The organism is Kitasatospora sp. NPDC038210 (genome assembly GCF_055600605.1).
Genome location: NZ_JBVJYK010000017.1, coordinates 1 through 115343 on the forward strand (window position 1 = coordinate 1; position 115343 = coordinate 115343).

85 protein-coding genes and 1 rRNA gene (1 of these 86 running past the window's edge) are annotated in these 115343 nt (G+C 73.8%); 66 read left to right on the top strand and 20 right to left on the bottom strand.

Features of this window, described 5'->3' with window-relative positions:
- Together rrf and ACZ7KX_RS29695 are read left to right on the top strand one after the other, a co-directional pair.
- Positions 1-83: ribosomal RNA gene (rrf, locus tag ACZ7KX_RS29690) — 5S ribosomal RNA — on the top strand; the annotation flags it as partial.
- Positions 84-144: 61 nt separating this feature from the next.
- A complete protein-coding gene (locus tag ACZ7KX_RS29695; RefSeq protein WP_350523407.1) occupies positions 145-990 on the top strand; it encodes a phosphatase PAP2 family protein in 846 nt (281 codons plus the stop codon).
- 85 nt (positions 991-1075) lie between these two features.
- Here the strand turns inward: ACZ7KX_RS29695 and ACZ7KX_RS29700 are convergent, their stop codons facing one another.
- The gene (locus ACZ7KX_RS29700; RefSeq protein WP_470329155.1) at positions 1076-1639 is read right to left on the bottom strand and encodes a GPR1/FUN34/YaaH family transporter; all 564 of its coding nucleotides are present in this window, start codon (positions 1637-1639) and stop codon (positions 1076-1078) included.
- Positions 1640-1955: 316 nt separating this feature from the next.
- On the bottom strand, positions 1956-4517 hold the full coding sequence (locus tag ACZ7KX_RS29705; RefSeq protein ID WP_470329156.1) for a SpoIIE family protein phosphatase: 2562 nt from the start codon (positions 4515-4517) through the stop codon (positions 1956-1958).
- Between the two features lie 414 nt (positions 4518-4931).
- Here ACZ7KX_RS29705 and ACZ7KX_RS29710 point away from each other — a divergent pair, with 414 nt between their 5' ends.
- The 8 genes from ACZ7KX_RS29710 (at position 4932) to ACZ7KX_RS29745 (ending at position 18033) form a co-directional block, all read left to right on the top strand.
- Complete coding sequence (locus tag ACZ7KX_RS29710) at positions 4932-9611, top strand: HAMP domain-containing protein (protein WP_402804820.1); 4680 nt, start codon at positions 4932-4934, stop codon at positions 9609-9611.
- A gap of 344 nt (positions 9612-9955) precedes the next feature.
- Positions 9956-10594, top strand: coding sequence for a response regulator (locus tag ACZ7KX_RS29715; protein WP_350523416.1), 639 nt, complete (start codon positions 9956-9958; stop codon positions 10592-10594).
- A 147-nt stretch (positions 10595-10741) separates the two neighbouring features.
- Positions 10742-13423: an FtsK/SpoIIIE family DNA translocase gene (locus ACZ7KX_RS29720; RefSeq protein WP_470329157.1), complete on the top strand. Its 2682-nt coding sequence runs from the start codon at positions 10742-10744 to the stop codon at positions 13421-13423.
- A 339-nt stretch (positions 13424-13762) separates the two neighbouring features.
- Entirely contained in the window at positions 13763-14626 is an 864-nt protein-coding gene (locus ACZ7KX_RS29725) for a helix-turn-helix domain-containing protein (RefSeq protein WP_470329158.1), read from the top strand.
- 97 nt (positions 14627-14723) lie between these two features.
- On the top strand, positions 14724-16214 hold the full coding sequence (rimO, locus tag ACZ7KX_RS29730) for a 30S ribosomal protein S12 methylthiotransferase RimO (RefSeq protein WP_470329159.1): 1491 nt from the start codon (positions 14724-14726) through the stop codon (positions 16212-16214).
- Positions 16211-16849: a CDP-diacylglycerol--glycerol-3-phosphate 3-phosphatidyltransferase gene (gene pgsA, locus ACZ7KX_RS29735; protein WP_350523401.1), complete on the top strand. Its 639-nt coding sequence runs from the start codon at positions 16211-16213 to the stop codon at positions 16847-16849. The genes rimO and pgsA overlap by 4 nt, the downstream gene beginning before the upstream one ends.
- Before the next feature lie 16 nt (positions 16850-16865).
- Complete coding sequence (locus ACZ7KX_RS29740) at positions 16866-17348, top strand: CinA family protein (RefSeq protein WP_470329160.1); 483 nt, start codon at positions 16866-16868, stop codon at positions 17346-17348.
- A gap of 316 nt (positions 17349-17664) precedes the next feature.
- Positions 17665-18033 carry a helix-turn-helix domain-containing protein gene (locus ACZ7KX_RS29745; protein ID WP_049660741.1) on the top strand — a complete coding sequence of 123 codons (369 nt, stop codon included), beginning with the start codon at positions 17665-17667 and terminating at the stop codon, positions 18031-18033.
- 428 nt (positions 18034-18461) lie between these two features.
- Here the strand turns inward: ACZ7KX_RS29745 and ACZ7KX_RS29750 are convergent, their stop codons facing one another.
- Positions 18462-23219: an ATP-dependent helicase gene (locus tag ACZ7KX_RS29750; RefSeq protein WP_470329161.1), complete on the bottom strand. Its 4758-nt coding sequence runs from the start codon at positions 23217-23219 to the stop codon at positions 18462-18464.
- 206 nt (positions 23220-23425) lie between these two features.
- Between ACZ7KX_RS29750 and ACZ7KX_RS29755 the strand changes: the two genes are divergently transcribed.
- The 6 genes from ACZ7KX_RS29755 (at position 23426) to rny (ending at position 30683) form a co-directional block, all read left to right on the top strand.
- A complete protein-coding gene (locus tag ACZ7KX_RS29755) occupies positions 23426-25006 on the top strand; it encodes a S8 family serine peptidase (RefSeq protein ID WP_470329162.1) in 1581 nt (526 codons plus the stop codon).
- 142 nt (positions 25007-25148) lie between these two features.
- On the top strand, positions 25149-25343 hold the full coding sequence (locus tag ACZ7KX_RS29760) for a DUF3046 domain-containing protein (RefSeq protein ID WP_350629141.1): 195 nt from the start codon (positions 25149-25151) through the stop codon (positions 25341-25343).
- A 47-nt stretch (positions 25344-25390) separates the two neighbouring features.
- Positions 25391-26680: an AI-2E family transporter gene (locus tag ACZ7KX_RS29765; RefSeq protein ID WP_470329163.1), complete on the top strand. Its 1290-nt coding sequence runs from the start codon at positions 25391-25393 to the stop codon at positions 26678-26680.
- A gap of 195 nt (positions 26681-26875) precedes the next feature.
- Complete coding sequence (gene recA / locus ACZ7KX_RS29770) at positions 26876-27988, top strand: recombinase RecA (RefSeq protein ID WP_470329164.1); 1113 nt, start codon at positions 26876-26878, stop codon at positions 27986-27988.
- Between the two features lie 4 nt (positions 27989-27992).
- Positions 27993-29081 (top strand): recombination regulator RecX, encoded by a 1089-nt coding sequence (gene recX, locus ACZ7KX_RS29775; protein ID WP_470329165.1) that lies wholly within the window; start codon positions 27993-27995, stop codon positions 29079-29081.
- 132 nt (positions 29082-29213) lie between these two features.
- Positions 29214-30683 carry a ribonuclease Y gene (gene rny / locus ACZ7KX_RS29780; RefSeq protein ID WP_470329166.1) on the top strand — a complete coding sequence of 490 codons (1470 nt, stop codon included), beginning with the start codon at positions 29214-29216 and terminating at the stop codon, positions 30681-30683.
- 157 nt (positions 30684-30840) lie between these two features.
- Here rny and ACZ7KX_RS29785 read toward each other — a convergent pair whose 3' ends face one another.
- The 5 genes from ACZ7KX_RS29785 to ACZ7KX_RS29805 form a co-directional block, all read right to left on the bottom strand.
- Positions 30841-32634 (bottom strand): FAD-dependent monooxygenase, encoded by a 1794-nt coding sequence (locus tag ACZ7KX_RS29785; RefSeq protein WP_470329167.1) that lies wholly within the window; start codon positions 32632-32634, stop codon positions 30841-30843.
- Between the two features lie 122 nt (positions 32635-32756).
- On the bottom strand, positions 32757-33605 hold the full coding sequence (locus ACZ7KX_RS29790; RefSeq protein ID WP_470329168.1) for an amino acid ABC transporter permease: 849 nt from the start codon (positions 33603-33605) through the stop codon (positions 32757-32759).
- Positions 33606-33678: 73 nt separating this feature from the next.
- Positions 33679-34329 (bottom strand): amino acid ABC transporter permease, encoded by a 651-nt coding sequence (locus ACZ7KX_RS29795; protein ID WP_350523393.1) that lies wholly within the window; start codon positions 34327-34329, stop codon positions 33679-33681.
- Between the two features lie 50 nt (positions 34330-34379).
- The gene (locus tag ACZ7KX_RS29800; RefSeq protein ID WP_470329169.1) at positions 34380-35279 is read right to left on the bottom strand and encodes a glutamate ABC transporter substrate-binding protein; all 900 of its coding nucleotides are present in this window, start codon (positions 35277-35279) and stop codon (positions 34380-34382) included.
- A gap of 118 nt (positions 35280-35397) precedes the next feature.
- On the bottom strand, positions 35398-36171 hold the full coding sequence (locus tag ACZ7KX_RS29805) for an amino acid ABC transporter ATP-binding protein (protein WP_350523391.1): 774 nt from the start codon (positions 36169-36171) through the stop codon (positions 35398-35400).
- A 389-nt stretch (positions 36172-36560) separates the two neighbouring features.
- Here ACZ7KX_RS29805 and ACZ7KX_RS29810 point away from each other — a divergent pair, with 389 nt between their 5' ends.
- Both ACZ7KX_RS29810 and ACZ7KX_RS29815 read left to right on the top strand, forming a co-directional pair.
- The gene (locus ACZ7KX_RS29810) at positions 36561-37319 is read left to right on the top strand and encodes a response regulator transcription factor (RefSeq protein WP_470329170.1); all 759 of its coding nucleotides are present in this window, start codon (positions 36561-36563) and stop codon (positions 37317-37319) included.
- Positions 37320-37325: 6 nt separating this feature from the next.
- Positions 37326-38750, top strand: a complete 1425-nt coding sequence (locus ACZ7KX_RS29815; RefSeq protein WP_470329171.1) for a sensor histidine kinase — start codon at positions 37326-37328, stop codon at positions 38748-38750.
- Between the two features lie 85 nt (positions 38751-38835).
- Here ACZ7KX_RS29815 and ACZ7KX_RS29820 read toward each other — a convergent pair whose 3' ends face one another.
- On the bottom strand, positions 38836-39855 hold the full coding sequence (locus ACZ7KX_RS29820) for a TAXI family TRAP transporter solute-binding subunit (RefSeq protein ID WP_470329172.1): 1020 nt from the start codon (positions 39853-39855) through the stop codon (positions 38836-38838).
- Positions 39856-39995: 140 nt separating this feature from the next.
- Here ACZ7KX_RS29820 and miaB point away from each other — a divergent pair, with 140 nt between their 5' ends.
- Both miaB and ACZ7KX_RS29830 read left to right on the top strand, forming a co-directional pair.
- A complete protein-coding gene (gene miaB, locus ACZ7KX_RS29825) occupies positions 39996-41498 on the top strand; it encodes a tRNA (N6-isopentenyl adenosine(37)-C2)-methylthiotransferase MiaB (RefSeq protein ID WP_350523387.1) in 1503 nt (500 codons plus the stop codon).
- Positions 41499-41576: 78 nt separating this feature from the next.
- A complete protein-coding gene (locus ACZ7KX_RS29830) occupies positions 41577-42275 on the top strand; it encodes a class III extradiol dioxygenase subunit B-like domain-containing protein (RefSeq protein WP_350523386.1) in 699 nt (232 codons plus the stop codon).
- 6 nt (positions 42276-42281) lie between these two features.
- Here the strand turns inward: ACZ7KX_RS29830 and ACZ7KX_RS29835 are convergent, their stop codons facing one another.
- Positions 42282-42527, bottom strand: a complete 246-nt coding sequence (locus ACZ7KX_RS29835; protein WP_470329173.1) for an antitoxin — start codon at positions 42525-42527, stop codon at positions 42282-42284.
- Positions 42528-42736: 209 nt separating this feature from the next.
- On the opposite strand from ACZ7KX_RS29835, the gene miaA reads away from it, so the two are divergent.
- The 5 genes from miaA to hflX all read left to right on the top strand — a co-directional run bounded on the left by miaA (position 42737) and on the right by hflX (position 49574).
- Complete coding sequence (gene miaA / locus ACZ7KX_RS29840; RefSeq protein ID WP_470329174.1) at positions 42737-43681, top strand: tRNA (adenosine(37)-N6)-dimethylallyltransferase MiaA; 945 nt, start codon at positions 42737-42739, stop codon at positions 43679-43681.
- Positions 43682-43908: 227 nt separating this feature from the next.
- Positions 43909-44421: a hypothetical protein gene (locus ACZ7KX_RS29845; protein ID WP_470329175.1), complete on the top strand. Its 513-nt coding sequence runs from the start codon at positions 43909-43911 to the stop codon at positions 44419-44421.
- Positions 44422-44453: 32 nt separating this feature from the next.
- A complete protein-coding gene (gene dapF, locus ACZ7KX_RS29850; protein WP_396549651.1) occupies positions 44454-45365 on the top strand; it encodes a diaminopimelate epimerase in 912 nt (303 codons plus the stop codon).
- A gap of 192 nt (positions 45366-45557) precedes the next feature.
- Positions 45558-47732 (top strand): RelA/SpoT family protein, encoded by a 2175-nt coding sequence (locus ACZ7KX_RS29855; protein ID WP_470329176.1) that lies wholly within the window; start codon positions 45558-45560, stop codon positions 47730-47732.
- Positions 47733-48071: 339 nt separating this feature from the next.
- The gene (hflX, locus tag ACZ7KX_RS29860) at positions 48072-49574 is read left to right on the top strand and encodes a GTPase HflX (protein WP_470329177.1); all 1503 of its coding nucleotides are present in this window, start codon (positions 48072-48074) and stop codon (positions 49572-49574) included.
- A gap of 113 nt (positions 49575-49687) precedes the next feature.
- Here hflX and ACZ7KX_RS29865 read toward each other — a convergent pair whose 3' ends face one another.
- Together ACZ7KX_RS29865 and ACZ7KX_RS29870 are read right to left on the bottom strand one after the other, a co-directional pair.
- Positions 49688-50806, bottom strand: coding sequence for a trypsin-like serine peptidase (locus tag ACZ7KX_RS29865; RefSeq protein WP_470329178.1), 1119 nt, complete (start codon positions 50804-50806; stop codon positions 49688-49690).
- Positions 50807-50860: 54 nt separating this feature from the next.
- Positions 50861-52063, bottom strand: a complete 1203-nt coding sequence (locus ACZ7KX_RS29870; protein ID WP_470329179.1) for a trypsin-like serine peptidase — start codon at positions 52061-52063, stop codon at positions 50861-50863.
- Positions 52064-52547: 484 nt separating this feature from the next.
- Here ACZ7KX_RS29870 and ACZ7KX_RS29875 point away from each other — a divergent pair, with 484 nt between their 5' ends.
- From ACZ7KX_RS29875 to ACZ7KX_RS29895, 5 genes are all read left to right on the top strand, one after another.
- Complete coding sequence (locus ACZ7KX_RS29875) at positions 52548-54374, top strand: IucA/IucC family protein (protein WP_470329180.1); 1827 nt, start codon at positions 52548-52550, stop codon at positions 54372-54374.
- Complete coding sequence (locus tag ACZ7KX_RS29880) at positions 54266-54937, top strand: GNAT family N-acetyltransferase (protein ID WP_470329229.1); 672 nt, start codon at positions 54266-54268, stop codon at positions 54935-54937. The genes ACZ7KX_RS29875 and ACZ7KX_RS29880 overlap by 109 nt, the downstream gene beginning before the upstream one ends.
- Positions 54938-55087: 150 nt before the next feature.
- Positions 55088-56506: a lysine N(6)-hydroxylase/L-ornithine N(5)-oxygenase family protein gene (locus ACZ7KX_RS29885; protein WP_470329181.1), complete on the top strand. Its 1419-nt coding sequence runs from the start codon at positions 55088-55090 to the stop codon at positions 56504-56506.
- Positions 56484-58307, top strand: coding sequence for an IucA/IucC family protein (locus ACZ7KX_RS29890; RefSeq protein ID WP_470329182.1), 1824 nt, complete (start codon positions 56484-56486; stop codon positions 58305-58307). Before ACZ7KX_RS29885 ends, ACZ7KX_RS29890 begins: the two co-directional genes overlap by 23 nt.
- Before the next feature lie 12 nt (positions 58308-58319).
- Positions 58320-60449 (top strand): ATP-dependent DNA helicase, encoded by a 2130-nt coding sequence (locus ACZ7KX_RS29895; protein WP_350523374.1) that lies wholly within the window; start codon positions 58320-58322, stop codon positions 60447-60449.
- A 216-nt stretch (positions 60450-60665) separates the two neighbouring features.
- Here the strand turns inward: ACZ7KX_RS29895 and lexA are convergent, their stop codons facing one another.
- Complete coding sequence (lexA, locus tag ACZ7KX_RS29900; RefSeq protein WP_470329230.1) at positions 60666-61451, bottom strand: transcriptional repressor LexA; 786 nt, start codon at positions 61449-61451, stop codon at positions 60666-60668.
- 438 nt (positions 61452-61889) lie between these two features.
- Between lexA and nrdR the strand changes: the two genes are divergently transcribed.
- The 15 genes from nrdR to ACZ7KX_RS29975 all read left to right on the top strand — a co-directional run bounded on the left by nrdR (position 61890) and on the right by ACZ7KX_RS29975 (position 79400).
- Positions 61890-62390 carry a transcriptional regulator NrdR gene (gene nrdR, locus ACZ7KX_RS29905; protein ID WP_350523372.1) on the top strand — a complete coding sequence of 167 codons (501 nt, stop codon included), beginning with the start codon at positions 61890-61892 and terminating at the stop codon, positions 62388-62390.
- 209 nt (positions 62391-62599) lie between these two features.
- Positions 62600-65497, top strand: coding sequence for a vitamin B12-dependent ribonucleotide reductase (locus ACZ7KX_RS29910; RefSeq protein ID WP_470329183.1), 2898 nt, complete (start codon positions 62600-62602; stop codon positions 65495-65497).
- 162 nt (positions 65498-65659) lie between these two features.
- Positions 65660-66427 (top strand): SDR family oxidoreductase, encoded by a 768-nt coding sequence (locus tag ACZ7KX_RS29915; protein ID WP_470329184.1) that lies wholly within the window; start codon positions 65660-65662, stop codon positions 66425-66427.
- A gap of 105 nt (positions 66428-66532) precedes the next feature.
- Positions 66533-66769 (top strand): RNA polymerase subunit sigma-70, encoded by a 237-nt coding sequence (locus ACZ7KX_RS29920; RefSeq protein ID WP_470329185.1) that lies wholly within the window; start codon positions 66533-66535, stop codon positions 66767-66769.
- A 3-nt stretch (positions 66770-66772) separates the two neighbouring features.
- Positions 66773-67339, top strand: a complete 567-nt coding sequence (locus ACZ7KX_RS29925; RefSeq protein ID WP_470329186.1) for a Clp protease N-terminal domain-containing protein — start codon at positions 66773-66775, stop codon at positions 67337-67339.
- A gap of 277 nt (positions 67340-67616) precedes the next feature.
- Positions 67617-69434 (top strand): sensor histidine kinase, encoded by a 1818-nt coding sequence (locus ACZ7KX_RS29930; RefSeq protein ID WP_470329187.1) that lies wholly within the window; start codon positions 67617-67619, stop codon positions 69432-69434.
- Positions 69434-69886, top strand: coding sequence for a roadblock/LC7 domain-containing protein (locus ACZ7KX_RS29935; RefSeq protein WP_396549672.1), 453 nt, complete (start codon positions 69434-69436; stop codon positions 69884-69886). The genes ACZ7KX_RS29930 and ACZ7KX_RS29935 overlap by 1 nt, the downstream gene beginning before the upstream one ends.
- Positions 69883-70251 carry a DUF742 domain-containing protein gene (locus tag ACZ7KX_RS29940; RefSeq protein WP_470329188.1) on the top strand — a complete coding sequence of 123 codons (369 nt, stop codon included), beginning with the start codon at positions 69883-69885 and terminating at the stop codon, positions 70249-70251. The genes ACZ7KX_RS29935 and ACZ7KX_RS29940 overlap by 4 nt, the downstream gene beginning before the upstream one ends.
- Positions 70232-70993 (top strand): GTP-binding protein, encoded by a 762-nt coding sequence (locus ACZ7KX_RS29945; RefSeq protein WP_470329189.1) that lies wholly within the window; start codon positions 70232-70234, stop codon positions 70991-70993. The genes ACZ7KX_RS29940 and ACZ7KX_RS29945 overlap by 20 nt, the downstream gene beginning before the upstream one ends.
- Positions 70990-72234, top strand: coding sequence for a cytochrome P450 (locus ACZ7KX_RS29950; protein ID WP_470329190.1), 1245 nt, complete (start codon positions 70990-70992; stop codon positions 72232-72234). Before ACZ7KX_RS29945 ends, ACZ7KX_RS29950 begins: the two co-directional genes overlap by 4 nt.
- Positions 72235-72363: 129 nt before the next feature.
- A complete protein-coding gene (locus tag ACZ7KX_RS29955; protein WP_470329191.1) occupies positions 72364-73578 on the top strand; it encodes a cytochrome P450 family protein in 1215 nt (404 codons plus the stop codon).
- 357 nt (positions 73579-73935) lie between these two features.
- The gene (locus tag ACZ7KX_RS29960) at positions 73936-75327 is read left to right on the top strand and encodes an ABC transporter substrate-binding protein (RefSeq protein ID WP_470329192.1); all 1392 of its coding nucleotides are present in this window, start codon (positions 73936-73938) and stop codon (positions 75325-75327) included.
- 142 nt (positions 75328-75469) lie between these two features.
- On the top strand, positions 75470-76507 hold the full coding sequence (locus ACZ7KX_RS29965) for a carbohydrate ABC transporter permease (RefSeq protein WP_470329193.1): 1038 nt from the start codon (positions 75470-75472) through the stop codon (positions 76505-76507).
- Positions 76504-77538, top strand: a complete 1035-nt coding sequence (locus tag ACZ7KX_RS29970; protein WP_470329194.1) for a carbohydrate ABC transporter permease — start codon at positions 76504-76506, stop codon at positions 77536-77538. Before ACZ7KX_RS29965 ends, ACZ7KX_RS29970 begins: the two co-directional genes overlap by 4 nt.
- A gap of 173 nt (positions 77539-77711) precedes the next feature.
- Positions 77712-79400, top strand: coding sequence for a DUF4153 domain-containing protein (locus ACZ7KX_RS29975; RefSeq protein ID WP_470329195.1), 1689 nt, complete (start codon positions 77712-77714; stop codon positions 79398-79400).
- Positions 79401-79643: 243 nt separating this feature from the next.
- Here the strand turns inward: ACZ7KX_RS29975 and ACZ7KX_RS29980 are convergent, their stop codons facing one another.
- Positions 79644-81191 (bottom strand): MFS transporter, encoded by a 1548-nt coding sequence (locus ACZ7KX_RS29980; protein WP_396549686.1) that lies wholly within the window; start codon positions 81189-81191, stop codon positions 79644-79646.
- Positions 81192-81625: 434 nt separating this feature from the next.
- Here ACZ7KX_RS29980 and ACZ7KX_RS29985 point away from each other — a divergent pair, with 434 nt between their 5' ends.
- The 3 genes from ACZ7KX_RS29985 (at position 81626) to ACZ7KX_RS29995 (ending at position 83809) form a co-directional block, all read left to right on the top strand.
- Positions 81626-82177 carry a TetR/AcrR family transcriptional regulator gene (locus tag ACZ7KX_RS29985; RefSeq protein ID WP_350523357.1) on the top strand — a complete coding sequence of 184 codons (552 nt, stop codon included), beginning with the start codon at positions 81626-81628 and terminating at the stop codon, positions 82175-82177.
- Between the two features lie 145 nt (positions 82178-82322).
- A complete protein-coding gene (locus ACZ7KX_RS29990) occupies positions 82323-83021 on the top strand; it encodes a ribonuclease HII (RefSeq protein WP_470329196.1) in 699 nt (232 codons plus the stop codon).
- 101 nt (positions 83022-83122) lie between these two features.
- Entirely contained in the window at positions 83123-83809 is a 687-nt protein-coding gene (locus ACZ7KX_RS29995; RefSeq protein ID WP_470329197.1) for a hypothetical protein, read from the top strand.
- A gap of 238 nt (positions 83810-84047) precedes the next feature.
- On the opposite strand, the gene ACZ7KX_RS30000 is transcribed toward ACZ7KX_RS29995, so the two are convergent.
- Both ACZ7KX_RS30000 and ACZ7KX_RS30005 read right to left on the bottom strand, forming a co-directional pair.
- Positions 84048-84752, bottom strand: coding sequence for a hypothetical protein (locus ACZ7KX_RS30000; RefSeq protein WP_470329231.1), 705 nt, complete (start codon positions 84750-84752; stop codon positions 84048-84050).
- A 377-nt stretch (positions 84753-85129) separates the two neighbouring features.
- Entirely contained in the window at positions 85130-87325 is a 2196-nt protein-coding gene (locus ACZ7KX_RS30005) for a RecQ family ATP-dependent DNA helicase (RefSeq protein ID WP_470329198.1), read from the bottom strand.
- 228 nt (positions 87326-87553) lie between these two features.
- Here ACZ7KX_RS30005 and ACZ7KX_RS30010 point away from each other — a divergent pair, with 228 nt between their 5' ends.
- A complete protein-coding gene (locus ACZ7KX_RS30010) occupies positions 87554-89074 on the top strand; it encodes a DUF4192 domain-containing protein (RefSeq protein ID WP_470329199.1) in 1521 nt (506 codons plus the stop codon).
- Between the two features lie 31 nt (positions 89075-89105).
- Here the strand turns inward: ACZ7KX_RS30010 and ACZ7KX_RS30015 are convergent, their stop codons facing one another.
- Positions 89106-90419 carry an alpha/beta fold hydrolase gene (locus tag ACZ7KX_RS30015; RefSeq protein WP_470329200.1) on the bottom strand — a complete coding sequence of 438 codons (1314 nt, stop codon included), beginning with the start codon at positions 90417-90419 and terminating at the stop codon, positions 89106-89108.
- Between the two features lie 668 nt (positions 90420-91087).
- Between ACZ7KX_RS30015 and ACZ7KX_RS30020 the strand changes: the two genes are divergently transcribed.
- The 8 genes from ACZ7KX_RS30020 to ACZ7KX_RS30055 all read left to right on the top strand — a co-directional run bounded on the left by ACZ7KX_RS30020 (position 91088) and on the right by ACZ7KX_RS30055 (position 101846).
- The gene (locus tag ACZ7KX_RS30020; protein ID WP_470329232.1) at positions 91088-93211 is read left to right on the top strand and encodes an amylo-alpha-1,6-glucosidase; all 2124 of its coding nucleotides are present in this window, start codon (positions 91088-91090) and stop codon (positions 93209-93211) included.
- 224 nt (positions 93212-93435) lie between these two features.
- Positions 93436-94194 carry an NUDIX hydrolase gene (locus tag ACZ7KX_RS30025; protein ID WP_350523350.1) on the top strand — a complete coding sequence of 253 codons (759 nt, stop codon included), beginning with the start codon at positions 93436-93438 and terminating at the stop codon, positions 94192-94194.
- A gap of 210 nt (positions 94195-94404) precedes the next feature.
- The gene (locus tag ACZ7KX_RS30030) at positions 94405-94683 is read left to right on the top strand and encodes a hypothetical protein (RefSeq protein ID WP_470329201.1); all 279 of its coding nucleotides are present in this window, start codon (positions 94405-94407) and stop codon (positions 94681-94683) included.
- A gap of 265 nt (positions 94684-94948) precedes the next feature.
- A complete protein-coding gene (locus ACZ7KX_RS30035; protein ID WP_470329202.1) occupies positions 94949-96466 on the top strand; it encodes an ATP-binding cassette domain-containing protein in 1518 nt (505 codons plus the stop codon).
- A 3-nt stretch (positions 96467-96469) separates the two neighbouring features.
- Complete coding sequence (locus ACZ7KX_RS30040; RefSeq protein ID WP_470329203.1) at positions 96470-97375, top strand: hypothetical protein; 906 nt, start codon at positions 96470-96472, stop codon at positions 97373-97375.
- A 127-nt stretch (positions 97376-97502) separates the two neighbouring features.
- Positions 97503-98435 carry a FadR/GntR family transcriptional regulator gene (locus tag ACZ7KX_RS30045; protein ID WP_350523346.1) on the top strand — a complete coding sequence of 311 codons (933 nt, stop codon included), beginning with the start codon at positions 97503-97505 and terminating at the stop codon, positions 98433-98435.
- A gap of 666 nt (positions 98436-99101) precedes the next feature.
- Positions 99102-100745: an RNA polymerase sigma factor gene (locus ACZ7KX_RS30050; protein WP_470329204.1), complete on the top strand. Its 1644-nt coding sequence runs from the start codon at positions 99102-99104 to the stop codon at positions 100743-100745.
- A 306-nt stretch (positions 100746-101051) separates the two neighbouring features.
- The gene (locus ACZ7KX_RS30055) at positions 101052-101846 is read left to right on the top strand and encodes a S1 family peptidase (protein WP_470329233.1); all 795 of its coding nucleotides are present in this window, start codon (positions 101052-101054) and stop codon (positions 101844-101846) included.
- 278 nt (positions 101847-102124) lie between these two features.
- Here the strand turns inward: ACZ7KX_RS30055 and ACZ7KX_RS30060 are convergent, their stop codons facing one another.
- Entirely contained in the window at positions 102125-102355 is a 231-nt protein-coding gene (locus ACZ7KX_RS30060) for a DUF7455 domain-containing protein (protein ID WP_470329205.1), read from the bottom strand.
- A 539-nt stretch (positions 102356-102894) separates the two neighbouring features.
- Here ACZ7KX_RS30060 and ACZ7KX_RS30065 point away from each other — a divergent pair.
- From ACZ7KX_RS30065 to ACZ7KX_RS30090, 6 genes are all read left to right on the top strand, one after another.
- Positions 102895-105006: a DNA gyrase/topoisomerase IV subunit B gene (locus ACZ7KX_RS30065; protein ID WP_470329206.1), complete on the top strand. Its 2112-nt coding sequence runs from the start codon at positions 102895-102897 to the stop codon at positions 105004-105006.
- Positions 105007-105161: 155 nt separating this feature from the next.
- Positions 105162-105647 (top strand): DUF1453 domain-containing protein, encoded by a 486-nt coding sequence (locus ACZ7KX_RS30070; protein WP_350523341.1) that lies wholly within the window; start codon positions 105162-105164, stop codon positions 105645-105647.
- Between the two features lie 70 nt (positions 105648-105717).
- A complete protein-coding gene (locus ACZ7KX_RS30075; protein ID WP_470329207.1) occupies positions 105718-106878 on the top strand; it encodes a sensor histidine kinase in 1161 nt (386 codons plus the stop codon).
- Entirely contained in the window at positions 106875-107567 is a 693-nt protein-coding gene (locus tag ACZ7KX_RS30080) for a response regulator transcription factor (RefSeq protein WP_470329208.1), read from the top strand. Before ACZ7KX_RS30075 ends, ACZ7KX_RS30080 begins: the two co-directional genes overlap by 4 nt.
- 125 nt (positions 107568-107692) lie before the next feature.
- The gene (locus ACZ7KX_RS30085; RefSeq protein WP_470329209.1) at positions 107693-108394 is read left to right on the top strand and encodes a DUF485 domain-containing protein; all 702 of its coding nucleotides are present in this window, start codon (positions 107693-107695) and stop codon (positions 108392-108394) included.
- Entirely contained in the window at positions 108391-110190 is a 1800-nt protein-coding gene (locus tag ACZ7KX_RS30090; protein ID WP_470329210.1) for a solute symporter family protein, read from the top strand. The genes ACZ7KX_RS30085 and ACZ7KX_RS30090 overlap by 4 nt, the downstream gene beginning before the upstream one ends.
- A gap of 146 nt (positions 110191-110336) precedes the next feature.
- Here ACZ7KX_RS30090 and ACZ7KX_RS30095 read toward each other — a convergent pair whose 3' ends face one another.
- Entirely contained in the window at positions 110337-111023 is a 687-nt protein-coding gene (locus tag ACZ7KX_RS30095) for a response regulator (RefSeq protein WP_470329211.1), read from the bottom strand.
- Positions 111023-112639, bottom strand: a complete 1617-nt coding sequence (locus ACZ7KX_RS30100) for a sensor histidine kinase (RefSeq protein WP_470329212.1) — start codon at positions 112637-112639, stop codon at positions 111023-111025. Before ACZ7KX_RS30100 ends, ACZ7KX_RS30095 begins: the two co-directional genes overlap by 1 nt.
- A gap of 328 nt (positions 112640-112967) precedes the next feature.
- On the opposite strand from ACZ7KX_RS30100, the gene ACZ7KX_RS30105 reads away from it, so the two are divergent.
- The 3 genes in view from ACZ7KX_RS30105 to ACZ7KX_RS30115 are tightly spaced (at most 37 nt apart) and all read left to right on the top strand, a layout consistent with a single transcriptional unit that may run on beyond the window.
- Positions 112968-113777, top strand: a complete 810-nt coding sequence (locus ACZ7KX_RS30105; RefSeq protein WP_350523335.1) for an ABC transporter ATP-binding protein — start codon at positions 112968-112970, stop codon at positions 113775-113777.
- Entirely contained in the window at positions 113767-114660 is an 894-nt protein-coding gene (locus tag ACZ7KX_RS30110) for an ABC transporter permease (RefSeq protein ID WP_470329213.1), read from the top strand. The genes ACZ7KX_RS30105 and ACZ7KX_RS30110 overlap by 11 nt, the downstream gene beginning before the upstream one ends.
- A 37-nt stretch (positions 114661-114697) precedes the next feature.
- Positions 114698-115343, top strand: partial view of an ABC transporter substrate-binding protein gene (locus ACZ7KX_RS30115; RefSeq protein WP_470329214.1) — the 5' portion only. The gene runs 431 nt beyond the window's last position; 646 of the gene's 1077 nt are visible here — the first part of the coding sequence; the start codon lies at positions 114698-114700; the stop codon falls past the right edge of the window.

The following is a 115343-nucleotide window of genomic DNA, read 5'->3' on the forward strand; positions in this document are numbered from 1 at the left end:
ACATTCCGAACCCGGAAGCTAAGCCTCACAGCGCCGATGGTACTGCAGGGGGGACCCTGTGGGAGAGTAGGACGCCGCCGAACAATCATTCCAAAAAGCCCCCTTCCCATCCGGGAGGGGGGCTTTTTGCGTTACCCTCTGCCAATGCAGAACCTGACCCTGACCTGGCAGTCCGCCGGGGGCGCCGCCGCCGGCCTCTACGCTGGCGCGTACGTCGCGTCGAGGGTCCGGAAGCCGTCGCTGTCGGCGCTGCTGCGGGAGGCCGGCACGCTGCTGGCGCTGTTCGCGCTCTGGCAGCTGGTCGGGCACCTGTCGGTGATGAGCGCGGACCACGCGTTGGACCGGGCGAGCTGGATCCACCACGCCGAGCAGGTGGTCGGGTTGCCGGACGAGGCCTCCTGGCAGGCGGCGATCACGCCGTACCCGGTGCTGGTGCGGCTGGCGAACTACTACTACGCGGTGATGCACTTCGCGGTGATGCTCGGCGTGCTGCTCTGGGTGTTCGTGCGTCACCGCGAGCGGTACGCGTGGGTGCGGAACACGGTGGTGATCACGACCGCGGTCTGCCTGCTGGTGCAGTTCATCCCGGTGGCACCGCCCCGGATGCTGCCCGAGAGCGGCTTCGTCGACGTGGCCGCGGTGTACGGGCAGTCGGTGTACGGGGGCGCGGTCGGTGGTGTCGTGGTGGCCGACCAGTTGTCGGCGATGCCCTCGGTGCACGTGGCCTGGTGCGTGCTGGCCGCGGTCGCGGTGATCCGGGTGTCGCGCAGTTCGCTGCGGTGGGTCATGGTGCTGCACCCGGTGCTGACGGTCGCGGTGGTCGTCGTGACGGCCAACCACTTCTGGGCGGACGGGATCGTCGCCGTCGTGATCCTCCTCTTCGCCTACGCCGTGCTGGCGTTGGCGGCACGCCGACGGGGTCGGGTCTCCGCCGGAACGGAGGCCCGACCCCGTCGCTCCGCCGAGGGGCGGTTGGAGCAGGTCCGTTGAGCCGTCTCGGGCTCCCCTGACCGGGCAACCGGCCGGAAGCCCGGTCAGGGATTCGGTCGGTTGCCCGAAGGATCTGCCCGGCAGGTCACTTGACCGGCAGGGCGACCTTCCCCCAGGAGCCGTTGCTCAGGGCGGAGGTGGCCCAGTACCAGGCGGCGAGCCCGGAGAGGGCGGCGACCCAGCCGGCGAGCTTGCCCAGGCCGCCGTAGCCGCCGAAGGTGGCGATGGCGGAGAGCAGCAGGGAGAGCGTCAGCAGGCCGTAGACGGCACGGCTGAGCTGCCCACCGCCCCAGCCGGCCGCGGTGAGGGTGAGCGCGAGCAGGGCCCACAGCAGCAGGAACAGACCGGCGGCGTTCTTGCCCGCCCCGCCGGCCGCCGACCAGGTCGCCCAGAAGGCGCCGAGGCTGGTGAAGGCGGTGCCGGTGAAGCCCTCTCCCCCGCGGAGCTGCCAGAGGCCCGCGATGAAGAGGGTGACGCCGCCGAGCAGGTGGGCGAGGTGGGCCGCGTCCCCGGCGCCGGCGCCGTGCAGGATGCCGGTGGAGAGCAGACCGTAGGCGAGAAGTGTCAGGCCGAGGGCGAGGTAGCCGAGGTTACCCGCGTCGGCTCCGGTGGAACGGGCGTTCGTTGCCCCGGTAGCGTCGTTGCTCACCGGAGGCTCCTTTCACTCTGGGCGCGCGCAGGGCGCAGTGACGCTGTGGTGTGGTTTCGACGAGTGGATGCGCGCGACCGCGCCGAGGGCGCACGGCTGTGGGCGTGCGCGGGCTGCGGTCAGAATGATGGGCCAGCGGAGAGCCCGCTGGTCACGTCCCCTCCGGGTGGATTCCCCGGTGAGATCGGTCTACCCGGCAGCAGGCGCTTGTACCCTTGTGAAGATAACAATTTGTGACTGCGTCAGTTACCGCGCCAGTTGCCGCGCCGGCTACCGCGTCGGGCACCGCGCGAGTTGCAGCGCCGGCCGGGGAGGCTCACGGCTGGCGCTGGTTGGGCACCCGCAGGGTCAGGATCGCCATGTCGTCGGACGGCGGCTCGGGGGCGAACCGCTCGACCGCGCGCTGGACGCGGGCGGCCACGGCGCCGGCGGTCAGGCCGGTGCAGCCGGTGAGCACCTCGGCGAGACCGTCGTCGCCCAGCATCCGCCGCCCCTCGCGGCGTTCGGTGACACCGTCGGTGACGCACAGCAGGACCTCGCCGGGGGCGAGTACCAGGGTCTCCGCGGTCAGGTCGAGGTCGTCCATGACACCGAGCAGCGGCTGCGGGGTGGCGGCGCGGTCGACCCGGCCGTCGGTGCGCAGCCGCAGCGGCAGCGGGTGGCCTGCGCAGACCAGGGAGAGCTCGGTGCTGCCGTCCGGACGGGGCGTCAGCTCGCCGTAGAGCAGGGTCAGGAAGCGGCTGCGCGAACCCTCGTCCAGGATGGCGGCGTTGAGGCGGCGGAGCACCTGCGGGGCGTCCAGGCCCTCGCGGGCGAGCAGCCGCAGCGAGTGCCGCGCCAGGCCGGTGACCGAGGCGGCCTCGGGGCCGGTGCCGCAGACGTCGCCGATGGCGAAGCCGTAGGTGCCCTCGCGGATGGTGAACAGGTCGTAGAAGTCCCCGCCGACCTCGTTGCCCTCGCCGGCGGCCTGGTAGTACACGTCCACCTCGACGCCCGGGATCTCGGGCAGGTCCGGCGGCAGCAGGCTGCGCTGCAGGGCCTGGCTGGTGGCGGTGCGCTCGGAGTAGAGGCGGGAGTTGTCGAGGGCGAGCGCGGCGCGGCGGGAGAGGTCCTCGGCGAGTTCGAGGATCTCCTGGCGGAACCGGACGCCGGTCGGGACGCCGAGCGCCAGCAGGCCGATGACGCGGTTGCGGGCGGTCAGTGCGATGACGACGGTCTCGCCCAGCAGACCGGCGAGTTCCGGGCTGTCGGCCAGGCCGCCGACCGCGGCGGTCTCGGCGGGCGCCGTCCAGAACCGGACGCCGTGGGTGGGGCCGGCCTCGGGGACGGGGGCCTTGTCGAGGAGGTCGCGCAGGGGGTCGATGCGGTCCTCGTCCTCGTGCAGGACGAAGGCGAGCCGGGCCGGGGAGGTGTGGTCGGCGGTGGTGTAGACGGCGCACCAGGAGGCGAGTGTGGGGACGGCCATCTGGGCCATCAGCGCCAGGGTCTGCTCGTGTTCGAGCGTGCCGGCCAGCAGGTCGGAGGCTTCGACCAGGAAGGAGAGCGAGCCGCGGCGCAGCCGTTCGAGCTCGGTCAGCCGGGTGCTCTCGACGGCCAGGGCGACCCGGTCGGCGGCGAACTGGAGGCGCATCGCGTCCTCGTTGTCGTAGCGGCCGGGCGCGGTGGCGGCGATGCCGAGGGAGCCGATCAGGCGGCCCTCGACCTTGAGCGGGACGGTGAGCAGGGAGCGCATGCCGCTGTCGGAGAGCAGGGGCAGGCCGGTGGGACGGGCGGTGAGGTCCTCGTGGACGGAGGGCAGTCGGGCGGAGTCGTAGCGGTTGCCGGTCTCGACGGGGAAGCGGGCGTGCCGCCGGTGCCCGGTGGTGAGGCCGGTGGCGGCGCGGACCTCGAACTCCGTCTCGTCCTCGGTGGTCAGCAGCAGGTACGCGGCGTCGCCGTCGAGCAGGTCGCGGGCGCGTTCGACGGTGCGCTGCAGCAGGGTGTCGAGGTCGTCGGTGGCGACCGGGCCGGCCAGCAGGTCGAGCCGGGGGCCGGTCTGGTCGGGGCGCTCGCCGGGCAGGGCGCGGGCGGGGGAGCGCAGGACGGCGCGGTCGGGTTCGAGGACGAGCAGACAGAGGGTGGAGGGGACGCCCTCGGTGTCCCGCACGCGCACCTGGACGCCGTACACCTCGACCTCGCGGCCGTCCTGGCGGCGGATCCCGTAGCCGCCCTCCCAACGGGCCAGCCGCAGCGTGTCGGTCAGGCTCAGGCCGCGGTCCGGGGCTTGCGGCCAGACGGCGAGGTCGGCCCAGGGGCGGCCGAGGACGGTGCCGGCGGGGTAGCGGAAGAGGGCCTCGGCGTCCGGGTTCCAGGCCAGGACGCGGCCGTCCTCGTCGATCTGGACGACGGCGACGTGCACCGGGCCGGCGCTGCTCGGCAGGTCGCTGCCGGGGGTGGCTGGCACGGCGTAGCGGGTGCCGAGCACGTGTGCGGGCAGCTGGAGGCGGAACCAGACGGTCTTCCGGCCGGCCGCGTACTCGACGCCCCACCGTTCGGCGAGGGCGGAGCACATCAGCAGGCCGCGGCCGCCCTCGCCGTCGGGGTCGGCGTAGCGGTCGGAGGCGGTGACGGGTCCGTCGCCGAGGGAGGGCAGGCCGCGTTCCGGGTGGTGGTCGGTGACCTCGATCCGGACGGTCTCCTCCTCGCGCAGGCAGCAGACCTCGGCGGCGGTGCCGGCGTGCACGACGGCGTTCGTGACCAGCTCGCTGACCAGCACGATGGCGTCGTCGACGACCTCCGGCAGGCCCCAGCCGAGCAGCGCGTCCCGGACGAACCCCCGGGCGGCGGCCGCGGACCGGCCGTCGGGGTCGAAGGTGGCGGCTGCGCGCGCGGTGACCACGTTGCCACTTCTCCTCTGCTGCTCTTGCCCTGGCTGTCCGGGGTGCGGCGCCGACTTTCCCCGTGCGCGCCGTCGGGGTGAGCGGCGGCGCTGGGTCGGGTCGTGGCCCGGTGCAGCGCTCCACCCTACTTTCCGCTTGGTTCCCCGTGGGGGCGGGGAGCCGAAACAGGCACCAGAGGGTGATTCTGCCCACCTGTTTCGGACGGTGCGGCACCAACCGTGCGCAACCGGCCGTGCACCGGGTGCCGGTGCTGCCAGACTGGGGGGTCCGCGATGACCGGTACGAGCAGTACGGTCGTGTGGGTGCCGGTGCGCCGTAGGCCGCCGGTACGCAGCCCAGCCGGGCCGGTGCCCGGACGCGTGCCGCACCGGCACGGGCGGTCACCGGACAGTTCACGATGTGGGAGGGGCCCGTTGAGTTCGGCCACCAAGGACGCAACCGGTACGACGCCGCCCGCCCAGCGCGGCGGCCGCTCCGGGACCGCGCCGCGGAACGCGGCCGGCCGGCGAGCGAGCCACAACCGCGGCGCGGAGCCCGCCGAGTTGCGCAAGCTGCTGTCCGCGCTGACCGCGATGCGGGACGGCAACTTCCGCCGCCGGTTGACGATTCCGGGCGACGGGCCGCTGGCGGAGATCGCGGCGGTGTTCAACGAGGTCGCCGAGCGCAACCAGCACCTGACCGGTGAACTGGCCCGGGTCCGGAGGGCGGTGGGCCGCGAGGGCCGGCTGAACGAGCGGCTGGAGACCGGTGCGGGCGAGGGCGCCTGGATGGCGGCGGTCGACAACTGCAACGCGCTGATCGACGATCTGGCCCGCCCGATGGCCGAGGTCGGCCGGGTGCTGACCTCGATCGCCGAGGGCGACCTGGACCAGAAGATGGAGCTGCGCTCGCTGCACAGCAACGGGGTGAGCCACCCGCTGCGCGGCGAGTACCTGAAGATCGGGCGGACCGTCAACGGGCTGGTGGACCAGCTCTCGGAGTTCACCGACGAGGTGACCCGGGTGGCCCGCGAGGTGGGCACCGAGGGCAAGCTCGGCGGCCAGGCCAAGGTCCGTAGCGTGTCGGGCAGTTGGAAGGACCTGGCGGACTCGGTCAACACCATGGCCGGCCGGCTGACCGCGCAGGTGCGCAACATCGCCCAGGTGACGACCGCGGTCGCCAAGGGCGACCTGTCCCGCAAGGTCACCGTCGAGGTGGCCGGCGAGATGCTGGAGCTGAAGAACACCGTCAACACCATGGTGGACCAGCTGAACGGCTTCGCCGCGCAGGTCACCGCGGTGGCCCGGGACGTGGGGACGGAGGGGCGGCTGGGCGGTCAGGCCCAGGTGCCGGGCGTGGCCGGGGTCTGGCGGGACCTCACCGACTCGGTGAACTTCATGGCCGACAACCTGACCGGCCAGGTCCGCAACATCGCCCAGGTGACGACGGCGGTGGCGCGGGGCGACCTCTCGCAGAAGATCGAGGTGGACGCGCGCGGCGAGATGCTGGAGCTGAAGAACACCATCAACACGATGGTCGACCAGCTCTCCGGCTTCGCCGAGCAGGTGACCCGGGTGGCCCGTCAGGTGGGCACCGAGGGCCGGCTGGGCGGTCAGGCGCAGGTGCCCTGGGCGGCCGGGGTGTGGCGGGACCTCACGGACAACGTCAACTTCATGGCGAACAACCTCACGGACCAGGTCCGCAACATCGCCCAGGTGACCACCGCGGTCGCCAAGGGCGACCTGTCGCAGAAGATCCAGGTGGACGCGCGCGGGGAGATCCTGGAGCTGAAGAACACCATCAACACGATGGTGGACCAGCTGGGCGCCTTCGCGGACGAGGTGACCCGGGTCGCCCGGGACGTCGGCACCGAGGGCATCCTCGGCGGGCAGGCCAGCGTGCCCGGCGTGGCCGGCATCTGGAAGGACCTGACCAACTCCGTCAACCTGATGGCCAACAACCTGACCAGCCAGGTCCGCAACATCGCCGAGGTGACCACGGCGGTGGCGCGCGGCGACGTGTCGAAGAAGATCACCGTCGACGCCCGGGGCGAGATCCTGGAGCTGGTGACCACCGTCAACACCATGGTCGACCAGCTGTCGGCGTTCGCCGACGAGGTGACCCGGGTGGCCCGCGAGGTGGGCACCGAGGGGATCCTGGGCGGCCAGGCGCGGGTGCGCGGGGTGTCGGGCATCTGGAAGGACCTGACCGACAACGTCAACTTCATGGCGTCCAACCTGACCGGTCAGGTGCGCAACATCGCCGAGGTCGCCGGTGCGGTGGCCCGCGGGGACCTCTCCAAGAAGATCTCCATCGACGCGCAGGGCGAGGTGGCCGCGCTCGCCGCGACCCTCAACACCATGGTCGACCAGCTCTCCTCGTTCGCGGTCGAGGTGACCCGGGTGGCCCGCGAGGTTGGCACCGACGGCACCCTGGGCGGCCAGGCCAGCGTGCCGGGGGTGGCCGGCATCTGGAAGGACCTGACCGACAACGTCAACCTGATGGCCAACAACCTCACCGGCCAGGTGCGGAACATCGCGCTGGTGATCACCGCGGTCGCCCGCGGCGACCTCTCGCAGAAGATCGACGTCGACGCGCGCGGCGAGATCCTCCAGCTCAAGACCAGCATCAACACCATGGTCGACCAGCTCTCCGCGTTCGCCGACGAGGTCACCCGGGTCGCCCGCGAGGTGGGCACCGACGGGCGGCTCGGCGGCCAGGCCCGGGTGCCGGGGGTGGACGGCACCTGGCAGGACCTGACCGAGTCGGTGAACGAACTGGCCAACAACCTGACCCGGCAGGTGCGCGCGATCGCCCAGGTCGCCACCGCCGTGACCAGGGGCGACCTGAGCCTGCGGATCGACGTGGACGCGGCGGGCGAGCTCGACGAGCTCAAGGACAACATCAACCAGATGATCGCCAACCTGCGCGAGACCACCCGAACCAACCAGGAGCAGGACTGGCTGAAGACCAACCTGGCCCGGATCTCCGGCCTGCTCCAGGGCCGCCGGGACCTGGAGGCGGTCGCCTCGCTGATCATGACCGAGCTGACCCCGGTGGTCTCCGCCCAGCACGGCGCCTTCTTCCTCGCCCAGCCGGCCGGCCGCACCGCCGAGCTGATCACCGAGGACGACGACGAGAACGACACCGTGCTGCGCCTGATCGGCAGCTACGGCTACCAGCGGCGTGCGATGCCGACCACCTTCCGCCCCGGCGAGTCGCTGATCGGTCAGGCCGCGGTGGAGAAGCGGGCGATCATCCTCAAGGAGGCGCCCCCCGGGTACCTCAAGATCGCCTCCGGCCTCGGCGAGGCCTCCCCGGCCCACATCGTGGTGCTGCCGGTGCTGTTCGAGGGCCGGCTGCTCGGGGTGATCGAGCTGGCCACCTTCAGCTCCTTCACCACCGTCGCGCTGGACTTCCTGAACCAGATCGCCGACCTGATCGGCGTCACGGTCAACACCATCAGCGTCAACACCAAGACCGAGGGCCTGCTGCTGGAGTCCCAGCGCCTCACCGCCGAACTGTCCATGCGGTCGGCGGAGTTGGAGGCGCGTCAGGAAGAACTGGAGCGCACCAACGAGGAGTTGCAGGAGAAGGCCGAGCAACTCGCCCAGCAGAACCGCGACATCGAGATCAAGAACAGCGAGATCGAGGAGGCCCGCCAGGTCCTGGAGGAGCGCGCCGAACAGCTCGCCCTGGCCTCCCGGTACAAGAGCGAGTTCCTCGCCAACATGTCGCACGAGCTGCGCACCCCGCTCAACTCGCTGCTGATCCTGGCCAAGCTGCTCTCCGACAACAACGAGGGCAACCTCTCGCCCAAGCAGGTCGAGTTCGCCGACACCATCCACGGCGCCGGCTCCGACCTGCTCCAGCTGATCAACGACATCCTCGACCTGTCCAAGGTCGAGGCCGGCAAGATGGACGTCCGCCCGGCCCGGATCGCCCTGGTCCAGCTGGTCGACTACGTGGAGGCGACCTTCCAGCCGGTCGCGCTGGACAAGAACCTGGACTTCGCCGTCCGGGTCTCGCCCGCCCTGCCCGTCACCCTGCACACCGACGAGCAGCGGCTCCAGCAGGTGCTGCGCAACCTGATCTCCAACGCGGTCAAGTTCACCGACGCCGGCGCCGTGGACTTCGAGATCAGCCTGGCCGGTCCGGGCGTCCCGCCGCACGTGCGCGAGCGGCTGCTGGAGTCCGGATCGATCCAGGACCCGGACGACGCCCTGATCGCCTTCGCCGTCTCCGACACCGGCATCGGCATCCCCGGCAACAAGCTGCGGGAGATCTTCGAGGCCTTCAAGCAGGCCGACGGCACCACCAGCCGCAAGTACGGCGGCACCGGCCTGGGGCTGTCGATCAGCCGCGAGATCGCCCGGCTGCTCGGCGGCGAGATCCACGCCGAGAGCGAGCTGGGGGCGGGCTCCACGTTCACGCTCTACCTGCCGCTGCGCACCGAGGCCCCGGAGACCACCGGGGAGCCGCGCCCGGGCGAGCGCCAGTCCGCGGCGGGTGCCCAGGCGCCGCGCGCCTCGGTCGGCGTCACCCCGGTGGGCCTGCCGGTGCCGGTCGGCGAGAACCCCGCCGACCACTGGGCCCAGGAGGTCCGCGAGCTGGCCGAGGAGCGCCGCCGCGGCGCCGTGGAGCGCCGGCGCAGCGCCGCCCTGGAGAGCGCCGCCGGGCCGCGGGCGGTGGAGCCCGTGCCGCTCCGGCCGGTCAACGGCGACCGGCGCTTCGACGGCCAGCAGGTGCTGATCGTGGACGACGACGTGCGCAACGTGTTCGCCCTGACCAGCGTGCTGGAGCAGCACGGCCTGACCGTCCTGTACGCCGAGAACGGTCGCGAGGGCATCGAGATGCTGGAGCAGCACGAGAACGTGGCGCTGGTCCTGATGGACATCATGATGCCGGAGATGGACGGCTACGCGACCACCGAGGCGATCCGGCGGATGCCCCAGTTCGCCGGTCTGCCGATCATCGCGCTGACCGCCAAGGCGATGAAGGGCGACCGGGAGAAGTCCCTGGAGGCGGGCGCCACCGACCACATCACCAAGCCGGTGGAGACCGACCACCTGCTGACGGTGATGAGCGAGTGGCTGAGCGGCGACCGCGGCTGAGCGGGTGGTGGGTGCTCCCGGCCGTGCGGGGGCGCCCCGGCGGGTGCGCGGGGGCCGGGGACGGCGTGAACGCCGTCGCGGGCCCCGGGGTTCACGCCTCCCGGGCGGCCGGTTTGCTGGCGGACCGGCCCGGGAACCCGGTAGGGTCACCGATCGTTGCGAACAGTGACCGGATGACGACGCCCTGCTGAGCGTGCGCCGGGGCACTGGCTGTGCGCCGCTCCGGATCGGTCACGACGGGGCGATGTGCCGGGCGAGGGGGTGCGGCTAGCATGACCGGGGTAGCGGTGGGCAGTACGCGGGTGCCTGCACCGGGCGGCAGGCAGGCGACAGGAGGGCGAGCCCTGATGCAGAAGGCGAAGATCCTCCTGGTCGACGACCGACCGGAGAACCTGCTGGCGCTGGAGGCGATCCTCTCGGCCCTGGACCAGACGCTGGTGCGCGCCGCGTCCGGTGAGGAGGCGCTCAAGGCGCTGCTCACCGACGACTTCGCGGTGATCCTGCTGGACGTCCAGATGCCCGGGATGGACGGCTTCGAGACCGCCGCCCACATCAAGCGCCGCGAGCGCACCCGGGACATCCCGATCATCTTCCTGACCGCGATCAACCACGGCCCGCACCACACCTTCCGCGGCTACGCGGCCGGCGCGGTGGACTACATCTCCAAGCCCTTCGACCCGTGGGTGCTGCGCGCCAAGGTCTCCGTCTTCGTCGACCTGTACGTGAAGAACTGCCAGCTGAAGGAGCAGGCCGCGCTGCTGCGGCTGCAGCTGGAGGCGGGCGGCGGCGAGCCGGTCCTCGGCGGGGCGCTGCTGGGCGAGCTGTCCGCGCGGCTGGCGGCGGTCGAGGAGCAGGCGGAAGCGCTCGGCAAGCAGTTGGACGGGGGCGAGGACGCGGGCGTCGCGGCGACCGCCGCGCACCTGGAGCGCAAACTGGTGGCGCTGCGCCGGGCGCTCGACGCGATGCGCCCCGGAAGCTCCTGATCCGCTGCCCCGCGTTCACCCGTCAGGGTGGGCCCGTGCGGCGTCCGGGTGAATCCCGGTCAGCGTGACGGTGTGTCTGCGACACGTCGGGGAGGCCCGGCTCGGGCACATGTGCACCGGTGGTCCACCCCGGTAGGCTGCTGACCCATGGCCACTCGCACGCCCGGAAACGCAGCACGTAAGACGAGTCCGGGACCGTCCAAGAAGGCCGCGGCGAAAGCCCCGGGCAAGCCGCCCGCGAAGAAGGCGGCGGCGAAGAAGGCGGCTCCCGCGAAGAAGGCCGCGGCCAAGTCGGCCCCGCCGCCGGCACCGCCGTCCAGGTCGGTGCTGATGGGCGCCCTCAACGCGATCGCCAGTCCGATCGCCGCGATCTTCCGCGGCTTCGGCGACGGTGCCAAGAACCTCGACCCGGCCCACCGCAAGGACGGCGTCGGCCTGCTGCTGTTCGCGCTCGCGCTGGTGACCGGCGCCGGCACCTGGTTCAGCCCGCAGGGCTGGCTGGGCGAGGCGGCGACCGCCGTGGTGTCCGGGCTGTTCGGCCGGCTCGACGTGCTGGTGCCGTTCCTGCTGGCCGCGATTGCGATCCGGCTCTGGCGCCACCCGGAGCTGCCGGAGGCCAACGGCCGGATCGTGATCGGGCTGAGCACGCTGCTGGTCGGCGTCCTCGGTCTGGTCCACATCGGCTGCGGCGCGCCCATGATGGGCAGCGGCGCCTCCCGGATAAGGGGGGCCGGCGGCATCATCGGCTGGGCCGCGTCCACCCCGATGATGGCCGCCGCGGGGCCCGCGCTCGCCGTGCCGCTGCTCCTGCTGCTGGCCTTCTTCGGCCTGCTGGTGGTCACCGCCACGCCCGTCAACCGGATCGGTGAGCGGGTGCGGTGGATGGGCATGCGGCTCGGCGTGGTCGAGCCCGGGCCGGAGGACGAGGTGCGCAGGGGGCGTGCGCCGGGGCGTGAGCTGTCCACCGAGCCGCCGGAGGACGCCGACCCCGACGCGCTGCCGTTCACCGTGGACAGCGGTGCTGACGACCCGACGGACGAGGTCGCCGCCCGCCGGCGCCGCCGCCGACGCAGGCAGGCCGACCCGGACGACCCGGCGGAGGCCGTGCGGGTCTCCCTCGACAAGGAGCCGCCGGACCCGTACGCCACCCGCGACCTCGCCGCCGGCGCGGCCGCCGACCTGGACGGCGCGCTGGTCTACGGCGTGCCCGCCTCCTCCGCGGTGGCGGACATGATGCACCAGGTGCAGGACTACACCGCACCGCCCGAGGAGCCCGCCGTCCCGGCCGCCCGCAGCGGCGGCCCGGGCGCCCCCGAGGAGCACGGCGCGGCGCCGGTGCGGATGGAGCAGCTCCAGCTCGGCGAGGGCATCGGCTACGCGCTGCCCTCCCTCGACCTGCTGGAGCGCGGCGGCCCCGCGAAGGCCCGCAGCGCGCTCAACGACGAGGTGGTCGCCCAGCTCACCGGCACCTTCAGCGAGTTCAAGGTGGACGCCCGGGTCACCGGCTTCACCCGCGGCCCGACGGTCACCCGATACGAGGTCGAGCTCGGCCCGGCCGTCAAGGTGGAGCGGATCACCGCCCTCGCCAAGAACATCGCGTACGCGGTGGCCAGCCCGGACGTGCGGATCATCAGCCCGATCCCGGGCAAGTCCGCGGTCGGCATCGAGATCCCCAACCGGGACCGCGAGATGGTCAACCTCGGCGACCTGCTGCGCTCCCGCACGGCCGCCGAGGACTCGCACCCGATGGTCGTCGGCATGGGCAAGGACGTCGAGGGCCACACCGTGATGGCCAACCTCGCCAAGATGCCGCACATCCTGGTGGCCGGCGCGACCGGTGCGGGCAAGTCGTCCTGCATCAACTGCCTGATCACCTCGATCCTCGCGCGGGCCACCCCGGACGAGGTGCGGATGGTGCTGGTCGACCCCAAGCGGGTCGAGCTGACGGCGTACGAGGGCATCCCGCACCTGATCACGCCGATCATCACCAACCCCAAGAAGGCCGCCGAGGCCCTCCAGTGGGTGGTCCGCGAGATGGACATGCGCTACGACGACCTCGCGGCGTACGGCTTCCGGCACGTGGACGACTTCAACGCGGCGGTGCGGGCCGGCAAGGTCACCCCACCCCTGGGCAGCGAGCGGGAGCTCCGGCCGTACCCGTACCTGCTGGTGATCGTCGACGAGCTGGCGGACCTGATGATGGTCGCTCCGCGCGACGTCGAGGACTCCGTCGTCCGGATCACCCAGCTGGCCCGCGCGGCCGGCATCCACCTGGTGCTCGCCACCCAGCGGCCCTCGGTGGACGTGGTCACCGGTCTGATCAAGGCCAACGTGCCGTCCCGGCTGGCCTTCGCGACCTCTGCGATGGCCGACTCCCGGGTCATCCTGGACCAGCCCGGCGCGGAGAAGCTGATCGGCAAGGGCGACGCCCTCTTCCTGCCGATGGGCGCGAGCAAGCCGATCCGCATGCAGGGCGCGTTCGTCACCGAGGCGGAGATCGCCAAGGTGGTGCAGCACTGCAAGGACCAGCTGTCCGCCGTCTACCGGGACGACGTGACGGTCGGCGGCGGGCCGAAGAAGGAGATCGACGAGGAGATCGGCGACGACCTGGACCTGCTGATCCAGGCGGCCGAGCTGGTGGTCTCCACCCAGTTCGGCTCGACCTCGATGCTCCAGCGCAAGCTCCGGGTCGGCTTCGCCAAGGCGGGCCGGCTGATGGACCTGATGGAGTCGCGCGGGATCGTCGGCCCCAGCGAAGGCTCCAAGGCCCGCGACGTCCTGGTGAAGCCGGACGAGCTGGACGGGGTGCTGGTGACCCTGCGGGGCTGACGGGCCGTGCCGTCCGGCGCCCCGCGCGCCGGACGGGTGCGCGGCCGGGCGGTCCGGGGCTGTCCGGGGCGCCGGAGTCCCCCTGCCCCGGACGGGGTGTCACTCGTTCGGAGGAGGGTAGGCGCGCTGTGGGGAACCGAACGCCCGCACACCGCGTCACAGGCCGGAAAGCGAACCCCGGGGAGCCCGCGTGCGGCTCCGTTGACGACCGGTCAACGGGCTGCCGGACCCCGGCCGGGGCGGGTGCACGCATTCGGTCCCGTTCCGCTTGAGAAACGATCCGCCCACGCCCCTAGACTGTTCCCCAGCAGGTGGCCATCCGCTCGAAAGGCGTGCCCCGTGACCATCGGCAAGTCCTCCGATCGCGAGAACGCCCCGTCGTCCGTCGAACCGACCGACGACGCGGCGCAGGCGGCCGATGCCCCGAGCATCGGCCGGGTGCTGTCCGCCGCCCGGATCGACGCGGGCCTCACGGTGGACCAGGTGAGTACCGCCACCCGCATCCGGGTGCCGATCGTCCATGCCGTCGAGGAGGACGACTTCGGCCGCTGCGGGGGTGACTTCTACGCCCGCGGACACATCCGCTTGATCGCCCGCGCCGTCGGCGTGGACGGCGACGGGCTGGTGGCCCGCTACGACGCCGCGCACGGCGGCCCGCCCGCCGCCAAGCGCCCGGCGGGCCAGCTGATCGACAGCGGCCCGATCAAGGTGCCCAGCCGCGGCCGGCCGAACTGGGCGGCCGCCATGGTCGCCGCGATCGTGGCGGTGGTCGCCCTGATCGGCTTCAACCTGGTCAGCGGCAAGGACGGGCACGGCACCACCGGCTCCGCCAGCGCGCCGCTGCCCAGCGGCTCCGGCACCGGATCGGTCGCCCCCGCCGCGACGCCCGCCGTCCAGCCGCCGGCGCCCGCGCCGAGCGCCGCCGCGATCGCCGCCGTCCCGGCCGACAAGGTCACCGTGAAGCTGGTCGCCGAGGGCACCAGCTGGGTCTCGGCGATGGACGGCAGCGGCAAGTCGCTGTTCCAGAACAACATCAACGACGGCCAGGACCAGACCTTCACCGACCCCAAGCAGATCAAGCTGGTGCTGGGGAACGGCGGGGCCGTGCACGCGTACGTCAACGGCAAGGACCTCGGTCTCCTCGGCAAGGACGGGCAGGTGGTGCACGTCACGTACACCCCCGGAGACCCGCAGGCGGGCTGACCACAGGGGTCGGCGAGGGCCGGTGACGGCCGGCCGAATCGAGGCGCGCGGCCTCCGGGGGGAACGGCACCGGAGGCCGCGCGTTAATCTTGGGCCTATGCCTGAACGCCGTACTGTCGCCCTTGTCACGCTCGGATGCGCCCGCAACGAGGTGGACTCCGAGGAACTCGCCGGGCGACTGGAGGCCGACGGCTGGTCGCTGGTCGATGACGCCGCCGAAGCGGACGTCGCCGTCGTCAACACCTGCGGCTTCGTCGAGGCCGCCAAGAAGGACTCCGTGGACGCCCTGCTGGAGGCCAACGACCTCAAGGGGCACGGCCGGACCCAGGCCGTCGTCGCGGTCGGCTGCATGGCCGAGCGGTACGGCAAGGAGCTCGCCGACGCGCTGCCCGAGGCGGACGGTGTCCTCGGCTTCGACGACTACGCCGACATCTCCGACCGCCTGCAGACCATCCTCTCCGGCGGCCACCACGCCCCGCACATCCCGCGCGACCGCCGCAAGCTGCTGCCGATCAGCCCCGCCGAGCGGCAGACGGCCGCCGAGGCCGTCGCGCTGCCCGGCCACGGCGCCGAGGCCGCCGCCGAGCCGATCGCCGACCTGCCCGAGGGCCTCGCCCCGGCCTCCGGCCCGCGCACCCTGCGCAAGCGGCTGGACGACAACCCGGTCGCCTCGGTCAAGCTCGCCTCCGGCTGCGACCGCCGGTGCTCCTTCTGCGCCATCCCGGCCTTCCGCGGCTCGTTCATCTCCCGCCGCCCCTCCGACGTGCTGCACGAGGCCCAGTGGCTGGCCGGGCAGGGCGTCCGCGAGATCGTCCTGGTCAGCGAGAACAACACCTCGTACGGCAAGGACCTCGGCGACATCCGGCTGCTGGAGACGCTGCTCGGCGAGATCTCCGCGATCGAGGGCGTCGAGCGGGTGCGGGTGTCCTACCTGCAGCCGGCCGAGATGCGTCCGGGCCTGATCGACGCGATGACCGGCACCACCGACGTGGTGCCCTACTTCGACCTGTCCTTCCAGCACTCGGCGCCCGCCGTACTTCGCCGGATGCGCCGCTTCGGCTCCACCGACCAGTTCCTGGAGCTGCTGGGCACCATCCGCGACAAGGCCCCGCAGGCCGGCGCCCGGTCCAACTTCATCGTCGGCTTCCCCGGTGAGACCGCGGAGGACTTCGCGGAGCTGGAGCGCTTCGTCACCCACGCCGGGCTGGACGCGATCGGCGTCTTCGGCTACTCCGACGAGGACGGCACCGAGGCCGCGACCTACGACGGCAAGCTCGACGCCGACGTGATCGCCGAGCGGCTGGACCGGCTGAGCCGGCTGGCCGAGGAGATGACCGCCCAGCGGGCCGAGCAGCGGATCGGCACCGAGGTCGAGGTGCTGATCGAGTCGATCGAGGACGGCGTGGTCGAGGGCCGGGCCGGCCACCAGGCCCCGGAGACCGACGGCCTGACCACCCTGGAGGGCGTCGAGGCCCCCGAGGTCGGGCAGTTCTGGCGGGCCAGGGTGGTCGCCAGCGAGGGCGTCGACCTGATCGCCGAGGCGCTGGAGCAGGTGCGGGTCCGTTCGGTCCCGGGAGCCGGGGAATGACCAAGGGGCCCGGCGCCCCGGCCGCGGCCCACCCGGGCAGACCGGTGGCCGCGGCGCCGGCGACCCCGGGGATCTGGAACATCGCCAACGTGCTCACGATGGTCCGGGTGCTGCTGGTCCCGGTCTTCGTGCTGCTGCTGTTCGCCGACGGCGGGCACAACCCCAAGTGGCGCTCGGTCGCCTGGGCCGCGTTCGCCATCGCGATGATCACCGACCTGTTCGACGGGGAACTGGCCCGCCGCAAGGGCCTGGTCACCGACTTCGGGAAGATCGCCGACCCGATCGCGGACAAGGCGATCATGGGCTCCGCGCTGATCGGCCTCTCGCTGCTCGGCGACCTGCCCTGGTGGGTCACCGTGGTGATCCTGGCCCGGGAGCTGGGCATCACGCTGATGCGGTTCTGGGTGATCCGCTACGGGGTCATCCCGGCCAGCCGCGGCGGCAAGCTCAAGACGCTGACCCAGGGCACCGCGGTCGGCATGTACGTCCTGGCCCTGACCGGGTGGCTGGCCACCGGGCGGGCCGTGCTGATGGGACTGGCGGTGCTGCTGACCGTCGGCACCGCGCTGGACTACGTCGGACAGGCGCTGCGCCTGCGCCGCGAGGGACAGGCCGCGGAACGCGCGGGCCGTTGAGCGACAGGGGGACCGGGTGGCGGAGCACGACTACCGGCTGGCGGAGCGCGCGCACGCCGCGCTGCGGGCCGAGGGCGGCACGCTGGCCGTCGCCGAGTCGCTGACCGGCGGTCTGCTGGCCGCCGCGCTGGTGGACGTCCCCGGGGCCTCCGCGACCTTCCGGGGCTCCGTCACCGCGTACGCGACCGAGCTCAAGGCCTCCGTGCTCGGTGTGGACGAGGGCCTGCTGGACGTCCACGGGCCCGTCCACCCGGTGGTGGCCCGGCAGATGGCCGAGGGCGTGCGGGGGCTGCTGGGGGCCACGTACGGGCTCGCGACGACCGGGGTGGCCGGTCCGGACCCGCAGGACGGACAGCCGGTGGGCACCGTACACCTGGCGGTCGCCGGCCCGGGGGGAACTCTGGTCAGTTCGCCCCTGCTGTCGGGCGGCCGTGCCACAATCCGTCACGGAGCGGTGACCGCCGCACTGGAGCTGCTCGTCGGCCGGCTCGCACAGTAGGGGCCCCTCCGACGGATCTCCACCGAACCGAGATCTGCCGATCTGGCGCCCGGGTACGGCTCAGCTGGAGGATCGTGTTACATCCAACAGCCTGGTTGGGCAGAAACCAGGTGGCGAACGAGTTGCGTGACGGTGGCCGGGTGGGCCGCGTCGGGTACCACGAGGGGCCCGCGAACCCGGGTACGACACCGGAACGAGGAGGGGGACAGCCTTGCAGCCCAGAGTGAACACGACCAGGGTCCCCGCACGCGAAGCGGGCAAGGCGGTACGGTGGGGGCGTGACATCTCGATCCGCAGTCCGAGGAGGGAGGCACCGATGATCCTGCTCCGTCGCCTACTGGGCGATGTACTGCGTCGGCAGCGCCAGCGCCAGGGCCGCACACTCCGCGAGGTGTCGGCGGCCGCCAGGGTTTCGCTCGGGTACCTCTCCGAGGTCGAGCGGGGACAGAAGGAGGCCTCCTCGGAGCTGCTCTCCGCCATCTGCGACGCACTCGACGTCCGGATGTCCGAGGTCATGCGCGAGGTCAGCGACGAACTGTCGCTCGCCGAACTTGCGGCGATGGCCACCCTCTCCGAAGGTGATCTGCTGAGGCCGGTACTCGAACCGGTTCCGCTTCCCGCCCCCGGCACCGACCGGGCGAACATGTCGCCCAAGGCCGCCGCGATGGACGTGGTCGCCGCCTGATCCCGGCCTCGACCCGGGCATCGCCGCCCGGGGCGAGCGAAGGGAGGGCGATCGTGCGGAGAGACGCGATGATGCGCCCGGCAGCCCGAATACGGGCGCGGGCGCGGTTGTTGCTCCGGAAACGGCGTCCGGTGCGGTGGGTCCTGGCGGCAGTGGCGGCCGGGCTCGCCTGGTGGCTCCTGGTCGTCCGGGGGCAGGCGGTCGACGGTGCGGCGCTGGGGCTGCTCGCGGCCGGAGGCTGGGGCCTCGGCCTCATCCCGGTCCACGCTGACCGGAACGCGACCGGACCGGCCCGTCGCCGGAGCACTGAGGCGGTACGACCGGTGGAGGCACAGCCGCCGCCGATCGGGTGATTCGACGTGGCCGGAGGCCGCGGGGTCCCGGACCCCGCGGCCTCCGCCGTGTCCGGGGGCGGGTGCGCCGACGGACTACGGCCGCAGGCGCAGGCCGCGGGGGGTGGCGTGGAAGCCCGCCTCCTCCAGGGCGCGGCCGAGCTCCGAACCGAGAGCGGGCTCGCCGTTGGCCCGCTCCACCGTGACGGTGCCGAGCGCGCCCCCGCGGACGGCGGCGGCCAGTGCTCCCGCCGCGAGCGCCCGGGTGCCCCCGTCCTCCGGCCAGGCCAGCAGGGACTTGCCGCCGCGCTCGACGTACAGCGCCAGCTCGCCGTCCACCAGGACCACCAGGGCGCCCGCCTTGCGGCCCGGACGGTGGGCCGTGGACTCCTTGCCGCCGGGGGCGGTGGGCGGCTCGGGCCAGGGCAGGGCGGCGCCGTAGGCGTTCGCCGGGTCGGCGGCGGCCAGCACCAGCGTCTGCGGCGGCTCGGCGGCCGGGGCGGCCGGCCACTCGGTGGCCGCGGTGCGCTCCAACCGGCCGTTGACCGAGCGCAGCCGGTCGGCCGCGCCCTCCATGGCGAACTGGGCGCCGCCCAGGCCCTCGACGAAGTAGCCCCGACGGGCCCGGCCGCGCTCCTCCATCGCCGCCAGCACCCGGTAGACCCCGGCGAAGCCGCCGGGCACCCGCTCGGCCGCGACCGCCCCCCTGGTGAGCAGACCGTGCCGGTCCAGCAGGTTCTGCGCCTGCGCGGTGGCCCGGACCGTCGGGTCGGCGGCGAGGGCGGGCAGCAGCGACCAGCGCCCGGCCACCGTCGGCGGGCCGCTGCGCAGGGCGCCGCCGGGGCGGCCCAGGGCGCGGCCCGCGGTGCCGTAGCGGCCGCGCGGGGTGGACCGGGGCGCGCGGTGGGCGGTGGCGCCCGCCGTCCGGCCGGAGCCGAGCAGGGCGCGCAGCGGGGCGAGGGTGTCGTTGGTGACGTAACCGGCCCAGACCAGGTCCCAGAGGGCTTCTACGACCGCGGGCTCCGGGGTCTCCTCCGGCAGCTGCTGGACGAGTTGGCGGAAGAACAGGCCGTAGCCGCCCGCCAGCGCCGACATCAGGGCGCTGTGCAGCGGGGTGAGCGCGGGCGGGACGGGCTCGGGCCGCAGCAGGTGGGCGTTCTCGGTGAGGTGGAGGCTGAGCCAGCCGTCCTTGCCGGGCAGCGCCCCGGCGCCGCACCAGCCGATCTCGCCGGCCGCCGTCAACTCGTCCAGCAGGCCGGGGGAGTAGTCGGCGAGCCGGGCCGGGAGGACCAGCTTCTCCAGGGCGGAGGCGGGCAGCGCGGTGCCCTGCAGCTGTTCGACCACTCGGAGCAGACCGTCCGGGCCGCGCAGCCGGTGGCCGGCCAGGTGCTGCCACTGCGGGAGGAAGGCGGCCAGCGCGCGCGGCGGGACCGGCTCGACCTCCTGGCGCAGGGCGGCCAGCGAGCGGCGGCGCAGCCTGCGCAGGACCTCGGCGTCGCACCACTCCGGTGCGGTGTGGTCGACGGGGGCGGCGCCGAGCGCTTCCGGCGAAGGGTGCAGACGGGCGGTGGGCGGGAGGAACTGGCCCTGGACCAGGCGGCCGGCGGCGGTGAGGCGGTGCAGCGCGCCGGTCACGACGGCGCTGCCCAGGCCGTAGCGGGCAGCGGCCCCGGCGGCGGTGAACGGGCCGTGGGTCCGGGCGTGGCGGGCGATCAGATCGCCCAGCGGGTCCTTGACCGGCTCGGTGAAGGCCTCGGGGACGCCGACGGGCAGCGGGGTGCCGAGTGCGTCGCGCAGCCGCCCGGCGTCCTCGATCGCGGCCCAGCGCTGGTCGCCGGCGATCCGGACCTGGATCACCCGGCGGGCGGCCTCCAGCTCCAGCGCCCAGAGCGGTTCGGCGCCGCGGGCGGTCAACTCGGCCTCGGTGAGCGGGCCGAGCAGGCGCAGGGCGTCGGCGACGCCCTCGGCGTCCTTGATCCGGCGCTCCGGGGTGAGGCGCTGGAGTTCGGCCTCCAGCTCGGCGAGCACCCGGGGGTCGAGCAGTTCGCTCAGCTCGGCCTGGCCGAGGAGTTCGGACAGCAGCCGGGAGTCCAGCGAGAGGGCGGCGGCGCGGCGCTCGGCGAGCGGGGAGTCGCCCTCGTAGAGGAACTGGGCGACGTAGCCGAAGAGCAGCGAGCGGGCGAAGGGAGAGGGTTCGGGGGTGGTGACCTCGACCAGCCTGACGGCGCGGGATTCGAGGTCGCCCATCAGCTCGACCAGGCCGGGGACGTCGAAGACGTCCTGCAGACACTCCCGGACGGCCTCCAGGACGATCGGGAACGAACCGTACTCGGAGGCGACTTCGAGGAGTTGGGCGGCGCGCTGGCGCTGCTGCCACAGCGGGGTGCGGCGGCCGGGGTTGCGGCGGGGCAGCAGCAGGGCGCGGCCGGCGCACTCGCGGAAGCGGGAGGCGAACAGGGCGGAGCCGCCGACCTGGTCGGTGACCAGCTGCTCGATCTCGCCGGGCTCGAACAGGGCGGCGTCGGCGCCGACCGGGGCCTCGTCCGCACCGGGCCGGGCGGCCGGGGCGGCGGGGGCGGCGAAGTCGAAGTCGGGGGAGAGCAGGTCGGCGTCGGGCAGGCGGAGCACGATGCCGTCGTCGGCGTGCATGACCTGCGGGTCCAGGCCGTGCTTCTCGCGCAGCCGGGCGCCGAGGGCGAGGGCCCAGGGCGCGTGCACCTGGGCGCCGAAGGGGGAGTGGATGACGATCCGCCAGTCGCCGAGTTCGTCCCGGAAGCGCTCGACCACGATGGTGCGGTCGTCCGGGAGGTGGCCGCAGGCGGCGCGCTGTTCGGCGAGGTAGTCGAGCAGGTTGGCGGCGGCCCAGTCGTCCAGCCCGGCCCGCTTGAGGCGTTCCGTGGCGGCCTCGGGCAGCAGCGCCCCCAGTTCGCGGGTGAACGCGCCGAGGGCGCGGCCGAGTTCGAGCGGGCGGCCGAGGGTGTCGCCCTTCCAGAACGGGAGCCGGCCGGGGATGCCGGGAGCGGGGGTGACGAGCACCTTGTCGTGGGTGATCTCCTCGATCCGCCAGGAGGTGGTGCCGAGGGTGAACACGTCGCCGACGCGGGACTCGTAGACCATCTCCTCGTCGAGCTCGCCGACCCGGCCGCCGCCCTTCTTGCCCGTTTTCGAGTCGGACGCAGTGGTGCCGGCGATGAACACGCCGAACAGGCCGCGGTCGGGGATGGTGCCGCCGGAGGTGACGGCCAGGCGCTGGGCGCCGGGGCGGCCGGTCACGGTGCCGGCCACCCGGTCCCACACCACGCGCGGGCGCAGCTCGGCGAAGGCGTCCGAGGGGTAGCGGCCGGCCAGCATGTCGAGGACGGCGTCGAAGGCGGACTGCGGGAGGGTCGCGAAGGGCGCGGCGCGGCGGACCACGGCGAGCAGGTCGTCCACCGGCCAGGCGTCCATGGCCGTCATCGCGACCAGCTGCTGGGCGAGCACGTCCAGCGGGTTGCGCGGGATGCGCAGCGCCTCGATCCGGCCGGCCCGCATCCGCTCGGTGACCACCGCCGACTGCACGAGGTCGCCCCGGTACTTGGGGAAGAAGACGCCGGTGGAGACGGCGCCGACCTGGTGGCCGGCCCGGCCGACCCGCTGCAGGCCGGAGGCGACCGAGGGCGGGGACTCGACCTGGACGACGAGTTCCACGGCGCCCATGTCGATGCCCAGCTCCAGGCTGGAGGTGGCGACCACGGCCGGCAGCCGGCCGGCCTTCAGCTCCTCCTCGACCAGGGAGCGCTGTTCCTTGGAGACGGAGCCGTGGTGGGCCCGGGCGATGACCGCGGGCGCGCCCTTGGCGGCGCCGGAGCCGCCCATCAGCTGGGCCGGGGCGTGCGCCCCGGGGGTGACGGTGCCGGTGGCGCGCTCGTGGGCGATCTCGTTCAGCCGGTTGCACAGGCGCTCGGCGAGGCGGCGGGAGTTGGCGAAGACGATGGTCGAGCGGTGCGCCTCGACCAGGTCGACGATCCGCTCCTCGACGTGCGGCCAGATCGAGCTCTGGCGCTGGGGGTCGCTGTCGGCTGCGCCGCCGGTGGCCGGTGCGGCGGGCAGGTCGTCCAGGTCGGGGACGGGGACGACCACCGAGAGGTCGAAGTCCTTGTCGGCGGGGGGCTGGACGACGACGGCGCCGCGCTGCGGGCTCAGGAAGCGGGCGACCTCCTCGACCGGGCGGACCGTCGCGGACAGGCCGATCCGGCGTGCCGGGCGGTCCAGCAGCTCGTCCAGCCGCTCCAGGGTGAGCGCGAGGTGGGCGCCGCGCTTGGTGCCGGCGACGGCGTGCACCTCGTCCAGGATCACCGTGTCCACCCCGCGCAGGGCCTCCCGGGAGGCGGAGGTGAGCAGCAGGAACAGTGACTCGGGGGTGGTGATCAGGATGTCCGGCGGGTGGGTCGCGAAGCGGCGGCGGTCGGCGGCCGGGGTGTCGCCGGAGCGGATGGCGACCTGGACCTCGGGCTCGGGCAGGCCGAGCCGGACGGCGGCCTGGCGCAGGCCGGTCAGCGGGGCGCGCAGGTTCCGTTCGACGTCCACCGCGAGGGCCTTGAGCGGGGAGACGTAGAGGACGCGGCAGCGGCGCTTGCTCTCGGCCGGCGGCGGGGTGCTGCTGAGCCGGTCCAGGGCGGAGAGGAAGGCGGCGAGCGTCTTGCCGGAGCCGGTGGGGGCGACCACCAGGACGTCGGTGTCCCGTCCGATGGCGCGCCAGGCCTCGGCCTGGGCGGTGGTGGGGGCGGAGAAGGCGCCGGTGAACCAGGCCCGGGTGGTCGGGGCGAAGCCGGCGAGCGGGTCGTGGGCGGGCGGGGTCGGGTGCTGGGGCGCCATGCCCCCATGGTGCCGGGTGGGACCGACAACCGGGCGCGGGGCGGGGCCGGCGGGCGGGAGCGTCCGGGGCGGCAAGGTGCGGCCGGGCCGTCCCGGGAGGCGGGGGGTGCAAGCCAGGGGGCAGAAACGACAATCCGCTCATATGGTGATGATTCGGAAGCTTGATCCATTCGTGACCCACCGGAACGACGAGCGGAGACCGTGCGATGGCGCAGGCGCACCCGCCGGGCAGGCCCGCCCGCGCCGCCCGGCGCCGCCGGGTCCGCGGGCCCGTCCGGGCGTTGCTCGCGATGCTGCTCACGGCCCTCGTGCTGGGTGGGGCCGTCCCGTCTGTGTCCGGGCCCGGGCGGTCCTACCTCAGCTACCTGGTGCTGGCCGAGCGGGAGGACGCGTCCGGGGCGGCCCGGGCCGGGGCCGAGAGCCGGGCGGCGGGTGGCCAGGTGGTGCAGGAGTACCCGCAGATCGGGGCCGTCCTGACGTACGCGACCGGCAGGTTCGCGGACAAGGTGCGCAGCCGGCCCGGGATCGCCGCCGTCGGCGCGACCCGCACCGCGCCGGTGGTGGCGCCGCCCCGGGCGGTGGACGGGGCCGGGGACTTCACGGTGGGCGCGGACCGGGGCGGGCACGGGGCCGTCGGTGCGGACGCCCTCGGCGCGGTCCGCGCGGTCCGCGCCGGGGACGACCGGGCGGCCGGGTCGGGCACCGCCACCGTGCCCGACCCCGCCGAGGGCGGCGCCTGGAACCTCGCCATGCTCGGCGCGACCGCGCTCCGCACCGGCGACGCCTCCCCGGCACCGAACAGCGCCCCCGCGGGCGTCGTGCCGGACCCCGAGGCGCTGCACCGGGTGCTGGTCGCCGTGCTGGACTCCGGCGTGGACGACACCCACCCCGACCTGCGCGCAGCGGTCGACCCGAAGGCCTCCGCCTCCTGCGCCGACGGCCGGCCCGACGCCCGCACCGGAGCCTGGCGGCCCGACCCCGGAGTGGGGGAGAGCGGCCACGGCACCCACGTCGCCGGGATCGTCGGCGCCGCCCGGGACGGCCGCGGCGTCACCGGGGTCGCGCCGGGCGTGCGGATCGCCGCCGTCCGGCTGCTCGGACCGCTCGGGCAGTACTACGCCGAGAACATGGTCTGCGGGCTGCTCTGGGCCGCCGACCACGGCGCCAAGGCGGTCAACAACAGCTACTTCGCGGACCCGTGGAAGTACAACTGCCCCGAGGACCGGGACCAGGCCGCGCTGACCGCCGCCGTCGGACGGGCCGCCGGGTACGCCCGGAGCAAGGGCGCGGTGGTGGTCGCCTCGGCGGGCAACGACGCGCAGGACCTCGGCGCCCCCCGGACCGACGAGCGCAGCCCCAACGACCGGGTCTCCGGCCCGGCGCAGACCCGCTACCTGGGCACCGAGTGCGTCCGGCTGCCCGGCGAGCTGCCCGGCGTCGTCACCGTCACCGCCGTCAACCGGGACGGCCACCCGTCCGCCTACACCAACTTCGGGCGCGGCCGGGTCTCGCTGGCCGCCCCCGGCGGCGACCCGGACGGCGGGCCGCAGAACGCGATCGTCTCCGACTGGCCCGGGGGCCAGTACGCGGCGCTGGCCGGCACCTCGATGGCGGCCGCGCACGTGACCGGCGCGGTGGCGGTGGCGGCCGCACTGCACCCGGACTTCGACTCGGACGCGTTGGCGGCGCTGCTCGCGAACACGGCGGCGGCGGGCTGCCCGCCCGGACCGTACGCCTGCGGGGACCGGCAGTTCTTCGGGGCGGGGCTGCTGGCACTGCCGCGGTGAGCCCGGGGACGCACGGGGTCCCGGGCCGGGCGGGGTCCGGGGCCGGGCGGAGACGGGCCGGACCGCGTGGGGTCGGGTGTGCGCCGGCGGCCGGGTGGTGGCCGGTCCGGGGCGCGGGTGGTCGGTCCGGGATACTTGGGGCATGAGGCTGACGGAGTTCTGGCGACGGATGCACGCGCACTTCGGGGAGACGTACGCGGAGTCGTTCGCGAGCGACCACGTGATGAGCGAGCTGGGCGGGCGGACCGTGCGCCAGGCGCTGGAGGCGGGCTGGGAGGCCAAGGACGTCTGGCGGGTGGTCTGCGAGACCCAGGGGGTCTCGACGCTGCTGCGCTGACCTCCGGGGTCCGCTCCGGGCCTCCGGGCATGGGACAGACTGTCCCGGTGACAAGCAGCGCAGAACAGAAGAATTCGGACAGGGCGGTGCGGGTCGCCGGGGGTGCGCGGGCCGGTGACGGCGTGCGGGCCGCCGGAGGGCCCGCCGACGACGCCCGGAGCGGTCGCGCGCGGGAGGGCGGCGGCGCCCTGTGGGGCGGCGGGATGCCGCGCTGGCTGCCCAGGGCGATGGCGCTGTTCCTCGTCCTGGTCGGACTGTTCCAGCTCGCGGACTGGGCCTTCCGGCAGCTGATCGACCTCTTCGTGATGCTGCTGGTGGCCTTCTTCCTCTCGCTCGCGCTGGAGCCGGCCGTCGACCGGATGGCGGCGCGCGGGGTGCGCCGGGGGGTCGGCACCTTCCTGGTGTTCGTCGCCGTCGGGGTCGCGGTGGCCGGGTTCCTCGCCGCGCTCGGCACGCTGCTGGTCGACCAGGTGGGCAAGATCGCGGGAGACCTGCCGCACCTGGTCGACAACCTGATCGGCTGGGTCAACCGGACCTTCCACCAGGACCTCTCGCTGGACGAGCTGCAGAAGCGGCTGCTCAAGGACTCCGGCACCATCGAGAACTACGCCCAGCAGGCCGCCGACAACGTCTGGGGCGTCTCCTCCTCCGTGATCGGCGGGCTCTTCCAGGCCTTCACGGTCGGGCTGTTCACCTTCTACTTCACCGCCGAGGGACCGCGGGTGCGCCGGACGGTCTGCTCGCTGCTGCCGCCCGCCAGGCAGGGCGAGGTGCTGCGGGCCTGGGAGATCGCGCTGGCCAAGACCGGCGGCTACCTCTACTCCCGGGCGCTGCTCGCGGTGGTGTCGGCCGCCGGGCACTGGGTGATGTTCGCGCTGCTGGACCTGCCGTACGCGGTGGCGCTGGCGATCTGGGTGGGCGTCATGTCGCAGTTCGTGCCGACCATCGGGACGTACCTGGCCGGTGCGCTGCCGGTGCTGGTGGCGCTGACCGTGGAGCCGGTGGACGCGCTCTGGGTGCTGGTCTTCGTGGTGGTCTACCAGCAGGTCGAGAACTACCTGCTGCACCCGAGGATCACCGCGCGGACCGTGGACGTGCACCCGGCGGTGGCCTTCGGCGCGGTGATCGCGGGCGCGGCGCTGCTCGGTGCGGTGGGCGCGCTGATCGCGATCCCGGCGGCGGCGACCCTGCAGGGCTTCGTGGGGACGTACGTGCGGCGCTACGAGGTGGCCACCGACCCCCGGATCGACCGGGGCGAGCAGCGGCGGGCCCGGCGGGAGCTGCGCCGGGAGGCGGCGCGGCGGCTGCGGCGGATGGTCGGAGGGGACGGGGAGTGAGGCGAGGGCGGCGCCCCGGGGCGGGACCCGGGGCGCCACCGCGCCGACGTGCGACGCTTGAATCGAACAGATGTTCTTTGTACTCTCCGGCGAAGAGTTTTCCACAGGCCGAGCCCGGTCGGACTCGTTTGTCAGTGGGACGCGCTAGCGTCGATGACGATGAAGCGCACAGCACAGAACCCGAGGGAAAAAGCCATGGCAGGTACGGACCGCGAGAAGGCCCTGGAAACCGCGCTCGCCCAGATCGAGCGGCAGTTCGGCAAGGGCTCGGTGATGCGCCTCGGCGAGAAGGCCAATGAGCCCGTCGAGGTGATCTCCACCGGGTCGACCGCCCTGGACGTCGCCCTCGGGGTCGGCGGCATCCCGCGCGGCCGAGTGATCGAGATCTACGGCCCCGAGTCCTCCGGCAAGACGACCCTGACCCTGCACCTGGCGGCCAACGCCCAGAAGGCCGGCGGCACGGTCGCCTTCGTCGACGCGGAGCACGCGCTCGACCCGGAGTACGCCAAGAAGCTCGGCGTGGACACCGACGCCCTGCTGGTCAGCCAGCCGGACACCGGTGAGCAGGCCCTGGAGATCACCGACATGCTGATCCGCTCCGGCGCGATCGACCTGGTGATCATCGACTCGGTCGCGGCGCTCGTCCCGCGCGCGGAGATCGAGGGCGAGATGGGTGACTCGCACGTCGGTCTGCAGGCCCGCCTGATGAGCCAGGCGCTGCGCAAGATCGCCGGTGCGCTGAACCAGTCGAACACCACCGCGATCTTCATCAACCAGCTGCGCGAGAAGATCGGCGTGATGTTCGGTTCGCCGGAGACCACGACCGGTGGCCGGGCGCTGAAGTTCTACGCCTCGGTCCGGCTGGACATCCGCCGGATCGAGACCCTGAAGGACGGCACCGAGGCGGTCGGCAACCGCACCCGCGTCAAGGTGGTCAAGAACAAGGTCGCCGCGCCGTTCAAGCAGGCCGAGTTCGACATCCTCTACGGCGTCGGCATCAGCCGCGAGGGCGGCCTGATCGACATGGGCGTCGAGCACGGCTTCATCCGCAAGTCGGGAGCCTGGTACACCTACGAGGGCGACCAGCTCGGCCAGGGCAAGGAGAACGCCCGCAACTTCCTGCGGGACAACCCGCAGCTCGCCGACGAGATCGAGCGGAAGATCAAGGGCAAGCTCGGCATCGGCCCGAAGACCGAGGAGCCGGCTGCGGGCGAGGCGGACACCGCCGCGGACGCAACCGCGAAGCCGATCACCACGACCGTCGCCAAGGCGGCCGCGGCGAAGAAGACCGCGGCGGCCAAGGCCTGAGCCGTTGACGCAGTACGACACGGTGGGCGGCGGCCCGGCGGGCCCGGAGGACGACGACCACGGGCCGCCGGACTGGTTCGCCGCGGTCGCGGAGGAGCCGGAGCCCGCGCCGGAGCCTCCCGCGCCGTCGCGCCCCCGCCGGGGGCGGCGGGAGCGGCCGTTCACCGTGCAGAGGACATCCGGCCGGGAGCCGGAGTTCGACCGGGCCCCGGCCCGGGCGGTGCGCGGCGCGGCGCCCGGGCCGGGGCCGGCGGAGGCTTCGGTCGAGGCGCTCGGGCTGGTCTCGGCCTCCGAACTGCCCTCCGGCCGCCGTCGCCGGCGCTCGGCCCTGGCGGCCGAGGAGCCCGGAGCGGGCCTGCCCGGCCCCGCGTCGACGGGCACGGACCACGGCTGGGGCGAGGACGAGGCGGCCGGTCACGGGGGTGCGGCCGCCTCGCCCCCCCGCTCCGGTGCCCGCCGGGGCCGTACCCGGCGCGGGCGTTCCGCCGAGGGACTGCCGGATGACGGACTGCCGGACGAGGGTCCTGCGGGTGGCGGGCTGCCGGCCGGCGGGCTGGAGCGCGCCGGTCGTGCCTCCCGGAAGCAGGCCGAGGAAGCGGTCGATCCGGAGACCCGCGCCCGGGACATCTGCCTGCGGCTGCTGACCGGCGCCGCCAAGACCCGCAAGCAGCTCGCCGACGCCCTGCGCAAGCGGGAGATCCCGGACGAGGTCGCCGACGAGGTGCTCACCCGGCTCGAAGAGGTCGGGCTGATCGACGACGGCGCCTTCGCCGCCGCCTGGGTGGAGTCCCGGCACGCCGTCCGGGGCCTGTCCCGGCGGGCGCTGGCCCAGGAGCTGCGCACCAAGGGGGTGGCCGCCGACCTGGTCGAGCAGGCCGTCGCCCAGGTCGACCACGACGACGAGACGGACGCGGCCCGGGCCCTGGTCGAGCGCAAGCTGCGGTCCACCCGCGGCCTGGACCGGCAGGTCCGCACCCGGCGGCTGGTCGGCATGCTGGCCCGGCGCGGCTACTCCGAGGGGCTGGCGTTCCGGGTGGTGCGCGCCGCGTTGGACGAGGAGCCTGGCGGCCCGTCGGAAACGGAGTGGGAGTAGTGGCGGTTTCGTGGGCTTCTTGGTGGTGACCAGGCCAAGTCTTGACCATTTCGTGACCCCCACCTAGCCTCGCCTTCAGTGCCCGGGGCGCCTCCGGACGGCGGCCCGCGCAGGGGACGAGGAGTGGGCGGCATGACGATGTCGGTGGGCGCCGGACCGAGCGGCGCGCTGCCGGCGATCGCCGGTTCGGCGGCTCTCCTCCTGGCCGTGCTCGTGGTGTTCGCCGGGCTGGTCATCAAACGGCTGCGGGCGGACCGGCGCGGCGCGCTGGCCGAGGCCGAGCGGGCCCGGCACCGGGCCGAACAGCAGACCGCCCGGCAGCAGGCCGAACTCACCCGCCGCGAGGAGCAGTTGGCCGAGGAGCTGCGCAGGCTCCGCCGACGCGAGGACGAACTGGCCGAACGCGCGGCCGAGTCGGAGCGCTCCCGGGTCGAGGCAGAGGCGCTGGTGACCCGCCGGGCTGCCGCCCTGGAGCGGGCCGCCGGGCTCTCCGCCGAGCAGGCCCGCGCCGAACTCCTGCACGAGGCCGAGGCCTCGGCCCGGTTGGCGGCCGCGGTCACCGTCCGGGAGATCGAGCGCGAGGCCAAGGAGGAGGGCGAGCGCCGGGCGCGGTCCGTCCTCGCCGTCGCCATCCAGCGGCTGGCGACGGAGCAGACCGCGGAGAGCGCCGTCAGTGTCCTGCGGCTGCCGAACGAGGAGATGAAGGGCCGGATCATCGGCCGTGAGGGCCGCAACATCCGCGCCTTCGAGGCCGTCACCGGAGTGAACCTGATCGTCGACGACACCCCGGAGTCGGTGCAGCTGTCCTGCTTCGACCCGGTCCGCCGGGAGACCGCCCGGCTCACCCTGCAGCAGCTGGTCGAGGACGGACGGATCCACCCGACCCGGATCGAGCAGCTCCACGAGCGCAGTCGCGCGGAGATCGAGCTGAGCTGCGTCCGGGCCGGCGAGGACGCCCTGCTGGACGCCCGGGTCGGCGCGATGCACCCCGAACTCGTCCGCACCCTGGGCTCGTTGCGCTACCGGGTCTCGTACGGGCAGAACGTGCTCGGGCACCTGCTGGAGTCCGCGCACCTGGCCGGGATGATGGCCGCCGAACTCGGCGTGGACCCGGAGCCGGTGCGCCGCGCCGCACTGCTGCACGACATCGGCAAGGCGCTCACCCACGAGGTCGAGGGCAGCCACGCGGCGGTCGGCGCCTCACTCGCGCGGCGCCACGGCGAGTCCCCGGAAGTGGTGCACGCGATCGCCGCGCACCACAACGAGGTGGAGCCCGAGACCGTCACGGCCGTGCTGACCCAGGCCGCGGACGCCTGCTCGGGCGGTCGGCCCGGGGCGCGCAAGGAGTCGCTGGAGCTGTACGTCCGTCGGCTGGCGCGGCTGGAGGAGATCGCGCGCTCGCACCCGGGCGTGGCCGACGTCTACGCGATGCAGGCCGGCCGCGAGGTCCGGGTGATGGTCCGTCCGGACGCGGTGGACGACCTCGGTGCGGAGCTGATCGCCCGCGAGGTCGCCCGGCAGGTCTCGGCCGAGCTGACCTACCCGGGGCAGATCCGGGTGACCGTGGTCCGCGAGAGCCGCGCGACGGCGGTGGCGAGCTGACGGGTCGGCGGGCCGGGGCGGTCGTTGCCCGGGCGGTCGGTGCCGAAGCGGTCGGTGCGCAAGCGGTCGGTCCCCGGACGGTCGACTCCCGGACGGTCGGTCCCCGTCGTCCGCCGTCGGGGCGTCGGACCGCCGCGGGCCGGGGCCGACGGCGGCACTAGCTCGGGCTGTCGACCTGCTGCGGGGCGTGCCGGTCGGCGAGCCGGGGTTCGAGGTCGGACCGGGGCTCGCGGTCGGACCGGGCTTCGAGGTCGGACCGGGGCTCGGGTTCGGCCTCGGGCTCCGGGGCCGGCCCGAGGGTCGCCGGGCCGCCGCGGGCGCGGTCGGCGAGGGCGAGGAGGTCCTCGGCGACGGCACCCTGGGTGACGCCGACGAGGTGGCCGTCGGGGCGGATCAGCAGGACGGTGTGCGGGCCGGCGCCCGGGTAGTCCTCGGTGACCAGCACCTCGGCGGGGACCGGCAGGGCGGCGGCGACCTCGGCGAGCCGGGGCATCAGCCCGGCGCCGAGCCAGTGCTCGGACGACCAGACGGCGGTGCCGGGGGCGACCAGCAGCAGCAGGAAGGTGGCGCCGAGCCGGGCGTGCAGGTGGTCGGGGGTGCCGTCGGTGGCGAGCACCGGCAGGTCCGGGACGAGCACGCCGGGGGCGGTGGCGGGCAGCAGCTCGCTGAGCGAGGTGGTGCCGCGCGAGCCGCGCTGCACCGGGACCCTCCCGGGAACACCGGAGGGCGCCGCCGGGTAGGCGGGCGCGCCGCCGAAGCGGCCGGTGCCGAGCTGGCCGTCGGCGAGCAGCGGGGCGTGCTTGCGGAAGCCGCCGACCAGCAGCGAGCGCCGGGTCTGCTGCCAGCCGCGCAGTGGGCGCAGCAGCGGCATGGACTGGTCGACGGCGCGCAGCCGGGCGCCGACCGCGCCGCGCCGTTCGGCCTCGTAGCCGTCCAGCAGAGAGCCGCCGGGCTGCGGGCCGCCGGAGTGGAGGTGCCAGGCGAGGGCGAGCCGCCAGGCGAGGTTGTCGGCGTCGCGCAGCCCGTCCGTGAGGTTCTGCATGCCGAGCGCGCCGTGCAGGTGGGCGGCGTCGCCGGCCAGGAAGCAGCGGCCGACCCGGAAGCGGGCGGCGAGGCGCTGCTGGGCGGTGTGGTCGGCGGCGGCGAGCAGCTCGAAGCGGGGGAGTTCGCCGCACCAGCCGGTGAGGGTGGCGGTGACCCGGGTGAGAAGGGTGTCGCCGGTGACGATGCCCGGCCAGGTGGCGTGCGGGTCGACCGTCTCGGTGGGGGCGGGGCGGCCCGGGGGCAGCCGCCAGTCGAGCCGCCAGATGCCGTCCGGCAGTGGACGGGCGGAGGCCTCGCGGTCGCCGCGCCACGGGGGCTCGCGGTGCAGCCGGGCGCCGTCGAAGGGCAGGTCGACCCGGACGGTGGCGACGGCGTTGCGGTCGACCGCGGGCCGGCCCGGGAAGCGGATCTTGAGGAGCTTGCGGACGGTGGATCTCGCGCCGTCGCAGCCGACCAGGTGGCTGCCGCGCCACCAGGTGGCGGCGCCGTTCTGGGTGCCCACGGTGCGGATGCTGACGCCGTCCCGGTCCTGTTCGAGCTCGACGACCCGGTTGAGCGGGACCAGCTTGATCAGCGGGGTGCCGGTCAGGGCGTCGCGCAGGCCGCGCTGGAGGCGGTGCTGGGGGAGGTGGAAGGTGGGCGAGTCGGTGAGGTCGATCCGCAGCACTTCCTGGCGGCGCCGCCAGATGGTGAAGGAGTCCCAGAGGGCGGAGTCGGAGACCGCCCGCGGGTAGCCGATCCGGGTCAGGAAGGCGGCGGTGTCGGCGCCGACGACGAGGCTGCGCGGGCCTTCGGGGCAGAGCCCGGAGCCCTCGTCCAGGACGATGGTCGGCACCTCGTGCCGGGCGAGGGCGAGGGCCAGGGCCAGACCGACCGGTCCGGCCCCGACCACGATCACCGGGTCCATGAGGGGACCTCCGGGCACGAACCGGCCGATCGGCCGGCGTCAGTTACCGCTGCCGCATATGCCGCGTGGATGCTCCCGGGAGGTGTCACGAAGAGCAATGCAACAGTTCACCTGCGTGTCCGTCAAGCAGCAGCTGAAGTGCGCCGGTTCGCGCCGCGACGACCACGGGCCTCGATCCAGCGCGCGAGCGCGGTCAGCAGCAGGCACATGACGATGTAGATCGGGCCGATCACGAGCACCACGGGGATGTAGGGGAACCCGGCGGCGTTCAGCGGCTGGCTGGCGATCTTCTTGCCGATGAACAGCAGCTCGTTGTAGGTGATGATGTACCCGAGCGAGGTGTCCTTGAGGGTGACGACCAGCTGGCCGATCATCGTTGGCAGCATCGAGCGCACGGCCTGCGGCACCAGGATGCCGCTCATCACCTGGGTCTTGCGCATGCCGAGGGCGTACGCCGCCTCACCCTGACCACGCGGGACGGCGTTGACGCCGCTCCGGATGATCTCCGCCTGGACCGAGCCGTTGTAGAGCGTGAGCCCGAGCACGAGCGCCCACATCGGGTCCTTGGCGAAGAACGCGTAGTAGAGGGCGACGATCAGGATCAGCAGCGGCATCGCCCGGAAGAACTGGACGAAGCCGACGCAGAGCCAGCGGACCGGCCGGTGGTCGGAGAGCTGCCCGGCGGCCAGCAGCGCGCCGAGGGTGAGCGAGAACGCCGCGGCCAGGCCGAAGGCCTTCAGGGTGGCCAGCAGACCGTCCAGGATCATCTGCTGGACGGTGTTGTACTGGAACGCGTCCCACATCTCCGCGTCGAACTGGCCGTTGTCGGCGAGCGCGCTGAAGACGTACCAGAGGAGGCCGGCGACGCCGATCAGGGAGAGGACGCCGAACAGGCGGTAGCGGGAGCGGGCCCTGGGGCCGGGGGTGTCGTAGAGGACACTGGCCGTCGCGGGGCGCTGGAACAGGCTCATGCGCCCACCTCGCTGCGTTCGGCAGGGGCGTTCGCCCGTGCGCACCTCTTGATGATTCGCTCGCTGCGCTCGCTCATCGGGCCACCGCCAGTCGGGATTCCAGGAAGCGGAAGAACGTGGCGACCGTCGCACTGATCAGCAGGTAGGCGCAGGCCACCCAGAAGAAGATCGCGAAGATCGAGTAACCGCGCTCGGAGAAGGTCTGCTGGGAGCTGTACAGCTCGGCGACGCTGAACGCGCCGGCGATCGCCGAGTTCCTCGGCAGGGCGATGAACACGCTGCTCATCGGAGCCAGGACGGTCCGGGCGGCCTGCGGCAGGACGACCAGGGTGAGGGTCTGGCCGAAGGTCATGCCCAGGCTGCGGGCGGCCTCCGCCTGGCCGAGCGGCACGGTGTTGATGCCGGAGCGGATCACCTCGCAGACGAACGAGGCCGTGTACCCGCCGAGCGCCAGCACCGCGAAGGTCATGTGGCTGAAGTGCACACCCAGCGGCGGCAGGCCGAAGGTGACGGCGAAGAACAGCAGGGTCAGCGGGGTGTTGCGGAAGAGCGTCACCCAGGTCGTGCCGAAGGCGCGCAGGACCGGCACCGGGGAGACCCGGAAGGCCGCCAGCAGGGTGCCCAGCAGCAGGGCGAGCAGTGCGCTGAGGGCACTCAGCTCGATCGTCTGCAGGAAGCCGTCGCGGAACAACGCGAAGTTGTCGTCCTCGAACAGGAACCCCATCCGGCGGCCCTCCTCTCAATCAGGGTCGGGAATGTCGTGCGGAGGGCGGATCAGTAGCGGTCGAGGGCCGGGACGTCCGGCGCGGCGGAGCCGGAGGCACCGAGGGTCGCGTCGTACGCCTTCTTCCAGTCGCCGTTGTCCTCGTGGGCCTTGAGGGCGTCGCTGATGGCGTTGCGCAGCACCGCGTCGTCCTTGCCGAGGCCGACGCCGTAGTTCTCCTTGGTGAACGGCTTGCCGACGACCTTGAGCTTGCCGGCGTACTTGGAGGCGTAGCCCTTGAGGATGGCGTCGTCGGTGGTGACGGCGTCGACCTCGCCGGAGAGGAGCTTCTCGACGCAGGCCGAGTAGGTGTCGAACTGCGTGATCTTCGGGTTGTACTGCTGGATGTTCTTGATCGAGGTCGAGCCGGTGGCGGTGCAGACGTTCTTGCCGCCCACGCTCTCCGGGCCGGTGATCGAGGTGTTGTCCTGCTTCACCAGCAGGTCCTGGCCGGCGATGTAGTACGGGCCGGCGAAGGAGACGGTCTTCTTGCGCTCGTCGTTGATGCTGTACGTGCCGACGTAGAAGTCGATCTGGCCCTTCTGGATGGCGGGCTCGCGCTGCGAGGAGACCAGGGTCTGCCACTTGATCTGCTGGGGGGTGAAGCCCAGGTCGGCGGCGATCATCTTGGCGATCTCGATGTCGAAGCCGCTGCGGTCGCCGCTGGCGACGTCCTCCCAGCCGAGGTTCGGCTGGTCGGCCTTGGCGCCGATGATCAGCTGGCCGCGCTTCTTGGCCTCGGCGATGACCGGCGAGTCGACCTTGGCGTCCGTCTTGACCGTGTAGGTCGGGAGCTTGGGGGCGTTGCTCGCGCTGGCGGCGGCACCGGGGGTGCCGTCCTTGCCGCAGGCGGCGGTGGCGGTGAGCGCGACGGCACAGAGCGCGACGGCGAGGGTGCGGGAAGTCCTCATGAGGGCGTTCTCCTGGGGCTGGGCCGCGGTTTCAACCGGGCTCTGGAGTCTGGAAGTCGTGCGCGGGCAGGGCTGATCGGCACTGTTGCCGGAGGCGGCCCCGCGTGGTCTCGAAGCGTCAGTGGTGCAGGATCTTCGAGAGGAAGTCCTTGGCGCGGTCGGAGCGCGGCGCCGTGAAGAAGGCATCGGGGGTGTTCTGCTCGACGATCTTGCCGTCGGCCATGAACAGCACGCGGTTGGCGGCGGAGCGGGCGAAGCCCATCTCGTGGGTGACCACGACCATCGTCATGCCCTCGGCGGCCAGTCGGCGCATGACCTCCAGCACCTCGTTGACCATCTCCGGGTCGAGCGCCGAGGTGGGCTCGTCGAAGAGCATCACCTTGGGCTTCATGGCCAGTGCGCGGGCGATCGCCACGCGCTGCTGCTGGCCGCCGGACAGCTGGGCGGGGAACTTGTCCGCCTGCGCGCCGACACCGACGCGGTCCAGCAGTTCCCGGGCGGTCTTCTCGGCCTGCGGGCGGGGCACCTTGCGCACCTTGACCTGGCCGATGACGACGTTCTCCAGCACGGTCTTGTGCGCGAAGAGGTTGAAGCTCTGGAACACCATGCCGACCTCGGCGCGCAGCCGGGCCAGCTCCTTGCCCTCGGCGGGCAGCGGCCGGCCGTCGATGGTGATCGTGCCGGAGTCGATGGTCTCCAGCCGGTTGATCGTCCGGCAGAGCGTGGACTTGCCCGAACCGGACGGGCCGATCAGCACGACCACCTCGCCCTGGGCGATCTGCAGATCGATGTCCTGCAGGACGTGCAGCGCGCCGTAGTGCTTGTTGACGTTGTTCAGCACGACCAGTGGGGCGGCTGCGGGGGTGGAGTCCTGGACCGGGCTCTCGGTCATCGCGCCTGCTCCCTCTGTATCGGATCGTGCCTACCTGAGAAGTCTCAACTCCCTTGGGAGGCAATGGTGGTGCGAATCCGGGAGCCGCGACCGGCGGAGCCGCAGCCCCCGGTGGGCCGACCATAGGAGCCCTGACCGCGCGCCGTCAGCCGATCTGAGCGGAACTTGAGGATCACGAAACGGCCACACGCTCGGTACGTACTGTTCGCGAACGCGCCGACGGGGCATGTCACAGCGGGAATCCGCGCCGGTGCTCCCCGTCCCCCACGAGCCCGGTGCGCGGTCGAACCTGGCGCAGGACCGTCCGCTGGCCCATACTGCGCAGGACCGGGCCGGACCGATCGGCCCGGCGATCACCGGTGATCACGTGGGGGAAGGAGGAGAACAGGATGCGACTGCTGCTCGTCGAGGACGACGAACGCGTGGCCGCCGCGCTCGTCGCGGTACTGGGCCGGCACGGCTTCCAGGTCCGGCACGCCCGAAGCGGGCACGAGGCCCTGGACGCCCTGGTGCCGGACGGCAACGATCCGTACCGGGTGGTGCTGCTCGACCTCGGGCTGCCCGATCGCGACGGCTTCGAGGTGTGCAGCCGGATCAGGGCCGGCAGCGGCGTGCCCGTGATCATGGTCACTGCCCGCGCCGACGTCCGCTCCCGGATCCACGGCCTCAACCTGGGCGCCGACGACTACGTCACCAAGCCGTACGACATGGGCGAGCTGCTCGCCCGCATCCACGCGGTGGCCCGCCGCGGCGCCGCCCCCTCCTCGGTGTCGGTGCCCGCGCCCGACGCCGTGCCGCAGCAGCGCGGCCCGCTGGAGTCCCGCGGCATCCGGATCGACCGGGAGCGCCGCCGGGTCAGCGTGGACGGCCGCGACGTGCCGCTCACCCGCAAGGAGTTCGACCTGCTCGCCCTGCTCGCGCAGAGCCCCGGCGTGGTCTACCGGCGCGAGCAGATCTTCAGCGAGGTCTGGCGCAGCGGCTGGGAGGGCAACGGGCGCACCCTGGAGGTGCACATCGGCTCGCTGCGCAACAAGCTCGCGCTGCCCGGCCTGGTCGAGGCCGTCCGCGGCGTCGGCTACCGCCTGATCCCCGAGTCCCCGGCGCCCGCCGCTGCGGACCCGGCCCCGAACGCCCCCGCGGAGCACTGACCGCACGTGCGCACCCGCCTGCTCGGCATCCTGATCGCCCTCATGCTCTGCGTCCTGGCCGCCCTGGGGCTGCCGCTCGCGGCGGCGGTCGCGGCGGCCGAGCAGACCAGGGTCGTCGTCGACCGGCTCGACGACGCCGCCCGCTTCGCCCAGGACCTGCCCACCTCCGGCGCTGCCGACTCGGCGCGCAAGGGCGATCCGGAGCCCGCCCCCGGGGACCTCAGCCGACAGCACTCGATCGACGCCGAGGTCCGCCGCTACTTCGACCTCTACGGCGTGCGCCTGGGCATCTTCCAGCGCGACGGCCTGCCGATCGCCGCCGCGCCCGCCGACTGGCGGGTGCCCACCGCCGGCTGGGGCGCCCAGGCCTTCCAGGAGGCGCTGGACGGGCGGCGCAGCCACAACCCGCCGCAGGTCTGGCCGTGGACGCCGGACCGGACGATCACCGTCGCCGCCCCGGTGGTGCGCGACGGCGACGTGGTCGCGGTGGTGCTGAGCGAGTCCCCCACCGGGGCGCTGCGCACCCGGGTGCTGCACAAGTGGCTGGTGCTGGTCGCGGGCGAGGCCGCCGCGATGATCGTCGCCGTGCTGCTGGCCGTCCGGCTCACCGAATGGGTGCTGCGCCCGGTGCGCACCCTGGACCGGGCCACCCACGACATCGCCACCGGCCGGATGGCCGCCCGGGTCGCCCCCGGCGGCGGCCCGCCCGAACTGCAGCGCCTGGCGCGCTCCTTCAACGAGATGGCGGACCACGTGGTGCTCGCCATGGACCAGCAGAAGGCCTTCGTCGCGGACGCCTCCCACCAGCTGCGCAACCCGCTCTCGGCACTGCTGCTGCGGGTCGAGGTGCTCGGCCTGGAGCTGCCCGAGGGCCACGAGGAGGAGCTCAGCGGCGTACGGGAGGAGGGCACCCGGCTCGCCCGGGTGCTGGACGACCTGCTCGGGCTGGCCACCGCCGAGCACGCCCGCCCCGAACCGGAGCGCACCGACCTGGCCGAGCTCACCCTGGCCCGGGTGGACGCCTGGCGGCCGGTCGCCGAGCAGCGCGGGATCGCGCTGCGCTGGGACGGTCCGGCCCTGGCGGTCGGCATGGCGGACCCGATCGGCTTCGGCTCGGCCCTGGACGCCGTGGTGGACAACGCGCTCAAGTTCGGCCCGGCCGGCAGCGAGGTGCGCCTACGGGTATCGGTGCGCCGGGACGAGGTCGCGGTCACCGTCACCGACGCCGGGCCCGGCCTCACCGAGGACGAGCTGTCCCGGGCCGGCGACCGCTTCTGGCGCAGCCCCCGGCACCAGAACGTGGACGGCTCCGGGCTGGGCCTGTCCATCGCCCGTACGCTGCTGGCGGCCGGCGGCGGCTCGCTGGGCTTCGCGCCGGTCAAGCCGACCGGGCTCGCGGTGACGCTGGCGGTGCCGCGGCCGGAGAAGTAGCCGGGCCCGGTGGCCGGTGCCGGGCGCGCCCCGTCACGGGCGGGGCGTCGTCACGGGCGGGGCGTCGTCACGGGCCGGGGCACCGTCAGGGCTTCACCGAGCGGTAGTAGCGCGCCGCGCCCGTGTGCAGCGGGAGCGGGTCGGTGTAGACGGCGGTGCGCAGGTCGACCAGCTGGGCGGCGTGCACCTGGGCGCCGATCTGGTCGCGGCTGTCGATCACCGCGCGGGTCATGCCCTCGACCAGGTCCGGGTCCGCGTCGTCCCGGGTGATCAGCAGGTTGGGCACGGCCACCGTGGCCACGGCGTCCTTGGGCTCGGCGTTCGGGTAGGTGCCCGTGGGCATGGTGGCCGCCCGGTAGGCGTCGGTGCCGCCGCCCTCGGCCTTGTGCAGCGCCTCGGAGAGGTCGCTCAGCGGCACGATCCGGATCTTGACGTGGTCGGAGAGGTCGGTGAGCGCGCTGGTGGGCAGGCCGCCGGACCAGAAGAACGCGTCCAGCCCGCCCGTGCGCAGGTCGTCGGCGGCCTCGCCGACCCCCTTCGGCACCGGGACGATGTCCCGCTCCGGGTCCAGCCCGGCCGCGGCCAGCAGCCGCTTGGTCACCAGGTTCACCCCGGACTGCGGCAGGCCGACGCCGACCCGCAGGCCCTTGAGGTCGGCGGTGCGGTGCACCGGGGAGGAGGCCGGGACGATCAGCTGCAGGTAGTCGTCGTAGAGCCGGGCGATCGCCCGCAGCCGGCCCTTGTCCGGGCCCTGGTAGTCGGCGACCGCGTCGGCGGTGGCGATCGCGAAGGTGTCCCGGCCGGTGATCACCCGGCTGAGGTTCTCTATCGAGCCCTCGGTGTTGTCCAGGGCCAGCCGCACCCCCGGCATCGTCCCGGAGACGTGTGCCTGCAGCAGCTGCCCGTACCGGTCGTAGACGCCGCGCTGCACGCCGGTGGCGAAGCGGACCTCCCCGCGCGGGTACCCGGGCGAGCGGCCCGCCGACAGCCACCAGCCGCCGAAGCCGGCGACCAGCAGCACCAGCACCAGCACCGTCCGCCACAGCGGGCTGCGCGCCGCGGTGCGGACGGCGGCGCCGAGGCGGGACGGGGTGGTGGGGGCCATGCAGGGATACTGCCAGGCGCTCCGGCCGAACGGGAGTGGAACGGGACGGGGAATGTTCGGTGAAAGGGCTGGGGAGGCTCCCGGGACGGGACGGGGAAGCTTCGGGAAAACCGCTGCGCGGCTGCCCGTACCCTGGTCTGGTGAGCGGTGAGAGCGGATTGAAGAGCTACAAGGTCGTCACGCACGGCTGTCAGATGAACGTCCACGACTCCGAGCGGCTGTCCGGGCTGCTGGAGGAGGCGGGCTACGTCAAGGCCGGGCCCGAGGGCGACCCGGACCTGGTGGTGTTCAACACCTGCGCGGTGCGCGAGAACGCCGACAACAAGCTGTACGGCAACCTCGGCCAGCTGGCGCCGGTCAAGAGCCGCCACCAGGGCATGCAGATCGCCGTCGGCGGCTGCCTGGCCCAGAAGGACCGCGACACCATCGTCAAGCGCGCCCCCTGGGTCGACGTGGTGTTCGGCACCCACAACATCGGGCACCTGCCGGCGCTGCTGGAGCGGGCCGCGATCGAGCGCAAGGCCCAGGTCGAGATCCTGGAGTCGCTGGAGACCTTCCCCTCCACCCTCCCGACCCGCCGCGACTCCGCGTACGCCGCCTGGGTCTCGATCTCGGTCGGCTGCAACAACACCTGCACCTTCTGCATCGTCCCCGCGCTGCGCGGCAAGGAGGAGGACCGCCGCCCCGGCGACGTCCTCGCCGAGATCGAGGCGCTGGTGGACGAGGGCGTCATCGAGGTCACCCTGCTCGGCCAGAACGTCAACGCCTACGGCTCCGACCTGGGCGACCGCGAGGCCTTCTCCAAGCTGCTGCGCGCCGCCGGGCAGGTCGAGGGCCTGGAGCGGATCCGCTTCACCTCGCCGCACCCGCGCGACTTCACCGACGACGTGATCGCCGCGATGGCCGAGACGCCGAACGTGATGCACCAGCTGCACATGCCGCTGCAGTCCGGCTCGGACCGCGTGCTCAAGGCGATGCGCCGCTCCTACCGCCAGGAACGCTTCCTCGGGATCATCGCGAAGGTCCGCGAGGCGATGCCGGACGCGGCGATCTCCACCGACATCATCGTGGGCTTCCCCGGCGAGACCGAGGAGGACTTCGAGGACACCATGCACGTCGTCCGCGAGGCCCGCTTCACCAACGCCTTCACCTTCCAGTACTCCAAGCGCCCCGGCACCCCGGCGGCGGAGATGGAGGACCAGGTGCCGAAGGAGGTCGTGCAGGCCCGCTACGACCGCCTGATCGCCCTCCAGGAGGAGATCTCCTGGGAGGAGAACAAGAAGCAGGTCGGGCGGACCCTGGAGATCCTGGTCGCCGAGGGCGAGGGCAAGAAGGACGACCAGACCCGGCGCCTCTCCGGCCGGGCTCCCGACAACCGCCTGGTCCACTTCACCAAGCCCGAGGAGCCGGTGCGCCCGGGCGACATGGTGACCGTCGAGATCACCTACGCCGCCCCGCACCACCTGCTGGCCGAGGGCCCGACGCTCGCGGTGCGCCGCACCCGGGCCGGTGACGCCTGGGAGAAGCGCCAGGCCAAGCCCGCCGCCAAGCCGGCCGGCGTGATGCTCGGACTGCCGTCCGTCGGCGCCCCGGCCGCGCTGCCCCTGGCGGCGCCGGCGGGCGGGGCCTGCTGCGGCGACTGACGCGCTGCCCGTACCGGCGGCCCGGCGGGACTCCCGAGTCCCGCCGGGCCGCCGCCGTCGTTGGCTAGAGTGATCCACATGCTGGTAGCCGCCGCCGTGTGCCCCTGTCCGCCGCTGCTCGTCCCGGAGGTCGCCGCCGGGGCGGCGAGCGAGCTGGACGCGCTGCGCGCCGCCTGCGACGAGGCGCTGGCGGCGCTGGTCGCGGCCGGGCCGCAGCTGGTCGTGGTGGTCGGCACCGGGCCGGAGGCCGAGGTGTGGACCGAGGGCGGGGCCGGCTCCTTCCACCGCTACGGGGTGCCGCTGGTCGCCAAGCTGCCGGGGGAGCGGGTCGAGGGACCGGAGCTGGCGCCCTCGCTGACCGTCGGCGCCTGGCTGCTGGAGCGCGCCGGGGTGACCCTGCCGACGCACGCCTGCGCGGTGCCCGCCGACGCCCCGGCCGACCGGATGCTCGGCCTCGGCCAGGGCCTGGCCGGGCTCGCCGACCGGGTCGCCCTGCTGGTGCTCGGCGACGGCAGCGCCTGCCGCTCGGTGAAGGCGCCCGGCTACCTGGACGAGCGGGCCGAGGGCTTCGACGCGGCGCTGGCCGCCGCCCTGGGCTCGGCCGACCTGCCCGCCCTGGCCGCGCTGGACGCGGGCCTGGCCGCCGAGCTCAAGGCCGGGGGACGGGCGCCCTGGCAGGTGCTGGCCGGCGCCGCGGAGGGCGCCGGCCTGACCGGGCGGCTGGGCTACCAGGAGGCGCCGTACGGGGTCGGGTACTTCGTGGCGTCCTGGTCCTGACGCGCGTCAGGACCGCGGGGGCTGCCCCGGCTCGCCCGGCTTCGGCTTGTGGGCGAAGTCGCCGACGGCGTCCTTGGCCTTGCCGGCACCGTGCTCGATCTTGTCGCTGTACTTGCCCTTGGTCGCCTTGTCGATCGCGCCGCCGGCCTTGTCCACGGCCCGCTCGATCTGGTCGCTGTGCTTGCCGGCCAGCTCGCTGGCCTTCTCCTTGAACTCCTCGGCCTTGCCCTTGAGGTTGTCCATCAGACCCATGGCGGTCTCACCCTTCCCCGTCGTCCGGTCGGTCCCCGTCCCCTGCACAACGTCCGTACCCCGGGAAGCGTTCGCAAACCGGGCATCACCTGGGGAAACGGCCGGAAGCGGTCCGGAGGAGGGCCCCGGGAACGGTCCCGTCGTCGCGCCGCGGCGGGCGACCGGCAGCCCGGTCCCCGGCACCGCGCGGGTTTTGCGAGACTGGAACGGTGAGCAGCCTCCGCACCCCGCGTGTCATCTCGATCGTCGGCGCGACCGCCGCCGGCAAGTCCGACCTGGCCGTCGCCCTCGCCCGCAGCCTCGACGGCGAGGTGATCAACACCGACTCGATGCAGCTGTACCGGGGCATGGACATCGGCACCGCCAAGCTCACCGTGGACGAGCGCGGCGGAGTGCCGCACCACCTGATGGACGTCTGGGACGTCACCGAGGCCGCCAGCGTCGCCGAGTACCAGCGGCTGGCCCGGGCCGAGATCGACCGGCTGCTCGCCGCCGGGCGCACGCCCGTCCTGGTCGGCGGCTCCGGGCTGTACGTCCGGGCGGCGATCGACGAGATGGAGTTCCCCGGCACCGACCCGCAGGTGCGGGCCCGGCTGGAGGCCGAGCTGGCGGAGGCCGGCCCGTACGCGCTGCACCGGCGGCTGGCCGAGCTGGACCCGGCCGCCGCCGAGGCGATCCTGACCAGCAACGGGCGGCGGATCGTCCGGGCGCTGGAGGTCATCGAGATCACCGGCCTGCCGTTCACCGCCAACCTGCCGACCAACACCGCCGTCTACGACGCGGTGCAGATCGGCGTCGCCGTGCCGCGCCCCGAACTGGACGAGCGGATCGCGCTGCGGGTCGACCGGATGTGGGAGGCCGGGCTGCTCGACGAGGTGCGGGCACTGGAGCGGATCGGGCTCCGGGAGGGGAAGACCGCCTCCCGGGCGCTCGGCTATCAGCAGGTGCTCGACCACTTCGGCGGCGAGTGCACCGAGGACGAGGCGCGGGCCGAGACCGTCCGGGCCACCAGGCGCTTCGCCCGCCGCCAGGAGTCCTGGTTCCGCCGGGACGACCGGATCAACTGGCTCTCCCGACCGGCCGGCACCGACCCCTCGGAGCTGCTCGGGCGCTCCCTCGAACTGATCGAGCGTCAGGGAGTTCCGGCCGTCTAGGACGGGTTCCGGCCAATTCGGCGGTGCACCTGCGCGCGCAGGTGGGCGTGCAGGACGAACCGGCGGTCACGGCCCGATCACGTGATGGCCACGGATCACCCGCCGACCCCGGTCAGGCCCGGAACGCCCCCCTGGACATGCCATCATCGATGCCATAGGGGTCGGCCGAACGGGCCGACCGTGCCCGGCCGCGAGTCCGCTCGTGTCGAACAGTCAGGGGAGGCCGTGTGTCGACGGGTACCGGCCCCGAGCCCGGTCAGAGCGGGAGCGTCACCGCGCCGGCCGAGGAGTTCGACGAGTCGACGATGGGCGACCTCCCCGTGCTGACCGGACTGCAGGCGCCGACCTCGTACGCGGCCGCGGTGCCCGCCCTGGACACCCGCACCCCGCCCGGTGGCGCGGTGCACGAGCGGGAGATCCGCCCGCTGCGCCGACTGCGCTGGTGGCAGACGCTGCCGATCGCCCTGATGGGCACCCTCGGCTCGCTGATGTTCGCCTTCCCGCTCGCCTTCGGCTCGGCCGGCGCGCGCGCCACCATGGTCGGGATGCTCGGGCTGCTGCTCACCGCCGCCTCGGTCGGCTGGGGCGCGATGGCCGCCCGGCACGCGGGCTACACGTGGCCCGGGCTGCCGCGCCGGGGCTCCGGGCAGCGGGCCGGCTGGAAGGCGATCGTGGTCTACACCCTGATCGCGCTCGCCGCGTGCGCGCTCGCGGTCTGGCGGGTCGCCTACCTGCGCTGAGCACCTCCGCCCGGCTCAGTACCATCGGGAGGGTGAGCACATCCTCTCCCCGGCACGACGGCATCCCCTTCTTCAAGGGGCACGGCACCCAGAACGACTTCGTCATCCTCCCGGACCCGGACGGCGCGCTGGAGATCGGTCCCGAGACCGTCGCCGCGCTGTGCGACCGGCGGGCCGGCATCGGCGGGGACGGGCTGCTGCGCGTGGTGCGCTCGGCCGCCGACCCGGCCGCCAGGGGGATGGCCGACCGGGCCGAGTGGTTCATGGACTACCGCAACTCCGACGGCAGCATCGCCGAGATGTGCGGCAACGGCCTGCGGGTCTTCGCCCGCTTCCTGGTCGAGGCCGGCCTGGCCAAGCCCGGCGAGCTGGCCGTCGCGACCCGCTCCGGAGTGCTCACCGCGACGGTCGCGGAGGCCGCCGAGGACGGCACGCCCGGCGACGTCACCATCGACATGGGCCGCGCCCGGCTGCCCGGCCCGGACGGCATCGAGGTCGCGGTCGGCGAGCGGCGCTGGCCGGCGCTGAACGTCAACATGGGCAACCCGCACGCGGTGGCCTTCGTGGAGAGCCTCGACCACGCCGGGAAGCTGGTCGACGCGCCGCTCACCAGCCCGGAGGGCGTCTACCCGGAGGGCGTCAACGTCGAGTTCGTGGTGGACCGCGGGCCGCGGCACGTCGCGATGCGGGTGCACGAGCGCGGCTCGGGCGAGACCCGCTCCTGCGGCACCGGGGCCTGCGCCGTCGCGGTGGCCGCCATCCGCCGGGACGGCGTCGACCCGGCCGTCACCGGCGAGTCCGTCGCGTACACCGTGGACGTGCTGGGCGGCCGACTGGTCATCACCGAGCACCCGGACGGCGGGGTGCAGATGACCGGGCCGGCGGTGATCGTGGCCGAGGGACGGCTGGACGGGCGCTGGTGGGAGTCCGTGCACCGCGGCTGACGGCCCGGTTTGCCCAATTCATGCGGTGACGAATCCCCCCGATCGGGTGATACCGGTCGCGGACGGGAACCACGGCGTCGCGGAACGTGCTCTGCTCGGTAGCATGGACCACCGGGTCGATCACCCCTGGGAGGGGTAGCAGGATCACCCCCTCTGGAGGGGCCGCGCCCGGCGACGTTGCCGGAGGTGCCGATGACCATCGAAGCCGGGCAGTCCCTGACGGGGCAGCCGACGACCGTACGGCAGGCCGGGGCCAGGAGGCCCCTCGGAGAGCTCGGCCGGGCAGCCCTCGGCCGGGCCGGCCGGGCCGCGTTACTGGCCACCGGGCGGCCGCCCGTGCCGGACGCCCTGGAACCGCTCGTCCGGGTGCACCGCCGGCACCATCCGCAGGCCGACCTCGGCCTGCTCGCCCGGGCGTACCGGCTCGCCGAGGCCAGCCACCGCGGCCAGAAGCGCAAGAGCGGCGAGCCGTACATCACCCACCCGCTGGCCGTCACCATGATCCTGGCCCAACTCGGCGCCGGGACCACCACCCTGGTCGCCTCGCTGCTCCACGACACCGTCGAGGACACCGAGTTGACCCTGGACCAGGTGGGCGCGAGCTTCGGGCCCGAAGTCGCCTACCTGGTCGACGGGGTGACGAAGCTGGAGAAGGTCGACTTCGGCGCCGCCGCCGAGGCGGAGACCTTCCGCAAGATGCTGGTCGCCACCGGCGACGACGTCCGGGTGATGGTGATCAAGCTGGCCGACCGGCTGCACAACATGCGCACCATCCGGCACATGAAGCCGGCCAGCCAGGTGCGGATCGCCAAGGTCACCCGGGACGTGCTGATCCCGCTGGCCGAACGGCTCGGCATCCAGGTGCTCAAGGCGGAGCTGGAGGACATCGTCTTCGCCACCCTGCACCCCGAGGAGCACGCCCGCACCCGCGCCCTGATGGCCGGTCACGAGGCGGGGCCGGACACCGTGCTGGAGCCCTTCGCCCGGCAGCTGGCCCGCCAGCTGGCCGAGGCCGGCGTGGCCGCCGAGGTGACCGTCCGGCCCCGGCACTGCGTCTCGCTGCACCGGGTGCTGCTCAGGCGGACCGGCGCGCCCGGACCGGACGGCCGGCCGCAGGGCCCGCGGCCGGCCGACTTCGGGCGGCTGCTGGTGGTGGTCGAGGAGAACGCGGACTGCTACGCCGTGCTCGGCGAACTCCACACCTGCTGGACGCCGCTGCCCGGGGAGTTCAAGGACTTCGTCGCCGCGCCCAAGTTCAACCTCTACCAGTCGCTGCACACCGCCGTGGCGCTGAGCGGCGGCGCGGTGGTCGAGGTGCTGGTCCGCACCCGCCGGATGCACGACGTCGCCGAGACCGGGGTGGTCGCGCTGGGCGACCCCTCCCCGGCCGCCACCGCCCAGGACGCCGACGAACTGGACCGCACCGACCCGGCCCGGCCGGGCTGGCTCAGCCGACTGCTGGAGTGGCAGCAGGAGACGCCCGACCCGGACGCCTTCTGGTCCGCGCTCACCGCCGACCTGGCCGGCGACCGCGAGATCACCGTGGTGACGGAAGGCGGCGAAACGCTTCAGCTGAGGGCCGGCGCCACCTGCGTGGACGCGGCCTACCTGCTCGGCGAGGAGACCGGCCACCGGTGTATCGGGGTCCGGGTCAACGGGCGGCTCAGCGCGCTCTCCACCGTGCTGGAGGACGGCGACCTGATCGCGGTGCTCACCGAGACCCTGCCGGCGGGCGGCGGCCAGCCCTCCGGCCCCGCCCCCGAATGGCTGGCGCACGCCCGCACCCCCGCCGCCCGGCTGGCCATCGAGCGCTGGCTGGCCGACCCGCCGGCCCGGCCGCCGGCCGTCCGCACCGGGCCCGCCGCGGCCCAGGCCGCCCCGCCCGGCCGGCGCACCGCGGAGAAGCGGGCCGCCCCGGTCGCGGTGGCCGGACGGCCCGGGGCGACCGTACGGCTGGCGCGCTGCTGCACGCCCGTCCCGCCGGACGAGGTGGCCGGCTACCCGATCCGCGGCGGCGCGGTGGCCGTGCACCGCACCGGTTGCCCGGCGGGGGAGCGGATGCGGGCCGACGGACGGGTCGCGCTGGAGGTCCGCTGGCAGCCGCAGGACGCCCCGGCGGCCGGGCACCGGGCCACCCTGCGGGCCGAGGCGCTGAACCGGCCCCGGCTGCTGGCCGACCTCACGGCGGCGATCTCCGCCCAGGGGGTCGGCATCGTGTCGGCCGAGGTCGAGCCGCCGCAGGAGTCGCGGGTCCGGCACACCTACACCGTCGAACTGCCCGCGCCGGGCGCGCTGCCGGGGCTGATGCGGGCGATGCTGCGGGTCTCCGGGGTGTTCGACGTCAGCCGCCCGCACGGCCCGGCGTGAGGGCAGGCGCCGGCACGGGGGGCGGCCGGACACCGGGCCGGGGGTCGGGGGCCGGGTGCCGGCCCCCGTACGGCCCGGGGTACGGCGGGTCGGGCCGTACGGGGGCGCCCGCCGCGCTCCGGTGAAATGGGGATGACCCGCCCGCGCCGGGCGTGCGACCATCATGGGGAATTCACGGCCGGTCCACGGCGTTCCCAGGGCACAGGAGCCCCGGTGCCACCCGAGGACCCGAGGGGTAGCTCACCCCGCCCGGACGGTAGCCGGGGCGGCAGCTGGGCAGACTCCTGAGGGGACCGTCCGGTCCCCCGAGCCACCCGTACCAGCGAGCCAAAGGACAGAATGACCTCCACGTTCGACACCCGCGACCACGCCGACGCTCCGCGCCGCTTCGACGGTCTGCGGGCGGAAGCCCTCATGGACGAGGACCTCGCGGCCATCGACGAGGACCTCGGCCACCACTACGACGGCGACCAGTACGACCGCAGCGAGCGCGCCGCCCTGCGCCGGGTCGCCGGCCTCTCCACCGAACTCGAAGACGTCACCGAGGTCGAGTACCGCCAGCTCCGCCTGGAGCGCGTGGTGCTCGTCGGCGTCTGGACCGACGGCACGCTGGAGGAGGCGGAGAACTCCATGGCGGAGCTCGCCGCGCTCGCCGAGACCGCCGGTTCCGAGGTGCTGGACGGCGTCATCCAGCGCCGCGACAAGCCCGACGCGGCCACCTACATCGGCTCCGGCAAGGCGCAGGAGCTGCGCGACATCGTCGCCTCCAGCGGCGCCGACACCGTGGTCTGCGACGGTGAGCTCACCCCCGGCCAGCTGATCCACCTGGAGGACGTGGTCAAGGTCAAGGTCGTCGACCGGACGGCCCTGATCCTGGACATCTTCGCCCAGCACGCCAAGTCCCGGGAGGGCAAGGCGCAGGTCTCGCTCGCGCAGATGCAGTACATGCTGCCGCGGCTGCGAGGCTGGGGTCAGTCGCTGTCCCGGCAGATGGGTGGTGGTGGCTCCGGCTCGTCCGGCGGCGGCATGGCCACCCGTGGTCCCGGTGAGACCAAGATCGAGACCGACCGGCGCCGGATCCGCGAGAAGATGGCGAAGCTCCGCAGGGAGATCGCCGACATGAAGAAGGGCCGCGACACCAAGCGCCAGGAGCGCAAGCGCCACCAGGTGCCGTCGGTGGCCATCGCCGGGTACACCAACGCCGGCAAGTCCTCCCTGCTCAACCGGCTCACCGGCGCGGGCGTGCTGGTGGAGAACGCGCTGTTCGCCACCCTGGACCCGACGGTCCGCCGGGCCCAGACCCCGAGCGGGCGGGTCTACACCCTGGCCGACACCGTCGGCTTCGTCCGGCACCTGCCGCACCACCTGGTCGAGGCCTTCCGCTCGACCATGGAGGAGGTCGCCGACGCGGACCTCATCCTGCACGTGGTGGACGGCTCGCACCCCGAGCCGGAGACGCAGCTGGCCGCCGTCCGCGAGGTCATCGTCTCGGTCGACGCACAGAACGTGCCGGAGATCGTGGTGATCAACAAGGCGGACGCCGCCGACCCGCACGTGCTGCAGCGCCTGCTGCGCCGCGAGCCGCACGCCATCGTGGTGTCGGCCCGCAGTGGCGCGGGCATCGAGGAGCTGCTCAAGCTCATCGACGACGAGCTGCCGCGACCGGCCGTCGAGGTGCGGGCCCTGGTGCCCTACACCCAGGGCGCGCTGGTCTCCCGGGTGCACGCGGAGGGCGAGCTGCTCTCCACCGAGCACACCGGCGAGGGCACGCTGCTGCACGCCAAGGTGGCGGCCGAGCTGGCCGCCGAGCTGGAGCACTTCGCGGTGGCCCTGCAGGGCTGACGCGCGAGCGCACTGAGGGCCCCCGGACCGTGGTCCGGGGGCCCTCCGCGTGCGTGCGCGGTCATCGGCCGGGGCCGGCGGGCGTGGCCCGCTGACGGGGCCGGCGGGCGGGGCTAGCGGACGTTCTTGGCGAAGAAGTCGAAGGCCTGCTTCGCCTGGTCCTGCAGCGAAGGGCCGGCCTGGTACCCGGCCGGACTGCGGTCGCCGATCGCGCCGACGCTGATCAGGTTGGGCTTGCCGTCCCTGGTGACGAACCAGCCGCCGCCGCTCGACCCGGCGGTCATGGCGCAGCCGATCACGTACATCGGCGGGCGGGTCGGGTCGAAGGAGAGGCGGCCGGGCGGGACCGGGGAGTCGCAGTGGTCCAGCTCCGTGCCGTCGAAGGGCCGCTCGGCCGGGTAGCCGTAGGCCGCGGCCGCGGTGATCCGGTCGCGCGGGGCGTTGAACCAGACCGGGACCGAGCCGCCGACCGTCTCCTCCAGGGACGCGCCGGAGCCGTTCTCGGCACGCACCCGCAGGATCCCGTAGTCGAACTGGTTGTGGGCGCCGACGCCGCTCTCCTGGAGCCAGGTCGGCGACACCAGCGCGCGCACCGCCGTCCACCGGCCGTACGGGGCGCTCTGCGCGTCGGAGTGCGGCTTGCCGCGGCCCGCCTGGCCGTCCCGGTTGAAGCCGGGCACGAACACCAGGTTCTTCTGCCAGCCGCCGCCCCCGCCGTCGTGCAGGCAGTGCGCGGCGGTGTAGACGAGGTTGCTGCGCCCGGGGTTGACCGGGTCGGCGACCACGGTGGCGGAGCAGGCCGCGTCGCCCTGCGGCGTGGTCATGAAGAGCCGGCCGACCACGGCGGTGGCCTGGCCGTACGGGTGCGGCTGGGGCTGGGCCGGGACGGCGGCGGGCGGGGCGTCCCGTTCGACGCCGGCGGCGGCGGGGGCGGTGAGCGAGTACTCCGGGGTGGGCCGGGGCTTGGCGGCGTCCATCCGGGCGGCCGACCAGAAGCCCGCCGCGGTCTCGTTGGCGAACCTGCTGTCGGCGACGTACTTCGTCCAGTCCTCCAGCTTCCAGCCCGTCAGGTCGCCCAGGCTGGTGGGCGCGGAGGTGGGGAGGGCGGGGGGCGGGGCGACCGGCCGGGCGGGGCCGTCCGGGCCGCAGCCGGCTGCGGCCAGGGCGGCCGCGGCGAGCAGCGCGGCGCCGGCCGTCCTGGCGCGGCGCCCCCGGCTGGTGTTCGTCGGCATGCTGGATCGTCCCCCGTGCTGTGCTGGTGTTTCCGCTCCGCCCCCCGGTGGCGGCTACTGCTTCCTGGAGATCCAGTCCAGGGCCTGCCTGGCGACCGTCTCCAGGTACGGGCCGCTGAGCGAGGTGTGGTCCTGGGTGCCGATCGAGGTGTTGCTGACCAGGGCGGTCTTCCCGTCGGGCATGGTGGCGAACCAGCCGCCGCCGCTGGAGCCCTGGGTCATGTTGCAGCCGATCGTGAGCATCGTCGGGCGCTTGGCGTCGAAGGAGAGCCGGGTCGGCTTGCCGCCGTCGCACTTGTACAGCTCCTGGCCGTCGAACGGCTTGAGCAGCGGGTAGCCGACGGCCGAGACGTTCAGCTTGTCGCGCGGGGCGTCGAACCACACCGGGACGGCCGAACCGACCGTTTCCTCCAGGGACTTGCCGGTGTCGTTCTGGTTGTGCACGCGCATGACGGCGAAGTCGTACTGGTTGGCGGCGTCGCCGGTGCCGCCGCCCTCGACCATCCACTGCGGCGAGGTGGTGACCTGGTCGGCCCACCAGGTGCCGAGCGGGGCCAGTTCGGACAGCGGTGCGCGCTTGCCGCCGCTGGAGGCGCCCGAGTTGTTGTAGGCGGGCACGAACACCAGGTCCTTGTAGAAGCTGCCGCCCTTGCCCTCGTGCACGCAGTGGCCGGCCGTCCAGACCAGGTTGCTCCGGCCCGGGTGCTGCGGGTCGGCGATCACCGTCGCCGAGCAGTTGCCGCGGCCCCCCTTGGCGGAGAAGAACACCTTGCCGGAGGGCTGCTTGGTGTACGGGCGGGGCAGCGCGACGGCGTTGACCACCGGCGGTTCGGGGTCGGTCACGCCGTCGTCGGTGGTGGGCGCGGGGGTGGCCGGGGCGGGCTTGGTGGCGGGCGGGGCCGGCTCGGCGGGCTTGGAGTCGCCCATCTTGTCCGGATCCCAGAAGTCCTTCACCACCGGGTTGTCGAAGACGTGCTTGGACGCCCACTTGTCCCAGTCCTCGAACTTCCACTTCTTCAGGTCGTCCCAGCTCCTCGGCAGGCCCTCCAGCAGGCTGGTCGGCAGGCCGGAGGGGAGGGTGATCCCGCCGATCACGCCACCCCCGCCGCTGCCGCCGGTCGCCGCGGCCGAGGACGGCGGCGGCGCGGCGCTGCCCGGGCCGTCGCCCGCCGGGCCGTCCGGCCCGCAGGCGCTCACGGCGAGCAGGGTTCCGGCGACCACGGCGGCGGCCAGGGCTGATCGGTGGATCGTAGGCATCTGTGCGCATCCCCCTGTGCTCGGTCGGTTCTGTGCTGGGTCGGTCTGTTCCGGGCCGGTCTTCGCCGGGGCGTTTCCGGGCCCGGCCGGTGTCGGCCTGCCCGGTGACGGCCCGTCCGTCCGGTGCCGGCCCGGTCGGTGTCGGCCCGTCCGGTGACGGGTCGTCCGTGCGCGGCCGGTCCGCCGTGGGCGGGCCCGCCGTCCTGGAGTCTTCCATCGCGGACGAGGACGACCGTGTCCGCCCCCCGGTTGCGGGCCCGTCAGGAGGTCGCCGGTCCGTGACGCGGGACCGGTCGGCTCGTTGGCACAGCAGGGCATTTCACCCCGATGGTGGACAATCCCCGATCTTCACCCGGACGAGTGAGCCGTCCTTGTGATCACCCCTCAGGGATAGGTAACCCTTACCTGACGCGACGGTGAGAGCGCTCGCCGACCCCTCCACCACAGCGCGCGTCCGCACCCCCACGCGCCCCAAGGAGCAGCCTTGAGCACCGCCCTCACCGGAGCCCCGCCCGAACCGCCGCAGCCGGCGGAGCCCGTGCGCGAGGAGCACCAGCCCGGGCCCGACCCGCTGCTGCACCCCGACCCCGCCGTCGCCGCCGAACAGGCCGCCGTGGAAGCCCTGTTGCGCTGCTGGACGCGGGAGACCGGGGCCCGGCCCGGCCCGGACGGCCGGCTGCGGATCGCCGTCCTCGGCGGAGCCGCCCGGCTGACCGCCCCGGTCCGCTACTGGTCGCCCGGCGGCTGGCACCGCTTCGGTCCGGCCACCCTCGCGGCCGGCGCGGGCGGCGTCGTGGCGGAGGGGGCCGACGCCCCGGTGGACGCCGTCACCGCCGCCGCACTGCTCGCCGCCGCGGCCGCCGAGCGACCCGACCCCGGACAGGTCGCCGACCTCGCCGCCCGGGTCGCCGACTCGGTCGTCCGCACCGCCGAGATCCTCGCGCACCGCCGCACCGCCGCCGTGCCCGGCGGACCGGAGCGCTCGCACTTCCTCGCCGCCGAGCAGTCCCTGCTGCTGGGCCACCCGCTGCACCCCACCCCGAAGAGCCGCGACGGCCTCGGCCCCGCGCAGAGCGCCGCCTACTCGCCCGAACTGCACGGCTCCTTCCAACTCCACTGGTACGCCGTGGACCGCGAGCTGCTCGCCGCGGGATCCGCCGTCGCCGAGAGCGCCGACCGGCTCACCGCCGGGCTGCTCGACGGCCGCCTCGCCCTGCCGCCCGGCACCGCAGCCCTGCCCCTGCACCCCTGGCAGGCCCGCGAGCTCGCCCACCGCCCGGCCGTTGCCGCGCTGCTCGCCGACGGACTGCTGCACGACCTCGGACCGGCCGGCGAACCCTGGCACCCCACCTCCTCGGTGCGCACCGTCTACCGGCCCGGCAGCCCCTGGATGCTCAAGCTCTCGCTCGGCCTGCGGATCACCAACTCCCGCCGGGAGAACCTGCGCAAGGAACTGCACCGCGGCCTGGAGATGCACCGGCTGCTGGAGAGCGGCCTGGCCGCCGAGTGGCGGGCCGCCCACCCCGGCTTCGACATCGTCCGCGACCCGGCCTGGATCGGCGTCGACCACCCGGCGCTCGGCGACCCGGGCGGCCTGGACACCGTGCTGCGCGCCCAGCCCTTCGCGCCCGCCGAGCGCGCGCTGTGCGTCGCCGGACTGGTCGCCGAGCAGCCGCTCGGCACCGGCGACACCGTGCCCTCCCGGCTCGGCGACACCCTGCGGACGCTCGCCGCGCGCTGCGGCCGCCCGCTGCCGACGGTGACGGCCGAATGGTTCCTGCGCTACCTGGACGCCGTGGTGCTCCCCATCCTGTGGCTGGACGGCCGGGGCGGCATCGCCCTGGAGGCGCACCAGCAGAACAGCCTCGTCCTGCTGGACGCCGACGGCTGGCCGAGCGGCGGCCGCTACCGCGACAACCAGGGCTACTACTACCGGGAGAGCGCCGCCGAACGGCTCACCGCCCGGCTGCCCGGCCTCGGCGCCGACAGTGACACCTTCCTGCCGGACCCGGTCATCGACCACCACTTCGCCTACTACCTCGGGATCAACCACGTCCTCGGCCTGATCGGCGCCCTCGGCTCCCAGCGACTGGCCGACGAGACGGTGCTGCTGGCCGCGCTGCGCCGGTTCCTGGCCGGACCGCGGGTCGCCGCCACCGGCTCGGCGCTGCCCGCCCTGCTGCTGGACGCGCCCACGCTGCCCTGCAAGGCCAACCTGCTCACCCGGATCAACGGCATGGACGAACTGGTCGGCCCGGTCGCCAGCCAGTCCGTCTACGTGGACATCCCCAACCCGGTGGCGGGTGGCTGATGCTGGACGACCTGCCCGGGTGGGGCGCGATCCCCACCCCGGCCGGCGAGTTCCGGCTCAGCCCGGTCCGGCTGCCCGCCGACCTGGAACTGCTCGCCGGGTGGATGAACGACCCCGAGGTCGCGGCCTTCTGGGAGCTCGCCGGGCCGGCGGAGGCCACCGGCCGGCACGTCCGGGCGCAGCTGGACGGCGACGGCCGCAGCGTCCCCTGCCTCGGCCTGCTCGACGGCGAGCCGATGAGCTACTGGGAGGTCTACCGCGCCGACCTCGACCCGCTGGCCGCGCACTACCCGGCCCGGCCGCACGACACCGGCGTCCACCTGCTGCTCGGCCCCGCCGCCAGCCGCGGCCGGGGGCTCGGGGCCGTCCTGCTGGCCGCGCTCGCCGAACGGATCCTGCGCCGCCGCCCGGCCTGCGAGCGGGTCGTCGCGGAACCGGACGTCCGCAACCGGCGCTCGGTCCGGGCCTTCGAACGGGCCGGGTTCCGGGCGGCCGCCGAACTCGACCTGCCCGACAAGCGCGCTGCCCTGATGGTGCGGGCCCGGGCACCCCGCGCCGTGTAGCCCCGCCCGCGGGGCTGCGCCGCCCCGGCCCGGGCAGCACCCGCCCCGGCCCGGGCAGCACCCGCCCCGCCCGGGCCGACCACGCCCCGCCCCGATCCCGCCCGGCCCCGACCGATCCGCCCCCGGCCCCGAACCCGCCTAGGACACCCCGTGGACACCCCAGCACCGCCGCCGTACGACCTGCTCGGCGTCGGCATCGGCCCGTTCAACCTCTCGCTCGCCGCGCTCGCCCAGCCCGTCCCCGGCCTGCGCACGCTCTTCTGCGACCAGCGCCCGGAGTTCCGCTGGCACCACGGGATGCTGGTGGACGGGGCCCGGATGCAGGTGCCGTTCCTCGCCGACCTGGTCTCGCTGGTGGACCCGACCAGCCCGTGGTCCTTCCTCAACTACCTACGCGAACAGGACCGGCTGTTCCCGTTCTACTTCGCCGAGCGCTTCCAGCTGCCGCGCCGCGAGTACGACCACTACTGCCGCTGGGCCGCCGAGCGGCTGGCCAACTGCCGCTTCGGCACCGAGGTCACCGCCCTGCACTGGGCCGCCGCACCGGGGGAGGAGCCCTGCTACCGGGTCGAGCTGACCGACACCGCGACCGGCCGGCGGTCCACCGTGCGGGCCCGCAACCTGGCCCTCGGCGTCGGCACCCGCCCGGTCCTGCCCGACGCCTTCGCCGGCCTCGCCGACCACCCGCGGGCCTTCCACTCCGCCGACTACCTGGACCGCCGCGCCGACCTGGCCGGCGCCCGGGACATCACCGTGATCGGCAGCGGGCAGTCCGGCGCCGAGGTCTTCCTCGACCTGCTCCGCCGCCACGGGGACGACGGCGTCCGGCTGCGCTGGCTCACCCGCACCCGGGCGCTCGCACCCATGGAGTACTCCAAGCTCGGCCTGGAGCACTTCACCCCCGACTACACCCGCTACTTCCACGGCCTGCCCGGACCCGTCCGGGACGCCCTGGTCACCGCCCAGTGGCAGCTCCACAAGGCCGCCAGCGCCGAGACCCTCGCCGAGATCCACGACCACCTCTACGAGCGCACCATCGGCCGCCCGATCGACGACGCCCCGGTCGAGATCACCCCCGGCACCGCCGTCACCGGCACCCGCCCCGGCCCCTGCGGCGGCCTCGAACTGCACTGCCGGCACACCGACTCCGGCGCCGAGCACCTCCTGCGCACCGACGCCGTCGTGCTCGCCACCGGCTACCGGGCCGCCCGCCCGGCCGCGCTCGAACCGCTCGCCGACCTCATCGACTGGGACGAGGCCGGGCGCTACCGGGTCGACCTGGACCACCGGGTCGCCACCCGGCCCGGGCTCACCGGCGGCCTCTACGTCCAGAACGCCGAACTGCACACCCACGGCGTCGGCACACCCGACCTGGGACTCGGCGCCCACCGCGCCGCCGTGATCCTCAACGCCGTCACCGGGCGGACCGTCCACCGGCTGCCCGACCGCACCGCCTGGACCGGCTTCGCGCCGTCCGTCCCGGCACCGCCCGTCAGCGCACCCCTCGAACAGACCCCCGTCCTCCCCCGCCCCCAGGAGCTGACCCGTGCCGCAACCGTCGGCCGCTGAACCGCCGCTCTACCTGCCCCCGCACCTCACCGCCGGGCACTGGCAGCGGGCCGGCCGCGCCCTGCTCGCCAAGATGCTCGGCGAGTTCGCCTACGAGGAACTGCTCAAACCCGCCCCCGGGGCCCTCGACGGCGAGTACCTGCTGAAGCTGCCCGAGGTCGAGTACCGCTTCACCGCCCGGCGCGGCGCCTACGACGGGTGGCAGGTCGAGCCCGGGTCGATCAGCTGCTCCCGCCCCGACGGACTGGACCCGCTGCGCTTCCTGCCGTACGCCCGGCAGACCCTCGGCATGCGCGGCGAGACCACCGCCCACCTGATCCGCGAACTCTCCGCCACCCTGACCTCCGACGCCCGCCAGCTCGCCACCGCGCTCACCGCCGCCGAACTCGCCGAGCTCGACCACACCGCGCTGGAGGGCCGGCAGGGCGGCCACCCCTGGATCGTCCCCAACAAGGGCCGGATCGGCTTCTCCGCCGGCGACGCCGCCCGCTGGACCCCGGAGGCCCGCAGCCCCCGCCCACTGCCCTGGATCGCCGTCCACCGCCGGCTCGCCGAGTACCGGGGCGTGCCCGGCCTGGAACACCCGGAGCAGCTGTACGCCCGCGAGCTGGACGACGTCGGGGCACTGCGCGCCGCCCTGGGCCCGGACGCCGACGACTACCTGCTGCTGCCCGTCCACCCCTGGCAGTGGGAGGAGACGGTCCTGCCCCTGTTCGCGCCCTGGATCGCCTCCGGCGAGATCGTTCCGCTGCCCTCGGACGGCGACCCACGGCTGCCCCAGCAGTCCATCCGCTCCTTCTTCAACACCGCCCACCCCGAGCGCTGCACCGTCAAGCTGCCCCTGTCCATCCTCAACACCCTGGTCTGGCGCGGCCTGCCCACCGAACGCACCCTGGCCGCGCCCGCCGTCACCGCCTGGCTGCACGGCCTGCGCGACGCCGACCCGTTCCTGCGCGACGAGTGCCGGGTGATCCTCCTCGGCGAGATCGCCTCCGTCACCGTCGACCACCCCGTCTACGGCGCGATGCCCGAGGCCCCGTACCAGTACAAGGAACTGCTCGGCGCGATCTGGCGCGAACCGCTCGGCCCCTGCCTGGACGGCGGCGAGCGTGCCCGCACCCTGGCCGCCCTGCTGCAGACCGGCTCCGACGGGCGGGCCCTCGCCGCCGAGCTGATCGCCCGCTCCGGCCTCACCCCGGCCGAGTGGACCGGCCGGCTGTTCGCCGCGATGCTGCCGCCCCTGCTGCACTTCCTCTACCGGTACGGACTGGTCTTCTCCCCGCACGGCGAGAACGCCATCGTGGTCTTCGACGAACGCGACACCCCGACCCGGCTCGCGGTCAAGGACTTCGTGGACGACGTCAACCTCAGCTCGCAGGACCTGCCCGAGCTGGGCGACCTGCCCGCCGAGGTCGCCGACGTGCTGCTGCGGGAGGGGGCGCAGGGGCTCTGCCAGTTCATCCACTCCGGGCTGTTCATCGGCGTCTTCCGCTACCTCGCCCCGCTGCTGGAGGCGCAGACCGGCCTGCCGGAGACCGAGTTCTGGGCCCTGCTGCGCGCCGAGGTCCTGCGCCACCAGGACCGCTTCCCCGAGCTGCGCGAGCGCTTCGAGCTGTTCGACCTGTTCCGGCCCCGGATCGACCGGCTCTGCCTCAACCGCAACCGGCTGCTCCTCGACGGCTACCAGGACCGCCCGCACCGCCCGCACGCCGCCCGGTTCGGGACCGTGCCGAACGCGTTGGTGGCGGTGGACGTGCGGCTGCCCGCGCAACGGGACCGGATTGTCACCCCCGCCCCGTAGGGTGGGAGGGTCATGACGAACGACTCCGAATCCCACGACTCCGAATCCCAGCGGGCGGCGGACCTCGGCGACGACGCCGGGGAAGCCGTGGCCGTCCCGCGCTCGCGGATCCCCGAGCTGCTGCACGCCGCGGTGGCGGCCGTCGGCGGCGTCGAACGCCCCGGTCAGGTCCGGATGGCCGAGGCCGTCGCCGACGCCGTCGACCACGGCGAGCACCTGCTCGTCCAGGCCGGCACCGGCACCGGGAAGTCCCTGGCCTACCTGGTGCCCGCGCTCGCCCACGGGGACCGCGTGGTGGTCGCCACCGCCACCCTGGCGCTGCAACGCCAGCTGGTGGAGCGGGACTTGCCGCGCACCGTCGAGGCAATGCACCCGGTGCTGCGCCGCCGCCCGCTGTTCGCGATGCTCAAGGGCCGCTCCAACTACCTGTGCCTGCACCGGGCCAACGAGGGCACCCCGAGCGACGAGGGCGAGGGCCTGTTCGACCCGGTGGACGCGCTCGGCGGGCCCACCGGCAAGCTCGGGCAGGACGTGCTGCGGCTGCGCGACTGGGCCGAGGAGACCGAGACCGGGGACCGGGACGACATGAGCCCCGGCGTCTCCGACAGGGCCTGGGCCCAGCTGTCGGTCACCTCCAAGGAGTGCCTGGGCGCCACCCGCTGCCCGTACGGGCAGGAGTGCTTCGCCGAGAAGGCGCGGGAGCGGGCCAAGCTGGCGGACGTCGTGGTCACCAACCACGCGATGCTCGCGATCGACGCGATCGAGGGTGCTCCGGTGCTGCCCGAACACGGGCTGCTGATCGTGGACGAGGCGCACGAGCTGGTCAACCGGGTCACCGGTGCGGCCACCGCCGAGCTGACCGTCGGCGCGGTCAACCGGGCCGTGAAGCGGGCCGCCCGGCTCGCCAACGAGAAGGCCGTGGACGCCCTGCAGGCCGCGGCCGAGAACTACCACGGCCTGATGGAGACCGCCCAGCCCGGCCGGGTCGAGGAACTGCCCGAGTACCTGGCGTACGCGGTCACCGCGATCCGGGACGCCGCCCGCCAGGTGATCAGCTCGCTCGGCGAGACCAGGGACAAGGGGCTCAGCGACGAGGACGCCGTCCGCAAGCAGGCGATGGCCTCGGCCGAGACCCTGCACGAGACCGCCGAGCGGCTGCTGGAGGACTCCGAGTACGACGTGGTCTGGATCGAGCGCAGCGACCGCTACGGGCTGGGCACCGCCTCGCTGCGGGTCGCCCCGCTGAGCGTCTCCGGGCTGCTGCGCGAGGGGCTGTACAAGGAGCGCTCGGTCGTCCTCACCTCGGCCACGCTCAAGCTCGGCGGGGACTTCAACGGTGTCGCCGCCTCCGTCGGCCTGCCGTCCGAGACCCGGCTGCCGGACGTCCGGACGGCCGGGGACAACCCCGAGCCCGGCCCCGGGTTCGGCGAGGACGCGGTGCCGCACTGGCGCGGGATCGACGTCGGCTCCCCGTTCAAGTACCCCAAGCAGGGCATCCTGTACGTCGCCAAGCACCTGGCCGACCCCGGGCGCGATCCCGAACGGCCCGACATGCTGGACGAGTTGGCCGAGCTGATCGGCGCGGCCGGCGGGCGGACACTGGGCCTGTTCTCCTCGATGCGCGGCGCCCAGGCCGCCGCCGAGGCGATGCGGGAACGGCTCGACCAGCGGATCCTGCTCCAGGGGGAGGACACCCTCGGCGAGTTGATCCGCGAGTTCGCCTCGGACGCGTCCACCTGCCTGTTCGGCACGCTCTCGCTCTGGCAGGGCGTGGACGTGCCCGGTTCGGCCTGCCAGCTGGTCGTGATGGACCGCATCCCGTTCCCCCGGCCGGACGACCCGCTGATGAGCGCCCGCCAGAAGGACGTCGAACAGCGCGGCGGCAACGGCTTCATGGCGGTCGCGGCGACGCACGCGGCACTGCTGATGGCGCAGGGCGCGGGTCGGCTGGTGCGCGCGGCGGACGACCGCGGCGTGGTGGCGGTGCTCGACCCGCGGGTGGAGACCAAGCGGTACGGGGGCTTCTTCCGCTCCTCGATGCCCGAGTTCTGGTACACCACGGACCGCAACCAGGTGCGCCGCTCGCTGGCGGCGATCGACGCCTCGGCGGCTCCGGTGCGGCCGGTGGTGAAGCGGGGCTGATCGCCGGCTGATCGTCCCGGGCCGTGATGCGCCGGCCACCCGTGGTGCTCCGGTCGGCGCGGGCCCGGGCGGCGCGGCCTCGGCCGGGTCGGCCCCGGTCGGTGCGGGCCCGGGAGGGAACGACGGAGGGGCTCCCCGCGGATCGCGGTGGAGCCCCTTCCCGTTGCCGTGGGCCGCCGGAGGGTGTCCGGGGGTCTCCGGGGGCGCCGGAGGGCGTCAGAGGCGGCGCAGCACCGCGACGACCTTGCCCAGGATGGTCGCGTTGTCGCCGTTGATCGGCTCGTACGCGGGGTTGTGCGGCATCAGCCAGATCCGGCCGTCCTCGCGCTTGAGCCGCTTGACCGTGGCCTCGCCGTCGATCATCGCGGCCACGATGTCGCCGTTCTCGGCGACCGGCTGGCGGCGCACGGTGACCCAGTCGCCGTCGCAGATGGCCGCCTCGATCATCGAGTCGCCGCGCACGGTGAGTGCGAACAGCTCCCCCTCGCCGACCAGTTGGCGGGGCAGCGGGAAGACGTCCTCGACCGTCTGCTCGGCCAGGATGGGCCCGCCGGCGGCGATCCGGCCGACCAGCGGCACGTAGGAGGTGGACGGCCGGCCCGCCGTCTCGGCGGTGTTGGGGCGGGCCACCTCGACGCCGCGGACCTCGTACGCACGCGGCCGGTGCGGATCCCGGCGCAGGAAGCCCTTGCGCTCCAGGGCCATCAGCTGGTGCGCCACCGAGGAGGTGCTGGAGAGGCCGACGGCCTGGCCGATCTCGCGCATGGACGGCGGGTAGCCCCGGCGCTGGACGGAGTCCCGGATGACCTCGATCACCCGGCGCTGGCGCTCGGTGAGCCCGGCCTCGTCGGTGCGGATGCCGGGCGGGCGGCCCGGCATCGCGCGGGCGGGCGACGCGTGGGCGTCGTCCATCGCCGAGGAGTGTTCGATCGGCTGGTCGGGCACGCGGTTGGAGCCGGAAAGGGCCGTGCCGGAGAGCCGGTGGTCTTCGCTGCGGTCCATGCTGATGTCCACGCTCTGCTGATTCGTGGTGCGCTGCCCCACCTTGAACTGGGAGTGTTCCTGCACCGGGATGGTGTTGCTTTCGATCGTGTTCACGGCGGCCCCTCTCGACGGCTGTCCTCTCCCTTTTCCAGCCCAACGCACCTCCTATCGAAAGGTTGCGCCAAACACACGTTCGAGTGAATTATTCGGGAGTTGGCTGACTCGATCAAGGCTTTGTTGTACATCGAGTAAATGTTCGACCGGAACCCGACTCCGGCAGTCTAATCGGCGTCGACACGCCAGGGGTGTCACTTCCCCCGAAGGCCTAGATGTAGTGGCTACAGTCCTCTACGTGCCCAGTACTAGTGGTCGCCGCGCATGATCAGCTTGCCGAGGCCGGGGGCGCATCGCATAGACTCGACTGGTCCGCACGATCTGCCAGGGAGGGATCCCGAGGTGCACTGCCCCTTCTGCCGGCATTCCGACAGCCGCGTTGTCGACAGCCGGACCACCGAGGACGGCAGCTGCATCCGCCGCCGCCGGCAGTGCCCGGACTGCGGCCGCCGCTTCACCACGGTGGAGACGGCCGCGCTGATGGTCATCAAGCGCAGCGGCGTCACCGAGCCGTTCTCCCGGCAGAAGGTCATCACCGGCGTCCGCAAGGCCTGCCAGGGCCGACCGGTCACCGAGGACGCGCTGGCCCAGCTCGGCCAGCGGGTCGAGGAGTGCGTGCGCGCCAGCGGCAGCGCCGAGCTGACCACCCACGACGTGGGGCTGGCCATACTCGGCCCGCTCAAGGAACTCGACGTGGTCGCCTACCTGCGCTTCGCCAGCGTGTACCAGGCCTACGACGGACTGGAAGACTTCGAGGCCGCCATCGCGGAACTCCGCGCCGAACGGCCCCGCACCCCGGAGACGGACGACGCCCGCGTGTCCGTCTCCGCCGCCGCGCCCTAGGAGGCGCCGGCGTCACCGGCCCCAGTCGGGGCCCGGCCGCACCACAAGGCCCCACGGGGCCCCGGCGTGCCCGGAAACGGGGCGCAGAACACTACAAACCGTGCGAAGGCAGGCAGTGTCCCCGCCTGCCCGCACACCGGAAGAACGAACCAGCGGTGCCCGGACTTTTCAGGGCACTTCGGGCGTTTGCCCAGGAGGAGGAGCGAGAAGTGACAGACACCACGAGCGGTTCCGCACGCGGGTCGAAGTCCGAGAAGGCCGCGGCCAAGGGCGCCAAGGCCCCGAAGGGCGGTCTGCGGATGGAGCGCATCCACACCACTCCTGGCGTGCACCCGTACGACGCGGTCCGCTGGGAGCGGCGTGACGTCGTCATGACCAACTGGCGTGACGGGTCGATCAACTTCGAGCAGCGCGGCGTGGAGTTCCCCGACTTCTGGTCGGTCAACGCCGTCAACATCGTCACGTCCAAGTACTTCCGCGGCGCCGTCGGCACCCCGCAGCGCGAGTGGAGCCTCAAGCAGATCATCGACCGCGTGGTGCTCACCTACCGCGCCGCCGGCGAGAAGCACGGCTACTTCGCCACCGCGGACGACGCCGAGATCTTCGAGCACGAGCTGACCCACGCCCTCCTCCACCAGGTGTTCAGCTTCAACTCGCCGGTCTGGTTCAACGTCGGGACCAAGCAGCCCCAGCAGGTCAGCGCCTGCTTCATCCTGGCCGTCGACGACTCCATGGAGTCGATCCTCGACTGGTACAAGGAAGAGGGCATGATCTTCAAGGGCGGCTCCGGCGCCGGCCTCAACCTCTCCCGGATCCGCTCCTCCAAGGAGCTCCTGTCCTCCGGCGGCAACGCCTCCGGCCCGGTCTCCTTCATGCGCGGCGCCGACGCCTCCGCCGGCACCATCAAGTCCGGCGGCGCCACCCGCCGCGCGGCCAAGATGGTCGTGCTCGACGTCGACCACCCGGACGTCGAGGCCTTCATCGAGACCAAGGTGAAGGAGGAGGAGAAGATCCGCGCCCTGCGCGACGCGGGCTTCGACATGGACCTCGGCGGGGACGACATCACCTCCGTCCAGTACCAGAACGCCAACAACTCGGTCCGCGTCTCCGACGAATTCATGACCGCCGTCGAGAACGGCACCGAGTTCGGCCTGCGCGCCCGGATGACCGGCGAGGTCATCGAGACCGTCGACGCGAAGAAGCTGTTCCGCAAGATGGCCGAGGCCGCCTGGGCCTGCGCCGACCCGGGCATCCAGTACGACTCCACCATCAACCACTGGCACACCTGCCCGGAGTCCGGCCGCATCAACGCGTCCAACCCCTGCTCCGAGTACATGCACCTGGACAACTCCAGCTGCAACCTCGCCTCGCTCAACCTGATGAAGTTCCTGCGGGACGACGCCCGTCAGGACGGTAAGGGGGGCTTCGACGCCGAGCGCTTCGCCAAGGTCGTCGAGCTGGTCATCACCGCGATGGACATCTCCATCTGCTTCGCCGACTTCCCGACCGAGAAGATCGGCGAGACCACCCGCGCCTACCGCCAGCTCGGCATCGGCTACGCGAACCTCGGCGCCCTGCTGATGGCCACCGGCCACGCCTACGACAGCGAGGGCGGTCGCGCCCTGGCCGGCGCCATCACCTCCCTGATGACCGGCACCGCCTACCGCCGCGGCGCCGAACTCGCAGGCGTGGTGGGCCCGTACGACGGCTACGCCCGCAACGCGGTCGCGCACCGCCAGGTCATGAAGCAGCACGCGGACGCCTCGCTCGACGCCGTCTCGGTGGACGAGCTGGACGCCCCGGTCTGGCTGGCGGCCAACAAGACCTGGCAGGACGTCGTGCGCATCGGCGCGGAGAACGGCTTCCGCAACGCCCAGGCCTCGGTCCTCGCCCCGACCGGCACCATCGGCCTGATGATGGACTGCGACACCACCGGCGTCGAGCCCGACCTGGCCCTGGTCAAGTTCAAGAAGCTCGTCGGCGGCGGCTCGATGCAGATCGTCAACGGCACCGTCCCGCGCGCCCTCAAGCGCCTCGGCTACCAGGACGAGCAGGTCGAGGCGATCGTCGCCCACATCGCCGAGCACGGCAACGTGGTGGACGCGCCGGGTCTCAAGTCCGAGCACTACGAGGTGTTCGACTGCGCGATGGGCGAGCGGGTCATCTCCGCGATGGGGCACGTGCGGATGATGGCCGCGATCCAGCCGTGGATCTCCGGTGCCATTTCCAAGACCGTGAACATGCCCGAGTCCGCCACCGTCGAGGAGATCGAGGAGATCTACTTCGAGGCGTGGAAGATGGGCGTCAAGGCGCTCGCCATCTACCGTGACAACTGCAAGGTCGGCCAGCCGCTGTCGGCCAAGAAGAAGGACTCCGAGACCACGGCCGACGAGGCCGCGGCCCCCGCCGCGGTCGAGAAGGTCGTGGAGTACCGCCCGGTCCGCAAGCGTCTGCCCAAGGGCCGTCCGGGCATCACCACCTCCTTCACGGTCGGTGGCGCCGAGGGCTACATGACCGCCAACTCCTACCCGGACGACGGCCTGGGCGAGGTCTTCCTGAAGATGTCCAAGCAGGGCTCGACCCTCGCGGGCATGATGGACGCCTTCTCGATCGCCGTCTCGGTCGGCCTGCAGTACGGCGTGCCGCTGGAGACGTACGTCTCGAAGTTCACCAACATGCGCTTCGAACCGGCCGGTCTGACCGACGACCCGGACGTGCGGATGGCGCAGTCGATCGTCGACTACATCTTCCGCCGCCTGGCGCTGGACTTCCTGCCGTTCGAGACCCGCTCGGCGCTCGGCATCCACTCCGTCGAGGAGCGCACGCGCCACCTGGAGACCGGCTCCTACGAGCCGCTGGAGGCCGAGGAGCTCGACACCGAGTCGCTCGCCCAGTCGGCCCCGGTGGCCGCCAAGCCGGCCCCGGCCCCGGCGGTCGAGGCGCCCAAGGCCGCCCCGAAGCAGGCCCACAACTCCACGGAGCTGATGGAGATCCAGCTCGGCCTCAACGCCGACGCCCCGCTCTGCTTCTCCTGCGGCACCAAGATGCGTCGCGCCGGCAGCTGCTACCTCTGCGAGGGCTGCGGCTCCACCAGTGGCTGCAGCTGATCGTGATCGACCCCGGTTCCACCCGATGAGGTGAAACCAGAGGCGGGGCGAGGACTTCACGTCCTCGCCCCGCCTCTTTTCGTTCTCCGAACCCGCCGATGTCACGGATCGGGGCCGTGTCCGGTCCGTAGGGGGAAGGCAGTCGACGAGAGGAGCGGTGTGGTGAACGGGACTGTGCTGGTGACCGGGGCGACGGGGACGTTGGGACGGGAGGTGGTGCGGCTGCTGGTGGCGCGCGGGGTGGCGGTGCGGGGGTTGAGCCGGCGGGCGCGGGGCGGGGACGACGGGGTCGAGTGGGTGGTCGGGGACCTGGTGAGCGGGGCCGGGATCGCCGGGGCGATGGCCGGGGTCGAGGTGGTGGTCGACTGTGCGACCACGCAGAGGAAGGCGGACGTGGCGGCGGTCCGGACGCTGGTGGCGCAGGCGCGGGAGGCCGGCGTCCGGCACCTGGTGTACGTGTCGATCGTGGGGATCGACCGGGTGCCGATGGCGTACTACAAGACGAAGCTCGCCTGTGAGCAGGTGGTCCGGGAGTCGGGGCTGGGGTGGACGGTGCTGCGGGCGACGCAGTTCCACGACCTGCTGCTGAGGTTCTTCGACGCCTCGGTGAAGCTGCCGTTGTTCCCCGTGCTCGGCGGGGCGCGGTTCCAGCCGGTGGACGTCCGGGAGGTGGCCGCGGCGGTCGTCGCCCTGGTGGGGGAGGAGCCCGCGGGGTTCGCGCCGGAGGTGGGCGGGCCGCAGGTGCGGACGTACCGGGAGCTGGCCGGGGCGTACCTGCGGGCGGCGGGCAAGCGGCGGGTGCTGCTGCCGTTGCGGGTGCCGGGGGCGGCGGGCCGCGGGCTGCGGGCGGGCGGGAACCTGGCGCCGGAGCGGGCGGTGGGCCGGGGCACCTTCGAGGAGGCGCTGGAGCGTCGGTTCGGCGGCCGCTGAGGCCCGGGTCGTCGGCCGGATCGCCGTCCGGGTCGTGGGCGGAGCCCTCGGCGGAGCTGTCAACCAGGGTTGACATTTGCGCGGCTGTCAACCAAAGTTGACAGCATGAGCGAGAGCGGAGAACTCGCGGCCGCGGCGAGCAGCCGTGACCCGGCCGTGGGGCTCCGGGCGGTCCGCGCCCTGCGTGATCTGGCGGACCGCCTGGAGGCCCTGCAGGTGGGCAACGCCCGGTCGCAGGGTTGGTCCTGGCAGGACATCGCGGTCTGCCTCGGGGTGACCAGGCAGGCGGTGCACAAGAAGTACGCCCGGCGAGGGGCCGGCGGGGACCAGGACGGAGGCTGAGGGATGTTCGAGCGATTCACCGAGTCGGCGCGGCAGGTCGTGGTCGCCGCGCAGCAGGAGGCGCGGGAGCTGCGGCACGGCTACGTCGGCACGGAGCACCTCCTGCTGGCGGTCCTGGGCCGGTCGGAGGACCCGGCCGCCGGGGTGCTGACGGAGGCCGGCCTGGACCACGGGACGGCTCGGCAGGCGGTGCGCCGCCTGCTGGGGGAGACCGGCCAGGCGCAGGCGCTCGCCTCGATCGGGGTCGATCTGGGCGCGGTGCGGGAGGCGGTCGAGTCGGTCTTCGGAGAGGGGGCGCTGGACGCCCCGCCCGAGGAGGCGCCGCAGCGTCGGGGCTGGTTCCGCTCCGGCGGCGCGAGGGGCGGGCACATCCCGTTCACGGCGCGGGCGAGGAAGGCGGTGGAGCTGTCGCTGCGGGAGTCGCTGCGGCTGAAGTCGGGGAAGATCGGGGTCGGGCACCTGCTGCTCGGCGTGCTCCGCGAGGGGGAGGGCCTGGGGGTGCGGGTGGTCGTCGACCACGGGCTGGATCCGAAGGCCGTCCGGCAGGCGGTCGAGCGGACGCTGGGGTGAAGCCCCGGTTGTGAACCGGGCCGCTCGGTGGTGCGGCGGTTGCGTCGTGAATCGGTGTACGGGTCGTGGATGGAGGAGACTGCCCGTCAACTGACTGCTTGAGGGCAATGTCTGAATCGATATGATCGGCCGACAAGCGTGAACCGATCAGCCGCCCGGAGACGTTTCGCGACGTCGCCGGGCGGTCTGGTATGCGCCCCACCAGCTGTCGGCGGTCGCGACCGTCGCCGATCCGCCGCCGTGCCGCCGCCCGCCGACGTTGCCGAGGACCGCACCGATGAGAGAAGCCACCAGCCCCGACGGCCGGCCGCGCCGACGGCCCGCATCCCGTACCGTCGCCCTGACGGCGGCCGCCGTCCTGCTGGCGCTGGTCGCCGCACCGGTCGGCGTCAGCCGGGCGCTGGGCGCGCACCAGCCGCTCACCGCCCTCGCGGTCGGCGCCGTCACCGTCCTGTGGCTGATAGCCGTCGGCCTCGCCGCGACCGGCACCGAGCGCTCCCACAGGCTGGCCGAGGACGTGGAGGACCAGCACCAGGAGGCGATGACGGCGCTGGTCGTGGCCGGCGCCGCCCGGCAGGCCGAGGCGGCGGCCAAGGGTCGCACCGCCGCTGCGCAGGCCGAGCGGGACGCCGCTCGGGCCGAGCAGGCCCGGGCGGAGTCGGACGTCTCCGCCGCGCACGCCGAGCTGGCCCGGGTGCGGGCCGAGCTGGACGCCGAGCTGGCCGGGGTGCGGGCCGAGCTGGCGGCCGAGCGGGCCGGCCTGGAGACGGAGCGGGCGCGGGCCGAGGCCGATCGGGCCGAGCTGGACCTGATCGCCGAGGGCGTCCTGCCAGAGGTGGTGAGGAAGCTGCGCGCCGGCGCCGCCGTGGACAGCGCGCTGGCCGCCCACCGCAAGCACCCGCAGTACGCGCTGCTGCGCGCCGTCGGTGAGGAGATCGGCCGGGGCGAGCGGCTGCGGGCCGCCGCGCTCGCGGTCTGCGCGACCGCCGCCGGGCGGGTCCAGGCGCTGGCCACGAGCATGCACGCCGAGCTTCGCGAGATGCAGCACCGGCACGACGAGGAGGTGCTCGGCGACCTGCTGAGCCTGGACCACTCGACCGCCCAGGCGGGCCGGATGGCCGACAGCATCGCGGTGCTCACCGGGGCCCGCTCGGGCCGCCGCTGGGCCAAGCCGATCGCGGTGGAGTCGGTGCTGCGCGGTGCGCTGGGCCGGATCGGCGCCTACCAGCGGGTGCGACTGCACAACGCCAGCACCGCCGCGGTCGCCGGGTACGCCGCCGAGGGCGTCATGCACGCGCTGGCCGAGCTGCTGGACAACGCCACCAACTTCTCCGCCCCGCCGGCCGAGGTGCACGTCTACGTCGAGGAGGTGCCGGCCGGGCTGGTGGTCACCGTCGAGGACAGCGGGCTCGGCCTGAGCGACAGCTGGCTGCGCCGGGCCGAACGGGCCGTCTCCGCCGAGCCGCTGGACCTGACCATGCTGTCCGCCGGTACCCGGCTGGGCCTCGCCGTGGTCGGTGTGCTGGCCCGCAAGCACGGGCTGCAGATCTCCTTCCGGCCGTCGGCGCGCGGCGGTACGGGGGTGGTGATGCTGATCCCCCAGCAGTTGGTCTCGCACCCCGCTCCGGCGCCCACCCCGGCAGCCGTCCCGACACAGGCACCGGCCGCCGAGTCCGCGCGCCCGGCGCTCACCCCCGCACGCCCGGCCCCCACCCCCCTGCCGCCGGCGCCCGCCGCACCGACCGCGCTCACCGCACCGACCGCGCTCACCACACCGACCGCACTGACCGCCCAGGCCGCACTCACTGCCCCGGCCGCACCCGTCACCGCCGCCCCGCTCCCGTCCGCTCCCGCCCGCGTGACCGACAGCGGCCTGCCGCAGCGTCGGCGCGGGCAGACGCTGGCCACCGCTCCGGCGGCGGACCGGGCCGCGAAGCCCGTCCGCACCGACGCGGCGAGCGCGGCCGCCCGGTTCGGCGCGTTCCGCCGGGCCGCCGCCCGTCCGGTGGAGGGCGAGCAGCACTCCACCGGGACGCCGACCACGGACACCGACACCACGCCCGACGCTTCCCCCGTCACCGAGAAGGACACCTGATGAGCAGCGCCCCCGACCGCGACCTCGACTGGCTGTTGGAAAACCTGCTGGCGGCAACCCCCGGCACCCGGCACGCCCTGGTTCTCTCCGCCGATGGCCTCAAGCTCTGTCACACCGCCGGGCTCGGCAACGACCAGGCCGACCAGCTGGCCGCGATCGCGTCCGGCCTGCAGAGCCTGGCGCACGGCGCCTCGATCGAGTTCGGCGACGGCAGCGGCGGAGTCCGGCAGTCGATGACCGAGTTCCACGGCGGCATCCTGTGCATCGTGGCGGCCGGCGAGGGCGCGCACCTCGCGGTGGTCACGGACGACGACGCGGACGTCGGCGTGGTCGGCCACAACATGCACGGCCTGATCGAGCAGATCGGCATCCACCTCAGCGCCCCGGCCCGCAGCACGGAGGACGGGGCGGCGGACGGGAGCGCCGCCACACCGGAGGGCGCGGGGATATGACCGACGGGTCGGTGCTGCCGGGCCGTGACGACGACCCGGACCGCCTCTACACCATCACCAAGGGCCGCAGCCGCGCCCCGGAGAACGCCTTCGACCTGGTCACCCTGATCGTCGCCGAACGGCAGCCGACGCCCGGGATGCAGTCGGAGCACGTCCGGATCCTGCGGATGTGCGAGGCCCCGACCGCCGTCGTGGAGGTGGCGGCGGAGCTGGCGCTGCCCGTCTCGGTGGTGAAGATCCTGCTCGGCGACCTGCTGGAGTCCGGGGCGGTCACCGCCCGCCACCCCCGGTTCGCGCCGAACAAGGCCCGGCTGCCCGACCTCGACACGCTGAAGCAGGTGCTGCATGGCCTCCAACGGCTCTGACGTCCGGCCCGCCGGGCGCACTCCGCTGCGGGCGACCGCCGACAACGCGCTGAAGATCGTCGTGGTCGGCGGCTTCGGCGTGGGCAAGACCACCCTGGTCGGCTCGGTCAGCGAGATCCGCCCGCTGAACACCGAGGAGGTGATGACCCGGGCGGGGGAGGGCATCGACCCGGCCGGTTCCTGGGGCAAGCGCTCCACCACGGTCGCCTTCGACTTCGGCCGGATCACCCTCTCCGAGCGCCAGGTGCTGTACCTGTTCGGTGCGCCCGGGCAGGAACGCTTCTGGTTCCTCTGGGACCGGCTGTTCAGCGGCGCCCTGGGCGCGGTCGTCCTGGTCGACACCCGGCGGCTGGAGGACTCCTGGTACGCGATCGACCGGCTGGAGCACCACGGCACCCCGTTCATCGTGGCCCGCAACAACTTCGGCGAGCCGACCCACACCCTGGAGCAGGTCCGCGAGGCGCTCGACCTGCCGGCCGAGGTGCCGCTGGTGGACTGCGACGCGCGTGACCGCGAGTCCGGCAAGCGGGTGCTGATCGAACTGGTCCACCACCTGGCGGCCCTGGCCGGCGCCGACGAGGCCTACCTGGCCGAGGCCGTCGAGACCGCCGGTGCCGCCGCGGCCGGTGCCGGTGCGGCCGGCCACCCGGCCGGTGTCCTTGCAGCCGACCCGACCGGCTCCGAAGAGGCTGCCGTCCCGGCAGCGGCCCCCACCGCGATGTACGAGGAGAGCACCCCGTGACCGAGCCCGCCGTCACCCCGCCGCCGGGCTGCCCGGCGCACGCCGGCGCCACGCCGCTGTACGGGCCGCGCTTCCAGACCGACCCGGCCCAGCTCTACCGCGAGCTGCGGGCCGCGCACGGCCCGGTCGCCCCGGTCGAGCTGGCCGGCGGCGTGCCCGCCTGGCTGGTCATCGGCTACCGCGAGCTGCAGCTGGTGACCGGTCAGCCGCAGCTGTTCGGCCGTGACTCCAGCCGGTGGAACGCCTGGGAGACGCTGCCCGCCGACTGGCCGCTCAAGCCGATGATGGCGCCCGTCCCCTCGATCCTGTACGCCGAGGGCGAGGAGCACGTCCGGCGTTCGCGCGCGGTCACCGACGCGCTGGCCGGGATCGACCCGTACGAGCTGCGCAAGCACTCCGAGGAGATCGCCGACGGGCTGATCGACGAGTTCGCCGGCCGCGGCGAGGCGGACCTGGTCGCCGAGTACGCGCACCGGATGCCGCTGCTGGTGCTGTGCCGGGTGCTCGGCCTGGACGAGGAGCAGGCGCCGCAGTTGATCGCGGCGCTGCTGTCGATGCTGGACGGCGGTCCCGACGCGCCGGCCGGCGCCCAGCGGCTGCTGGAGCTGATGCTCGCCCTGGTCGAGGAGAAGGCCGAGCACCCGGGCGCCGACGTCGCCTCGCGGATGCTGGCGCACGAGGCCGGGCTGAACCACGACGAGGTGATGCGCGACCTGCGGGTGCTGCTGATCGCCGGCCACCAGCCGTCCTCGTACTGGATCTCCAACGCGCTGCGGCTGATGCTGACCGACGAGCGGTTCGCCGCCTCGCTGGCGGGCGGTCGGCGCAGCATCAGCCAGGCGCTGAACGAGGCGCTCTGGGAGGACACCCCGACGCAGATCTTCGCCGGGCGCTGGGCGGTCCGGGACACCCAGCTGGGCGGCCAGCGGATCGGTGCGGGCGACATGGTGCTGCTGGGCTTCGCCGGGGCGAACGCGGACCCGTCGGTGCGGCTGGCCGACGGCCGGCCGGCCGAGGGCAACCGGGCGCACATGAGCTACTCCTACGGCGAGCACGGCTGCCCGTTCCCGGCCCAGGAGGCGGCCGAGGTGATCGCGACGACCGCGATCGAGGTGCTGCTGGACCGGCTGCCGGACCTCCGGTTGGCGGTCGCCGAGCACGCGCTGGTGTGGCGGCCGTCGGCCTGGGTGCGCGGGCTGGTGGCGCTGCCGGTCTCGTTCACCCCGGGCCACCCGGCCTGATCCGTCGAACCCGTCGAACCCGTCGACACCCGTCGTCCGTCGCCGACCGTCGCCCATCGGTGCCGATCGTCTGCCGACCGTTGGCGGGTCCGGCCCCCGTCGACACCCGTCGTCCGAAAGAGAGTTGCGATGACCGCTGCCCAGGCCCCGATCGTCCTCGACCCGCTGGCCCGTGACAACGCGGCCGAGGGCGCCCTGCTGCGGGCCGCCGGCCCGGTGGTGCCGGTCGAGCTGCCCGGCGGCGTGGCCGCCTGGGCGGTGACCCGGCACGCGGCGGCGCGCGAGCTGCTGACGGACTCGCGGCTGGTGAAGGACGCCGCGCACTGGGGCGCCTACCAGCGCGGCGAGGTGCCGAAGACCTGGCCGCTGATCGGCCTGGCGGTGCCCGGCCCGAGCATGGTGACCACGGACGGCGCCGAGCACCGCCGGCTGCGGGCGCTGGTGGCGCAGGCCTTCACCCCGCGCCGGGTCGAGCTGATGCGCCCGCGCGTCGAGGAGATCACCCACGCGCTGCTGGACGCCCTGGCGGCGGGGGAGCCGGAGGTCGACCTGAAGACGGCCTTCGCCTTCCCGCTGCCGATGACGGTGATCTGCTCGTTGCTGGGCGTGCCGGAGTCGGACCACGGCGTGCTGCGCGACCTGTACGAGCGGTTCTTCGGCATCAAGCCGGACCCGGCGGGCATCCAGGCGACCATCGCCGGACTGAACGCCTTCGTCAACGACCTGGTGGCGCAGCGCCGTTCCGCCCCGGGCGAGGACCTGGCGAGCGTGCTGCTGGCGGCCGACACCGAGGGCGGGGCGCTGACCGACGCGGAGGCGGCGGCCACCCTGCGGGTGATCATCGCGGCCGGTCACGAGACCACGGTGAACCTGATCGGCAACGCGGTGCGGGCGCTGCTGGCGCACCCGGACCAGCTGGAGCTGGTGCGCTCGGGGCAGGTGTCCTGGGACGCGGTGGTGGAGGAGTCGCTCCGCTGGACGCCGCCGACCAGCAACTTCCTGTTCCGCTTCACCGCCGCGGACATCCCGGTCGGCGACGTGGTGATCCCGGCGGGCGAGCCGGTGCTGGTCTCGTACAACGCGATCGGCCGGGACCCGCTTCAGCACGGGGTGACGGCGGAGCTGTTCGACGTCACCCGGGACCCGACCCGGCACCTGTCCTTCGGCCACGGGCCGCACGTCTGCCCGGGTTCGCCGCTGGCCCGGCTGGAGGCGGGTGTCGCGCTGCCGGCACTGTTCGAGCGGTTCCCGAAGCTGTCGCTCGCGGTGCCGGACGCCGAGCTGCGGCCGAGTCCGTCGCTGGTGGTGAACAGTCTGCTGGATCTGCCGATCCGGCTGTTCTGACGCCCTGACGCCCTGACGCCTCTGCCGCCACTGCCGCCTCTGGCGCCTCCGACACCTCTGGCGCCTCTGGCACCGTGACTGATCTGATGTGTCGTCATAAAATGTGCCCCGTCCGGGTTTTCGGGCGGGGCCTTCGACTTCTGGTGGCGGTGGTCCGGATTCCGGCTGGTCGCGGGTCACGGTCGGGACACCGCCTTGTGAAGGTCGAACGTGGACCTTGGCGCCGGGCGGCTGCTGCGTTAACGTCTTCGATCAGTTCGGCCGCCGTCCGCCCGTGATCCCTGTAGGCCCGTCTCCGGTACAGCGCAATGTCGTTCAGCCACCGTCGGCAGCAATGCCCTGGCGAGGAGGACCGCATTGACCCTCAACCCGACCGCGCCGCAACCGAGTTCCCGCCGCCGGCGGCTGGCCGCCGTACCCGCCCTGGTGGCGGCGCTGGCGCTGACCGCGGCGTGCTCCAACAGCTCCGGCGGTTCGGGTGACGGCGGGGGCGGAGCGACCCAGTCGCTGTCCGGCGACTGCGCCAAGTACCAGCCGTACGCCGGGCATTCGGGCACGACCGTGACGATGTTCGCTTCCATCCTGAGCCCGGAGTCGGACAACCTGGAGAAGTCCTGGTCCGAGTTCAGCAAGTGCACCGGGATCAAGATCAGTTACGAGGGGTCGAACGACTTCGAGTCACAGCTCCCGGTGCGGGTGGCCGGCGGCAACGCGCCGGACTTCGCGATCATCCCGCAGCCGGGTCTGCTGGCGCAGATGGTGAAGAGCGGCAAGGTGGTGAAGCCGCCCGCCCAGACCGTCGCGAACCAGGACAAGTGGAGCCCGATCTGGAAGACCTACGGCTCGGTCAACGGCACCTTCTACGCGGCACCGATGAGCGCCAACATGAAGTCGCTGGTCTGGTACTCGCCGAAGGCCTTCAAGGCGGCCGGCTACGAGGCGCCGAAGACCTGGGTGGACCTGATGGCGCTCAGCGACCGGATCGCCAAGGCGGGCGGCCCCAGGCCGTGGTGCGGCGGCATCGCCTCCGGAACGGCCACCGGCTGGCCGGCCACCGACTGGCTGGAGGAGGTGGTGCTGGGCAGCTACGGCGGCGAGGTGTACGACCAGTGGGTCGGCCACCAGGTGAAGTTCTCCGACGAGAAGATCACCACGGCGATGAAGACCGTCGCCGACTGGATGCAGAACCCGGCCTGGGTCAACGCGGGCTTCGGCGACGTGAAGTCGATCGCCACCACGACCTTCCAGGACGCGGGCACGCCGGTGCTGAGCGGCAAGTGCATGATGCTGCAGCAGGCCTCGTTCTACGAGGCGCAGTGGCCCAAGGGCACCAAGGTCGGCCCGGACGGGGACGTCTTCGCCTTCCACCTGCCCGCGGTGAACCCGTCCGTCGCCAACCCGGTCGAGGGCGGCGGTGAGTTCCTGGCGGCCTTCGCCGGCCGGCCCGAGGTGCAGGCGGTGCAGAACTACCTCTCCAGCTCGGACTGGGCGAGCAGCCGGGTGCGAACCGCGAGCGGCTGGGTCTCGGCGAACCAGGGCGTGGACAAGAGCCTGTACACCGACCCGATCGACAAGCTGTCGGCCGAGGCGCTGACCGACCCCGGGGCCACCTTCCGGTTCGACGGCTCCGACCTGATGCCGGCCGCGGTCGGCGCCGGGCAGGAGTGGAAGTCGCTGACCGCCTGGTTCGCCGAGGGGCAGTCGATCCAGAAGACCGCCGCCGACATCGACGCCGCCTGGCCGCAGTAGCCGGCCCGCGGGCCCGCTCCGGCGCCGCGTCGCGGCAGGGCCGGAGCAGGGCGCACCCGAGGACCACCTGTCGAGGGCGGTGCGGGGCCACCCACCCGCACCGCCCGCCCCCTTCCCACCGCACCCGAAGGGACGCGCAGCCATGTCCGTACCCGGATCCCTGTCACCCGTCGCCGGGCCGACCGTCGAGAGACTGGCGGTCGGCTCCTGGGGCGACGCGGCGGTCAAGTTCGGCAACACCTTCGGCGCCGTGGCGGGATTCCTCGGCATCCTGCTGGTGGTCTTCCTGGTCGCCGGGCGGGCCCGCGGCCGGCTGGCCCGTCCGCTGGCCGTCGCGGTGTTCCTCGGCCCGGCGGTGCTGCTGCTGGCGGTCGGCCTGGTGGTGCCCTTGATCCGTACGGCGTACCTGAGCCTGCAGAACGACGACGGCACGCGGTTCGTCGGCGGTGAGAACTTCGGCTGGGCCCTGACCACCGACTCGGTCCAGGAGGTCCTGGTCAACACCCTGTTGTGGCTGGTGGTCGCACCGCTGGTGGCGACCGGGCTGGGGCTGGTGCTGGCGCTGCTGGTGGACCGGATGCGCGGGCAGTCGGTCTACAAGTCGCTGATCTTCATGCCGATGGCGATCTCGCTGGTCGGCGCGTCGATCATCTTCAAGTTCGTCTACGAGTCGCGCGGGCCCGGGCAGCCGCAGATCGGCCTGCTCAGCCGGCTCGCCGTCGGGGTGGGCTGGGACACCCCGCCGAACTGGATGCTCTCGCAGCCGCTGAACACCTTCCTGCTGATGGTGGTGATGGTCTGGGTGCAGACCGGCTTCGCGATGGTGGTGCTGTCGGCGGCCATCAAGGCGATCCCGGACGAGGTGGTGGAGGCGGCCAGGCTGGACGGCGCGAGCGGGGTGCGGCTGTTCTGGTACGTCACCGTACCGATGATCCGCACCACGGTGATGGTGGTGCTGACCACCGTCATGATCATCACGCTGAAGGCCTTCGACATCGTCCGCACCATGACGGGCGGGAACTTCGGCACCCAGGTGCTGGCCAACGAGATGTACTCGCAGTCCTTCGTGCAGTTCAACTCCGGGCGGGGCAGCGCCCTCGCGGTGATCCTCTTCCTCGCGGTCCTGCCGCTGGTGGCCTACAACATCGTCCAGCTGCGGAAGGAGCGTGAGGTGCGGTGACCTCGCTGCGGAAGTCCTCCGGCCCGAAGGCGTCCGTTTCGAAGGGGTCCGGCTCGAAGACGTCGGCCCTGGAGGGGGGCGGCTCGAAGGCGTCCGTCCCGAAGGGGTCCCCGCGGGTGGCCGGCGGCCCCGGCAGTCCGGTCCGCAAGGCCTTCAGCAGCCCGTCGGCCTCGGCGTTCGTGATCGCGATGACGGTGCTCTGGACGATCCCGACGCTGGGTCTGCTGGTGACCTCGCTGCGGCCCAAGCAGGACGTGACCACCAGCGGCTGGTGGAGCGCGCTGCTCCACCCGGACTTCGGCCTCGGCAACTACCACTCGGTGCTGTTCGAGGGCGGCTCCGGCGCCTCCACCGGGCTGATGCCCTTCCTGGTGAACTCGCTGGCGATCAGCGTGCCGGCGACCGTCTTCCCGCTGGTGCTGGCGGCGATGGCGGCGTACGCGCTGGCCTGGGTGCGGTTCCGGGGGAGCGACGCGGTGTTCTTCACCGTGTTCGCACTGCAGGTGGTGCCGCTCCAGATGGCGCTGATCCCGCTGCTGCGACTGTTCTCCAGCGGCGCGCACCTGGGCCCGCTGACGCTGATCCCCGCGGTGGACCTGAAGGGCAGCTACGCGCCGGTCTGGCTGGCGCACACGATGTTCGCGATGCCGCTCGCGGTGTTCCTGCTGCACAACTTCATCGCCCAGTTGCCGCGCGACCTGATGGAGGCGGCCGTGGTGGACGGCGCCTCGCACTTCAAGATCTTCCGCTCGATCGTGCTGCCGTTGAGCGCCCCGGCGCTCGCCTCCTTCGCGATCTTCCAGTTCCTGTGGGTCTGGAACGACCTGCTGGTCGCACTGACCTTCGCGGGCGGCACACCGGAGGTGGCGCCGATGACGGTGCGGCTGGCGCAGCTGTCGGGCTCGCTCGGCGGCCGCTGGGAGCTGCTGACGGCCGGGGCGTTCCTGTCGATCATCGTGCCGCTGGTCGTCTTCTTCAGTCTGCAGCGGTACTTCGTCCGGGGGCTGCTGGCCGGGTCGGTGAAGGGGTAGCGGGCGGGGCGTCTAGGGGGCGGTACGTGGAACGGTGGTTCTGAACGCGTTCAGAACCAACTTTTGAACCTGTTCAGAATGGTCTACAGTCGGCGGTGCGGCGCCCGGCGCGCCCGCCGGCGGACCGCCCCGAGGGCGGCTTCCGCATGCCTGTAGACCACTGAGGGGGACCCATGTCCGGTCTGTCCACGCCCGCCTCGGCCGATCCGCCACCAGCTCCGGAGTCGGGGACGATGCCGGGGTCGCCGGAGCCGGGCGGGCCGTACGGCTCCTGGGACCTGTACGACCCGGCCAGGCCCTGGCGCGCACCCGGCGCGCCCGGCACCTCTGTCGCGCCGCCGAAGCGAGCGAGCCGCCTGCGAGCGAGCGACCCCGAGCGGCGGGTCGGGGCCACGCCCCGGGTCGTCCTGGCCGCCCTGCTCACCGGTTTGCTGACGGCCTGGCTGTTCTACGACGGCCTGGGAGCCAACCTGCTGATCTGCGGGGGCGCCACCGCGGCCGGAGCGGGGTTCGCCGCCCGGGCGGCGGGCCGTCGGATCCGGCCCTGGACGGTCGCATGGAGCCTGCTCGCCCTCGCCCTGCTGGCCGTCCCGGCCGTGTGGAGCGCCGCCTGGCCAGGCCTGTTGGCGATCGGGGGTGCACTCGCCCTGGCCTCACTCGCCGTGCACGGCGGCCGCCGCTGGACGGGCGTCCTGCTCGCCCTGCCCGGCATCCTCTGGCAGCCGGTGCCCGCGGTGCGGTGGGCCCGGCTCAGCATGCAGGGGCGCTCGCTGCGCGGCCGCGACCGGATCGTCCCGGTGCTCAAGGCGCTCGCGGTCGCCGCCGTCCTGCTGACCGTCTTCGGCCTGCTGTTCGCCAGCGCCGACGCCGCCATGGCGGACCTGCTGGGCGGCCTCAGCCCCGACCTCGACCTCGCCCAGCTCCCCGGGCGCGGAGTGCTGTTCGTGCTCGGGACGCTGACCGCTCTGGGCTTCGCGCACATCGCGGCCGGCCCGCGCCGCTGGGACCGGACCGAGGTCCCGCCCGGCCGGGAGCGGCGACGGCTGGAGTGGGCGCTGCCGCTGGCCGCGCTCAACCTGATGTTCGGCGTCTTCGCGGCGCTCCAGGCCGTGGTGGTGCTCGGCGGTGCGGACGCCGTACTGCGCAACACCGGGATGAGCCGCTCCGCGTACGCCCGGCAGGGCTTCTGGCAGCTCAGCGTGATCACCGTACTGACCCTGGTCGTGGTGGCGGTCGCCAAGCGCTGGGCCCCGCGCACCACCGTCGCCGACCGTCGCCTGGCGCGGATCCTGCTCGGGTTGCTCTGCGTGCTGGCGCTGGCCGTGGTCGCCTCGGCGCTCGGTCGGATGTGGTTCTACGTGGACGCCTCCGGGCTCACCCGGCTGCGGCTCTGGGTGCTCGTGGTCGAGGTCTGGCTGGGCGTCGTCTTCCTGCTGCTGATCGCCTCCGGGCTGACCCGCCGCACCGGCTGGCTGCCGCGCGTCGTCCTCCTCAGCGGGGTGCTCACCGTCGCGGTGTACGGCCTGATGGGCCCGGACGCGATCGTCGCCGACCAGAACGTCACCCGCTACGAGCAGGCCCTGCGGACCGACCCGCACACCGCGGCCATCGACCTGCGCAACGTCCGGGACCTGTCGGCGGACGCGGTACCCGCCCTGGACCGGCTCCCCGAGCCGCAGCGCAGCTGCGCGCTGCAGCTGATCGCGCAGGACCTGCGCGGGGAGGCACAGCCCTGGTACGCGACCGACCTCGCGGTCGCCCGGGCCCGGCGGATCCTCGCGGAGCGGCCGCCGGTGGACGACTCGCCGCGGGTCGGCCACCGGGCCTGCGACCGGGCGGGGTTCGAGGACAGGGATTGGTAGGGGCCGACTGGGGCGGGGCCGGGGCCGGGGCCGGGACGGGGTCGGGACGGGGCCGGGCCCTGGTCGGGAGGGGGTCGGGGCGGAAAGCGCCGGAGAGCGCCGGAAGCGCGAAGGGCCGACCGGGAGCGTGCTGCTCCCGGTCGGCCCTCGGCGTCGTACCGGCTCGGCCCTCGGCGTCGTACCGGCTCGGTGCCGGCGTCATGCCGACTCGCTGCCGCCGTCGTACCGGCGTCTGTGCCGGTGTCAGTGCATCGCGACGGCGGTGTCGCCGCTCGGCAGGTCGCCGGCCTTGGCCTTGATCGCGAAGACCGCGACCACCAGGGCGACCGCCGCGAGTGCGGCGCCCACGATGAAGCCGTGCGAAATGCCCTGGGTGAGCACGGTGTTGGCGGCGTCCGTGCCCGGCGGGAACTCGTGGTGCTGCTGGAGGTAGGCCAGCTGGTCCGGATTCGCGCTCTGCATGAACTTCGGCAGCTGCACGGCGGCCTCGGCCGTGGCGTAGTGGGCGAAGACCGTGGTCAGGATCGACAGGCCGAGCGAACCGCCGATCTGCTGCATCGAGTTGAGCAGGCCGGAGGCGGCGCCGGTCTCCTCGCCCGGGACACCCGCGACGGAGAGCAGCATCACCGGGACGAAGATCATGCCCATGCCGAGGCCGAACACCACCGTGGGGCCGAGCACGCCGTCCAGGTAGCCGCTGTCCTTGCCCATCTGGGTCAGCCAGCTGAGGCCGACGGTCACCAGCAGCGCGCCGCCCGCCATGAACGGCTTCGGGCCGTACTTGGCCTGGAAGGTGGACGCGATCTGCGCGGCGATGATGATCGAGACGCTGATCGGCAGGAAGGACACGCCGGCCATCAGCGGGCTGTAGCCGAGCGGGCCCTGCACGAACAGCACCACGTAGAAGAAGATGCCGAACATGGCCGCGGCCAGGCAGAGCATCATCACCAGGCCGCCGGTGCGGTTGCGGTCGGCGAACAGGTGCATCGGGGTGATCGGCTGGTCGGTGCGGCTCTCGATCACGAGGAAGGCGGCCAGCAGGATCGCGCCGGCCGCGAAGGAGCCGAGCGTGACGCTGTCGGACCAGCCGTCCGAGGCGGCCCGGATGAACCCGTAGACCAGGCCGACCAGGCCGAGCGTCGAGGTGAGCGCGCCGGGCAGGTCGAAGCGGCCCGGGTGACGCTCGGACTCGGCGATGTAGCGCGGCGCGGCGATCGCGATCAGCACGGCGATCGGCACGTTGACGAAGAACACCCAGCGCCAGTTCAGGTACTCGGTGAGCAGACCGCCCGCGAGCAGGCCGATCGCGGCGCCCGAGCCGGCCACCGCCGAGAACACGCCGAACGCCTTGTTGCGCGCCGGCCCTTCCTCGAAGTTGGTGGCGATCAGCGCGAAGGCCGTCGGTGAACAGATCGCACCACCGATGCCCTGGAGGGCGCGGGCGGCCAGCAGCAGGGTGCTGTCCTGCGCGAAACCGCCGAGCAGCGAGGCCAGCCCGAACAGCAGGGTGCCGAAGATGAACACCCGCCGGCGGCCGAGGATGTCACCCGCGCGACCGCCGAGCAGCAGCAGCCCGCCGAAGGTCAGCGTGTAGGCGTTGATGACCCACGACAGGTCGGTGGTCGAGAAGCCCAGGGCGTCCTTGATGTGCGGCAGCGCGATGTTCACGATGGTCGCGTCGAGGACCACCATGAGCTGCGTGGCCGCGATGACGGCCAGGGTGATGCCCTTGCCCTGCCCCTTCGCGTCCTGCGGTGGTGAGTTCTTGCTGAGCGTGTCGGAGATAGCCACGAATGTGCCCCCTGCTGGCTATGTGCTCGGTGCTGTGGACCCGGCGGACCGCCGGTGTCCGGGTGTGGCGCTGCGCCCTTGCGCAGAGCGGGAAGGAACGGGATCGTTCACTAATCCGGACGATATCTTGGCTCGATTGTGAACGCAAGCGTTCCTTAAGGATGGTGGCGATGGAGCGGTTGGTGCGACGCCTGGTGGCGGACCGGTCCGGTCGGCCGTCGGGGCGGTCGGCGGGCGGGTCGGCGGGCGGGTCGGCGGGCGGGGCGTCCTTGCCGGTGGAGCTGCCGGGCGCGCCGGACGGCTCGGGTGCCTCGGACGTCGCGATCGGCGGGCCGGGTGTGGTGGCTCCGGGGTCGGGTGCGGAGGCGGCCCTCTGTCCGGTGCGGGCCGCCCGTCAGGCCCTCACTCGGCCCGGAAGGCGACGGGGGCGGGAGTTGGAGAATGCGATCTTCGAGGCCACGCTCGACCAGCTCACCTCCGGCGGATACGCGCGGCTGACCATGGAAGGGGTCGCCGGAGCGGCGCGGACCGGGAAGGCCGCGCTCTACCGGCGTTGGGCCGCCAAGGACGAACTCGTCATCGACGCCCTGGACGCCACTCTTCCACGCCCTTACGACACCCCCGACCTGGGGGCGGCCCGTGACGAACTCCTGCAGCTCATCGGGGCGTTCACGGCCGCTGCGGCCTCCCGCGTGGGTGCGGCCCTCCACGCGCTGATGGTCGAGATCGACCAGGAGCGGGCGGAGGTGTTCAAGGGCTTCATCAACGACCGCGTCATCGAGCCGATGACGGCGACCATCCTGGAGATCCTCCGCCGCGGCGCCGAGCGCGGGGACGTGCGGCCCGGCGCGGCCACCCCGCTCGTGGCCGACGTCATCCCGGCGATGCTCCTCTACCAGGCCAAGATCCGAGGGTTCCAGGACCTGGGGCCGGACTTCGCCACCCGGCTGGTGGACGAGGTGCTGCACCCGATGATCCGCGCCTGAGGGCCGCCCGGGGCCGGCCGTCGGGACCGGCGCCGGGCCCTTCCGCCGCGACCGGCCGCCGGGCCCTTCCGCGGCGAAGGCGGCGGATCGGGTGGGCCCGGGGCGGGCTTAGGCTGGAGGCTGCCCCAGTTGAACGGAAACCGCCATGCCCATCGTTCCGCCGACCCACTCCGTCGAACGCTCGCTCCGCCGGGCCGGCGCCAGGGTCGTCGTCGGCCTGGACGAGGTCGGGCGCGGCGCCTGGGCCGGTCCGGTCACCGTGGGTGCGGCCGTCACCGGCCTGCGCAAGGCGCCGGAGGGGCTGACCGACTCCAAGCTGCTCACCGAACTGCGCCGCCGTGCGCTCGCCCCGGTCCTTGCCGACTGGGTCACCGCCTACGCCCTCGGGCAGGCCTCGGCGCAGGAGTGCGACGAGCTCGGCATGACGGCGGCGCTGCGGCTGGCCGCCGTCCGCGCCCTGGAGGCGCTGCCGGTCGAACCCGACGCGGTGATCCTGGACGGCAAGCACGACTACCTCGGCGGCCCGTGGCGGGTGCGCACGGTGATCAAGGGCGACCAGTCCTGCATCTGCGTCTCCGCCGCCTCGGTCCTCGCCAAGGTCCACCGCGACGGCCTGATGGCCGAACTGGGCGAGGGGTGCCCGGAGTACGGCTTCGCCGGGAACGCCGGCTATCCGTCCCCGGTGCACCGCGCCGCGCTGGAGGAACTCGGCCCCACCGAGCACCACCGGGTCTCCTGGGCATTCATGGACGGACTGCCGAAGTGGCGTCACCTCAAGCGCGTTCGGGAGGAAGTGGGCGAGGGGCGGGGATCCGCCGACGAACAGTTGACGCTCGGTTTCTGACGGTCCGTCTGGAATTGCCCCGAGTGGGGGCCGTGAGTGTTCGGTGCCCAATGGGTGGGGTGCCCGTGCGCGTCCGACCGGCATTTGATAGATATCCGGGTATGCCTGTCTTCCCCGAGGAGCCGGAGATTCACGAGAGCCTCCCGGGCCCCGGCGTTCCCTTCCCCCGCGAGTCGGACGCACAAGCCCTCAACGCGCCTGCCACCGGCGGCGCGCCCGCCACCGCACCCACCACCGTCGCCGCTCCGGCCACGGTGCCCGGCCCCCGCCCGGCGTCCCCTCGCCCGGCCCCGCCGCGCGCCGCCCGGCCCGGTCCGCCGCTGCCGATCCCCAAGCCCGGTCCGGCACCGCGCCGCCCCGCCCCCGCCGCGCCGGAGGTGGAGGTCCAGCGGATCGCCGCCACCCCGGCTCGGGCGGTGGAGCACGCCGACGACGCGATCGACCTGCTGCTGGACACCGGCCGCGATCCGGGCACCATCCTGGTGCTGACGGTCGGCGAGGCGCACCCCTGGCAGCAGCACGAGCTGTCCTTCGGTGAGGAGCGCTACTGGGCGCAGCTCGCCGACGGCGGCGACGTGTTCTACGCGGACGCCGCGCTGGCCCGTCCGGTCCGCCGCGAGGTGGTCGTCCTGGTGGTCAACGGTGGAACGCCCGCCCGCGCCGCCGAGGCGTACACCGAGGCGCTCGGCCGTGCGACCGCCCTGCTGGTGGTCTGCGGCGATGCCGGCCCGGCGGCTGCGGGGACAGTCGCTGCCGCGCCCGCGGCCGGCCGCCCCGTCAACGCCTGACCGCAGTCGTTCCGATCCGGGCCCGGTGCCGTACGGTACCGGGCCCGAACTCCGCCCGGCGACGGGCCGTTTCCGCTCCGAGCCCGTCCGGCGACGGGCGTTGCCGGGGCCGCCGGGCCCCCGTGATCGGTGCCCGGAGGCCTTGTGTGCGGCGGTTTCTGTGGTTGTCGCGGTCTCGGCCGACCGGGCGGCGCCTACCGGCTCGGCCGGATCAGCGGCCTCTGCGACCCCTGCGGGCTCAGCGGGTTCCGGTACGGCGGGTCGGCTCGGCCGCCGCGACCCGCGCGGGCGTCCACGGGGTCTCGGGCTGCGGGGGGCGCTGAGCGTCCGTGCCGTGCTCGCCCTGCTCGACCGGCGGTCGGTGGGCACGCGGACCGCGCGGTGCGTCGAGCGCTGAGCGCGGCGGCAGTTCGGTCACGGTGTGCACCGGCCCGTCCGCCCACGAGCCCGCGTGCGGATTGCGTCCGCTCCGCCCGTCCCCGAGGACCTGCCAGCCCGCCGGGGTGAGCCCGATGTACGCGCCGCAGCGCAGTCCGTGCAGCACGGCCGCGTCCTGCTGTGCCCACATCCATGCGCCGTCCTGCTCCGTCCAGCCGGGCGCGCCGTCGCGGCAGCGCAGCACCACGACCGTGCGGGTCGGCTCGGGCAGGCGAAGGTCGTGCGGGACGATCCGGCGCAGGTGCGCCAGCAGCGCGTTCCGGTGCTGCCAGCCGTCGGTGTCGCGCGACCAGGGGGTGAAGGAGGCCGAGGCGGCGAGGTGGTGGAGCGCGTCCACGACGCAGACCACGACCGTGCCCGGCTGGGGCAGGTGGCGCTGGTGCAGCTCCAGGACGAACTCGCGGGGGTCGCGCAGCAACGGGATCCCCGAGGCGGCCCAGGTCTCCAGGTCCAGCACCCGTCTGGGTACCGAATTCCGGGAGAGGGGATGCTGACCTCGGTCGATACCGTTGATCACGATCCTCCTTCCTGACCGTGGGCAGGTGGGTGCCTGGGTACGCCGAAGGGCGGGTCTGGCGGACCGAGTTTCGGGTACCCCCCAATTCTCGGGGCATCGGGGGCAGGGCGGCAACGATGAAATGATGAACGCCATCCGATAGCCCATGGTCTGCCGGATATGTTCCACCATCGCCCGGGTGTTGCCGGGATGTCGACACGCCTTGATCCACAACGTTCGGAGCACGAGGCGGGCCGTTGCCGGCGCGGTGACCACCCCTTTCCCGAGCCGGTCGGCCAGTGTGATCGAAATCGCTTGGCTTGATCCTTTCTGTTAGGCCATTCGAGTGAAGGCCGTTGTTCCCTCGACGGCCTTCTGCCGCCCTGTCACCCCTGCACGGCCAGCACCAGCGGCAGCACCGCGCCCGCTCCGGCCCGGCGCAGCAGCCGGGCGGCCACGGTGACCGTCCAGCCCGAGTCGACGAGATCGTCCACCAGCAGCACCGGCCCGCCGGCGGCCGCCACCGCCTGCTCCACCTCCGGCGGCAGGATCAGCGACCCGGCCAGTGAGTGCAGCCGTTGGGCGCTGTTGCTGCGGGCCCCGTGCGGCGGCAGCCCACCGGCGTACTCGATCCTGCCGAGCAGTGGCATCCGCCCGATCTCGGCGATCCGCGCGCCGAGGCTGCCGACCAGCTGGGGGCGGGTCGAGGAGGCCATGGTCACCACGCCGACCGGCCGCTCCAGCCGGGTGCCCTCCGCCGTCGCGGGGCCGGCCCAGCCGCCCGGCCCGCGGGCCCAGTCGGCGAGGACCGCCACCAGCGCGTCCACCGCCTCGCCGGGGACGGGCACGTCCGGCGCCTGCTCGGCGAGCAGGGTGCGCAGCCGGGTGCCCCAGCCGATGTCGGACAGCCGGCCCAGCGCCCGGCCGGTCTCGGCCTGCTCGCCCGCCGGGATGCGGCCCTTGAGCGGCACTCCGAGCGCGTCCATCCCGGTCGGCCAGAGCCGGCGCGGCTCGAAGCTCACACCCGGGCGCCCGAGCGCGGCCCGGGCGGCGGCCAGCGTCTCGGCGGAGACGTCCGGGGTGTGCAGCGGCCCCGCGCAGTTGTCGCACCGCCCGCACGGCGCGGCCTGCTCGTCGTCCAGCTGTCGGCGCAGGAACTCCATCCGGCAGCCGGTGGCCGCCGCATAGTCGCGCATCGCCCGCTGTTCCGCCTCCCGGGAGGCGGCGACCTTGGCGTAGCGGGCGGCGTCGTACGCCCAGCTCTGCCCGGTGGCCGTCCAGCCGCCCTTGACCCGGCGGACGGCGCCGTCCACGTCGAGCACCTTGAGCATGGTCTCCAGCCGGGCCCGGCGCAGGTCCACCCGGGGCTCCAGTGCGGCGGTGGAGAGCGGCCGACCGGCCTCGGCCAGCGCGTCGATGGTGCGCCGCACCTGCTCCTCCGGCGGGAAGGCCAGCGAAGCGAAGTACCGCCAGATCGCCTCGTCCTCGCGCCCGGGCAGCAGTAGCACCTCGGCCCGGTCCACGCCGCGCCCGGCCCGGCCGACCTGCTGGTAGTAGGCGATCGGCGAGCTGGGCGAGCCGAGGTGCACGACGAAGCCGAGGTCGGGCTTGTCGAAGCCCATGCCGAGCGCGGAGGTGGCGACCAGCGCCTTGACCCGGTTGGCCAGCAGGTCGGCCTCGGCGGTGCGGCGCTCGGCGTCCTCGGTGCGGCCGGAGTAGGAGGCCACCGGGAAGCCGCGCTCGCGCAGGAAGGCCGTCACCTCCTCGGCGGCGGCCACCGTCAGGGTGTAGACGATGCCCGAGCCGGGGAGCCGGTCGAGGTGGTCGGCCAGCCAGGCCAGCCGGTGCGCCGGGTCGGGCAGGGCCAGCACGCCGAGGGTGAGGCTCTCCCGGTCGAGCGGCCCGCGCAGCACCAGGGCGTGCTCGTCGGAGCTGCCGGTGCCGAGCTGCTCGGCCACGTCCGCGGTGACCCGGGCGTTGGCGGTCGCGGTGGTGGCCAGCACCGGGACGCCGGGCGGCAGCTCCGCGAGCATGGTGCGCAGCCGGCGGTAGTCGGGGCGGAAGTCGTGGCCCCAGTCCGAGATGCAGTGGGCCTCGTCGACCACCAGCAGGCCGGTGGAGGCGGCGAGCTTGGGCAGCACCTGGTCGCGGAAGTCCGGGTTGTTCAGCCGCTCGGGGCTGACCAGCAGGACGTCGACCTTCCCGGCGGCGACCTCGGCCTGGACCTCGTCCCACTCGTCGGTGTTGGCCGAGTTGATGGTGCGGGCGTGGATGCCGGCCCGGGCCGCCGAGTCGACCTGGTTGCGCATCAGGGCGAGCAACGGCGAGACGATCACCGTCGGCCCTGCGCCCCGGGCCCGGAGCAGGGCGGTGGCGATGAAGTAGACCGCGGACTTCCCCCAGCCGGTGCGCTGGACGACCAGGGCGCGGCGGTGGTCGACCACGAGGGCCTCGATGGCCGTCCACTGGTCCTCGCGCAGGGCGGCGCCGGGGCCGGCGAGCTCGCGCAGGACGGCCTCGGCCCGCGCCCGGACCTCGGCGCGGTCGGCGGTGGCGGTGGTGTGGGTGTCGTGCTGCTGCATGGCGTCCATGTAACCCCGTACCGCCGACAACGAGCGAATGCCGGGGTGCGGCCACGGGGGAAGGCGAGGTGTATTTCATCCGCTGATCCGCTGAACGGCGATCAAAAATCACCCCGTGGAGGGCGTGTCGCTTGCTCCGAATGAGCTAACGAAAATCAGGAGGCGGAGTTATCCACAGAAAAAGTCGGGTTTCGGCGGCGTCCGCGGATTGCGTCCAGTCTTGCGGCCATGAACGCGATGAACAACGAACACGTCATTCTGTCCCTCGGCCCGGCCTCCGAGCATCGGCCGGTCGTCATGCGCGGTCCGGCCGACATGGCCGAGCTGCTGCCCTACTTCCTGGGCTTCTACCCCGACGACAGCATCGTCGCGGTCGGCCTCCAGGGCCCCGACCTGCACCAGGGCGGGGTGATCCGGGCGGACCTCCCGGACTCGCCCGCGCAGTGGCCGGCCGCCGCGGAGGAGACGGCCGCCCTGCTGGTCGCCCTCTCCGAGCGGCACGGCGCCCGGCCGCCCCAGGTGCTCCTCTACCTCTGCCAGGATCCCGGCGCGCCGCACGCCCCGCCGGTGGTGGACGGGCTGCGGCCGCTGGCGGACGACCTCCGGGCGGCCTTCGGGCGCCGGGGCGTGGTGGTCAAGGAGTCGCTGTGCGTCTCGGGCGGCCGCTGGTGGTCCTTCCTCTGCCGCGGCACCGCGTGCTGCGATCCGGCGGGCAACCCGGTGCGGCGCGGTCCCGATCCGGGCCCGGCGGCCGCCGCCGCGACGGTCGCCGGCCTGGTGCCGCGCGGCAGCCGCAAGGCCATCATGGCCGGGCTGACCCCGATCGGCCCGCCGGGTGACTCCGCCCGGCGCGAGGCGCTCGTCCGGGCCGAGGCGGCCGTGGGCTCGGTCTCCCGGGAACAGGGCATCGGGCTGCTCGACCAGGCCGTCGCCGAGTTCGCGGCCGGTGCCCGGGAGCTCGATCCGGAGCGGACGGCCCGGCTGCTGTTCGCCCTGCGCGACCGGGTCGTGCGGGACCGCGGCGTCGAGTACGCCCGGCCCGCCGAGCTGGCTCCCGCCGAACGCCTCTGGCGCTTCCTCGCCCGCCACGCGGTGCCGCCGTACGAGGGCTGCGCGGTGGCCCCGCTCACCCTCCTGGCCTGGGCCTCCTGGGTCGCGGGGGACACGGCGACGGCGCGGGTCGTGCTCGGCCACGTCCTGCGGCTCGACCCGGGCTACCTGCTGGCCGAACTGCTCCACGAGTCGCTCAACGACGGCATGACGCCCGGGGCACTGCTGGCCGCCGTCGAGGCCCAGCGGCGGCGGCGCGAGCACCACGCGCCCGCGTCGGCCCCGGCCGACGACCCGCCGCAGCCCGTCGGGGGAGCGGCCCCGGCGCCCGCGGCCCCGGAGGACGCAGCCCCCCGGGAGCGGCCGGGCCGGGCCGCCGGCGCCCGCCGACGCCGCCGGGGCACCCGCCGCAAGGGCTCGTCCACGGTGCCGGCACCCGCGTCCGGGCCTGCGCCGACCGGTCACGGCCCCGACGACCCGGCGCCGGACGGGAGCACCCCCGGGCCGGTGGCCGTGTCGTCGGCGCCCGGACGGGCCGCAGCGCCCGGGCGTGCCCGGCCGGCCGGGGAGCGCTCCGCCCGGAGCCCACGGCTCGGCCGTGCGGCGGCGTGCCTGCCCGCGGCAGCACGCCCCGGGACCGGCCTGCACCGGTGCCGCGGGGTCCGGCGGGCGGCGAAGGGAGGCCGCCGTGTCCAGTGAGCCGCTCGCCGCCGCGCCGGCCCCCGGTCCGCTACGCCTCGCCGTGCGCCATCTTGATCAGGCGGTCCAGCACCTTGCCGCCGCTCACCCGCAGGCCGTCGTGCTCCCACTCGTTGGTGATCCAGGTCCGCAGGCCGCGCACCGCGCGGGCGGTCTCCAACGAGTCGGCGGTGTCCACGTACATGTCGTCGTGGTACACCGCCGCCACGACCGGCACGCTGTTGGTGGCCAGGCGCGCCCGGTCGTACAGGTCGGGCCAGTCGGTGCGGGCGGCGAGCAGTTCCGCGGTCTCCTTCAGCGGCCGCAGCGCCGGGTCGGTGTCGAACATCCAGGGGTAGATCATCTCCCCGGTGAACAGCACCGGCGCACCGGACTCCAGCGCGGCCCGGGCGTCGAACTGCGGGAACTCCTTGCGGAGCCGCTCGGCGGACCAGGCGGTGCCGCCCTGGTCCACCGACCGCTGGCCGTAGATCGACTCGTGCAGCACGGCGTACAGCGGGCCGCCCGCGAAGGAGAGCTGCGCCTGCGCGCCGGCCAGGAAGGTGTCGGAGAGCTCGGGCCCGGCCGCGCCCTCCACCCAGGCCTCCTCCAGCAGGTAGTGCAGGACGCCGGAGCCGCTGCCACCGCCGAGCAGCAGCCCGAGGGCCTGGAAGGCCTCGACGGTGAGCACCCCGCCGTCCGGCGTGGTCGCGGGGGAGTCCGCGAGGTGGGCGGCGACCGCCCGCACCGCGTCGACGTCCTGCGGGAACCGCGCGTAGTGGTCCTCGTTCTTGCGGACCACGCGCGGGTAGGCGGCGCGGTAGACGTCGTCGGCCGAGCTGCCCAGGCCGGCCAGGCCACCGGTGATGAAGGCCTCGGTCAGGCCCTCGGGAGCGATGGAGAGGTAGGTGAGGGTGCAGAAGCCGCCGAAGCTCTGGCCGAGCACGCTCCAGCGCCGGTCGGCGCCGAGCAGCCGGGTGCGGATCAGCTCGGCGTCCCGGACGATCGAGTCCGCGCGGAAGCACGCGAGGTAGTCCGCCTGCTCCTGCGGGCCGCCGCGCCGGGCGAGGGTCTGCCGGGTCGCGGGCGTGGAGCGCCCGGTGCCGCGCTGGTCGAGCAGGAGCACCCGGTAGTCGTCCAGCGCGCGCTCCAGCCAGGCGTCCCGGCCGACCGGGCGGGCGGCCTTGCCGCCGGGCCCGCCCTGGAGGAAGAGCAGCCAGGGCAGGTCGTCCCGCTCGCGGCCGGCGGCCACCACCTCGCGGGCGTACACCTCGATCTGCTCGCCCTGCGGGGCCGCGTGGTCGAGGGGGACCTGGAACACGTGGTCGGTCGTGACGATCCCGGGCAGCCGGCTGACGGTGGACATGGAACTCCTCGGTCTCTGCTGGTCACAGCGGTGGCGTCGCGGATCACGGGGTCACCGGGTGCGGGGCCGCGACCCCCGCACCGTATCCTGGCGGCGATCGAGCGCCGGTTCGACTGCCCCCCGTCCGTCCGTCCGACCGGGCGGCCGACCGCGGCCGACGCCCGGTCCGAGCAGCACGGACGGCCGCCCGCGAAGTCCGGAACCGGACCCCGGCCGCGGGGCGGGCGGCCCTTGGCAAGGCCCCGGCGGCACTCCGGCGCGAGCGGCACGACCGCCCGGCGGGGCCCGCCCCGGCCGGCGGCGGTCGCGGCGGGGCGTGACCTGGTGGCGGTGCACGGCGTTCACCCCGGGGGCCCGTGTCCGGACGCCGGCCGACCGGCGCCCCGCCGGTCCGAGGATCGGGCCACGGGGGCAGGGCGTCACCGGCAGGCCGGGAAACCGGACCTGACGGCGCGCCGGGCGCGGTGACGGGCTCGACGCGAAGGCGCGGCGCCCGGTACCGGGCACCGCATGGCACGACCCGCCGCCGGGTACGGCCAGACACGGCACACCCGCCGACGGGAAACCCCGTCGGCCCGGCACCATCAGCACGCGATCGAGCATGCTCGCGGCCCACCGGCCTGACCCGGCCACCGGACCGCCGAGGGGAGGAGAGTCCGGTGACCGCCATGAGGCCACCACAGGCCATGCCGGCCGAGAGCGTGCTCGGCGCGCCGAGACCGGTCGGGCGTCCCGACCTGGTCCCGCCGGCCGGCCCCGGGAGCACACCGGCCGGCCCGGGCCGGCCCACCGCCCCGCCGCGTCCCCAGCCGCCCGCGATCCACCACGCGGTGATCTGCGTCAACGCCCCGGCGATGGCCGCCTCCGGCCCCGACGGCCAGCTGCGCGGTCAGGGCCTGCACGGCTTCTACCGCAACGGCGTCCGGGCGCTCGCCCGGATGGAACTGCGGCTGGGCGGCATGGAGCCGCTGCCCCTCCAGGGCGCCCTGACCAGCACCGCCCAGGCCCGCTTCCTCGGCGCCGTCCGCGTCCCCGGCGACCTCGACCCGGACCCGGCGCTCACCGTCGAGCGGCTGCGCCACGCGGACGGCGTGGAGACCGTCGTCGTGCGCAACACCGGACCGCGGCCCGCCAGGCTGCCGCTGGAGATCGCCGTCGGCACGGACCTCGGCCCGGTCGCCGAGATCGCCGCCGGGCACCGCCCGCCGGACCTGCCGGGCCAGGTGCAGTCCGCCGGACTGCGCTGGACGGGTCCCGTGCACAGCGCCGTGGTCAGCGCCAAGCCCTCCCCGCACGCGGTGCTGGCCGGCGCCGGGGTGCTCCGCTGGGACCTGGAGGTCCAGCCCGGCGCCCGCTGGTCGGTCGAGCTGCGTACCGAGCTGGAGGGCGCCGCCACCGGCCCGCGCCCACCCGGCGGCCGCGGCACCGGTGTCCCGCTGCCCTGGTCCGAGCCGGAGGTCCGCAGCGACGACTCCCGGGCCGCCCCGCTGGTCTCGCGTTCCCTGGACGCCCTCGGCGGACTGCTGTTCGCCGACCCGGACCGCCCGACCGACCTCTACCCGGCCTCCGGCGCGCCCTGGCGCTTCGGCCTCGCCCCGGCCGACGCGCTCTGGGCCGCCCGGCTGACCCTGCCGCTCGGTACCCGGCTGGCCGCGGGCACCCTCCGGGCGCTGGCCCGCCGTCAGCAGCTCGCCCCCGCCCCGGGCCGTACCGAGGGCCTGCTGCCCGGCGGCCTGCGGCACGGCGGCCCGGAGCTGCCGCCCACCTGCACCGCCACCGAGGCCACCCTGCTGTTCGTCACCGTGCTGGCCGAGGCCTGGCGCTGGGGCCTGCCCCGGGCGGAGGTCGCCGAGCTGCTCCCGGTCGCCGAGCGCGCCCTGGCCGCCCTGCGCGACGGACTGGTCGACGGCTTCGTCACCGACCTCAGCCGTCCCGCCGAGGAGCGCTCCGCCCACCCGGTCGCCGCCCGTGCGGAGGTCCAGGCACAGGCCCACCGGGCCGCCCTGCACGGCGCCGAGCTGCTGGAGGCCTTCGGGCGCCCGGGCGCCGAGGGCTGGCGGATCTGGGCCGCCGAGCTGCGCGGGCGCTTCCGCGAGCGGTTCTGGATCGACGACCTCTCCGGGGGCCGCCCCGCCGCCGGGCTGGCCCCGGGCGGCCAGCCCCTGCCCGCGCTCGCCTCCTGCCTGGTGCACCTGCTGGACCCCGGGCTCGCCGCCGACGGCGGCCGGCACGAGAGCCTGCTGGACCGCGAGCAGACCCGGCTGCTCGCCCAGCGCCTGGTCGCACCGGAGCTGGACAGCGGCTGGGGCCTGCGCACCCTCAGCGCCAAGTCGCCCCGCTTCAACCCGTTGGGCCACCGCGGTGGCGCGGTACGGGTGCACGAGACGGCGCTGGCGATCGCCGGACTGGCCGAGGCCGGCCACGAGAACGAGGCCGGCACCCTGCTGGAGGGGCTGCTCGCCGCGGCCGCCCACTTCGAGGGGCGGTTGCCGGAGATGTACGCGGGGGAGCAGCGGACCCCCGGCTGCCCGCCCGTTCCGCACCCGGCAGCCTGCCGCCCGGCGGCGGTCTCCGCGGCCGGCGCCGCGCACGCGGTGTTCGCCCTCGCCGGGGTCCGCCCGGACGTCCCGGGCGGCCGGGTCCTGGTCCGTCCGGCCAGCACCGCGCCGCTCGGCGAACTGGAGCTGACCGGACTGCGGGTCGCGGGCGAGCCGTTCTCGGTCCGGGTGAGCCGGATCGGGGTGGCGATGGTCGAGGAGGCCTCCGCGGACCTGCAGCTCGTGGCCCGCTGACCGCGGGCTCCGGCCACGCCTCCGGGTCCGCGCCTCCCCGGCCCGGCCGCACCGCGCCGGTGACGCCACCGCGGTGACACCACCGCGGGGACCCCACCTCGCTGCCTCCGGGCCCGGAGGCAGCGCCCGCCCGGGTCCGGACCGTGCCGGGGCGGCCACCGGCCTCGGCCGGGCCGCGCGCAGGGCCTGTGCTTATCGTCAGAGAGACGACTATGATCGTCGCCATGTCGCGTTACGATCCGTCGGCCTTCCCCCCGTTCGCTGTCACGGTTGACCTGGTGGTGCTGACGGTGCGCGACCACGCGCTCTGCGCCCTGCTGGTCAGACGTGGCGAGCCGCCGTTCCAGGGGTACTGGGCGCTGCCCGGCGGCTTCGTCCGCCCGGACGAGGGCCTGGCCGAGGCCGCCTCCCGGGAGCTGGCCGAGGAGACCGGCCTGCGCGCGCACTCGGCCCCGGGTCACGACGCGGTCGGCCCTGGTGCGGCCGGAGCCCACCTGGAGCAGCTCGCCACCTACGGCCATCCGCAGCGCGACCCGCGGATGCGCGTGGTCAGCGTGGCCTACCTGGTGCTCGCCCCCGACCTGCCGACGCCCCGGGCCGGCGGTGACGCCAGCAGCGCCCGCTGGGCCCCGGTCGGCGAGCTCCTCGGCGACAACCCGGCCGACGGCGTCCCGCTCGCCTTCGACCACGGGCTGATCCTCGCCGACGGCGTGGAGCGCGCCCGCTCCAAGATCGAGTACTCCTCCCTCGCGACCGCGTTCTGCCCGACCGAGTTCACCGTCGGCGAGCTGCGCCGGGTCTACGAGGCGGTCTGGGGCGTGGTGCTGGACCCGCGGAATTTCCACCGCAAGGTCACCGGTACTCCCGGCTTCCTGCTGCCCTCCGGCGGCACGACGACCCGTCAGGGCGGCCGTCCGGCACAGCTGTTCACCGCCGGCGGCGCGACCGTCCTCAACCCGCCCATGCTCCGCCCGGAGTCCTGAGCACTGGCGCACGCGCCCGGGCCGCCCACGGCACAGCGCGTCCGGGTCGCTTCCCGGCGGGGGCCCGGGCGGCGCCCGCGGCCGGGGGCTCGGCTCCCCCCGGCGGCCGAATGGCCCGGCCCGGCTGCGCCCGCGGGGGCACCGACGCACAGTGTCGGTGGACGCTTCGGCCGCCGGGTCGAAGGCCTCCCGGACCCCAGGAGTCCCCTGATGGCCCTCAACGACTGTGTGCACCAGCGATTCGTCATCGACGGGCTGGTGGCCGACTACAAGAGCCTGGACGCGACCACCACCGCGACGGAGAGGGAACTGGCCCGGCTGCTGGCCGAGCAGGCCGCACCCGAGACGATCGCCGCCGTGCAGGAGAGGCTGGCCGCCGAGCGTGAGCAGCTGGGCCAGCTCGCAGTCGGGGGCCAGCGTGCCGTCGACGAGTTCCGGGCGGTCTGCGGCGGCGAGAAGCTCCCCGAGCTGCCCTGGCCGACCCGGTAGAGCGGCGGTCGGACGGCACCGCGACCCTCCCACCGGTGCCCCCGCGGTGCCCCCGCGGTGAGCGGTCCCGTGAATCGCAGGATCGGATTTTCCCCTGATCGGGTGAGGTGGGCAGTCGCCGGGCCCGTGCCGTTCCCGTAATGCCCGGAATAGCCTTCGCCGCCCCCTAATGTGCTGGCGCGGAGCCGTGCGGCGGGCGCACGCCGGCCCACCAGGGGGTGCTCCGCGTCGAGCAGGCCGGCCGAGGGCATGGGAGCAGCCAGCGATGATCCAGATCACCGGACTGACCAAGGTCTACCGCAAGGGCGCTCCGCCCGCCGTGCTGGACCTGACCTTCGACGCCCGGCCCGGCACGGTGACCGCGCTGCTGGGCACCGAGGGCGCGGGCAAGTCCACCGCGCTGCGGCTGATGCTGGAACTCGAACGGGGCCAGGGCGTCACGCTCTTCGACGGCCGTCCCTACCGCCGGCTACGCCGCCCCGAGCGCGAGGTGGGCGTGCTGCTGCCCGGCCCGGGTGAGGGCGCGGCCGCGGTGGCCGGGCACCCGGGCCGCCGGGCGGACGGCCACCTGCGGATGCTCGCCGCTGCCGTCGGCGTCCCGGCCCGACGGGCCGACGAACTGCTGGAACAGACCCGGCTGGCGGCCGTCGCCGGGCAGCGGCTGCGCAGCTTCTCACCAGGGATGCACCGCCGGCTGGCCCTGGCCGCCGCTCTGCTCGGCGACCCCGGCACGCTGCTGCTGGACGCGCCGACCGAGGGCCTGTCGCCGCGGAACATCGAGTGGTTCCACTCCTTCCTGCGCTCGTTCGCCGTCGCCGGTGGAACGGTCCTGGTGACCACCCGCACCCCGCAGGAGGCCTCCCAGCTCGCGGACCGGGTCGTCACCCTGGACCACGGCCGCCTGGTGGCCGACCAGCCGGTCACGGAGTTCCGCCGGACCAGGCTCAGCCCCGAAGTGGCCGTCCGGGGTCCGCAGATGGCGCGCCTGGCGGACCTGTTGGTCAGCCAGGGCGCCGAAGTCCGCCGGGACGGGAGCGTGGGACTCGCCGTGGCCGGCATCGACCGCACCGAGATCGGCGAACTCGCCTACCGCCACGGGATCCTGCTGCACGAGCTGGCCGACCGCGTGGTCGAGCAGCCCGCGCCCCGGGTCGTCCTGCCGGTCGCCTCGGGTCGCTCCGGCCACCTCCGGGTCCGTTCGGCGGCGGACACCGAACCGGGCCCCGGGTCGGGCCCGGAGACCGTCGACGAGCCCGCGCGGCCCGCCGCCGGAGCGGCTCCCGTCGCCGTCCCCGTTCCCGCCGTCGTGCCCGTTCCCGCTGCCGCGCCGACCACCGAATCCGACGGCGCGTCGGCCGCCGGACCGGAGGGCACGTCGGCCACCGAGTCCGACGCGGAGGCGACCACCCCGCAGCGCCGGGCGCCGCGCCACCAAGCGCCGCACCACCAGGACGACGGGTCCCTGCCCACCCGCGCACTGCCCGTCGCCGTGACCGGCGCCGTCCTCCCCGCACTCGGCACGCCCGCCCCACGGGCCGCGTCCGCCGGTTCCGGCCGGCCCGCCGAACGCCCCGGGGCCGGCGAGCCGGCCCCGACCGTCGCCGTCGACCGGCTCTTCCGTGACGAGCCCGCCCCGGGCGGGCAGACCGCCCGGGCCAAACCCCCGGGCCGCCGCGAGAACGCCGACGTCCTCGCCGACGACACCGTCCGGCTCCGCCGCCTCACCTCGGGCGTGACCGCCGTCCCGGCGCCCGCCACCACCGACGACCACCGGAGCGAGTGAACCGTGCGTGTCCTGGCCTACGAACTGCGCCGTCTGCGGGGCCTGCGCTCCACCTGGCTGCTGCTCGCCGCCGTACTCCTCGGCGACGCGGCCGTGGCCGCCGTCCTGGCGAGCCAGACCCCGGACGGTCCGCTGGCCGCCCCCGCCGGGGTGCGACTGCTGACCGCCGCCGTCCCGCTGATCCCGCTGCCGTTCGCAGCCCTCGGTGCCGGCGTGCTGGGCGCGCTCTCGTACGGGCACGAGGTGTGCCACCCGGGCCTGCCGGCCTCGCTGGTGTCGTACCCGCGCAGGGTGCGGCTGCTGCTGGCCAAGCTGCTGGTGGTCGGACCGGTGGCGGCGCTGCTGGCGCCGGCCACGCTGCTGCTCGACGCGGTGGCCGTGCACCTCGCGCTGCCGGAGGGGGTGACGGTGGCGGCCTGGGCGGATCCCGGCGCGCTGTCGGACCGGGTGTCCGGAGCGATGAGCGGCGCCGGGCTGTCCGGGCTGTCCGACCTGCCGGGTGCCTTCGCCCCGCTGGCGCTGGTCGCCGGCCACGGGGTGCCGGCCGCTCTGCTGGCGTTCGTCCTGCTGACCGTGGTGGCCGCGTGGACCGGGGTGCTGGCCGCAGCGCTCACCCGCAGTGCCGCCGCCGGGATGCTGCTGCTGTGCGCGCTGCCGCCGCTCCTGGAGTCCGGAGTGGCCCTGCTGCTGCGCCGTACCGGTCGGCCGTGGCCGGTGCGGGCGGCCGGGCTGCTGCCGTTCCAGTCCGGGATCGAGTGGGCCTACGGCTGGGTGTACGGCGGCGCGCGCGGTGCGGCGGCCGGGAGCATGGCGCTGACCGACCCGGCGCTGCTCGCGGCGGTCGCCGCCCCCGCAGCCGCCCTGCTGCTCGCCGCGCTGCTCGTCCTGGCCCGTCGCCGCGCGCTGTAGCGCCCGCCGTCGCGAGGGGTCGGGAGCCGCCCGCCCCGAAAAACCAAGATCGACCAGCAGTGACCGTATTGAGCGGTTCTTCCTGATAAGAAGTCAATTATCCAGTCACGGTCGATCACCCTTTCGTGTGCTTTTCACGAGAATTCTCAAGCCGCGCCTGCCGATCGCCGACAAAGGAGGCGTGAGTACCCTTGCGCACCCCACCATGACCCCCGCCCGTTCCGCCGATGGGCCGATCCACGGCTCCGGCGACCTGGACCGCTTCTCGTACGCCGACCGGCCGACCCCGCCGGCGCCCCGCTGGGAGGGCGCCGAGTCCGACATCTCCCGGGTCGGCCGCAAGACCACCAGCAGCCGCGGACGCGGTCTGCACGGCCAGCTGGTCCAGCAGCTCGGCCAGATGATCGTTTCCGGTGACCTCGGCGCCGACCGCCCGCTCGTCCCCGAGGAGATCGGCCAGCGCTTCGAGGTCTCCCGGACCGTCGTCCGCGAGTCGTTGCGCGTGCTGGAGGCCAAGGGCCTGGTCAGCGCCCGGCCGAACGTCGGCACCCGGGTCCGTCCGGTCGGCGACTGGAACCTGCTGGACCCCGACATCATCGAGTGGCGCGCCTTCGGCCCGCAGCGGGACGAGCAGCGCCGGGAGCTGTTCGAGCTCCGCTGGGCGATCGAGCCGCTGGCCGCCCGGCTCGCCGCCGGTCACGGCCGGGAGGACGTCCAGCACCGGCTGGTCGAGCTGGTCGAGATCATGGGCCACGCCGCCTCCCAGGCCGACCTCTCCACCTACACCCGGGCCGACGCCGAGCTGCACGGCCTGGTCCTGCAGATGGCCGGCAACCGGATGCTGGAGCACCTGTCCGGGATCGTGGCCTGCGCGCTGCAGGTCTCGGGCGGCCCGGCGATCTCCTGCGAGCGGCCCTCCGAGGCCTCGGTCGGTCTGCACGCCCGGCTGGTGGACGCCCTGGGGGCCGGCGACGGCGCCGCGGGCGAGGTCGCGATGCGGGCGCTGCTCACCGTCCACCCCGAGATCGAGCCGTCCGTCCCCGCGCCCCGGGAGCACTGAGCGGGCTGTTCCGACGAGCGGAGGCGCCGGGCCCGGCGGTCCGCTCCGCCAGGGCCCTCCGGCCGCACCGCGCGGCGCAGCCGGAGGGCCTCCGCATGTGGAGGCCTGCGGGGCTCCGGTCACCGCGGCCCCACGACGGCCCGGCCCCCGACCACCGGCCCCCGACCGGCCCCTGCCCACGCCGGCCCGACGGCCCGGCTCCGACGGCCCGGCCCACGGCCCCCGAGCACCCTGGTCTCCCCGCCCCCGCGGCGCGGCCCGGCTCCCGCCGTCCCTGGCCCCGGCCCCGCCCCCGCTCCTTCCGCCCTCGCTCCCTCCGGCCCTCTCGCAAGGCTGCCCGAGCCATGACAAAGGTTTCGGCGCGAGTGCGCGATGATGGAATCCGGCCGCGTGGCCGTGGGCGCCGAGTGGTGTGACCCGCGACACGAAGGCCATGCGTAACACTTGACGAGTAGCAGCGATGTCTCCTGAGCGGGAGCAGCTCCGGAATACTCCAACATGTCAGAATGCTGTGTTGGTCCGCGGCGCTGCTGCCGTCCTGCAAACCCAGTCCTCAAGCCCGAGTCGGTCGGAATCGACACCGCGCGTCCGGCGCGCGATCTCCTTCCCCGCCCGCTCGGGCGGCCGGTACGGGTTCGAGTCCACTCATCGTCCGAGAGGTTGTTCGTGTCGGCCAGCACATCCCGTTCGCTTCCCCCCGAGATCGCCGAGTCCGCAGCTCTGCTGGCGCTCATCGAGCGGGGCAAGGCCCAGGGGCAGATCGCCGGTGACGACGTGCGCCAGGCGTTCGAGGCGGACCAGATCCCGGTCACCAAGTGGAAGAACGTCATGCGCAGCCTCAATCAGGTGCTGATTGAGGAGGGCGTGGACCTCATGGTCAGCGCGGCCGAACCGGCCGGCGCCAAGCGCAAGAGCGTTGCTGCCAAGAGCCCCACCAAGCGCACCGCCACCAAGGCTGTCACCACCCGGACCCCGGCCGCTCCGTCGGCCCCGACCAAGCCGCCCGTGCGGATCGCCCCCGGCGCTCCCGTCGCGGCTCCGGCCGTCGCGGCCGCCGCTGCGCCGGCCCCCACGGTCTCCGCCGACATCACCGTCGAGGACGCGGCCGTCGCGGTCGCCGAGGTGAAGGCCGCCCCGGCGAAGAAGGCCGTTGCTGCCAAGAAGACCGCCGCCAAGAAGACCGCCGCGCCGGCCAAGAAGGCCGCCGCCAAGAAGACCGCCGCCGGCAAGGCCGGCAAGGGTGGCGACGAGGAGCTGCTCGGCGACGAGGAGCTGATCGAGGACACGGCGCTGCCGGGCGACAAGGCCGAGGCCGAGGGTCCGGAGGAGGAGTCGGAGGGCTTCGTCCTCTCCGACGACGACGAGGACGACGCGCCGGCCCAGCAGGTCGCCGTCGCCGGTGCCACCGCCGACCCGGTCAAGGACTACCTGAAGCAGATCGGCAAGGTCCCGCTGCTCAACGCCGAGCAGGAGGTCGAGCTCGCCAAGCGGATCGAGGCCGGCCTGTTCGCCGAGGACAAGCTCTCGGCCGCCGACAAGCTCGCCCCCAAGCTCAAGCGCGAGCTGGAGATCATCGCCGAGGACGGCCGCCGGGCCAAGAACCACCTGCTGGAGGCCAACCTCCGCCTCGTGGTCTCGCTGGCCAAGCGCTACACCGGCCGCGGCATGCTCTTCCTGGACCTGATCCAGGAGGGCAACCTGGGCCTGATCCGTGCGGTCGAGAAGTTCGACTACACCAAGGGCTACAAGTTCTCGACCTACGCCACCTGGTGGATCCGCCAGGCGATCACCCGCGCCATGGCCGACCAGGCCCGCACCATCCGCATCCCGGTGCACATGGTCGAGGTCATCAACAAGCTGGCCCGCGTCCAGCGCCAGATGCTCCAGGACCTGGGCCGCGAGCCCACCCCGGAGGAGCTGGCCAAGGAGCTCGACATGACCCCCGAGAAGGTCATCGAGGTCCAGAAGTACGGCCGTGAGCCGATCTCGCTGCACACCCCGCTGGGCGAGGACGGCGACAGCGAGTTCGGTGACCTCATCGAGGACTCCGAGGCGGTCGTCCCGGCCGACGCGGTCTCCTTCACCCTGCTCCAGGAGCAGCTGCACTCGGTGCTGGACACGCTGTCCGAGCGCGAGGCCGGCGTGGTCTCGATGCGCTTCGGCCTGACCGACGGCCAGCCGAAGACGCTCGACGAGATCGGCAAGGTGTACGGGGTCACCCGTGAGCGCATCCGCCAGATCGAGTCGAAGACCATGTCGAAGCTGCGCCACCCGTCGCGTTCCCAGGTGCTGCGCGACTACCTGGACTGATCGCCGGATCGGATCGGCAACGATCGTCGACGCGAAGGCCCGGAACCGTACGGTTCCGGGCCTTCGCGGCTGTTCGGACCCGGTGTGTCAGCGTCCGGGTGGTGGTTGTCGCTCGTCCGGGTGGCGGCGCGGCCGGATGCGGTCGCACGGTGTAGCCGGTCACCTACGCTGTGCCGGTTGCCTGCTGCCGAGCCTTCTGGAGTCACGGTGCCGACCGAGCCGGACCGCACTGACCTGCCGAACCCCGCCCCGCCGCGGAGCGACCCGGCCGCCCCGCGGGCCAACCGCCGCCGACGGGCCGCCGCGCTGGCGCTGCTCGCCGCCGTGCCCGTCCCGCTGGTCGCCCTCGGGGCGGCGCCGGCCGAGGCGCAGCGCCGGGTGGTCGGGGGCAACGCGGCGAGCACCGTCGACCACCCGTGGATCGTGGCGCTGGCCAGCCGTCAGCAGTTCGGCAGCGGCCGCTCCGGTCAGTTCTGCGGAGGCGCGCTGGTCAGCCCGACCAAGGTGGTGACGGCTGCGCACTGCTTCTACGACGAGGCCAAGGGGCGGGTGGAACGGCCTGGCCTCAAGGTGATCGTCGGCCGGGACGACATGCGCGGCACGTCCGGCCGCGAGGTGCCGGTGCGCTCGGTCTGGATCCACCCCGACTACTCCTTCGCCGCCAACATGAACGACGTCGCGGTGCTCACCCTCGCCGAGCCCCAGGGGGCGCGGCCGGTGGTCGAGCTGGTCGGCCAGGGCGAGACCGCGCCGTACGCGTCCGGGACGAGGGCGCGGGTGTTCGGCTGGGGTGACACCACGGGGCGGGGCGACTACTCGCCCGTGCTGCGCGGGGTGGACGTGTCGATGGTCCCGGACGAGTCCTGTGCGCACGCCTACCCGGGCGGGCAGGACGGCAAGTTCGACGCCCGGGGCATGGTCTGCGCGGGCGAGGAGAAGGGCGGCAAGGACGCCTGCCAGGGCGACAGCGGCGGCCCGCTGATCGTCGAGGGGCGGCTGGTCGGCCTGGTCTCCTGGGGGACGGGCTGCGCCGAGGCGGCCCATCCGGGGGTCTACACCCGGATCTCCTCGGTCGCGGACGCGGTGCACTCGGTGCTGTGAGCGGCCCGCGACCGCCGAGGACCTCGCGGTGGGTGATGGGGCGGTCACGTTCTGACGCCGCGTCGGAGAGCGCGGGCCGGGGCGGGTGAACGCGGGAGAGCCGTCCGCGGAACAGGAGCCGTCCTCCGGGCGGGAGTCGTCCGCGGGGCCGGGACCGCCGATGGAACAGCAGAGCCGGGCGACCGGCCCCCGAGGGGGTCGGTCGCCCGGCTCACCGGTCGCGCGCGGTGCGCGACCGGACACAGCTCGACGTCGGCTGCCGGTGGTGGCGCCTGGGATCAGCGCTCGTCGTCGTCGGCCGTCGCGGTGGTGCTGCTGAGACGGCCGCTCTCGTCCTGTATCTCCACGGCGATCTTCTTGAGCTCGGGCTCGAACTTCCGGCCGTGGTGGGCGCAGAAGAGCAGCTCTCCGCCGCTGGCGAGCACGACGCGCAGGTAGGCCTGGGCGCCGCAGCGGTCGCAGCGGTCAGCCGCGGTGAGCGGGCTCGCAGGTGTCAGAACAGTAGTCACGTCGCCTCTTCTCTAGCTCGACGAGCTGTCGTACCAGGGTCAACATCCAACCAGGCCGAAAACGTTCCCGCTCGTGGCTTTTCTTCTCTGAGGATTCTGCTGTGTTGATGAGGACGTGCCCCGGGGGCCGGTGGTTCATGCGTGCCGGAAACCCGGGATCCGCCCGTCGCTCGAACGTCCGATCGGGATCGGGTTCGAGGTCCGCGTAGCATAATCCTCTGCCGGGTTGGAGCATAAGCCCCGTCCCGGGCCCCGGTAGCCTGCATAACGGCAGTTCCGGAGCCTGTGCCGGGCCCCACGATCCGCCAGGACCGGTGCTACCGGGAGGAGATGGCGCCCCCGGGGCCCGCGCCCCGGTGCGGTCCTTGTTCGCGCAGCGCGTACAAGCTGCGCGGGGCCGGCCCGACGTGCTGCGCACCCGGCGGAGGGGTGCGGGCACGCAGAGTGACGGATGTCGGTGCGGTGTGCTGCACTGGCGTTTGGTCCGGATCCGTCCGGATGTGACCGATGAGACAGAACTTCACCGAGGAGAGTGCCGCGTGAGTGCCGAAACGACCGTGCCGTCCGCGCTGCTGGCCGGCGACGACGGTTCCAACTACACCGCGCGGCACCTGCTCGTCCTGGAGGGCCTGGAGGCGGTCCGCAAGCGCCCCGGCATGTACATCGGCTCGACGGACAGCCGCGGCCTGATGCACTGCCTCTGGGAGATCATCGACAACTCCGTGGACGAGGCGCTCGGCGGCTACTGCGACCGCATCGACGTCGTGCTGCACCCCGACTCCTCGGTCGAGGTCCGCGACAACGGGCGCGGCATCCCGGTCGACGTCGAGCCCAAGACCGGGCTGTCCGGCGTCGAGGTCGTGATGACCAAGCTGCACGCCGGCGGCAAGTTCGGCGGCGGCTCCTACGCGGCCTCCGGCGGTCTGCACGGCGTCGGCGCCTCGGTGGTCAACGCCCTCTCCGCCCGGCTGGACGTCGAGGTCGACCGCAGCGGCCACACCCACGCGATCAGCTTCCGCCGCGGCACCCCCGGCATCTTCACCGAGACCAGCCCGGACGCGCCCTTCGAGCCCGCCAACGGCCTGACCAGGGCCCGCAAGGTGCCGAAGACCCGCACCGGCACCCGGATCCGCTACTGGGCGGACCGGCAGATCTTCCTCAAGGACGCCAAGCTCTCCCTGGAGACGCTGCACAGCCGTGCCCGGCAGACCGCCTTCCTCGTCCCCGGCCTGACCATCGTCGTGCGTGACGAACGGCTCACCGAGAGCGAGCAGATCGAGGAGTCGGTCTTCCGCTACGACGGCGGCATCGCCGAGTTCTGCGAGTTCCTGGCCCCCGACAAGCCGGTCTGCGACGTGCTGCGGCTGCGCGGCGAGGGCACCTTCAAGGAGACCGTGCCCGTCCTGGACGAGCTCGGCCACATGACCCCCACCGAGGTCACCCGGCACCTCGGCGTGGACATCGCGCTGCGCTGGGGCACCGGCTACGACACCACCCTGCGCTCCTTCGTCAACATCATCGCCACCCCCAAGGGCGGCACCCACGTCACCGGGTTCGAGCGCTCGCTGGCCAAGACCGTCAACGAGGCGCTGCGGGCGGGCAAGCTGCTGCGCGTCGCCGAGGACGACATCACCAAGGACGACGCCACCGAGGGCCTCACCGCGGTCGTCACCGTCCGGCTCGCCGAGCCGCAGTTCGAGGGCCAGACCAAGGAGGTGCTCGGTACCTCGGCGGCCAACCGGATCGTCGCCGCCGTCGTCGCCAAGGAGCTCAAGGCCTTCCTCACCTCGGCCAAGAAGGACGAGAAGCTCCAGGCGCGGGCCGTCCTGGAGAAGGTCGTCGCCGCCGCCCGCACCCGGGTCGCCGCCCGCCAGCACAAGGAGGCCCAGCGCCGCAAGACCGCTCTGGAGACCAGCTCGCTGCCCGCGAAGCTGGCCGACTGCCGCAGCGACGACGTCGATCGCAGCGAACTGTTCATCGTCGAGGGGGACTCCGCGCTCGGCACCGCCAAGCTCGCCCGCAACTCCGAGTTCCAGGCGCTGCTGCCGATCCGCGGCAAGATCCTCAACGTGCAGAAGGCCTCGGTGAGCGACATGCTCAAGAACGCCGAGTGCGCCGCGATCATCCAGGTGATAGGGGCCGGTTCGGGCCGCACCTTCGACATCGACCAGGCCCGCTACGGCCGCGTCATCTTCATGGCCGACGCCGACGTCGACGGCTCGCACATCCGCACCCTGCTGCTCACCCTCTTCCACCGCTACATGCGGCCGATGGTCGAGCAGGGCAGGGTCTTCGCCGCCGTGCCGCCGCTGCACCGGATCGAGCTCACCAGCCCCAAGCGCGGCCAGGAGAAGTACCACTACACCTACTCCGACGCCGAACTGCGCTCCACCCTGCTGGAGTTCCAGCGCAAGGGGATGCGCTGGAAGGACCCGGTGCAGCGCTACAAGGGTCTCGGCGAGATGGACGCCGACCAGCTGGCCGAGACCACCATGGACCCGCGACACCGCACCCTGCGCCGGATCAACCTGGGCGACCTGGAGCAGGCCGAGAGGATCTTCGACCTGCTGATGGGCAACGACGTCGCCCCGCGCAAGGAGTTCATCGTGGACTCCGCGGCCACCCTGGACCGCTCGCGCATCGACGCCTGACGCGTTCCGCCGCGCGGGCCCTCCACCCACGGGTGGAGGGCCCGCGCGTTTGCGTTCCACCCGAGGTCCACCCCGGCTCCGATCAGAGGGAAGGCGCCGGTCCGTAGCGTCGGAGAGGTCAGCAGAAGCCCTTCCGTCGGGACGGAGAACCTCCCATGAACGCCCTTGCCAACCTCCTCGTGATCGCGGTGGTGGTGGTCCTGGTGGTCCAGCGGCAGATGCGCGTCCAGCGCCTGGACACCGAGCGGCGGTTCTGGCTGCTGCCACTGGTCCTGGGCGTCCTCGCCCTGCGCGATCCGCAGATCATCGACCACGGGCACACCGGACTCTCGGTGGCCCTGCTGGCCGCAGGACTGGTCACGGTGCTCGCGATGGGCTCGGTCTGGGGCTGGACCGTCCGGCTCTGGCGGGACGCCGACGGCGCCGTGCTGGCCAAGGGCACCAAGGCCACGATGGCCGCCTGGGGTGGGATGATCGCGATCCGGATCGGCCTGTACGGGATCGGCTCGGCGCTGCACGTCCACCAGTCGGGGAGCTCGCTGATGCTGGGCATGGCGGTCATGCTGATGGTCCGCTCGCTCGTGGTGAACTGGCGGGCCCGGATGCTGGAGCCCGCCGAGCGGACCGCCGCAGCGCGGTGACCCCGGCGACGGACCGCAGTGATCCACCGTCGGCGAGCCCCGGGCCGCCGTGACCACAGAGGAGGCACCCGTGGCCGGGTGGCACTGGACCGGCTGGCCGTCCCGCGAGGGGCTGGAGCGCGAGGCCGAGAGCCGGCCGCGCAGGGTCCTCACCGCGTTCGGCCGGACCGTCCTGCTGGTCGTCGTCGGCTGGGGGACCTTCTCCGACGGCAAGTACGCCGGCTGGGCGGCGGCGGCCGCGGCGGCGGGGCTGGTCGCGGCCGCCGCGCTCTGCGCGCTGTTCCTGCGCGTCACCCGGGAGCAGCGCCCGGCGGCCTCGTACCTGGCGTCCGCCGCCCTGGTCGGCGGCGCCTGGCTCGCCAACTGGGGGCTGGCCTACACGCTGGCCGACTTCCTCTGGATCGGGCTGGCCGTCACGGCGCTGATCCGGCTGCCGCCCGCTCCCGCGCTGCTCGTCGCCGCAGCCGCGCTGGGCTCCTACACGGCGGCGTCCCCGGCGAGCTGGCTCAGCGTCTCCGCCACCGTCGGCGGGTCCGTGCTGGTCGGCTTCCTGCTGCGGCTGGACATCGAGGCGCGCGGCACCGCCCGCCGGCTGCTGGTCCAGGAGCGCGCCGCCCGGGCGGCCGAGGCGGAGAGCGCGGCGCTCGCCGAACGGGCCAGGATCGCCCGGGAGATCCACGACGTGCTCGCGCACAGCCTCTCCGCGCAGCTCGTCCACCTGGAGGCGGCCCGGCTGATGCTGGAGCGGGACACCGACCGCGAGCAGATCCGCGAACGGGTCGTCGCCGCCCGGCGGATGGCGCAGGACGGCCTGGCCGAGACCCGGCAGGCGCTGTCCGCGCTGCGCGGTGAACTCACCCCGGTCGGGGAGTTCCTGGTCGAACTGGCCGATCGGGAGCGCGCGCCGCTCACCGTGACCGGTACGCCCCGGCCGCTGGCCGCCGAGGCCGCGTTGGCGGTGCGGCGCACGGCGCAGGAGGCGGTGACCAACGTCCGGAAGCACGCGCCGGGCGCCCGCTGCTCGGTCGAACTGCGCTACCTGGACGACGTGGTGGAGCTGGAGGTGCGCAACACCCGGCCGCCGCGCGGTGAGTCCTCCGGTGAGCTGGCCGCCAGCGGTGGCGGGTACGGTCTGCTGGGAATGCGCGAACGCGCGGAACTGCTGGACGGCACGCTGCTGGCGGGCCCGGAGGACGGAGGGTGGCGCGTGCTGCTGCGGGTGCCGGCATGACGGAGGCGGTCACCAGGGTGCTGGTGGCGGACGACCAGACGGTGGTGCGCGAGGGCATCGTGATGCTGCTGGGGCTGCTGCCCGGCATCGAGGTGGTCGGCGCGGCGGGGGACGGCGAGGAGGCCGTCGCCCTGGTGGAGCGGCATCACCCGGACGTGGTGCTGATGGACCTCCGGATGCCGCGCTGCGACGGCGTCGAGGCGACCCGGCGGATCCGGGCGGCGCACCCGGGGACCGAGGTGGTGGTCCTCACCACCTACGCCGACGACGACTCCCTGTTCCCGGCCCTGCAGGCCGGCGCGCGCGGCTACCTCACCAAGGACGCCGGAGCCGAACAGATCGCCCGGGCCATCGCGGATGTCCGGGCGGGCACGGCCGGGCTCTCCCCGCAGGTCCAACTCCGGCTGCTGGAAAGGTTGTCGGAGCAGCAGGGCCGGTCCGCGCCGACGGCCGAACGGCCCGCCGCCCGGCCGGGGGAGCTGCCCGACGGGCTGACCGCCCGGGAGGCCGAGGTGCTGGCGCTGATCGCGGAGGGGCTCTCCAACGCCGAGATCGCCCAGCGGCTGTTCGTCAGCCAGGCCACGGTGAAGACCCACATCAACAACCTGTTCGCCAAGACCGCCGTCCGGGACCGGGCGCAGGCGGTCGCATACGCGTTCCGACACGGAATCACCGGTACGCAGCAGTAGTCGGATGAGTGTCTGTCGGATGATCGATCACCTCATCGAGTGAACGTATCTGCGATGGTCGGAGGGGCTGTCCGGGGGCCACCATCATGGTTCGGGTCAGAACGTCCGGCCGTCCAGGAGCAGCAGTGCCACAGCGACAGGCGAGCAGTCCCGGCCAGGGGCAGCGATTCGACTGGTGGGCCGCTCCGGCCGCCGGCATCCCGTCCGACACCCCGTCCGGTGACCCGGCCGACGCCCCGTCCGGCGTCGCGCCGGGGGCTCCGTCCGGCGTCCCGTCGGGCATCCCGTCCGAGCCGTCGGCGGCGCACCGCCGAACGGCCGTACCGGCGCAGCCGGTGCCCGTCCGGACGGCCCCCACCCACGCGGCCCCGGCCCACACGGCCCCCGCCCGTGCGGAGCAGCGGGTCGGAGCCGGGCCCGAACCGGGTGCCGTCGCCGCGCCGGTCGACGGGACCGCCGTCCCGCCGGTCCACCGGGAGGCGCCGCCCGCCGCGGCCGCTCCGGAGGCCGTCGACCGCACCGAGGTCTACCGGGCCGTCCAGGCCAGCGCGGCCTTCCAGGCCATCCGCCACAGCTACCGCTCGTTCGTCTTCCCGGTCGCCGGGGCCTTCCTCGGCTGGTACCTGCTGTACGTCGCCGCCCAGGCGGCCGCCCCCGGCCTGATGCGCACCCCGGTGGCCGGGCCGTTCAACGTGGCCTGGCTGCTCGGCCTGCTGCAGTTCGCCTCCACCTTCCTGCTCACCTGGCTCTACGCCCGCAACGCCCGGACCAAGCGCGACCGCGCCGCCCTGGGCCTGCGCTGGGACACCCAGGACCAACTGCGATGACGAGCGTGATGACGACCCTGATGACCGGTGCGGCGAGGAACACGGTGACGACCGTGCTGACGACCGCCACCCCGCCCCCCGTCGCCCCCACCGGCGACCACCACTCGCTCGCGATCGTGTTGTTCGCCGTCGTCGTCCTGGTCACCCTCGGCATCACCCTCTGGGTCGGCCGCCAGGGCAACGCCGCCGAGGACTTCTACGCCGGCGGCCGCGACTTCACCCCGCTGCAGAACGGCTTCGCGCTCTCCGGCGACTACCTCTCCGCCGCGTCCTTCCTGGGTGTCGCCGGGCTGATCGCCCTGTACGGCTACGACGGCGTGCTCTACAGCATCGGCTTCCTGGTCGCCTGGCTGGTGGTGCTGATGCTGGTCGCCGAACTCGTCCGCAACGCCGGCCGGTACACCCTGGCCGACGTGCTCGCACTGCGGCTGCGCCGCCGCAAGGTGCGCGCCGCGGCCGGCGGCGCCAGCGTCGTCGTCACCCTGCTCTACCTGGTCGCCCAGATGGTCGGCGCCGGTTCGCTGGTCGCCCTGCTGCTCGGCACCGACAGCCCGCACGCCCGGACCTGGACGATCATCGCGGTCGGCGCCCTGATGATCGTCTACGTCACGATCGGCGGGATGCGGGCCACCACCTGGATCCAGATCATCAAGGCCTGTCTGCTCACCGCCGGTTCGGTGCTGCTCACCGTGCTGCTGGTGGTCCGCTTCCACGGCGACCTCGGCGAGCTGATGCGCCAGGCCGCGCAGCACAGCGGCGCCGGGCACCGCTACCTGGAACCCGGGCTCAAGTACGGGCACAGCTTCACCAGCCGGCTGGACTTCTTCAGCCTCGGCCTCGCCCTGGTGCTCGGTACGGCCGGCCTGCCGCACATCCTGTCCCGCTTCTACACCGTGCCCACCGCGCGCGCCGCGCGCCGCTCCACGATGTGGGCGATCGGCCTGGTCGGCGGCTTCTACCTGATGGCCATCGTGCTGGGCCTCGGCGCCACCGCGCTGGTCGGCTCGGCCGAGGTGCGGCACGCCAACTCGGCCGGCAACACCGCCGTACCGCTGCTCGCCCTGGTGCTCGGCGGCGGCAACGGCAGCACCGGCGGGGTGGTGCTGTTCGCGCTGATCTCGGCGATCGCCTTCGCCACCATCCTCGCCGTGGTCGCCGGGCTGACCCTGGCCTCCTCGGCGGCCTTCGCCCACGACATCTGGGCCGGGGCCTGGCGCACCCGGCCGCGCCGGGCCCGGGCAGCGCGCGCCCCGGGGCGCCGGCGGCGGGGCGAGGCCGTCCCGGCGACCCGGTCGGCCGAGGGCGTCGCGACGTCCCGGTCCGCGGGGGAGCCGGGGCCCGGGGCCGGAGACCAGCAGGAGGTCGTCGTCGCCCGCTTCGCGGCCGGCGGGATCGGCGCGGCGGCGATCGTGATCAGCCTCTACGCCCAGCAGCTGAACGTCGCCTTCCTGGTCGGCCTGGCCTTCGCCGTCGCAGCCTCCGCCAACCTGCCCGTCCTGCTGTACAGCCTGTTCTGGTCGCGCTTCACCGCCCGCGGCGCGGTCTGGTCGGTGTACGGCGGGCTGGTTCCTGCGATCGTGCTGGTGTTCTTCTCGCCGGTGGTCTCCGGCACCAAGGTGGCGCTGTTCCCCGGCGTCGACTTCCACTGGTTCCCGCTGGAGAACCCCGGCATCGTCTCCATCCCGCTCGGCTTCCTGGCGGGCTGGATCGGGACGGTCACCTCGCCCGAGCCCGCGGACGCGGACCGGTTCGCCGAGCTGGAGGTGCGAGCCCTCACCGGTGCGGGCGCGGCCTGAGCCGTCGCGCCCGGGGAACCCCGGCGGGCCTGGGGCCGCCGGGGTTCCCCATGTCCCGGGGCCGGGACCGGGGCCGGACCAGGGTCAGGTCAGGGCCAGGTCAGGGCCGGGACCAGGTCATGATCGGGCCGGGGTCGCGCCGCGGGCTACGCGCGGGCCGCCAGCCCGTAGCGGTGCTCCGGACGGCCGGTGTCGCCGTACCGCAGGGTCAGCCGCAGCCGGCTGTCCCGTTCCAGCTGCTTGAGGTAGCGCTGCGCCGTGGAACGGCTCAGCCCGGTGGCGTCGGCGACCTCCTGGGCGGACAGCGGGCGACCCGCCCCGCGCAGCACGCCCAGCACCAGGTCGGTGGTCGGCGCCGAGTGCCCCTTGGGTAGCGTCCAGGCCGGGGCGGCGGCGCTGCGCAGGGTCGCGAACAGCCGGTCCACCTCGTCCTGGCCGGCCTCCCGGGCCGGAGCGGCGAGCGCGTGCCGCAGCTGCGCGTACGCCGCCAGCTTGTCCCGCAGACCGGCGAAGGTGAACGGCTTGACCAGGTACTGCAGCGCGCCGTGCTGCATCGCGGCGTGCACCGTCGACACGTCGCGGGCGGCGGTCACCATCATCACGTCGCAGGCCACCTGGCGTTCCCGCAGCCGGCGGACCAGGGCCAGGCCGGTCTCGTCGGGCAGGTGGTGGTCGAGCAGCAGCAGGTCCACCGGCCGGCGCTCCAGCGCGGCCAGTGCCTCCCCCGCCGAGTGCGCGGTGCCGACGACCCGGAACCCCGGCACCTTGGCCACGTACGCGGCGTGCACGTCGGCGACCCGGAAGTCGTCGTCCACCACGAGTACGTCGATCATCACGCCTCCACGAGCCGATCGGTGAGCAGGGCCTCGGGCAGCTCGACGGTGAACCGGGCGCCGCCCATCGGCCCGGCGTCGAGCACGATCCGGCCGCCGGTCCGCTCGACCAGCCGCCGCACCATCGCCAGCCCCAGCCCGCGCGGACGGTGCGCGGGTGCGTCCTTGCTGGTCCACCCCTCCTCGAAGACCCGCTCGCGCAGCTCCTCCGGCACTCCCGGGCCGCTGTCCGCGACCTGCAGCAGCAGGGTGGAGCCGGACGCCGCGAGGCTCACCTCCACCCGGCCGCCCCCGCCGGGCGTCAACGCGTCCACCGCGTTGTCGACCAGGTTGCCGAGCACCGTCACCAGCGCCCGCGGGTCCACCACCGCGTCCGGCAGGTGCGCGGCCGGGGCCAGCGCCAGGCGGACCCCGCGCTCGCCCGCCACCGCCGTCTTGCCCGCCAGCAGCGCCGCGACGTGCGGATCCTGCACCTGCTCGGCGATCCGCGCGGCGACCACGGCGTGCGAGCCGGACTGCTCCGAGATGAACGCCACCGCCTGCTCGTGGCGGCCCAGTTCCAGCAGGCCCAGCAGGGTGTGCATCCGGTTGGCGTGCTCGTGGTCCTGGGCACGCAGCGCCTCGGTGAGGCTGCGGGTGGTGTCCAGCTCGCGGACCAGCGACTCCAGCTCGGTGCGGTCGCGCAGCGTGACCACCGCGCCGCCCACGGGCCGGCCGCCGAGCTCCGCGGCGGTCGCCATCCGGTTCACCACGAGCACGCGGTCGTCCCGGACGGCCGGCAGGTCGGCGCCGGTGATCCGCCCGGTCAGGACGTCGGTCAGCCGGCCCGGCGGCAGCACCTCGGCGATCGGGCGGCCGGTGCAGTCCCCGGGCAGACCGAGCAGCCGGACCGCCTCGTCGTTGGCCAGCCGGATCCGGCCGCGCTCGTCCAGCGCGAGCATGCCCTCGCGGATGCCGTGCAGCATCGCCTCCCGCTCCACGAGGAGGGCGGAGATGTCGGCCAGCGCGATGTTGTGGGTGCGGCGCTTGAGCCGTCGGGCCAGGGCGAGCGTGGCGACCGTACCGGCGGCCAGGCCGGCGCCCGCGCACAGCAGGATCCCGGTGAGCATCTTCAGCAGCCGGCGGCGGATCGAGTCGTCGCTGATGCCCACCGACACCTCGCCGACGATCCGGCCGTCCGACATCCGCAGCGGCACCTTGCCGCGCGCGGTGCGGCCCAGGGTGCCCTCCTGGATCGCGGTGACGCTGCGGCCGGCCAGCGCGGGCTCCGGGTCGGTGCTGACCCGCTGGCCGATCCGGCCCGGGTCGGTGTGCGAGAGCCGGATCCCGTCCAGGTCGGTGACCACCACGAAGCTGGCACCGGTGGCCAGGCGGATCTGCTCGGCGTTGCGCTGCGCGGTCACCACGTCGCGGGCGTCGGCGGCCCGCGCGATCGTCTCGTCGGTCGCGGTGGCCTGGGCGATCGACAGCGCCCGCTGCATCGCGTCGTGGTCCAGCTCGCTGCTGACCGGGGCCAGGAACAGCCCGGCGGTCACGGCGGTGACACCGACGGTGACGACGGTCTGGCTCAGCAGCAGCTGTGCGAAGACCCGGCGGGGCCAGTGGGGGAGTTTCATCCGGGCCTCCTCTCGGCGGCTTCGGGCGGTTCCGCGGGGGTGCGGGTGTTTCCGGGTGCGGGTGGTTCGGGGGCGTTCGGTCCCGTGGGGGAGCGGGACGGTTCTCGGGCGGGGCCGTGAGCTCGGGAGGAGCCGGGGGCGTCCGCGGGGGGTCGGGACACCCTACGTTTCGGGCGGGTTTCTGTCAGCCGCGTCCCCGCAGTTGTAGCGGAAGCAAAACGAGCAGAACACCCCTCAATGCGGAGAAGTCGCACTACGCGAAGAAGGCTCCCGCCGGGGCCGGGCCGCTCCTACCTTTCCGGGGCAAGCACTGACCCGGGAGGAACGAATGAGCACAACCCCGGCGATCGAGCTGACCGGCGCGACCAAACGGTTCCGCACCCCCTCCGGGGCCCTGCACACCGCCGTCCGCGATCTCGATCTGACCGTCGCCCAGGGCGAGTTCGTCGCCGTCGTGGGCCCCACCGGCTGCGGCAAGTCGACCACGCTGACCCTGGTCAGCGGTCTGGAGGAGCCCACCGAGGGCGAGGTCCGGGTGTACGGCGAGCCCGTCGGCGGGATCGACCCGAAGGTCGGGTTCGTCTTCCAGCAGGACGCCGTCTTCCCCTGGCGCACCGTCCTGTCCAACGTCATGGCCGGTCCGCGCTTCCGCGGCGTGCCGGCCGCCGAGGCCAGGGAGCGGGCCCGGGACTGGCTCGGCCGGGTCGGCCTGGCCGCCTTCGAGGACCGCTACCCGCACCAGCTGTCCGGCGGCATGCGCAAGCGCGTCGCGCTCGCCCAGACCTTCGTCAACGACCCGGCGATCCTGCTGATGGACGAGCCGTTCTCGGCGCTGGACGTGCAGACCCGCGCCCTCATGTCGGACCAGCTGTTGGAGCTGTGGGCCGGCACGGGCTCGTCGGTCGTCTTCGTCACCCACGACCTGGACGAGGCCATCGCGCTCGCCGACCGGGTCGTCGTCATGACCGCCGGACCGGCCACCGTCAAGGAGGTCTTCACCGTCGACCTGCCGCGACCGCGCACCGTGGAGGCCGTCCGGCTGGAACCGAGGTTCGTCGAGCTGTACCGCGAGATCTGGGCCTCGCTCGGCGAAGAGGTGCGCATCACCCGGGAGAGAGGAGCGGGTCGTGCCGCTTGACACCGCGCCCGAGAGCGCGTCCGAGACCGCGTCGTCCGCCGCCGGGAAGCCCCCGGCCGTCACGACGAGAACCGAGGCCCGTGAACGGGCCGCCCGCAACCGGAAGTTGGGAGTGCACGCCGCCAGGGGTGCGGTCCTCGCGGTCTTCCTCGGCCTCTGGGAGGTCTGCGCCCGGACGGGCGTCATCGACCCGTTCAACTTCTCGCAGCCGTCGAGGATCTGGGACCAGATCTGGCAGTGGATCACCCACGGCACCGCGCAGGGCTCGCTCGGCGAGCAGGTCGGCTACACCCTCTACGAGGCCCTCACCGGCTGGGTGATCGGCGTCGTCGGCGGGGTGCTGCTGGGCATCGCACTCGGCCGGATCCGCTTCCTGGCCGACGTGTTCGGGCCGTACGTCAAGGTGCTCAACGCGATCCCGCGGATCGTGCTCGCGCCGATCTTCCTGATCTGGTTCGGCCTCGGCCCGGCCTCCAAGGTCGCCTCCGCCGTGGTGCTGGTGTTCTTCCCGGTGTTCTTCAACGCCTTCCAGGGCGCCCGCGAGGTGGACCGCAACCTCGTCGCCAACGCCCGCATCCTGGGCGCCGACAACCGCAGGGTCACCCTCCAGGTGGTCATCCCCGCCGCCACCACCTGGATCTTCACCAGCCTGCACGTCAGCTTCGGCTTCGCGCTGATCGGTGCCATCGTCGGCGAGTACATCGGTGCGACCAAGGGGCTCGGCCTGCTCGTCGCGGCCGCCCAGGGCACCTTCAACGCGGCCGGCGTGTACGCCGCCATGACCATCCTCGCCGTCGTCGCGCTGCTCACCGAGGGGCTGCTGACCTTCGCCGAGAAGAAGCTGTTCCGCTGGAAGCCCGCCGACGCGGGCGACGGCCGCTGACCCCCTGCCGGCAAGAAGAGAGAGGCACCCCCCACCCATGCGCCCGAACTCCACTGGCAGAGCCGCTGCCGCCGTCCTCGCCACCGTCCTGCTCGTCCCGCTCTCCGCCTGCGCCAACGACGCCGCCACCGCCGGGCACGGGGCGGTCGCCGCCCCGGCCGGGCAGCAGGTCGACGGGCCCAAGGTCAAGATCATGGTCGGCGGCCTGGACAAGGTCATCTACCTGCCCGCGATGCTCACCCAGCGGCTCGGCTACTTCGCCGAGGCCGGCGTCAACGTCGAGCTGATGACCGAGCCCGCCGGCGTCAACGCCACCACCGCCCTGCTCGCCGGGGACGTCCAGGGCGCCGTCGGCTTCTACGACCACACCATCGACCTGCAGGCCAAGGGCAAGAACGTCGAGTCCGTCGTGCAGTTCGCCCAGGCGCCCGGCGAGGTCGAGGTGGTCTCCGCCAAGCAGGCCGACGCCGTCAGGTCCGGCGCCGACTTCAAGGGCAAGAAGCTCGGCGTCACCAGCATCGGTTCCTCGACCGACTTCCTCACCAAGTACCTCGCGGTCAAGAACGGCACCGCCGTCAGCGAGTTCAGCCCGATCGCGGTCGGCGCCGGCCAGACCTTCATCGCCGCCCTCCAACAGGGCAGCATCGACGCCGGGATGACCACGGACCCGACCGTCACCAACA

What these genes read in the sequence shown, in the direction of transcription:
- ACZ7KX_RS30020 (WP_470329232.1), top strand. Translation starts at nt 91,088, where the DNA reads ATGAGGCCACCACAGGCCATGCCGGCCGAGAGCGTGCTCGGCGCGCCG.
- ACZ7KX_RS29755 (WP_470329162.1), top strand. Translation starts at nt 23,426, where the DNA reads ATGGCGCAGGCGCACCCGCCGGGCAGGCCCGCCCGCGCCGCCCGGCGC.
- ACZ7KX_RS29925 (WP_470329186.1), top strand. Translation starts at nt 66,773, where the DNA reads ATGTTCGAGCGATTCACCGAGTCGGCGCGGCAGGTCGTGGTCGCCGCG.
- ACZ7KX_RS29820 (WP_470329172.1), bottom strand. Translation starts at nt 39,855, where the DNA reads ATGGCCCCCACCACCCCGTCCCGCCTCGGCGCCGCCGTCCGCACCGCG.
- ACZ7KX_RS30070 (WP_350523341.1), top strand. Translation starts at nt 105,162, where the DNA reads ATGAACGCCCTTGCCAACCTCCTCGTGATCGCGGTGGTGGTGGTCCTG.
- ACZ7KX_RS30105 (WP_350523335.1), top strand. Translation starts at nt 112,968, where the DNA reads ATGAGCACAACCCCGGCGATCGAGCTGACCGGCGCGACCAAACGGTTC.
- ACZ7KX_RS29940 (WP_470329188.1), top strand. Translation starts at nt 69,883, where the DNA reads ATGACCGACGGGTCGGTGCTGCCGGGCCGTGACGACGACCCGGACCGC.
- ACZ7KX_RS29930 (WP_470329187.1), top strand. Translation starts at nt 67,617, where the DNA reads ATGAGAGAAGCCACCAGCCCCGACGGCCGGCCGCGCCGACGGCCCGCA.
- ACZ7KX_RS29895 (WP_350523374.1), top strand. Translation starts at nt 58,320, where the DNA reads ATGACGAACGACTCCGAATCCCACGACTCCGAATCCCAGCGGGCGGCG.
- ACZ7KX_RS29870 (WP_470329179.1), bottom strand. Translation starts at nt 52,063, where the DNA reads ATGCCTACGATCCACCGATCAGCCCTGGCCGCCGCCGTGGTCGCCGGA.
- hflX (WP_470329177.1), top strand. Translation starts at nt 48,072, where the DNA reads ATGACCTCCACGTTCGACACCCGCGACCACGCCGACGCTCCGCGCCGC.
- ACZ7KX_RS29990 (WP_470329196.1), top strand. Translation starts at nt 82,323, where the DNA reads ATGCCCATCGTTCCGCCGACCCACTCCGTCGAACGCTCGCTCCGCCGG.
- ACZ7KX_RS29935 (WP_396549672.1), top strand. Translation starts at nt 69,434, where the DNA reads ATGAGCAGCGCCCCCGACCGCGACCTCGACTGGCTGTTGGAAAACCTG.
- ACZ7KX_RS30100 (WP_470329212.1), bottom strand. Translation starts at nt 112,639, where the DNA reads ATGAAACTCCCCCACTGGCCCCGCCGGGTCTTCGCACAGCTGCTGCTG.
- ACZ7KX_RS29855 (WP_470329176.1), top strand. Translation starts at nt 45,558, where the DNA reads ATGACCATCGAAGCCGGGCAGTCCCTGACGGGGCAGCCGACGACCGTA.
- ACZ7KX_RS29945 (WP_470329189.1), top strand. Translation starts at nt 70,232, where the DNA reads ATGGCCTCCAACGGCTCTGACGTCCGGCCCGCCGGGCGCACTCCGCTG.
- pgsA (WP_350523401.1), top strand. Translation starts at nt 16,211, where the DNA reads ATGACCAAGGGGCCCGGCGCCCCGGCCGCGGCCCACCCGGGCAGACCG.
- ACZ7KX_RS29965 (WP_470329193.1), top strand. Translation starts at nt 75,470, where the DNA reads ATGTCCGTACCCGGATCCCTGTCACCCGTCGCCGGGCCGACCGTCGAG.
- ACZ7KX_RS29995 (WP_470329197.1), top strand. Translation starts at nt 83,123, where the DNA reads ATGCCTGTCTTCCCCGAGGAGCCGGAGATTCACGAGAGCCTCCCGGGC.
- rimO (WP_470329159.1), top strand. Translation starts at nt 14,724, where the DNA reads ATGCCTGAACGCCGTACTGTCGCCCTTGTCACGCTCGGATGCGCCCGC.
- ACZ7KX_RS30005 (WP_470329198.1), bottom strand. Translation starts at nt 87,325, where the DNA reads ATGCAGCAGCACGACACCCACACCACCGCCACCGCCGACCGCGCCGAG.
- ACZ7KX_RS30010 (WP_470329199.1), top strand. Translation starts at nt 87,554, where the DNA reads ATGAACGCGATGAACAACGAACACGTCATTCTGTCCCTCGGCCCGGCC.
- ACZ7KX_RS29720 (WP_470329157.1), top strand. Translation starts at nt 10,742, where the DNA reads ATGGCCACTCGCACGCCCGGAAACGCAGCACGTAAGACGAGTCCGGGA.
- ACZ7KX_RS29695 (WP_350523407.1), top strand. Translation starts at nt 145, where the DNA reads ATGCAGAACCTGACCCTGACCTGGCAGTCCGCCGGGGGCGCCGCCGCC.
- ACZ7KX_RS30015 (WP_470329200.1), bottom strand. Translation starts at nt 90,419, where the DNA reads ATGTCCACCGTCAGCCGGCTGCCCGGGATCGTCACGACCGACCACGTG.
- ACZ7KX_RS29835 (WP_470329173.1), bottom strand. Translation starts at nt 42,527, where the DNA reads ATGGGTCTGATGGACAACCTCAAGGGCAAGGCCGAGGAGTTCAAGGAG.
- ACZ7KX_RS29760 (WP_350629141.1), top strand. Translation starts at nt 25,149, where the DNA reads ATGAGGCTGACGGAGTTCTGGCGACGGATGCACGCGCACTTCGGGGAG.
- ACZ7KX_RS29810 (WP_470329170.1), top strand. Translation starts at nt 36,561, where the DNA reads ATGCGACTGCTGCTCGTCGAGGACGACGAACGCGTGGCCGCCGCGCTC.
- ACZ7KX_RS29790 (WP_470329168.1), bottom strand. Translation starts at nt 33,605, where the DNA reads ATGAGCCTGTTCCAGCGCCCCGCGACGGCCAGTGTCCTCTACGACACC.
- ACZ7KX_RS29830 (WP_350523386.1), top strand. Translation starts at nt 41,577, where the DNA reads ATGCTGGTAGCCGCCGCCGTGTGCCCCTGTCCGCCGCTGCTCGTCCCG.
- ACZ7KX_RS29865 (WP_470329178.1), bottom strand. Translation starts at nt 50,806, where the DNA reads ATGCCGACGAACACCAGCCGGGGGCGCCGCGCCAGGACGGCCGGCGCC.
- ACZ7KX_RS29975 (WP_470329195.1), top strand. Translation starts at nt 77,712, where the DNA reads ATGTCCGGTCTGTCCACGCCCGCCTCGGCCGATCCGCCACCAGCTCCG.
- lexA (WP_470329230.1), bottom strand. Translation starts at nt 61,451, where the DNA reads ATGGACCGCAGCGAAGACCACCGGCTCTCCGGCACGGCCCTTTCCGGC.
- ACZ7KX_RS29920 (WP_470329185.1), top strand. Translation starts at nt 66,533, where the DNA reads ATGAGCGAGAGCGGAGAACTCGCGGCCGCGGCGAGCAGCCGTGACCCG.
- ACZ7KX_RS30080 (WP_470329208.1), top strand. Translation starts at nt 106,875, where the DNA reads ATGACGGAGGCGGTCACCAGGGTGCTGGTGGCGGACGACCAGACGGTG.
- ACZ7KX_RS30035 (WP_470329202.1), top strand. Translation starts at nt 94,949, where the DNA reads ATGATCCAGATCACCGGACTGACCAAGGTCTACCGCAAGGGCGCTCCG.
- ACZ7KX_RS29955 (WP_470329191.1), top strand. Translation starts at nt 72,364, where the DNA reads ATGACCGCTGCCCAGGCCCCGATCGTCCTCGACCCGCTGGCCCGTGAC.
- ACZ7KX_RS30095 (WP_470329211.1), bottom strand. Translation starts at nt 111,023, where the DNA reads ATGATCGACGTACTCGTGGTGGACGACGACTTCCGGGTCGCCGACGTG.
- ACZ7KX_RS29800 (WP_470329169.1), bottom strand. Translation starts at nt 35,279, where the DNA reads ATGAGGACTTCCCGCACCCTCGCCGTCGCGCTCTGTGCCGTCGCGCTC.
- ACZ7KX_RS29745 (WP_049660741.1), top strand. Translation starts at nt 17,665, where the DNA reads ATGATCCTGCTCCGTCGCCTACTGGGCGATGTACTGCGTCGGCAGCGC.
- ACZ7KX_RS29785 (WP_470329167.1), bottom strand. Translation starts at nt 32,634, where the DNA reads ATGGACCCGGTGATCGTGGTCGGGGCCGGACCGGTCGGTCTGGCCCTG.
- ACZ7KX_RS29805 (WP_350523391.1), bottom strand. Translation starts at nt 36,171, where the DNA reads ATGACCGAGAGCCCGGTCCAGGACTCCACCCCCGCAGCCGCCCCACTG.
- recA (WP_470329164.1), top strand. Translation starts at nt 26,876, where the DNA reads ATGGCAGGTACGGACCGCGAGAAGGCCCTGGAAACCGCGCTCGCCCAG.
- rny (WP_470329166.1), top strand. Translation starts at nt 29,214, where the DNA reads ATGACGATGTCGGTGGGCGCCGGACCGAGCGGCGCGCTGCCGGCGATC.
- ACZ7KX_RS30030 (WP_470329201.1), top strand. Translation starts at nt 94,405, where the DNA reads ATGGCCCTCAACGACTGTGTGCACCAGCGATTCGTCATCGACGGGCTG.
- ACZ7KX_RS30090 (WP_470329210.1), top strand. Translation starts at nt 108,391, where the DNA reads ATGACGAGCGTGATGACGACCCTGATGACCGGTGCGGCGAGGAACACG.
- ACZ7KX_RS29795 (WP_350523393.1), bottom strand. Translation starts at nt 34,329, where the DNA reads ATGGGGTTCCTGTTCGAGGACGACAACTTCGCGTTGTTCCGCGACGGC.
- ACZ7KX_RS29750 (WP_470329161.1), bottom strand. Translation starts at nt 23,219, where the DNA reads ATGGCGCCCCAGCACCCGACCCCGCCCGCCCACGACCCGCTCGCCGGC.
- ACZ7KX_RS30025 (WP_350523350.1), top strand. Translation starts at nt 93,436, where the DNA reads ATGTCGCGTTACGATCCGTCGGCCTTCCCCCCGTTCGCTGTCACGGTT.